105 protein-coding genes (1 of these 105 running past the window's edge) are annotated in these 114,688 nt (G+C 69.9%); 28 read left to right on the forward strand and 77 right to left on the reverse strand.

Features of this window, described 5'->3' with window-relative positions; all coding sequences use genetic code 11:
- Window positions 1–26 precede the first annotated feature (26 nt).
- The 3 genes from ABD164_RS03900 to ABD164_RS03910 form a co-directional block, all read right to left on the reverse strand.
- A complete protein-coding gene (locus ABD164_RS03900; RefSeq protein ID WP_344293644.1) occupies window positions 27–398 on the reverse strand; it encodes an FKBP-type peptidyl-prolyl cis-trans isomerase in 372 nt (123 codons plus the stop codon).
- Between the two features lie 236 nt (window positions 399–634).
- Window positions 635–1,753: a PrsW family intramembrane metalloprotease gene (locus ABD164_RS03905; protein WP_344293646.1), complete on the reverse strand. Its 1,119-nt coding sequence runs from the start codon at window positions 1,751–1,753 to the stop codon at window positions 635–637.
- Between the two features lie 9 nt (window positions 1,754–1,762).
- Window positions 1,763–3,169, reverse strand: coding sequence for an FAD-binding oxidoreductase (locus tag ABD164_RS03910; RefSeq protein ID WP_344293648.1), 1,407 nt, complete (start codon window positions 3,167–3,169; stop codon window positions 1,763–1,765).
- Between the two features lie 74 nt (window positions 3,170–3,243).
- Here ABD164_RS03910 and ABD164_RS03915 point away from each other — a divergent pair, with 74 nt between their 5' ends.
- Together ABD164_RS03915 and ABD164_RS03920 are read left to right on the forward strand one after the other, a co-directional pair.
- Window positions 3,244–4,878 carry a DNA-3-methyladenine glycosylase 2 family protein gene (locus ABD164_RS03915; protein ID WP_344293650.1) on the forward strand — a complete coding sequence of 545 codons (1,635 nt, stop codon included), beginning with the start codon at window positions 3,244–3,246 and terminating at the stop codon, window positions 4,876–4,878.
- Window positions 4,879–4,909: 31 nt separating this feature from the next.
- A complete protein-coding gene (locus tag ABD164_RS03920) occupies window positions 4,910–5,581 on the forward strand; it encodes a FadR/GntR family transcriptional regulator (protein ID WP_344293652.1) in 672 nt (223 codons plus the stop codon).
- Between the two features lie 68 nt (window positions 5,582–5,649).
- On the opposite strand, the gene ABD164_RS03925 is transcribed toward ABD164_RS03920, so the two are convergent.
- The 7 genes from ABD164_RS03925 to ABD164_RS03955 form a co-directional block, all read right to left on the reverse strand.
- Complete coding sequence (locus ABD164_RS03925; protein ID WP_344293654.1) at window positions 5,650–6,639, reverse strand: ABC transporter substrate-binding protein; 990 nt, start codon at window positions 6,637–6,639, stop codon at window positions 5,650–5,652.
- Window positions 6,640–6,753: 114 nt separating this feature from the next.
- A complete protein-coding gene (locus tag ABD164_RS03930) occupies window positions 6,754–7,800 on the reverse strand; it encodes an ABC transporter permease (RefSeq protein WP_344293656.1) in 1,047 nt (348 codons plus the stop codon).
- Entirely contained in the window at window positions 7,797–9,332 is a 1,536-nt protein-coding gene (locus ABD164_RS03935) for a sugar ABC transporter ATP-binding protein (RefSeq protein WP_344293658.1), read from the reverse strand. The genes ABD164_RS03930 and ABD164_RS03935 overlap by 4 nt, the downstream gene beginning before the upstream one ends.
- Window positions 9,329–9,769 carry an RbsD/FucU family protein gene (locus tag ABD164_RS03940; RefSeq protein ID WP_344293661.1) on the reverse strand — a complete coding sequence of 147 codons (441 nt, stop codon included), beginning with the start codon at window positions 9,767–9,769 and terminating at the stop codon, window positions 9,329–9,331. The genes ABD164_RS03935 and ABD164_RS03940 overlap by 4 nt, the downstream gene beginning before the upstream one ends.
- Window positions 9,770–9,886: 117 nt before the next feature.
- Entirely contained in the window at window positions 9,887–10,729 is an 843-nt protein-coding gene (locus ABD164_RS03945; protein WP_344293663.1) for an amidohydrolase family protein, read from the reverse strand.
- Window positions 10,726–11,694 carry an aldo/keto reductase gene (locus ABD164_RS03950; RefSeq protein ID WP_344293665.1) on the reverse strand — a complete coding sequence of 323 codons (969 nt, stop codon included), beginning with the start codon at window positions 11,692–11,694 and terminating at the stop codon, window positions 10,726–10,728. The genes ABD164_RS03945 and ABD164_RS03950 overlap by 4 nt, the downstream gene beginning before the upstream one ends.
- Window positions 11,691–12,995, reverse strand: coding sequence for an L-fuconate dehydratase (locus ABD164_RS03955; RefSeq protein ID WP_344293667.1), 1,305 nt, complete (start codon window positions 12,993–12,995; stop codon window positions 11,691–11,693). The genes ABD164_RS03950 and ABD164_RS03955 overlap by 4 nt, the downstream gene beginning before the upstream one ends.
- A gap of 144 nt (window positions 12,996–13,139) precedes the next feature.
- On the opposite strand from ABD164_RS03955, the gene ABD164_RS03960 reads away from it, so the two are divergent.
- The 3 genes from ABD164_RS03960 (at window position 13,140) to ABD164_RS03970 (ending at window position 15,724) form a co-directional block, all read left to right on the forward strand.
- Complete coding sequence (locus ABD164_RS03960; protein WP_344293669.1) at window positions 13,140–13,988, forward strand: fumarylacetoacetate hydrolase family protein; 849 nt, start codon at window positions 13,140–13,142, stop codon at window positions 13,986–13,988.
- 20 nt (window positions 13,989–14,008) lie between these two features.
- Window positions 14,009–14,767 carry an SDR family NAD(P)-dependent oxidoreductase gene (locus tag ABD164_RS03965; RefSeq protein ID WP_344293671.1) on the forward strand — a complete coding sequence of 253 codons (759 nt, stop codon included), beginning with the start codon at window positions 14,009–14,011 and terminating at the stop codon, window positions 14,765–14,767.
- Window positions 14,768–14,851: 84 nt separating this feature from the next.
- On the forward strand, window positions 14,852–15,724 hold the full coding sequence (locus ABD164_RS03970) for a fumarylacetoacetate hydrolase family protein (RefSeq protein ID WP_344293673.1): 873 nt from the start codon (window positions 14,852–14,854) through the stop codon (window positions 15,722–15,724).
- Here the strand turns inward: ABD164_RS03970 and ABD164_RS03975 are convergent.
- The 9 genes from ABD164_RS03975 to ABD164_RS04015 form a co-directional block, all read right to left on the reverse strand.
- On the reverse strand, window positions 15,721–16,842 hold the full coding sequence (locus ABD164_RS03975; RefSeq protein WP_344293675.1) for a DNA glycosylase AlkZ-like family protein: 1,122 nt from the start codon (window positions 16,840–16,842) through the stop codon (window positions 15,721–15,723). The two genes, ABD164_RS03970 and ABD164_RS03975, sit on opposite strands and share 4 nt — an antisense overlap.
- 57 nt (window positions 16,843–16,899) lie before the next feature.
- Window positions 16,900–18,411, reverse strand: coding sequence for an aspartate ammonia-lyase (locus ABD164_RS03980; protein ID WP_344293677.1), 1,512 nt, complete (start codon window positions 18,409–18,411; stop codon window positions 16,900–16,902).
- A gap of 168 nt (window positions 18,412–18,579) precedes the next feature.
- Window positions 18,580–18,912 (reverse strand): DUF4190 domain-containing protein, encoded by a 333-nt coding sequence (locus ABD164_RS03985; RefSeq protein WP_344293679.1) that lies wholly within the window; start codon window positions 18,910–18,912, stop codon window positions 18,580–18,582.
- A gap of 164 nt (window positions 18,913–19,076) precedes the next feature.
- The gene (locus ABD164_RS03990) at window positions 19,077–19,427 is read right to left on the reverse strand and encodes a peptidase (protein WP_344293681.1); all 351 of its coding nucleotides are present in this window, start codon (window positions 19,425–19,427) and stop codon (window positions 19,077–19,079) included.
- Complete coding sequence (locus ABD164_RS03995) at window positions 19,424–20,599, reverse strand: inorganic phosphate transporter (RefSeq protein ID WP_344293683.1); 1,176 nt, start codon at window positions 20,597–20,599, stop codon at window positions 19,424–19,426. Before ABD164_RS03995 ends, ABD164_RS03990 begins: the two co-directional genes overlap by 4 nt.
- Before the next feature lie 93 nt (window positions 20,600–20,692).
- Window positions 20,693–21,175: an 8-oxo-dGTP diphosphatase gene (locus ABD164_RS04000; protein WP_344293685.1), complete on the reverse strand. Its 483-nt coding sequence runs from the start codon at window positions 21,173–21,175 to the stop codon at window positions 20,693–20,695.
- Between the two features lie 26 nt (window positions 21,176–21,201).
- Complete coding sequence (locus ABD164_RS04005) at window positions 21,202–22,233, reverse strand: 6-phosphofructokinase (protein WP_344293687.1); 1,032 nt, start codon at window positions 22,231–22,233, stop codon at window positions 21,202–21,204.
- Between the two features lie 118 nt (window positions 22,234–22,351).
- Window positions 22,352–24,475, reverse strand: coding sequence for a DEAD/DEAH box helicase (locus ABD164_RS04010; protein ID WP_344293689.1), 2,124 nt, complete (start codon window positions 24,473–24,475; stop codon window positions 22,352–22,354).
- Between the two features lie 236 nt (window positions 24,476–24,711).
- Window positions 24,712–25,443 carry a ZIP family metal transporter gene (locus ABD164_RS04015; RefSeq protein WP_344293691.1) on the reverse strand — a complete coding sequence of 244 codons (732 nt, stop codon included), beginning with the start codon at window positions 25,441–25,443 and terminating at the stop codon, window positions 24,712–24,714.
- 82 nt (window positions 25,444–25,525) lie between these two features.
- Here ABD164_RS04015 and ABD164_RS04020 point away from each other — a divergent pair, with 82 nt between their 5' ends.
- Entirely contained in the window at window positions 25,526–25,735 is a 210-nt protein-coding gene (locus ABD164_RS04020; protein ID WP_344293693.1) for a hypothetical protein, read from the forward strand.
- A gap of 58 nt (window positions 25,736–25,793) precedes the next feature.
- On the opposite strand, the gene ABD164_RS04025 is transcribed toward ABD164_RS04020, so the two are convergent.
- Window positions 25,794–27,731 carry a DUF2207 family protein gene (locus tag ABD164_RS04025; RefSeq protein WP_344293695.1) on the reverse strand — a complete coding sequence of 646 codons (1,938 nt, stop codon included), beginning with the start codon at window positions 27,729–27,731 and terminating at the stop codon, window positions 25,794–25,796.
- A gap of 89 nt (window positions 27,732–27,820) precedes the next feature.
- Here ABD164_RS04025 and ABD164_RS04030 point away from each other — a divergent pair, with 89 nt between their 5' ends.
- Window positions 27,821–28,099: a metal-sensitive transcriptional regulator gene (locus ABD164_RS04030; protein ID WP_344293697.1), complete on the forward strand. Its 279-nt coding sequence runs from the start codon at window positions 27,821–27,823 to the stop codon at window positions 28,097–28,099.
- A gap of 1 nt (window position 28,100) precedes the next feature.
- Entirely contained in the window at window positions 28,101–28,655 is a 555-nt protein-coding gene (locus ABD164_RS04035) for an O-acetyl-ADP-ribose deacetylase (RefSeq protein WP_344293699.1), read from the forward strand.
- Window positions 28,656–28,662: 7 nt separating this feature from the next.
- On the opposite strand, the gene ABD164_RS04040 is transcribed toward ABD164_RS04035, so the two are convergent.
- The 6 genes from ABD164_RS04040 to ABD164_RS04065 form a co-directional block, all read right to left on the reverse strand.
- A complete protein-coding gene (locus ABD164_RS04040) occupies window positions 28,663–29,520 on the reverse strand; it encodes a glycerophosphodiester phosphodiesterase (RefSeq protein ID WP_344293701.1) in 858 nt (285 codons plus the stop codon).
- 251 nt (window positions 29,521–29,771) lie between these two features.
- On the reverse strand, window positions 29,772–30,011 hold the full coding sequence (locus ABD164_RS04045) for a hypothetical protein (protein ID WP_344293703.1): 240 nt from the start codon (window positions 30,009–30,011) through the stop codon (window positions 29,772–29,774).
- 10 nt (window positions 30,012–30,021) lie between these two features.
- Window positions 30,022–30,882: an aldehyde dehydrogenase family protein gene (locus tag ABD164_RS04050; protein WP_344293705.1), complete on the reverse strand. Its 861-nt coding sequence runs from the start codon at window positions 30,880–30,882 to the stop codon at window positions 30,022–30,024.
- The gene (locus ABD164_RS04055) at window positions 30,879–32,462 is read right to left on the reverse strand and encodes an aldehyde dehydrogenase family protein (protein ID WP_344293707.1); all 1,584 of its coding nucleotides are present in this window, start codon (window positions 32,460–32,462) and stop codon (window positions 30,879–30,881) included. Before ABD164_RS04055 ends, ABD164_RS04050 begins: the two co-directional genes overlap by 4 nt.
- 11 nt (window positions 32,463–32,473) lie before the next feature.
- Window positions 32,474–33,481, reverse strand: a complete 1,008-nt coding sequence (gene deoC, locus ABD164_RS04060) for a deoxyribose-phosphate aldolase (RefSeq protein WP_344293709.1) — start codon at window positions 33,479–33,481, stop codon at window positions 32,474–32,476.
- A gap of 48 nt (window positions 33,482–33,529) precedes the next feature.
- Window positions 33,530–34,474: a sugar-binding transcriptional regulator gene (locus ABD164_RS04065; protein WP_344293711.1), complete on the reverse strand. Its 945-nt coding sequence runs from the start codon at window positions 34,472–34,474 to the stop codon at window positions 33,530–33,532.
- A 120-nt stretch (window positions 34,475–34,594) separates the two neighbouring features.
- Here ABD164_RS04065 and ABD164_RS04070 point away from each other — a divergent pair, with 120 nt between their 5' ends.
- Complete coding sequence (locus tag ABD164_RS04070) at window positions 34,595–35,527, forward strand: ROK family protein (RefSeq protein ID WP_344293712.1); 933 nt, start codon at window positions 34,595–34,597, stop codon at window positions 35,525–35,527.
- A 23-nt stretch (window positions 35,528–35,550) separates the two neighbouring features.
- Here ABD164_RS04070 and ABD164_RS04075 read toward each other — a convergent pair whose 3' ends face one another.
- Entirely contained in the window at window positions 35,551–36,765 is a 1,215-nt protein-coding gene (locus tag ABD164_RS04075; protein ID WP_344293713.1) for an MFS transporter, read from the reverse strand.
- A 46-nt stretch (window positions 36,766–36,811) separates the two neighbouring features.
- Window positions 36,812–37,510 carry a winged helix-turn-helix transcriptional regulator gene (locus ABD164_RS04080; protein WP_344293715.1) on the reverse strand — a complete coding sequence of 233 codons (699 nt, stop codon included), beginning with the start codon at window positions 37,508–37,510 and terminating at the stop codon, window positions 36,812–36,814.
- Window positions 37,511–37,590: 80 nt separating this feature from the next.
- On the opposite strand from ABD164_RS04080, the gene ABD164_RS04085 reads away from it, so the two are divergent.
- Complete coding sequence (locus ABD164_RS04085) at window positions 37,591–39,027, forward strand: FAD-binding oxidoreductase (RefSeq protein WP_344293717.1); 1,437 nt, start codon at window positions 37,591–37,593, stop codon at window positions 39,025–39,027.
- Between the two features lie 19 nt (window positions 39,028–39,046).
- Here ABD164_RS04085 and ABD164_RS04090 read toward each other — a convergent pair whose 3' ends face one another.
- The 4 genes from ABD164_RS04090 to truB are packed head-to-tail and all read right to left on the reverse strand — an operon-like array spanning window position 39,047 to window position 41,736.
- Window positions 39,047–39,979 carry a bifunctional riboflavin kinase/FAD synthetase gene (locus ABD164_RS04090; RefSeq protein WP_344293719.1) on the reverse strand — a complete coding sequence of 311 codons (933 nt, stop codon included), beginning with the start codon at window positions 39,977–39,979 and terminating at the stop codon, window positions 39,047–39,049.
- Window positions 39,976–40,425 (reverse strand): hypothetical protein, encoded by a 450-nt coding sequence (locus ABD164_RS04095; protein WP_344293721.1) that lies wholly within the window; start codon window positions 40,423–40,425, stop codon window positions 39,976–39,978. Before ABD164_RS04095 ends, ABD164_RS04090 begins: the two co-directional genes overlap by 4 nt.
- A gap of 25 nt (window positions 40,426–40,450) precedes the next feature.
- Window positions 40,451–40,819: a hypothetical protein gene (locus ABD164_RS04100; protein WP_344293722.1), complete on the reverse strand. Its 369-nt coding sequence runs from the start codon at window positions 40,817–40,819 to the stop codon at window positions 40,451–40,453.
- A complete protein-coding gene (gene truB / locus ABD164_RS04105; RefSeq protein WP_344293724.1) occupies window positions 40,816–41,736 on the reverse strand; it encodes a tRNA pseudouridine(55) synthase TruB in 921 nt (306 codons plus the stop codon). The genes ABD164_RS04100 and truB overlap by 4 nt, the downstream gene beginning before the upstream one ends.
- Window positions 41,737–41,816: 80 nt before the next feature.
- Between truB and ABD164_RS04110 the strand changes: the two genes are divergently transcribed.
- The gene (locus tag ABD164_RS04110; RefSeq protein WP_344293726.1) at window positions 41,817–42,812 is read left to right on the forward strand and encodes a ketopantoate reductase family protein; all 996 of its coding nucleotides are present in this window, start codon (window positions 41,817–41,819) and stop codon (window positions 42,810–42,812) included.
- 41 nt (window positions 42,813–42,853) lie between these two features.
- On the opposite strand, the gene ABD164_RS04115 is transcribed toward ABD164_RS04110, so the two are convergent.
- On the reverse strand, window positions 42,854–43,456 hold the full coding sequence (locus ABD164_RS04115) for a nucleoside/nucleotide kinase family protein (RefSeq protein WP_344293728.1): 603 nt from the start codon (window positions 43,454–43,456) through the stop codon (window positions 42,854–42,856).
- A gap of 58 nt (window positions 43,457–43,514) precedes the next feature.
- Here ABD164_RS04115 and ABD164_RS04120 point away from each other — a divergent pair, with 58 nt between their 5' ends.
- Both ABD164_RS04120 and ABD164_RS04125 read left to right on the forward strand, forming a co-directional pair.
- Window positions 43,515–44,402: an HhH-GPD family protein gene (locus tag ABD164_RS04120; protein WP_344293730.1), complete on the forward strand. Its 888-nt coding sequence runs from the start codon at window positions 43,515–43,517 to the stop codon at window positions 44,400–44,402.
- A 71-nt stretch (window positions 44,403–44,473) separates the two neighbouring features.
- Entirely contained in the window at window positions 44,474–45,385 is a 912-nt protein-coding gene (locus ABD164_RS04125) for a LysR family transcriptional regulator (protein WP_344294096.1), read from the forward strand.
- Between the two features lie 23 nt (window positions 45,386–45,408).
- On the opposite strand, the gene rbfA is transcribed toward ABD164_RS04125, so the two are convergent.
- The 7 genes from rbfA to ABD164_RS04160 all read right to left on the reverse strand — a co-directional run bounded on the left by rbfA (window position 45,409) and on the right by ABD164_RS04160 (window position 54,437).
- Window positions 45,409–45,879 carry a 30S ribosome-binding factor RbfA gene (gene rbfA, locus ABD164_RS04130; RefSeq protein ID WP_344293732.1) on the reverse strand — a complete coding sequence of 157 codons (471 nt, stop codon included), beginning with the start codon at window positions 45,877–45,879 and terminating at the stop codon, window positions 45,409–45,411.
- Between the two features lie 57 nt (window positions 45,880–45,936).
- A complete protein-coding gene (gene infB, locus ABD164_RS04135; RefSeq protein ID WP_344293734.1) occupies window positions 45,937–48,747 on the reverse strand; it encodes a translation initiation factor IF-2 in 2,811 nt (936 codons plus the stop codon).
- Window positions 48,748–48,807: 60 nt separating this feature from the next.
- On the reverse strand, window positions 48,808–49,080 hold the full coding sequence (locus tag ABD164_RS04140) for a YlxR family protein (protein WP_344293736.1): 273 nt from the start codon (window positions 49,078–49,080) through the stop codon (window positions 48,808–48,810).
- A gap of 53 nt (window positions 49,081–49,133) precedes the next feature.
- Window positions 49,134–50,132, reverse strand: a complete 999-nt coding sequence (gene nusA, locus ABD164_RS04145; protein WP_344293738.1) for a transcription termination factor NusA — start codon at window positions 50,130–50,132, stop codon at window positions 49,134–49,136.
- 104 nt (window positions 50,133–50,236) lie between these two features.
- A complete protein-coding gene (locus tag ABD164_RS04150; RefSeq protein ID WP_344293740.1) occupies window positions 50,237–51,340 on the reverse strand; it encodes an LOG family protein in 1,104 nt (367 codons plus the stop codon).
- Window positions 51,341–51,560: 220 nt separating this feature from the next.
- On the reverse strand, window positions 51,561–52,442 hold the full coding sequence (locus ABD164_RS04155) for a hypothetical protein (protein ID WP_344293742.1): 882 nt from the start codon (window positions 52,440–52,442) through the stop codon (window positions 51,561–51,563).
- A 231-nt stretch (window positions 52,443–52,673) separates the two neighbouring features.
- The gene (locus ABD164_RS04160; RefSeq protein ID WP_344293744.1) at window positions 52,674–54,437 is read right to left on the reverse strand and encodes a proline--tRNA ligase; all 1,764 of its coding nucleotides are present in this window, start codon (window positions 54,435–54,437) and stop codon (window positions 52,674–52,676) included.
- Between the two features lie 82 nt (window positions 54,438–54,519).
- On the opposite strand from ABD164_RS04160, the gene ABD164_RS04165 reads away from it, so the two are divergent.
- Window positions 54,520–55,950 (forward strand): RNB domain-containing ribonuclease, encoded by a 1,431-nt coding sequence (locus ABD164_RS04165; RefSeq protein WP_344293746.1) that lies wholly within the window; start codon window positions 54,520–54,522, stop codon window positions 55,948–55,950.
- 9 nt (window positions 55,951–55,959) lie between these two features.
- Here the strand turns inward: ABD164_RS04165 and ABD164_RS04170 are convergent, their stop codons facing one another.
- The 15 genes from ABD164_RS04170 to ABD164_RS04240 form a co-directional block, all read right to left on the reverse strand.
- Window positions 55,960–56,175: a hypothetical protein gene (locus tag ABD164_RS04170; RefSeq protein WP_344293750.1), complete on the reverse strand. Its 216-nt coding sequence runs from the start codon at window positions 56,173–56,175 to the stop codon at window positions 55,960–55,962.
- An 83-nt stretch (window positions 56,176–56,258) separates the two neighbouring features.
- A complete protein-coding gene (gene ispG / locus ABD164_RS04175) occupies window positions 56,259–57,389 on the reverse strand; it encodes a flavodoxin-dependent (E)-4-hydroxy-3-methylbut-2-enyl-diphosphate synthase (RefSeq protein ID WP_344294098.1) in 1,131 nt (376 codons plus the stop codon).
- Window positions 57,390–57,481: 92 nt separating this feature from the next.
- Window positions 57,482–58,216, reverse strand: a complete 735-nt coding sequence (locus ABD164_RS04180) for a hypothetical protein (RefSeq protein WP_344293752.1) — start codon at window positions 58,214–58,216, stop codon at window positions 57,482–57,484.
- Window positions 58,217–58,351: 135 nt separating this feature from the next.
- Window positions 58,352–59,398 (reverse strand): alpha/beta hydrolase, encoded by a 1,047-nt coding sequence (locus ABD164_RS04185; RefSeq protein ID WP_344293754.1) that lies wholly within the window; start codon window positions 59,396–59,398, stop codon window positions 58,352–58,354.
- Window positions 59,399–59,507: 109 nt separating this feature from the next.
- Complete coding sequence (locus ABD164_RS04190; protein WP_344293756.1) at window positions 59,508–60,149, reverse strand: CoA transferase subunit B; 642 nt, start codon at window positions 60,147–60,149, stop codon at window positions 59,508–59,510.
- 3 nt (window positions 60,150–60,152) lie between these two features.
- Window positions 60,153–60,956 carry a CoA transferase subunit A gene (locus ABD164_RS04195; protein WP_344293758.1) on the reverse strand — a complete coding sequence of 268 codons (804 nt, stop codon included), beginning with the start codon at window positions 60,954–60,956 and terminating at the stop codon, window positions 60,153–60,155.
- The gene (locus ABD164_RS04200; RefSeq protein WP_344293760.1) at window positions 60,953–61,852 is read right to left on the reverse strand and encodes an alpha/beta fold hydrolase; all 900 of its coding nucleotides are present in this window, start codon (window positions 61,850–61,852) and stop codon (window positions 60,953–60,955) included. The genes ABD164_RS04195 and ABD164_RS04200 overlap by 4 nt, the downstream gene beginning before the upstream one ends.
- Complete coding sequence (locus ABD164_RS04205) at window positions 61,849–62,595, reverse strand: 3-hydroxybutyrate dehydrogenase (RefSeq protein ID WP_344293762.1); 747 nt, start codon at window positions 62,593–62,595, stop codon at window positions 61,849–61,851. The genes ABD164_RS04200 and ABD164_RS04205 overlap by 4 nt, the downstream gene beginning before the upstream one ends.
- Window positions 62,592–63,275 (reverse strand): TetR/AcrR family transcriptional regulator, encoded by a 684-nt coding sequence (locus tag ABD164_RS04210; RefSeq protein WP_344293764.1) that lies wholly within the window; start codon window positions 63,273–63,275, stop codon window positions 62,592–62,594. The genes ABD164_RS04205 and ABD164_RS04210 overlap by 4 nt, the downstream gene beginning before the upstream one ends.
- Window positions 63,272–64,867 (reverse strand): class I adenylate-forming enzyme family protein, encoded by a 1,596-nt coding sequence (locus tag ABD164_RS04215; RefSeq protein WP_344293766.1) that lies wholly within the window; start codon window positions 64,865–64,867, stop codon window positions 63,272–63,274. The genes ABD164_RS04210 and ABD164_RS04215 overlap by 4 nt, the downstream gene beginning before the upstream one ends.
- Window positions 64,860–66,065, reverse strand: a complete 1,206-nt coding sequence (locus ABD164_RS04220) for a branched-chain amino acid ABC transporter permease (RefSeq protein ID WP_344293769.1) — start codon at window positions 66,063–66,065, stop codon at window positions 64,860–64,862. The genes ABD164_RS04215 and ABD164_RS04220 overlap by 8 nt, the downstream gene beginning before the upstream one ends.
- Window positions 66,062–66,934 (reverse strand): branched-chain amino acid ABC transporter permease, encoded by an 873-nt coding sequence (locus ABD164_RS04225; RefSeq protein WP_344293771.1) that lies wholly within the window; start codon window positions 66,932–66,934, stop codon window positions 66,062–66,064. Before ABD164_RS04225 ends, ABD164_RS04220 begins: the two co-directional genes overlap by 4 nt.
- Window positions 66,931–67,734, reverse strand: a complete 804-nt coding sequence (locus tag ABD164_RS04230; RefSeq protein ID WP_344293773.1) for an ABC transporter ATP-binding protein — start codon at window positions 67,732–67,734, stop codon at window positions 66,931–66,933. The genes ABD164_RS04225 and ABD164_RS04230 overlap by 4 nt, the downstream gene beginning before the upstream one ends.
- Window positions 67,731–68,486 (reverse strand): ABC transporter ATP-binding protein, encoded by a 756-nt coding sequence (locus tag ABD164_RS04235; protein WP_344293775.1) that lies wholly within the window; start codon window positions 68,484–68,486, stop codon window positions 67,731–67,733. The genes ABD164_RS04230 and ABD164_RS04235 overlap by 4 nt, the downstream gene beginning before the upstream one ends.
- Before the next feature lie 81 nt (window positions 68,487–68,567).
- On the reverse strand, window positions 68,568–69,761 hold the full coding sequence (locus ABD164_RS04240; RefSeq protein WP_344293777.1) for a substrate-binding domain-containing protein: 1,194 nt from the start codon (window positions 69,759–69,761) through the stop codon (window positions 68,568–68,570).
- Window positions 69,762–69,889: 128 nt separating this feature from the next.
- Between ABD164_RS04240 and ABD164_RS04245 the strand changes: the two genes are divergently transcribed.
- Window positions 69,890–71,074, forward strand: coding sequence for an acetyl-CoA C-acetyltransferase (locus ABD164_RS04245; RefSeq protein WP_344293779.1), 1,185 nt, complete (start codon window positions 69,890–69,892; stop codon window positions 71,072–71,074).
- A 148-nt stretch (window positions 71,075–71,222) separates the two neighbouring features.
- Window positions 71,223–72,479 carry a low temperature requirement protein A gene (locus tag ABD164_RS04250; RefSeq protein WP_344293781.1) on the forward strand — a complete coding sequence of 419 codons (1,257 nt, stop codon included), beginning with the start codon at window positions 71,223–71,225 and terminating at the stop codon, window positions 72,477–72,479.
- Between the two features lie 56 nt (window positions 72,480–72,535).
- Here the strand turns inward: ABD164_RS04250 and ABD164_RS04255 are convergent, their stop codons facing one another.
- Window positions 72,536–72,847: an SHOCT domain-containing protein gene (locus tag ABD164_RS04255; protein ID WP_344293783.1), complete on the reverse strand. Its 312-nt coding sequence runs from the start codon at window positions 72,845–72,847 to the stop codon at window positions 72,536–72,538.
- Between the two features lie 307 nt (window positions 72,848–73,154).
- Here ABD164_RS04255 and ABD164_RS04260 point away from each other — a divergent pair, with 307 nt between their 5' ends.
- Both ABD164_RS04260 and ABD164_RS04265 read left to right on the forward strand, forming a co-directional pair.
- The gene (locus ABD164_RS04260; RefSeq protein ID WP_344293785.1) at window positions 73,155–74,180 is read left to right on the forward strand and encodes a DUF222 domain-containing protein; all 1,026 of its coding nucleotides are present in this window, start codon (window positions 73,155–73,157) and stop codon (window positions 74,178–74,180) included.
- A gap of 26 nt (window positions 74,181–74,206) precedes the next feature.
- Window positions 74,207–74,584, forward strand: coding sequence for an HNH endonuclease signature motif containing protein (locus ABD164_RS04265; protein WP_344293787.1), 378 nt, complete (start codon window positions 74,207–74,209; stop codon window positions 74,582–74,584).
- Between the two features lie 15 nt (window positions 74,585–74,599).
- Here ABD164_RS04265 and ABD164_RS04270 read toward each other — a convergent pair whose 3' ends face one another.
- The 5 genes from ABD164_RS04270 to ABD164_RS04290 form a co-directional block, all read right to left on the reverse strand.
- The gene (locus ABD164_RS04270) at window positions 74,600–75,265 is read right to left on the reverse strand and encodes a response regulator (protein WP_344294100.1); all 666 of its coding nucleotides are present in this window, start codon (window positions 75,263–75,265) and stop codon (window positions 74,600–74,602) included.
- A complete protein-coding gene (locus ABD164_RS04275; RefSeq protein ID WP_344293789.1) occupies window positions 75,262–76,437 on the reverse strand; it encodes a sensor histidine kinase in 1,176 nt (391 codons plus the stop codon). Before ABD164_RS04275 ends, ABD164_RS04270 begins: the two co-directional genes overlap by 4 nt.
- A 136-nt stretch (window positions 76,438–76,573) precedes the next feature.
- Window positions 76,574–77,899, reverse strand: a complete 1,326-nt coding sequence (locus tag ABD164_RS04280; RefSeq protein ID WP_344293792.1) for a M50 family metallopeptidase — start codon at window positions 77,897–77,899, stop codon at window positions 76,574–76,576.
- Between the two features lie 151 nt (window positions 77,900–78,050).
- A complete protein-coding gene (dxr, locus tag ABD164_RS04285; protein WP_344293794.1) occupies window positions 78,051–79,142 on the reverse strand; it encodes a 1-deoxy-D-xylulose-5-phosphate reductoisomerase in 1,092 nt (363 codons plus the stop codon).
- A 100-nt stretch (window positions 79,143–79,242) separates the two neighbouring features.
- Window positions 79,243–79,887, reverse strand: a complete 645-nt coding sequence (locus tag ABD164_RS04290) for a 4'-phosphopantetheinyl transferase family protein (protein WP_344293796.1) — start codon at window positions 79,885–79,887, stop codon at window positions 79,243–79,245.
- 84 nt (window positions 79,888–79,971) lie between these two features.
- Here ABD164_RS04290 and ABD164_RS04295 point away from each other — a divergent pair, with 84 nt between their 5' ends.
- Both ABD164_RS04295 and ABD164_RS04300 read left to right on the forward strand, forming a co-directional pair.
- Window positions 79,972–80,733: a lysophospholipid acyltransferase family protein gene (locus tag ABD164_RS04295; protein ID WP_425545901.1), complete on the forward strand. Its 762-nt coding sequence runs from the start codon at window positions 79,972–79,974 to the stop codon at window positions 80,731–80,733.
- A gap of 46 nt (window positions 80,734–80,779) precedes the next feature.
- Window positions 80,780–81,706 carry a hypothetical protein gene (locus ABD164_RS04300; protein WP_344293798.1) on the forward strand — a complete coding sequence of 309 codons (927 nt, stop codon included), beginning with the start codon at window positions 80,780–80,782 and terminating at the stop codon, window positions 81,704–81,706.
- A 2-nt stretch (window positions 81,707–81,708) separates the two neighbouring features.
- On the opposite strand, the gene ABD164_RS04305 is transcribed toward ABD164_RS04300, so the two are convergent.
- Window positions 81,709–82,185 (reverse strand): OsmC family protein, encoded by a 477-nt coding sequence (locus tag ABD164_RS04305; RefSeq protein ID WP_344293800.1) that lies wholly within the window; start codon window positions 82,183–82,185, stop codon window positions 81,709–81,711.
- A 93-nt stretch (window positions 82,186–82,278) separates the two neighbouring features.
- Here ABD164_RS04305 and gabT point away from each other — a divergent pair, with 93 nt between their 5' ends.
- Together gabT and ABD164_RS04315 are read left to right on the forward strand one after the other, a co-directional pair.
- Window positions 82,279–83,655, forward strand: coding sequence for a 4-aminobutyrate--2-oxoglutarate transaminase (gene gabT / locus ABD164_RS04310; RefSeq protein WP_344293802.1), 1,377 nt, complete (start codon window positions 82,279–82,281; stop codon window positions 83,653–83,655).
- 3 nt (window positions 83,656–83,658) lie between these two features.
- Window positions 83,659–84,648, forward strand: a complete 990-nt coding sequence (locus ABD164_RS04315) for an asparaginase (protein ID WP_344293804.1) — start codon at window positions 83,659–83,661, stop codon at window positions 84,646–84,648.
- Between the two features lie 97 nt (window positions 84,649–84,745).
- Here the strand turns inward: ABD164_RS04315 and ABD164_RS04320 are convergent, their stop codons facing one another.
- The 13 genes from ABD164_RS04320 to ABD164_RS04380 form a co-directional block, all read right to left on the reverse strand.
- Window positions 84,746–85,528 (reverse strand): ABC transporter permease, encoded by a 783-nt coding sequence (locus ABD164_RS04320; RefSeq protein ID WP_344294104.1) that lies wholly within the window; start codon window positions 85,526–85,528, stop codon window positions 84,746–84,748.
- A 116-nt stretch (window positions 85,529–85,644) separates the two neighbouring features.
- Entirely contained in the window at window positions 85,645–86,556 is a 912-nt protein-coding gene (locus tag ABD164_RS04325; RefSeq protein ID WP_344293806.1) for an ABC transporter permease, read from the reverse strand.
- A gap of 2 nt (window positions 86,557–86,558) precedes the next feature.
- Window positions 86,559–87,758, reverse strand: coding sequence for an ABC transporter ATP-binding protein (locus ABD164_RS04330; protein WP_344293808.1), 1,200 nt, complete (start codon window positions 87,756–87,758; stop codon window positions 86,559–86,561).
- A gap of 2 nt (window positions 87,759–87,760) precedes the next feature.
- Window positions 87,761–88,975, reverse strand: coding sequence for an ABC transporter substrate-binding protein (locus tag ABD164_RS04335; RefSeq protein ID WP_344293811.1), 1,215 nt, complete (start codon window positions 88,973–88,975; stop codon window positions 87,761–87,763).
- A 112-nt stretch (window positions 88,976–89,087) separates the two neighbouring features.
- Window positions 89,088–92,099 (reverse strand): FtsK/SpoIIIE domain-containing protein, encoded by a 3,012-nt coding sequence (locus ABD164_RS04340; protein ID WP_344293813.1) that lies wholly within the window; start codon window positions 92,097–92,099, stop codon window positions 89,088–89,090.
- A gap of 115 nt (window positions 92,100–92,214) precedes the next feature.
- A complete protein-coding gene (locus tag ABD164_RS04345; RefSeq protein WP_344293815.1) occupies window positions 92,215–92,841 on the reverse strand; it encodes a zinc-ribbon domain-containing protein in 627 nt (208 codons plus the stop codon).
- Window positions 92,838–95,081: a transglutaminase-like domain-containing protein gene (locus tag ABD164_RS04350; protein ID WP_344293817.1), complete on the reverse strand. Its 2,244-nt coding sequence runs from the start codon at window positions 95,079–95,081 to the stop codon at window positions 92,838–92,840. The genes ABD164_RS04345 and ABD164_RS04350 overlap by 4 nt, the downstream gene beginning before the upstream one ends.
- 44 nt (window positions 95,082–95,125) lie before the next feature.
- On the reverse strand, window positions 95,126–96,451 hold the full coding sequence (locus ABD164_RS04355; RefSeq protein ID WP_344293819.1) for a DUF58 domain-containing protein: 1,326 nt from the start codon (window positions 96,449–96,451) through the stop codon (window positions 95,126–95,128).
- A complete protein-coding gene (locus tag ABD164_RS04360) occupies window positions 96,448–97,419 on the reverse strand; it encodes an AAA family ATPase (protein ID WP_344293821.1) in 972 nt (323 codons plus the stop codon). Before ABD164_RS04360 ends, ABD164_RS04355 begins: the two co-directional genes overlap by 4 nt.
- A gap of 8 nt (window positions 97,420–97,427) precedes the next feature.
- The gene (locus ABD164_RS04365) at window positions 97,428–103,313 is read right to left on the reverse strand and encodes an Ig-like domain-containing protein (RefSeq protein WP_344293823.1); all 5,886 of its coding nucleotides are present in this window, start codon (window positions 103,311–103,313) and stop codon (window positions 97,428–97,430) included.
- Complete coding sequence (locus ABD164_RS04370; protein WP_344293825.1) at window positions 103,313–104,716, reverse strand: serine/threonine-protein kinase; 1,404 nt, start codon at window positions 104,714–104,716, stop codon at window positions 103,313–103,315. Before ABD164_RS04370 ends, ABD164_RS04365 begins: the two co-directional genes overlap by 1 nt.
- A gap of 136 nt (window positions 104,717–104,852) precedes the next feature.
- On the reverse strand, window positions 104,853–105,680 hold the full coding sequence (locus tag ABD164_RS04375; protein WP_344293827.1) for a PP2C family protein-serine/threonine phosphatase: 828 nt from the start codon (window positions 105,678–105,680) through the stop codon (window positions 104,853–104,855).
- Window positions 105,677–106,867 (reverse strand): FHA domain-containing protein, encoded by a 1,191-nt coding sequence (locus ABD164_RS04380; RefSeq protein WP_344293829.1) that lies wholly within the window; start codon window positions 106,865–106,867, stop codon window positions 105,677–105,679. The genes ABD164_RS04375 and ABD164_RS04380 overlap by 4 nt, the downstream gene beginning before the upstream one ends.
- Before the next feature lie 140 nt (window positions 106,868–107,007).
- On the opposite strand from ABD164_RS04380, the gene ABD164_RS04385 reads away from it, so the two are divergent.
- Genes ABD164_RS04385 through ABD164_RS04395 form a run of 3 tightly spaced genes read left to right on the forward strand, consistent with a single transcriptional unit; the run spans window position 107,008 to window position 110,384 of the window.
- Window positions 107,008–107,490, forward strand: coding sequence for an Lrp/AsnC family transcriptional regulator (locus ABD164_RS04385; RefSeq protein WP_344293831.1), 483 nt, complete (start codon window positions 107,008–107,010; stop codon window positions 107,488–107,490).
- A gap of 27 nt (window positions 107,491–107,517) precedes the next feature.
- Window positions 107,518–108,933 (forward strand): aspartate aminotransferase family protein, encoded by a 1,416-nt coding sequence (locus ABD164_RS04390; RefSeq protein WP_344293833.1) that lies wholly within the window; start codon window positions 107,518–107,520, stop codon window positions 108,931–108,933.
- A 53-nt stretch (window positions 108,934–108,986) separates the two neighbouring features.
- Window positions 108,987–110,384, forward strand: coding sequence for an NAD(P)/FAD-dependent oxidoreductase (locus ABD164_RS04395; RefSeq protein ID WP_344293835.1), 1,398 nt, complete (start codon window positions 108,987–108,989; stop codon window positions 110,382–110,384).
- On the opposite strand, the gene ABD164_RS04400 is transcribed toward ABD164_RS04395, so the two are convergent.
- On the reverse strand, window positions 110,381–111,565 hold the full coding sequence (locus ABD164_RS04400; protein ID WP_344293837.1) for a DUF4192 family protein: 1,185 nt from the start codon (window positions 111,563–111,565) through the stop codon (window positions 110,381–110,383). The genes ABD164_RS04395 and ABD164_RS04400 overlap by 4 nt on opposite strands.
- 224 nt (window positions 111,566–111,789) lie before the next feature.
- On the opposite strand from ABD164_RS04400, the gene ABD164_RS04405 reads away from it, so the two are divergent.
- The 3 genes from ABD164_RS04405 to ABD164_RS04415 all read left to right on the forward strand — a co-directional run bounded on the left by ABD164_RS04405 (window position 111,790) and on the right by ABD164_RS04415 (window position 113,886).
- Complete coding sequence (locus tag ABD164_RS04405) at window positions 111,790–112,281, forward strand: methylated-DNA--[protein]-cysteine S-methyltransferase (protein ID WP_344293839.1); 492 nt, start codon at window positions 111,790–111,792, stop codon at window positions 112,279–112,281.
- Complete coding sequence (locus ABD164_RS04410; protein ID WP_344293841.1) at window positions 112,278–112,904, forward strand: DNA-3-methyladenine glycosylase I; 627 nt, start codon at window positions 112,278–112,280, stop codon at window positions 112,902–112,904. Before ABD164_RS04405 ends, ABD164_RS04410 begins: the two co-directional genes overlap by 4 nt.
- Window positions 112,905–113,070: 166 nt before the next feature.
- Entirely contained in the window at window positions 113,071–113,886 is an 816-nt protein-coding gene (locus tag ABD164_RS04415) for a M57 family metalloprotease (protein WP_344293843.1), read from the forward strand.
- A 152-nt stretch (window positions 113,887–114,038) separates the two neighbouring features.
- On the opposite strand, the gene ABD164_RS04420 is transcribed toward ABD164_RS04415, so the two are convergent.
- Window positions 114,039–114,688, reverse strand: partial view of a YaaA family protein gene (locus tag ABD164_RS04420; RefSeq protein WP_344293845.1) — the 3' portion only. Its footprint extends 112 nt past the window's final position; only the last 650 of its 762 coding nucleotides appear in the window; its start codon lies beyond the right edge, outside the window; it ends in the stop codon at window positions 114,039–114,041.

Genomic DNA, 114,688 nt, shown 5'->3' on the forward strand with positions numbered 1-114,688 from the left:
CCCTTCGATGTCTGTGCGTGTCGGGGTCAGCTCACGCCGAGCAGGTCGATCACGAAGATCAGGGTCTTGCCCGACAACTGGTGACCGCCGCCGGCGGGACCGTATGCCTTCTGCGGCGGCACCGTGAGCTTGCGACGGCCGCCGACCTTCATGCCGGGAATGCCCTCTTGCCAGCCGGCGATGAGCGCCTGCAACGGGAAGTTGATCGACTGGCCACGACTCCACGAGGAGTCGAACTCGGCGCCGCTGTCGTACTCGACGCCGAGGTAGTGCACGTCGACCGTCGAGCCTGCGGCGGCCTCGGCACCCTCACCCAGGACGAGGTCTTCGACGACGAGATCGACCGGGGCGGGGCCCTCGGGAGCGTCGATCTCGGGCTTGCTGTTCGTATCGGTCATGGCTCCAGTTGAGCAGATGCCCGGCGCCGTCGCAATCGCAGGACAACCGTCCACCGCCCTCTTGCGCTGACTGCGAACACGTAGCACTCTGGAATTCGAGAACTCGTCGCCCACGTAGCGCTGTCGGCCATGCCACACCACTTGGGCGGCGAGTTTCTTGTCGTGCCACACGACTCGTGTTGCGCCGACCCGGCCGGGCCGAAGCACACGCCGGGTTTCGTGGACCGCCCACCCCATCAGCCGAGCAGTTCGCGGCGAGTGGCGCTCAGCGATGCGAGCAGCGCCTGCTCGTCGGCGACCGCGCGTGCGCCGCCCTGCCCCGACGCGAGCTTCTGACGCGTGAATGCGAGGTGCGTGGCATCGCGGATCAAGCGCCGCATCGGCGCCGTGCGCGGCGGAACCATCGCACCCGCCCATGCCTTCGCCCGGCGCCGGCCCGACGGCGTTGCGAGCATGTCGACCTCGCCGGCGCTCAACCAGCCGGCGGCGGCGTATTCGCCCAGGCGACGCCGCGTGACGCGCACCTCTTCGCGCCGCAGCCACAGGGTGAGCAGCACCGCGGCTATGAAGATCGGCACCTGCACGGTGAAGTAGAGCCCGATCGCATCGGTCGCGAAGACGGCCGAACCGTTCCACAGGGCGTGCAGCAGGGTCGCGCCCAGCAGGCCGAGCAGGAACCAGCCGACCACACCGGCTCCCCCGCCGCGACGCACGCCGAAGCCGATCATGAGACCCGTGCACGCCGTGAACAGCACGTGCGCGAACGGCGAGAAGATGCCTCGGATGACGAACGTCGAGCCGAGGTCTTCGGCGCCGCCCTCGATCAGTGCGACGCTGAAGTAGAGGATGTTCTCGGTGAACGCGAAACCCGCCGCGACGGTCGCCGCGTAGACGAGCCCGTCGACCGGGCCGTCGAAGTGCGCCCGCGAAAAGGCGTAGATGAGCAGCACCCCGAGGCCCTTCGCGATCTCTTCGACGAGTGGCGCCTGGATGACGGCCTGCGCGGCCTCGGCGGCCGCCCCGCCGGTGGCGAACGCCATCGTGAGCTGCACGCCGAGATCGACGACGAGCGCGATGGCGACCGAGACGGCCGCGCCCCAGAGGAACGCGAACCAGAGGGCGCCGACGGGCTCGGGCTCCCACCGGTCGACCCAGCGGATGGCGAGCAGCACGACGACGAGCGGCACCAGCGCGACCAGCGAGCCGACGATGAGCGTCGACACGCCGAGAGTCGAAGCGAGGTAGGCGACGACGCCGAGCCCTATGAGGCCCGCGACGGCGATGCCGACCACCGCGAGGGCGAATCCCCCGCTGCGGGCGCGATAGGGGCGTGGGGCGGGTGCCGTCTGGCTCACGCCCGAAGCTTATCGAGGCGCGGGTGCGGATGCCTCGAACATGACCCCCGGGTTCAGGATTCCGGTGGGATCGAACAGTGCCTTGATGCCGCGTTGCAGTTCGAACGAGTCGTCGCCCAGTTCGTCGGCGAGCCAGCGACGCTTGAGCACACCGACCCCGTGCTCACCGGTGAGCGTGCCGCCGAGGGCGACGGCGGCACGGAACATCTCGTCAGCAGCCTGCCAGATATGCGGTGGCACCTCGTCGCCCGTGTACACGAAGTTCGGGTGCAGGTTGCCGTCGCCGGCGTGCGCGAGCGTGGGGATCTCGATGCCGTGGCGCGCGCCGATCTGCTCGATCTCGCGGAACATCTCGGGCAGGCGCGACCGCGGCACCGCGACGTCTTCGATGAGCACGTTGCCCGATGCGGCGAGCGCGGGGTGCATCGCCCGCCTGATGTCGAGCAGCCGATCACCGGTGGCGTCGTCGGTCGACGTCGAGACGCGCCCGCCCGCGGCCGCGAACCGGGCGGCGATGGCCGCGGCCTCGTCGGCGGCACCCGCGCCGTCGGTCTGCGCGAGCAGGAAGGTCTCGCCGGGCGCGAGCGTCGCGAGCGGCGTGCCTGCCAGCTCGTCGTCGCCGAGGTGCGCGGCGACACGCGCCAGGCCGGCCGCGTCGATCAGCTCGAGCACGGCGGGTCTCAGCCGTGCGGCAGTGACGGCAGCCGATGCCGCGGCCGCGCCGTCGACGTCGGCGAAGACGCCCGCCACCGTGACCGTCGCGCCTGGCATGATCGGCCGCAGCCGCACGGTCGCTTCGACGATGACGCCGAGGGTGCCCTCAGAGCCCGTGAGCAGTGCGGTGAGGTCGTACCCCGTGACGCCCTTCACGGTGCGATGGCCCGTGCGCAGCAGCCGGCCGTCGGCGAGCACGACCGCGAGCCCGAGCACGGCCTCGCGCGTCACGCCGTACTTCGCGCACAGCAGTCCCCCGGCGTTGGTGGCGATGTTGCCGCCGATCGATGAGATCGCGCGGCTCGCGGGGTCGGGTGCGAACCACAGTCCGCGCGCCGCGAGCAGGTCGTTGAGGTCGCCGTTGAGCACGCCCGGCTCGACGACGGCGAGCTCGTCGGCGTCGGAGATCTCGAGGACGCGGTTCATGCGCGAGAGGTCGAGCACGATCGCGCCGGGGCTCGCGATGGCCCCGCCGGCGAGGCCGGTGCCCGCCCCGCGCGGCACGACGGGCGTGCCGGTGGCGTGGGCGATGCGCATGACGGCCTGAACCTCGTCGACGGATGTCGCGAGCACGACCGCGATCGGCAGGCTCGCGCTGCGCCACCCCGAGCGGTCGTCACGGGTCGCCTCGAGCGCGTCGGGATCGGTGGTCACGGATGCTCCGAGGGCATCTTGCAGGCGGGCGACGACGGTGTGCGACATCCATCAACACTATCGACGGCGGTCGTGTCCGATTTCCGCCGCCGAGTGTCTGCGGCGCGTGCAAGGCTGGGAACATGACGCAGACCGCACTCGCCCCCGTGACCGGTCGGCACCGGCACGGTGATCCCCTCGCCGACCCCGTGTTCGCCGAACGCTACCGTGCCATGCGTGCGCGCGACGCACGGTTCGACGGGCAGTTCATCACGGGCGTGCACTCGACCGGCATCTACTGCCGCCCGAGCTGCCCGGCCGTCTCACCCAAGCCCACGAACGTGAGCTTCTACCTCACGGCCGCCGCCGCGCACGAGGCGGGGCTGCGGGCCTGCAAGCGCTGCCTGCCCGACGCCGTGCCCGGTTCGCCCGAGTGGGACCTGCGCGACGACCTGGCGGCACGGGCCATGCGGCTCATCGCCGACGGCGTCGTCGAGCGCGAGGGCGTGCCCGGGCTCGCTGCGCGGCTCGGGTACACCACCCGCCACCTCACCCGCGTGGTCACTGCCGAGCTCGGTGCGGGGCCGCTCGCGCTCGCACGCGCGCACCGCGCACAGACGGCCCGGGTGCTGCTCACGAGCACGGCGATGCCCGCGGCCGACGTCGCGTTCGCCTCGGGTTTCGGCAGCGTGCGCCAGTTCAATGAGACGATCCGCGAGGTCTACGACCGCAGCCCGCTCGAGCTGCGGGCCGCGGCTCGTGTGCGCGAGCGGGTGGCGCACCGCCCCCGTACCATCGCACCGGCGTCGGGGGCCGTGCACCTGCGGCTCCCCGCCCGAGCCCCGTTCGACGCCGCAGGGGTGTTCGCCTGGCTCGAGGCGCGCGCCGTCGATGGCATCGAGTCCGCCGGTCCCGGCCGCTTCCGGCGCACGCTGCGGCTTCCCGGCGGGCCGGCACTCGTCGAGCTCAGCGCAGGCGCCGACGCAGATTCCCCCGCCATCGAGGTCGACGCACGGCTCGCGAGCCTCGCCGACCTGCCCCCGCTCGTCGCCCGGGTGCGTCGACTGTTCGACCTCGACGCCGATGCGGTGGCGATCGACGACGTGCTCGGCGCCGATCCGGTGCTCGCCCCGTCGGTCGCGGCAAGGCCGGGCATCCGGGTCCCGGGCTGTCTCGATCCGCATGAACTCGTGTTCCGCGCACTCATCGGGCAGCAGATCTCGGTGAAGGCCGCGCGCACGGCGCTCTCGCGCCTCGCCGCCGAACTCGGCGACCGTATCGGCGCCGATCAGGGCGGCGTCGATCAGGTCGGCGTCGATCAGGTCGGCGTCGACCGCCTCGACGACTCCGGGCGACCGGGCGGCCAGGCCCCTGCTGTGCCGGCTCCGCACCTGTTGTTCCCCACGGCCGCGGCCATCGCCGAGCACGGCGCCGAGGTGCTGCGGGGCCCTGCCGCCCGTGTGCGCACGATCGTCGACGTCGCCCGTCGGCTCGACTCGGGCGAACTCGTCGTCGCTCCCGAGCGCGAACGCGAAGACCTGCGACTCGACCTCCTCGAGGTGCCCGGCATCGGTCCGTGGACGGCGGGTTACGTCTCCATGCGCGTCACACGCGCACCCGACGTGCTGCTCACGGGCGACCTCGCGCTGCGCAACGGCGCAGCGCGCCTCGGCCTGCCCGGCACTGCAGCTGAGCTCGACGCCCTCGGCTCGCGCTGGGCCCCCTGGCGCAGCTACGCCTCAATGCACCTCTGGCGCGCCGCGAGCGCAGAGGTCTGATGTTTTCGATTCGGCGCGATACGATGCAGCCATGGCGGTCACCGACGAAGCGATTCTGCGCATCAAAGAGATGATCCTCGCCGGCGAGCTCGCCCCCGGCGACCGGCTTCCCCCCGAGAAGGAGCTCAGCGAACGGCTCGGACTCTCCCGCAGTTCCCTCCGCGAAGCGGTGAAGGCCCTCGAAGTCATTCGGGTGCTCGATGTGCGACGCGGTGACGGCACCTACGTCACGAGCCTCGAACCCCGCCTGCTCCTCGAGGCGATGTCATTCGTCGTCGACCTCCACGACGACCAGTCGGTGCTCGAGATCTTCGCGGTGCGGCGCATCCTCGAGCCGGCCGCGGCTGCGCTGGCCGCACGCAACGCAGACGCTGCCGCGCTCGAGCACCTTCGTGAAGTCGTGACGAGCGTCGACGACGCGACCGACGTCGAGGGACTCGTCGCCCACGATCTCGAGTTCCACCGCGGTATTGCCGAATCCACCGGCAACAGCTACCTGGCGAGTCTCATCGACTCCCTGTCGAGCCACACGGTGCGTGCCCGCGTCTGGCGGGGCATCACCCAGGAGAACGCGGTCGAACGCACGCTTCAGGAGCACCACGCCATCCTCGATGCGATCGCCGCCGACGACCCCGACCTCGCGTCGGCCCTCACCGTCGTGCACGTGAGCGGTGTCGAGCAGTGGCTCCGCTCGGCGCTCTGAGCTGAACCGCGGCTCGAACACGCCGAAGGGGCGCCGGCCGCAGCCGACGCCCCGTGACCTTCGATTGCCTACTCGTAGAGCACGGCCTGGATCTCGTCATCGTCGATCTTCGACGCGTCGTACCAGTAGAAGCCCGTGTCGATCGTCTCGGGCAGGTCCTCGCCGCTGATGGCGGCGACGGCGGCCTTGACGGTCTCGTAGCCGATGCCGACAGGGTTCTGCGTGATCGCGCCGATCAGGAGGCCGTCGCGGATCGCGTCCATCTGCGCCTTGCCCGAGTCGAAGCCGACGACTGCGAGGGTCGCGGGGTCGACGCCGAGTTCCTTGACCGCCTGCACGACGCCGATAGCCGAGCCCTCGTTCGAGCCGTAGATGCCCTTGAGGTCGGGGTGGGCCGCGATGATCGCCTTGGCGAGGTCGGCCGACTTCGCCTGGTCGCCCCCGCCGTACTGGATGTCGACGATCTCGATGTTCGGCTCGTTCTCCTCCATGTACGACACGAATCCGTCGCGTCGCTGCTGGCCGGTGACCGAGGTCTGGTCGTGTACGACGAGCGCGACCTTGCCCTCGTTGCCGATCGCGTCAGCCATGTGCTTGGCCGCCTCGGCAGCGGCGGCGAGGTTGTCGGTCGCGGCCGTCGTGAGCGGGATGTCGCTCTCGACGCCCGAGTCGAACGCGATGACCGGGATGTTCGAATCGCTCGCCTGCTGCAGCAGTGGGCTGGCAGCCTGGCTGTCGAGAGCGGCGAGGCCGATCGCGGCCGGGCTCTTGTCGAGCGCGGTCTGCAGCATCTGGATCTGCTGGTCGACGTCGGCCTCGGTGTCAGGGCCCTCGAAGGTGACCTCGACGTCGAACTCCTCGGCCGCCTGCTCGGCGCCCGTCTTCACGGCCTGCCAGAACTGGTGCTGGAAGCCCTTCGAGATGAGGGCGACGTAAGGCTTGTCGCCGCTCGCGTCGCCGCCCGTTCCCTGGTCTCCGCCGTCGCTCGCGCAGCCGGCGAGGATGAGGGCCGCGGCGACGACGCCGACGACGGCGCCCATCGTGCGCTTCTTGAACATGATCACTCCTTGGTGTTTTCGGTTGGTGTGCGTATGGTTCGGGTTCTGCTGGGTGATGCTGGGTAGTGCGGATGATTCGGGTGGAGCAGTCGGGTCCGGGTCCCCGGAGTTCGCTCAGGCGCGGCGACGTCGCAGCATGTCGAGATAGACGGCCACCAGGATGACGATGCCGACCGCGACCGACTGCCACTCCTGCGGGACCGAAATGATGCGCAGGCCGTTGGTGAGCACCGCCATGATGAGGGCGCCGATCACCGTGCCGACGATCGAGCCCTTGCCGCCCTGGAGCGACGTGCCGCCGATGACGACGGCCGCGATGGCCTCGAGTTCGAGGCCCATGCCGCCCGTCGGCTGCGCCGACGAGAGACGCGATGCGCTCAGCACACCGGCGAGCCCGACGAAGAGGCCGGAGACCGTGTAGATGATGATCTTCCAACGTCGCACGTTCACGCCGGAGAGCGCGGTCGCCGCCTCGTTCGATCCGATCGAGAACGTGTAGCGGCCGAGGATCGTCCTCGACAGCAGCACCGCCGCGACGATGATCATGACGATGAAGATGGCGACACCGAGCGGGAACCGCATGCCCGGGATGATCGACAGGTTCATGATCGACTGGAAGTCGGGCGTCTCAGTGAAATAGATCGGCTTGGTGCCCGAGATGACGAGCGAGAGCCCGGCGGCGATGAGCATCATGCCGAGCGTCGCGATGAACGGCGGGATGCCGAACACTGAGATGTTCACGCCGTTCACGAGGCCGATGAGCGCACCGAACAGGATGGTCGCGGTGACGCCTGCCCAGAGCGGCCAGCCGAGGTACGTGAGGAATACGCCCGCCATGACGCCGCAGAGCACCATGCCGGTGCCGATCGACAGGTCGATGCCGCCCGTGATGATGACGAACGTCGTGCCGAGGGCGAGGATGCCGGTGACGGTCGCCGCGGTGAGGATCGAGACGAGGTTGTTCGTGGTGAAGAAGTGCGGACTCAGGAACGAGAACACCGCGACGATGACGATGAGGCTCGCGAAGGCGAGCAGCTGCTGCAGCGAGCCGCGCAGCCACGCCATGCGGGGCCGGCCGGCGTCGATCGCGGTGTAGGCGCTCGTCGACGGCGTCGGCGCCGCCTGGTTGCCGGAATCCGGTTTCGTCGTGGTCGGGCTCATCGTGCGATCGTTCCTTCACTTGAGAATTGCGTTGCGTAGTCCATGAGGTTCTCTTGGGTGGCTTCGGCGTTGTCGAGCACGGCCGTGAGCCGGCCCTCGGCCATCACGGCGATGCGGTCGGAGAGCCGCAGCACTTCGGGCAGTTCGGATGAGATCATCACGATGGCTTTGCCCTCGTCGGCGAGCTTGCGCAGGAGCGCGTAGATCTCTTCTTTCGCACCAACGTCGATCCCGCGGGTGGGCTCGTCGAAGATGAGCACGTCGCAGTCCTTCACGAGCCACTTCGCGATGACGACCTTCTGCTGGTTGCCGCCGGAGAGATTGCGCACGAGCTGCGCCGTGGAGGGTGTCTTGATTCGCAGCTTCTCGACGAACTCGCGCCCGGTCGTCTCGATGAGGCCGTCGCGGACGAAGCCGAGGCCCGAGACGTAGTCGCGCAGCGAGGAGAGCACGATGTTCTCGCGCACGCTGCGCTCGAGCAGGACCCCGAGCTGCTTGCGGTCCTCGGAGAGGTAGCCGATGCCGAGCTTCGCCGCCTCGGCGGGGCTCGAGATGGCTACCTCGCGGCCGCGAACCAGGATCTGCCCCGACTCGCGCCGGTCGGCGCCGACGATCGCCCGGGCGACCTCGGTACGGCCGGCGCCCATCAGGCCGGCGAAGCCGAGGATCTCCCCGGCGTGGACATCGAAGCTGACGTCGCGGAGCAGGTGCTTCGTCGAGAGCCCGCGCACCGAGAGCACGGGTGCGCCGTCGGGATGACTCGGAGCCGGACGTTGCTCGCCCGAGATCTCCCTCCCGACCATGAGCGCGATGATCTCCTTCGGCTCGGTCTCCGCGGTCACCCTGGTGCCCACGTAACGCCCGTCGCGCAGCACGGTGATCCTGTCGGAGACGCGCGAGAGCTCCTCCATGCGGTGCGAGATGTAGATCACGCCCGTCTCAGGACTGCGGAACCGTCCGATGAGCTCGAACAGCACATCGACTTCGGCGTCGTTCAGCGCCGCGGTCGGCTCGTCCATGATGAGCACCTTCGCGTCGAACGACAGCGCCTTCGCGATCTCGACCATCTGCTGCTTCGCCACCGTGAGCTGCTCGACGCGCTGAGCGGGGTCGAGCGCGAGTCCGAGCCGATCGAACAGGTCCTGAGCGCGACGGTTGAGCGTTCGATCGTCGAGGAAGAGCCCACCCCGCCGCTCTTCGCGCCCGATGAAGATGTTCTGGGCGACGGTGAGGTCGGGCATCAGGTTGAACTCCTGGTGGATGATCGAGATCCCGAGCTCCTGTGCATGACGGGGTCCCTCGATCGTGAGTTCCTCGCCGTTCAGGCGGAACGTTCCGGCATCGGGCGTGTAGATGCCCGCGAGCAGCTTCATGAGCGTCGACTTGCCGGCGCCGTTCTCGCCGACGAGGGCGAGCACCTCGCCGTGCCGCAGTTCGAGTCGAACGTCGGCGAGTGCCTGCACGCCGGGGAACCCCTTGCTCACTCCCTCGACGTCGAGAAGCGCGCTCGCCGCGCCCGGTCGTGCGGTCATTCTGCTGCTCCCGCCTGCTCGTAGCGGTTCACGACGCCCTTGCGGAGGATGAGGTTGCCGTAGGGGCGAAGCTCGCCCGTGCGCACGATCAGCTGTGCCGCCGCTGCGCGCTCGTAGAAGTCGAACCGCTCCAGCTCGCCGACGCGGTCGGCGGCGACGACTGCCGTCGCCACGAGCTCCTGCTGCACGGGCAGGCGTGCACCTCCCTCGGCTGCCATGAGCAGCACCGAGGCACCTTCGTAGGCATCGAGCGGCACGACCGTTCGGATCGCCCCGACGACATCGGCCGCCGCGAGTCCCGCCAGCTCGACGACCGTGCCGCCGATTCGATGGGCGGGGAAGTTGGCGTCGGCCACGACGAGCTCGTCGCCGTGCCCGAGCCGATCGAGGGCGGCGAGCAGTTCGCCGCCGAGGATCGGGTGGATGCCACTCAGCACGTTCGCCTCTCTTCCTTGAGAATTCGGATCAAGTATAGGTATTCATCCGATGTTTCGGAACCACAAGATTCCGTTCTTACAGTTTTCCCGCAATGTCGGCATCATCGGTCTGATCATTCACACGCGATACACCCGCGCTGCGGTGCCGCCGAGCACCGCCGCACGTTCGTCGGCACCGAGTTGGTCGATGCATCCGCGCATGACGTCCCAGGTCGGAACGTACCCGCCGTGCGGCACCGACATCGGCCAGTCGCCGCCGTACAACAGGCGATCGGGGCCGAACGCCTCGAGTGCGATCTCCCAGAGCGGCTGCACCGTGGCGGCTCCGAACTGCGTGTCCGGCAGCTGCAGGCCCGAGAACTTCGCGACCGTGTTCGGCAACTCCGCCACGGCCTCGAGCTCTCGACGCCACGCTGCGAAGTCATCGCGGCCGACCGGCGGCTTCGCGAGATGGTCGATCACGACCGTGAGCTCGGGAATCGCCCGGGCGATCCGCCCGGCGCCGCCGAGGTGCCGCGGCCAGGCATCGGGAACATCGAATGCGAGCCCGTGCTCCGCGACCTCGGTGAGCGAGGCGCGTACCTCGGGCAGGTCGAGGAACTCGTCGCGCGGATCGTCGTGCACGAGATGACGGATGCCGCGGAGCGCCGGTTCGCCCACGAACGCCTCGAGGGCGGCTCGTGCGGCGGCCGAGTCGTCGAGCCGCACCCAGCCCACGACGCCGAGGACCCAATCGTGGCGAGCCGCGACATCCAGCATGAAGGTCGTGTCTGCCGAAGAGTCCTCGGCCTGCACGAGGATCGCCGCGTCGATGCCGGCGGCATCGAGTTCGGCCCGCGCTGCATCGGGCCCGAAGTCCGCGTACAACGACCCGAGCTCCGGGGTGATCCATGCGTAGTCGCTGACGCCGCGATCCCAGAGGTGCAGGTGCGCGTCGATCGTGGGCGTTGCGGCGGTCATGGCACGAGCCCCGCGTCTCGGAGCCGCGACCAGAACCCGTCGGGCAGCGGCATGCCCACGCGCGCGATGTTCTGCGCGATGTCGGCGGAACTGGCCGATCCCACGACGACCGAGCGAACGGCGGGATGTTCGAGGGGGTACTGCAGCGCGGCGACCGGAAGCTCGACGCCCTCTGCACGGCACGCGTCCGCCAGCCGCTGCGCATGCGCGAGCACCCCGGCCGGCACCGCTCGGTAGTTGTAGCGCCCGGAGTCCCCCGGCGTCGACGTGGCGAGCAGGCCCGAGTTGAACACGGCCGCAGCCACGACGCCGACGCCGCGCTCCTCGCAGGCCGGCAGCAGTTCTGCGAGCGCGGGCTGCTCGAGCAGCGTGTAGCGTCCCGCGATCATCACGAGGTCGAGGTCGCCCTCGCGCACGGCGCGTGTCGCGGCATCCGCGCTGTTCGTGCCGATCCCGATCGCCCGGACGACGCCCTCGTCGCGGAGCTTCGCGAGGGCCGGCAGCCCTTCGGCCAGACCGCGATCGAGATCGTAGGCATCGGGATCGTGCAGGAACGCGATGTCGATGCGATCGAGTGCGAGGCGCTCGAGCGACTCCTCGACGCTCCGCCTGACGCCCGACTCGCTCGGGTCGAAGCGACGCACGGTGCGGTTCGGCACGGCGAAGTCGAAGGCCATGTCATCGCCGCCCGAGAAGTCGGGATTCGGGTCGAGTACTCGCCCGACCTTCGTCGAGATGACGAAATCATCACGAGGCTTCTCGGCGAGGAACGCGCCGAGCCGGCGCTCGGAGAGCCCGAGACCGTAATGGGGCGCCGTGTCGAAGTAGCGGATGCCGCCGTCCCACGCAGCGGCGAGCGCGGCATCCGACTGCGCGTCACTCACTTCACGGTAGAGGTTGCCGATCGACGCGGCACCGTAGCCGAGCGACCCGAGTCGCTCCGCCGACGTGACGGTGACGGTCATGCCGGCACCCGTCCGACGTGCGCTCCCCGCCAGGTGAACGCGTCGACGGATGCCGCGAGCATCTCGGTGCCCGCGCCCGGCGCCGTCGGGATGACGTAGCGACCGCGCCTGACGGCGGCCGGGGTGACGAAGTGCTCGTGGAGGTGGTCGACGAATTCGATCATGCGTCCGTCCATCGTGCCGGAAAGCGCGACGTAGTCGAACATCGAGAGGTGCTGCACGGCCTCGCAGAGGCCGACGCCGCCGGCGTGGGGGCATACCGGCACACCGAACTTCGCGGCGAGCAGGAGATTCGCGATGTTCTCGTTCACGCCGCCGACACGGGTGGCGTCGATCTGCATGACATCCATCCCACCCGCCTGGAGGAGCTGCTTGAACACGATGCGGTTCTGCACGTGCTCACCGGTCGCGACGCGGATCGGCGCGATGGCGCGGGAGATCGCCGCGTGGCCGAGCACGTCGTCGGGGCTTGTCGGCTCCTCGATCCAGACCGGATCGAACTCGGCGAGTGCGTTCACCCACTCGATCGCCGCGCCGACGTCCCATCGCTGGTTGGCGTCGATCGCGATCGGGAAGTCGGGGCCGACGGTGGCCCGCGCGATCGCGAACCTGCGACGGTCGTCGGCGAGGTCGGCCCCGACCTTGAGCTTGATCTGGGGGTAGCCGTCGGCCACGGCCTCGCGGCAGAGCCGCTCGAGCTTCTCATCGGAGTACCCGAGCCAGCCCGGCGTCGTCGTGTACGCCGGGTATCCCTGCTCGAGCAGCTGCGCGGTGCGCTCGGCGCGTCCGGGCTCGGCGGCGCGGAAGAGCTCGACCGCCTCACCCGGGGTGATCGCATCGGTGAGGTACCGGAAGTCCACGAGCGCGACCAGCTCGTCGGGGGACATTCCGGCGAGCAGTTGCCACAGCGGTAGCCCGGCACGCTTGGCCTTGAGGTCCCACAGGGCGTTGACGGCCGCGCCGATCGCCATGTGCATGACGCCCTTCTCGGGGCCCAGCCAGCGCAGTTGCGAGTCGTGGGCGAGCAGTCGCCACGCCGAACCCATGTCACCGAGCAGGGCTTCGACGTCCTGGCCGAGCAAGTGCCCGCGGAGCGTGTCGAGCGCGGCGACCTGCACGTCGTTGCCGCGCCCGATGGTGAAGACGAAGGCGTGGCCTTCGAGGCCGTCCGCGGCATCCGTTCGGATCGTCAGGTACGCCGCCGAGTAGTCGGGGTCTGGGTTCATGGCGTCCGACCCATCGAGTTCGAGGGAGGTGGGGAAGCGGATGTCCCGGGTCTCAACACTGACGATCGTGCTCATGGCGTCCTTTCGTGGCGACCTCGAGCATAAACATCGGATGTCTACGCTGTCAACTCCCGAATGTTGTGCAAGAATCGTGGCTGAATCCGGCTCGCGCACACGAAAGCTCAGATGTTCGCGCAGGCACCGATGGAGAGGACCAGCATGAGATTCGCCCGCCTCGGCGCAGCAGGCGCCGAGATCCCCGTCGTCGTCGACGGTGACCGAACCCTCGACCTCCGCGGGATCACCGCCGACATCGACGGCGTGTTCCTGGGTGGCGACGGCGTCGTCCGGGCCCGCGCCGCGCTCGAGGCCGGCGAACTGACCGAGGTCACCGGCATCGACGGCCTGCGGATCGGAGCTCCCATCGCACGGCCCTCGGCGGTCTACTGCATCGGCATGAACTACGCCGCACACGCCGCCGAGTCGGGCTCCGAGCCGCCGACCCGGCTCGTGATGTTCATGAAGTCGCCGAACGCGGTCGTCGGCCCGTACGACGACGTGGCAATCCCACGCAACAGCACGAAGACCGACTGGGAGGTCGAGCTCGGCGTCGTCATCGGCGTCCGTGCGAGCTACCTCGACTCCCCCGCCGACGCCGCCGCGCACATCGCCGGGTACGTCGTCGCGAACGACCTGTCCGAACGCGACTGGCAGATCGCCGAGTCCGGCGGGCAGTGGAGCAAGGGCAAGAGCGCACCCGGATTCTGCCCCACGGGGCCATGGCTCGTCACCGGCGATGAGGTGGACGCCGGCGACCTGCGACTGCGCAGTTTCGTGAACGGCGAGCCGCGCCAGGACTCGCGCACCAGTGATCTCATCTTCGACATCGAGACGATCATCTGGCAGCTCAGCCAGGTGCTCGCCCTCGAGCCTGGAGACCTCGTGCTCACCGGCACCCCCGAGGGCGTCGCCCTCTCCGGCCGATTCCCGTACCTCGCGCCCGGCGACGTCGTCGAGCTCGAGATCGACGGCCTCGGCCGCCAACGCCAGCAATACCTCCCCGCGTGACCTCGAAAGGACCCAGCACCATGAGCCAGGACTTCACCGGCCTCGTCGCGATCGTCACCGGCGGGGCATCCGGCATCGGCGCCGCCATCGCGAAGCACCTGCAAGACGGCGGCGCGCGCGTGGCCGTCTTCGACCTGCAACCCGAGGCCGCGACCCACGCCGACCTCGCCGTCGCCGTCGACGTGGCCGACGACACGAGCGTGCGCGCCGGCGTCGACCGCGTCGCCGCCGAGTTCGGCGGCATCGACATCCTCGTGAACAACGCGGGGATCGGCGCCCAGGGCAACGTCGAGGCGAACTCCGACGACGAGTGGCACCGAGTGCTCGACATCAACGTGGTCGGCATGGCGCGCGTGAGTCGTGCGGCACTCCCCCACTTGCGCGACTCCCCCGCGGCCGCGATCGTGAACACCTCGTCGATCGCCGCGACCGCCGGGCTTCCCGAGCGCGCACTGTACAGCGCGAGCAAGGGCGCGGTCGCCGCCCTCACCCGCGCGATGGCCGCCGACCACCTGCGCGAGGGCATCCGGGTGAATGCCGTCGATCCGGGCACCGCGGACACGCCCTGGATCGGCCGCCTGCTCGACTCGGCGCCCGACCCCGCTGCCGAGCGCGCCGCCCTCGAGGCTCGCCAACCTCACGGTCGCCTCGTGTCCGCCGACGAAGTGGCAGCGGCCGTCGCCTACCTGGCCAGTCCTGCCGCAGGTTCCACTACCGGCGTTGCGCTCGCGGTCGACGGCGGAATGCGCGAGCTGCGACTCCGGCCGCAATCACAGTAGGTTGTCGACGCGAGCACGTCGCCTCGCCAGTTCGTTGTACACCTCCCACACAGGTTGCGCAGATGTGCCCGATAGCCTAGAGAGGTGAAGTTCGCGCACCTGAGAGCCGAAGGCCAGACGATCCCTCGACTCGCGGTGGTCCGGGGCGAATCGGCGCTCTTCCTCGACGATGTGATGCCCGAGGCGCCGCGCGATCTGCAAGACCTCATCGAGCGCGGCCCGCACGGACTCGACGCCGTCCGTGAGGTCGTCGATGCGCGCGGCGACTCCGCCCAGCCCACGCCGGTCGCCGACCTGCGCCACTCCTCCGCAGTGCTCCGGCCCGCACAGGTGCTCGCCATCGGCGCCAACTACGCCGCCCACGCCTCCGAGTTGAAGCTGCGCTCCGAGACCGCGATGACGGTGTTCTCGCTGTGGCCGAACTCGCTCACGGCGCACGGCGCCACCACCACCTGGCCCGGCGACCTCGCCACGCAGGTCGACTACGAGGCCGAGCTCGGCGTGATCATGGGCAGGCCCGCTCGCGGCGTGCACGCCCGCGACGCGCTCGACTACGTGTGGGGCTACACGGTCGTCAACGACATCACCGCGCGCGATATCCAGTTCAGCGAGGCGCAGTGGTCGCGCTGCAAGTCGTTCGACGGCTTCACCCCCACCGGCCCGGTCGTCGTCACCGCCGACGAGATCGCCGACCCGCAAGACCTCTGGCTCACGACGAACCTCGACGGCCATATCCTGCAAGACGCTTCGACCAACGAGATGGTGCGCCCCGTCGCCGACATCATCGCCTACCTCTCCCGCTCGGCGACGATTCCGCCGGGCACGCTCATCTCGACGGGTAGTCCCGGGGGCGCGGGCTACTCGCGCAACCCCCAGGTGTTCCTGCGCGACGGCTCGACGGTGACCGTCACCATCGAGGGCATCGGGTCGCTCACCACGCACTGCCGCGTCGTCTAGCGACGACGCGGCGCACGCGGCATCCCGGTGTCGACCCCGAGCCCGAGCCACCGCCCGAGCGCCTCGACCTCGTCGTCGACCGCGCGCCGCAGCGCGGGGCCGAACGGCTCGTCCTCATGGATCGCGTGCACGACGAGCATTCCCGCCGCCCGGTCTGCAGCGGCGTCGAGCTTTCCGACGAGGCGATCGCCGTGCAGGATCGGCAGCGCGTAGTAGCCCCACTGCCGCTTCGCCGCAGGCTTGTACATCTCGAGCGCATAGTCGAAGCCGAACAGCTCGAGCGTGCGCTTGCGGTCGTGGATGAGCCGGTCAAACGGCGAGAGCAGCGCCGTGCGACCCTCGAACGGATGCTCCCGCACGGCGGCGAGCACCCTCGGATCGACCTGCCAGGTGCCCTTCACGCCGTCGACGACCGCGGGCTCACCGGTGTCGCCGACGTCGTTGGGCTCGTTCGGCGTCCGGGCCGACTTCGACCGGGCGATGCCCAGCGCGCCGAGCCGGCGCTCGTCGCGCCGGCGCCGCGCGTCCTCGGGATCGAGGGCCTCCAGCCCCGCGGGATAGACCCGCTCCGGGACATCCCACACCCGCTCGCGGCCGCGTCGGCCGGCGATGGCGACATCGCCGCGCATCGCAAGCAGCTCGAGCATCTGGGTGACATGCCGCTCGGTGGTCCAGCCGCTCGAGGCCCAGGACACGGTCGACGTGTCGGGGATCTCCTTGGACGGCAGCGGCCCCGACCGCTCGAGGAGCGCAGCGACGTCCCGTGCGAACCCCTCGTTCGCGGTGAACCATCGTTGCACGGTGTCCGTGCTCGCCCACGGGGTGAACATCCCGCGGTACAGCGGGAGATCCGACATCGGGCGGATCATCGCGGTGAGCTCGACGAGAGTGCGGTCGATCTCGAGCGCGCTCGTGAGGTGCTCGGGCCGGTAGGCTTCGCCGAGCCGGCTCCACGCGACGAGGTCGGCGCTGGGTGCGATCGCCGCGATCGGATCGACCTGCAGCACGGTGAGGTCGTGCACGAGCCCGACGACGTCGAACGGGCGATCGGCGGTCAGCCGTTGTGCGGTGATCGCGATGCGGCGGGCCTCGCCGAGGGCGAGCCGATGCGGCTCCATGCGATCGACCCTATCGGCTCGATGAGCTGCGTACCGGCCCGCGGTGCACCTCTTGGGCTACTCGCTCGGCTCGCCCTGCATGTCGATCACCGGAATCGCCATGGTGATCGGGCGCACGCCCGAGAGCTTCGACGGCGAGAGCTGCGCCGTAACGTCTTCACGGGTCATGAGCCCCGACTCGACCACGAGGTCGGCGACCGGACGCCCGCTCTTCAGCGCCTCTTTCGCGAGTGTCGCCGCTGCCGTGTAGCCGATGAACGGGATGAGCGCCGTGATGACGCCGACGCTCGACGCGACCATCGCGTCGAGTCGCTCGGTGTTCGCGGTGATGCCGTCGATGCAGTTGACGCGCAGGGTCCAGCACGCCTGGCGCATCCACGTGATCGACTGCAGCAGCGAGTGCGCGATCACCGGCTCGAATGCGTTGAGCTGCAGCTGGCCGCTCTCGGCCGCCATCATGACGGTGACATCGGCCCCGGCGACCGCGTAGGCGACCTGGCTCACCGCCTCGGGGATCACGGGGTTCACCTTTCCGGGCATGATGCTCGACCCCGCCTGCTTGGGCGGCAGGTTGATCTCGCCGAACCCCGCCTGGGGTCCCGACGACAGCAGCCTCAGGTCGTTGCAGATCTTCGAGAGCTTGATCGCGCTGCGCTTCAGGGCACTCGAGAAGGTCATGAAGACGCCCGTGTCGCTCGTGGCCTCGATGAGGTCGGGCGCCGACTCGAGGCGCATGCCCGTGATAGCGCTGAGGTGCGCGACCGCGGCTGCGGTGTACCCGGGCTCAGCGGTGATGCCCGTGCCGATCGCGGTGGCACCGAGGTTCACTTCGGACAGCAGCTTGATGGTCTCGCGAAGCCGGTCGACGTCTTCGCCGAGCGTCGTCGCGAAGCTGTGGAACTCCTGCCCGAGCGTCATCGGCACGGCGTCTTGCAACTGGGTGCGACCGACCTTGAGCACGTCGTGGAACTCGCGACCCTTGCGCCCGAACGAGATTCGCAGCTGGTCGAGCTCTGACAGCATCGTGGTCAGCGAGAACGCCATCGCGAGCTTCACCGCGGTCGGGTACGTGTCGTTGGTCGACTGGCTTCGGTTCACGTCGTCGATGGGGTGCAGCACGTCGTAGCGGCCCTTGGCGTAGCCGCCGATCTCGAGCGCCAGGTTCGTGATGACCTCGTTGGCATTCATGTTGGTCGAGGTTCCGGCGCCGCCCTGGATGACACCGACCACGAACTGGTCGTGCAGTTCGCCATCGATCACGCGCTGGCAGGCCTCATCGATCCACGCCGCCTTCTGCTGCGTGAGCACGCCGAGCTCGCGATTGGCCCGCGCCGCCGCCTGCTTGACCGACGCGAGTGCGATGACGAGATCGGGATACACCGAGATGGGCCGCTTCGAGATCGGGAAGTTCTCGAGGGCCCGCATCGTGTGCACGCCCCAGTACGCGTCCGCGGGTACCTCGACGGTGCCGAGCGAGTCGCTCTCGGTGCGTGTGGGCGCGCCGGGTGCGGCGAGGTGCTCGCTCGCCCCGAGGCGGCGTTCTGCGGATGGGTATGCGGGCGTCGACACGAGATGGGCTCCATTGCCTCGGGCGCGCGGGATGCTGCGCGGCGGTGTGCGGTTCGAGTGCGATGCGGGATCGCCGCATCCATCTCGAGCCTAGCCGTGGTCGACACACGAGAAGGGCCGCGCCCCCCGGTGAATCGGGGGGCGCGGCCCAGGAGCCGGATCGATCGATCAGAGGAAGGCGAACGGAAGCATCGCGAGGCCCACGAAGGCCGCGCCGATTCCGACGAGCACGGCGCCGCCGAGCATCACGGCGTTGAGCACGATGCCCCAGATCGCCATGGTCCGCGAGGCGGGCTCGCGCTTGAGGGCCATGATGCCGAGCACGAGGCCGGCCACCGGAACGACGAACGTGTAGCTCGCGACGATCGAGACGAGGCCGAGCACGAGGCTCGCGATGCTGAACCCACGCGACTCGGCGACGGGCGCCGAGTACGCGGATGCGTACGGGTTCGACGGGTCGGCGACCGGCTGCTGCGGTTCGGTGTGGGTGGCGGTGCTCATGATCTGAATCTCCTGTTCGTGGGTGTGATTCAAAGCTACGGATGCCCCGGGCCACGCGATATGGGGCTATCCCCCCGATCCCGAGGTGGGCGTGCATACCAGCCGCACGGCTGCCACCCCGATGGCAGCGCGGTCGCGGCCACGCGCCGCGGCCGCCTACCTGATCAGGCGAGGCCGAGCAGCTTCAGCACATGCTCGCCGACGATCAGGTAGATGCCGAAGAGCACGGCGCACGCGCTCACGACGAAGCACGCCCACGCGCCGATCAACGCGACGCGCTTCTGCGCGTCACTGAGCGGGCTCTTCTTCGCCGCCTTCGCAGCGCGCTTCTCGGCCTTGCGCACCTCGGCCGGCGTGACGACGGTGATCGCGTCGGTGAACTCGGCCGGCGTGACGATCGGGGTGCGTCCCGATACGGTGAGCAGCCGGATGCCCAACGAATACGCCGACACGACCACGGCGGTTCCCAGGAACGCCGCGACGAACACGATGAGGAAGTCGATCCAGTCGATCACGACTTCACCCGCTGCTTCGGCTTGGGGTTGCGCTTGATCTTCACGGCGCGGCCGGAGTCGGCCACCTCGCTCATGACATTGTCGGGGGTGACCTCGCTGCGGCGCGACCAGACGAAGATGGCGACGATGACCACCACACCGACGACGGCATCGATGAGCACGCCGATGACGCCGAGGTGCGCGACGGCCGCCGCGAGCGCGCCGACGGCTCCGGCGGCAGGGAGTGTCAGGAGCCAGCCCACGCCGATGCGGCCGGCAGTGCGCCACCGCACCTTCGACCCGCGACGCCCGAGACCCGACCCGATCACCGAGCCCGACGCGACCTGGGTCGTCGAGAGCGCGAAGCCGACGTTCGTCGAGGCGAGGATCGTCGCGGCGGTGGCGGTCTCGGCGGCGAAGCCCTGAGCAGGCTTCACATCGGTGAGACCGGTGCCGAGCGTCTTGATGATGCGCCAGCCGCCCATGTAGGTGCCGAGTGCGATCGCGACCGCGCAGGTGACGATGACCCAGGTCTGCACGTCACTGCCGGCTTCCTGCATGCCGGCCGCGACGAGAGTGAGCGTGATGACGCCCATGGTCTTCTGCGCGTCGTTCGTGCCGTGGGCGAGCGCGACGAGCGACGACGAGAAGATCTGCGCATGGCGGAACCCGTCGCGCCCGTCGGGCTTGCCGTCGCTGCGCCGCGTGATCACGTAGGCGAGCTTGGTCGCGGCGTAGGCGATGACGCCGGCGGTCACCGGGGCCAGGATCGCCGGCAGGATGACCTTCGACATGACCACCGAGAAGTCGATGGCGCCGAGGCCGGCGCCCACGATGACCGCGCCGATGAGACCGCCGAAGAGCGCATGGCTCGACGACGACGGAAGCCCGAGCAGCCACGTGATCATGTTCCACACGATCGCGCCGATGAGGCCGGCGAAGATCAGCTCGGGCCCGAGGTCGACGACATCGCCCTCCTTGATGATGCCACCTGAGATGGTCATGGCAACCTCGGTGGACAAGAAGGCGCCGACGAGGTTCAGTATCGCGGCGAGCCCGACGGCGACCTTCGGTCGCAGCGCGCCGGTCGCGATCGGCGTGGCCATCGCGTTCGCCGTGTCGTGGAATCCGTTGGTGAAGTCGAAGAAGAGCGCCAGCGCGATGACCAGCACGACGATGAGGGTGAGATCCACCGGCGTCTTTCTCTGGGTTCGGTGAGAAGGTTCACCGGATGTTGATGGAAGGCGGGTAGCAAGCTCGACGCTCACGACGCACTCTCAAGAATGTTACGCGACGGGGCTGCGCTCCGACACCACTGTTGCGAGATCCTCACCGAATACGAAGATGCGGCGAACGCTGGCCCCGGCGAGCACCTGGGGCAGCCACATGCGGGCATCGTCCCACATCTCGTCGAACGGGATCGACGAGAGCGCGAACCACTCGGGATCGAGTTCGTCTGAGGGCCCGGGCTCGCCGTCCCAGTCGCGGCAGACGAACACGCTGGACTCCTGGCTCCAGGCCTCGTGGTGCGGGAAATGGTAGCTGAGCAGCCCCCGCGCCTCGAGCGCAGACGCGTCCACGACGACGCCCGACTCCTCGAACACCTCGCGCACCGCAGCATCGGTCGCCGTCTCGCCGGGCTCGAGCTTGCCGCCCATTCCCACGAAATTGCCCACGCCGAGACCGTGCTTCTTGCGGCCGAGCAGCACCTCGGTCACACCCGCGCGTTCTCGCACGAGGTAGCAGACGCAGACTTGGGGCAGCGGCATCGGGCGTTCCTGCACTCGTCGGATGATCAGCCGAAGAGGATCTTGGCCTCGTCGTAGCGGTGCTGCGGCACGCGGTTGAGGCTGTGCGTCGCGTCGGCGATCGAGACGGTCTCGATGTCGGTGCCGCGCAGCGTCACCATCGAACCCCACGCCCGGTCGTAGACGGCGGTGACCGCGGCCATGCCGAGGCGGGTCGCGAGCACGCGGTCGTACGCGCTCGGCGCTCCGCCGCGCTGGATATGGCCGAGCACCGTGGCCCTCGATTCGATGCCGGTGCGCTCTTCGATGATCGGCGCCAGCTGCTCGGAGATGCCCCCGAGGCGCGGGCGGTTGAACGCGTCGAGGCCCTTGTGGGAGTGCGCCTCCCCCATGGAGTCGAGGGTGAAGCCCTCGGCCACCACGATGAGCGGCGCCCGGCCGCGGCCGCGCACCGACTCGACCCACTCGCAGATCTGCTCGATCGACTGAGGCTGCTCGGGGATGAGGATCGCGTGCGCTCCCCCGGCCATGCCCGAGTGCAGCGCGATCCAGCCGACGTGGCGGCCCATGACCTCGAGCACCATGCAGCGGCCGTGCGAGTCGGCGGTGGTGCGAAGGCGATCGATGGCCTCGGTGGCGATCTCGACCGCCGTGTCGAAGCCGAACGAGTAATCGGTGGCCGCGAGGTCGTTGTCGATGGTCTTCGGCACGCCGATGACGTTGATGCCGCCCTCATCGTGGAGGCGGCGAGCCGCGGTGAGTGTGCCCTCGCCGCCGATCGCGATGATCGCGTCGATGCCGTGCTCGTCGAGCGTGCGCTGGATGTTGTCGGGGCCGCCGCCCTCGCCCTCGAACGGGTTGGTGCGACTCGAGCCGAGGATGGTGCCGCCCTGCTTCGAGAGACCGCGCACGTCGTGCCGGGTGATCGGCATGATGTCGGCCTCGACGACACCCTTCCAGCCCCACCGGAAGCCGACGAACTCGGCGTCATGCGAGATGACGCCGTTGAGCACGGCGCCGCGGATGACCGCATTGAGACCCGGGCAGTCGCCGCCCGAAGTGAGGATGCCGATCTTCATGCTGAGGTGACTCCAAACGCGCAACGGAACATGAGCTGTGCCGGATGCCACAACGCCGGGGCGGTTCGACTGCGGCAGTCTATCCGTTCCCGGCGGAGCCGGGTCGGTCGACGACGCGCTACAGTGCGCCGTCGAGCGCACGCCGCAGCAGGTGCTGCAGGGCGTCGAGTTGCACCGAGTCGGCGGAGCCCGGCTCGACGTCGCTGCCATCGAGCGCGCGGGCGGCGAGACCCTGCTTCGAGTCGATGAGTTCAGCGATGCGGGCGTCGATCGTGTGCGCGGCGATGATGCGCCACGCGGTGACCGGCTCGTCTTGACCGATGCGGTGTACGCGGTCGATCGCCTGGGTCTGCTCGGCGGCCGTCCAGCTCAGCTCGGCGAGTACGACGTTCGAAGCGGCCTGCAGGTTGACGCCGACGCCCGCCGCGGTGAGCGAGCAGACGGCGACGGCGACCTCGGGATCCTTGTTGAACGCGTCGATCGCGGCCTGGCGCTGAAGCGCGGTCTGGTCGCCGCGCAGCGACACCGTGCGCAGCTCTCGTGCCGCGAGGGCCGCCTCGGCCTGGTCCATGACGTCGATGTGCTTGGCGAAGAACACGACCTTGCCGACCGATCGGGCCAGCTGTGCCGCATAGTCGGCCGCGAGCCCTGCCTTCGCCTGGCCGATGCGACGCACCATCGTGAAGACGTTCTCGCCGGACTTGGCCGACTTCGACTCCTCGAGCTCGGCGCTCGCGACCGCGCGGATGAACTGGTCGCGCTGGTCGTCGTCGAGGTCGCCGACGCGCAGGTCGCGTGACTCGACGAGCGCACGGAAGCGCGACACGAGGCGGTTGCCGAGTTCGCGCTCGGCGGCACGTACCGATCGGCCCAGCTCGTCGTCGAGTTCGACGGGGAGGTCGGCGATGCGCTTGTCGGGCAGGTCAGCTGCGACGTCGACTTTGCGGCGACGCACGATGCCGAGGTCGATCACTGACTGGCGCGCCGAAGTGTAGAAGCCGTGGTCTGCGGGTGTGAGTCCGGTCTCCTCGAGCTTTCCGAGCAGCTCGGGTGAGGGCCTGTCTCCCTCGATCCAGCCGAGGAACTTCCAGATCGCCCGGAAGTCGTCGACGTCGTTGATGAGCGGAGTTCCGGTGAGTGCGAGCAGCAGCGGGTCGCCGCCGGGTGCGGCCCGACGGATGCGGTCGGCGAGCGCCAGCACGTTGCGCGAGCGCTGCGACTGCAGGTTCTTGATGAAATGCGCCTCGTCGACGACCATGCCGCGGAAACCGAGCGTCGACAACCATGCCATGTGGCGGTCGAGCACGTCGTAGTTGACCACGACGACGTCTGCGAAGGCGTCGAGGGTGTCGCCGTCGCCGTGGATGACGGTGGCCCGGCGGTGCGGGGTCCAGCGCTCGACCTCGCGGGCCCAGTTCATCTTCACGACGTTCGGCACGACCGCGAGCAACGGGTAGGCGTCGGCGACGGATGCCGCGAGCACCGACTGCGCCGTCTTGCCGAGGCCCGGCTCGTCGGCGAGCAGGAACGTGCGGTGACCCTCGCGGGCACTCTCGACGAACCGCGTCTGGTGCTTCATGAGCTCGAGGCCGCGCGGCGAAAGCCGATCGACAGCGGGCGCCTCGGGGAGGTCCATCGAGGCGGCGCGCCCGCCCGAGCCCATCTCGAATGACTTGAACAGGGGGCCGAGCAGCTCCCAGTTGGCGAGGCGTCGTACGGGGACCACGGGCGCGGGTGCCTTCGAGAAATCGGGCGCGAGGAACGGGTTCGCGAGTTGCCGCGACCGAACCGACGCCGGGATCACTTGGTTCTCGGCGAGTTCGAGCTTCGCCTCGGGCTCCCGCGTGATGATGAGCTCGTCGGGGCTCAGTTCCGCGCCGGATTCGAGCAGCCAGTCACGGCGGAACCGCTGCGCGACGGTTGAGATCGAGGCGTCGGGTTCGAGCAACGCGATGAGGCTCGTGTCGCGGGCGGCAGTCTTGGCGAGGATCTGCGCGATGCCGTCGAGCCGCTTCAGCAGCTCGACCCGGGCCGCGTCGGCGACCTCGGTGTCGGCCTTCACCCGGGCCCGCTCTTCGCGCATCAGCAGTGCGATGACCTGGAACTTCGTGCGGTTCGTGGGGCCGAGCTTGCCCTTCTGGGCCTTCTGCTCGACCTCGCGCACCTTTCGGGCGAGGATCGGGATGATCGGGGCGTCGTCGTCGCGCGAACGCGTACGCTGCCGCTGCCTCGTCTGGGCCATGGTCCTCCCGTTTCGTCGTGCCGTGCCCGACACCCCCTCGGCACCGGTGTGGTGGTCGAGCCCGCGCGGGGCGGCTGGGATGCCGCCGGGCGCAGTACGCCGAATCCCGAACCGAGCAGCGGTGAGCGAGGCTCACACGGTCGGACGAAGAACGGATCCGTCGGGCGCAGTGCCCATTCTAGCGGGCATGGCGCCCGCCCCGGGACATCCGTGTGCAGGTCGGCGACACGACCCGCTCAACCGCCGACGTGGATCGCATAGCTGAGCAGGAATCCTGCCGTCGAGAGCAGGCCCGTCCACGCGTGCGCCGTACGGAATGCCTCGGGGATCATCGTGTCGCAGATCATCGCCAGGATTGCGCCGGCCGCGAGCGCCGTGATGAAGGCGATCAGCTCACCGCTCGCACCATTGAGCAGCACGAAGCCGCCGACCGCGGCGACGGCGCTCGCGAGCGTGATGCACGTCCACAGCACGAACACGTAGGTGCGTGAACGTCCGCTCGCCTTGAGGTCGGCGGTGCTCGAGAGCCCCTCGGGCACGTTCGAGATGACGATCGCGACGAACACGGGGATGCTCACTCCCCCGCCGCCGACCATGCTGAGGCCGAGGACCGCCGACTCGGGAATGCCGTCGAGCAGTGCACCGAGTGCGATGCCGAGGCCCGTGCCCGGGCTCTCGCCGAGCCCGCGGGGATTGCGCTGGCCGAACCGGTCGAGCAGCCGGTTCGCCGCCACGTAGACGACGGCGCCGACGGCGAACCCGCCGACCGTCGGCCAGAATCCGCCTTCGTTCTGGGCCTCGAGCACGAGATCGAACGCGAGCGCCGACGTGAGCACGCCCGCGCCGAACGCCATGACGCCCGCGACGATGCGCGTCGGCACCCGCACGAACCACGCGATGATCGCGCCGGCGAGCAGGGCGCCGCCGGCGAGGAGTCCGGCGATCGCCGCCAGCAGCCAGTCGGGCATGAGGCGAGCCTATGCGCCGAGCGGCTTCGAGCGAGGATGATTCGTCCGTGCGTGTTCCGGGCGACGGGCATACCCTTGGAGCATGGACGAGCTCACGGGGGTGGGCCCCGCTATCACGCCCGAAGACGACGACTTCACGGTCTCGCAGGACACCGAGTTCGACGAGCCCGACGTGGCCCGCGACGACGACGAGCGCCCGGTCGACGACAGCCTCGACGACGAGCCGCCCGGCGTCGACGCCGAGCGGCGCGTCGACCTGCGCGACGAGCTCGCGACCGCCGCCGACGACTGAGCCGCGAGCAGCCGAACGCCTCGGAATCGCGCGCTGCGCCGCGATCGCACTCGCGAGGTCAGACGCCTCCGCCGCCCCCGCCGCCTCCGCCGCCTCCCGACGACCCGCCGCCGCCGGACCCGCTCGACGACGAGCTCGAACTCGACCCCGACCACGCCGAACTCGATACCGACGAGAACGACGACACGCCTACTGCGAACGCGCCCGCGTTGAAGCCGCTGCCGCCCGAGTACCAGTTCGGCGAGCCGCCCTCGCGCGCGTACAGGTCGGCGAGCACGTCGCTCCACTCGCGCTCGAGGCCGAACAGCACCGCGAAGGGCAACAGCCGCTCGTTGAGCTTCAGCACTGTCGCAGGGTCGGGCACGGTGTCCGCCTCGACAAGCGGATGCGCACCGATCGTGTGGGCATCGCCGGCCCCGGCTGGCGGGCCGGGCGCGCCGACCCGCAGCGCCCCGCTCGGACTCTGCAGCACCCGAAGGCGATCGGCCTCGGCGAGGCGGATGTAGAGGCGCAGGCCCTCGAGGTGGTCGCGCATGGCACGCCCCGCCTCGGTGAGCGGCCTCACTCGCGCGACGGTCATGACGGTCACGAGCGCAGCCACACCCGCGACGATGAAGACCACGAACGGCCACACGCCGCCCCTGCTGTCGCCGATCGCCATGAAGCCGAAGACCGCGCTGAAGAGGCCCGCGACCGCAGCCACCACGCCGAGTACGAGGCGCATGCCGAGGTCGGGGCGATGCCTCAGCCCCGACTGCACGACCCGCTTGCGCACGTGCTGTCGCAATGAGAGCAGTTTGCGGCCGAGCCCGGTATCGCTCGACTTCAGCTCACGCCGCGCGCCCGGGTACGGGTTGCCGCGGTAGAGCGCGAGCACGACCGACTGTGCATCGCGATCGCCGAGCTCACCGCCGACGAAGTCGACCGCGTACTTCTTGCGCCCCGTCTCGACGACCCGCAGCTCGCCGGCGACGGCGCGTTCGAGGATCGTCGCCGTCACCCCCTTGCCGGGATGCCCCGCAAGGTCGGCGGCCTCCATCGCGCTGAGACCTGCGGGCGGTTCGTACTGGGCGATGATGGTGCCGCGCCCCGGATGGTCGCGCCAGCGCACCGCGCGCAGCACGATGGCCGTGAGCATCGCGATCACGGCGATCGCTGCGGCAACCGCCCCGCTGATCGCCGCCCACGACGCCCCGAACGACGCGTCACGCGGCTCGAACGTGCCCGCCTGGAACGCGACCGCGAGCGAGAGGTTCTCGAACGGCCCCAGTCCCGCAGCTTCGGCGACGACGACCGGCGGGTCGACGACCAGCGAATCGCAGGTCTGGGTCGAGCCGCTCCAGCCCCGGTAGCACGCCGCGCCGCCGGTGAGCGCGGCGACGAGATCGGGGCTCACCTGCAGTTCGGCGCGCACCGATCCGAACGGCTGAGCCCACCCGGTGCCGTTCACGTCCCAGAAGAACTCGTCGATCGCGGCGTCGTCGGGCTCGAATGTCACGTTCTGCTGGCGGTAGGTGATGACGTAGGTCTGCTCGCCGTGCACGAAGTCGTCGGCGCGGATCGTCACGAGAAGGAAGTCCCCGGACTCGTCGTAGTCCTCCTCGAACTCGCGTGGCGCGCCCGTTGCATCAGTCACGGATTCGACGTCGAGGTCGGTCGGATGGCCGTCGAAATCGACAGGGATCGCCCGCCGGATGCCCCGATTCTGGTCGAACGCGGGAAACTGCGCCACGAGCGTCTCGGTCGTCTCGAGCACCGAGCGGCGGTCGGCGTCGCGCGAGAGGCGGTACACGGCGTCGAATGACGCGAAGGTGAAGTTGTCGACGTCGGGCGAGGCTTCACTGATCACGGATGCCGCGGGCGCGACATACGCGGCGGACCGGTCACTGCTCGCCGCGGGCACGATCGCCGTCGCAGCCGATGCCGCCGGTGCCGGCCCGAGCGTCGCGACCGCGACCATCGCGGCCATCACTCGCACGAGACGAAGTCGGATCATGGCCCAACGCTAGCGCTCCGGATGCCTCGGCACGACGGTTGAGTGGTACCCACCAGGGGTACTCACCGTTCGGGGAGTATCCTGTGAGGGTGATCGATGACATCAAGAAGCGCGCCCTGCACCGCACGAAGATCATCGAGGGTCAACTGCGCGGCATCGAGAAGATGATCGAGAACGATGATTACTGCGTCGACATCATCACACTCTCGCTCGCGGTGCAGAAGTCGCTCGGGTCACTCAACAAGCTCCTCGTCGAGAATCACCTGCGCACCCACGTCACCGAGATGTACGAGGCCGGCGGCGAACATCGCGAGGCGGCCGTCGCCGAACTCGTGCGCATCTTCGAGCTCTCGAACAATCGGGGCTGATGTGCCCCGCATCGAGCTCGTCACCGGCGACATCACTGCCGAGCGGGTCGATGCGATCGTGAACGCCGCCAACTCGACGCTGCTCGGCGGAGGCGGCGTCGACGGGGCGATCCACCGGGCGGGCGGTCCTTCGATCCTCGCCGAATGCCGTGAGCTGCGCGCGACGACCCTCACCGACGGCCTACCCGCGGGTGAAGCCGTCGCCACGGGCGCCGGCCGGCTGCACGCACGGTGGGTCATCCACACGGTCGGCCCGGTCTGGCCCGCTGGCGCAACCGAGACCGACGCCCGGCGCGAGCTGCTGCGCGCCGCCTACCGCAACTCGCTCGGGCTCGCGGCTCGGCTCGGCGCCACCTCGATCGCCCTCCCGGCAGTGTCGGCCGGCGTCTACGGGTGGCCCGCCGGCGATGCCGCGACCGTCGCACTCACCGTCGCGAGCACTGCGTCTGCTGATGCCGCGCCTGACTTGGTGCGGTTCGTGCTGTTCTCGGCGCGGATGCACGCCGAGTTCAGTGCGGCGGCCGATCGGCTCGGCATCGCGGTCGCCGTCGGCTGATTCACACTCAGTCGCCCGGAGCGGCGACCGAGAGCCAGGCATCGAGGTCGCTCGGCTGGTCGGTGATGATGCCGTCGACGCCGAGCTCGCTCACCTCCTGCCACCGATCATCGGAGTTGAGCGTGTAGCACAGCACGGCGACGCCGATCTCGTGCAAGGCGTCGACCGCGCCCGGAACGGCGGTGACCGATTCGGCCGTCGTGCCGAAGCCGATGACCCCGAACCGCTCGGCGAGCGGCACCGGGTCGGCCGGCAACTCACGGATGAGCATGATGCGCGGCGTCGTCGGCGAGACCCGCTGCACGGCGAACAGGGTCTCGAGGCTGAAGCTCTGCAGCACCACCCGCCCACGCAACCCGTGTCGCTCGATGAGGTCGAGCACCGTGCGCACCTCGGCCGGCCGCCAGTCGGCCTTGAGCTCGACGAGTGCACGCGCAGCCTCGCGTTCCGAGAGCGCGATGAAGAACTCGTCGAGGGTGGGGATGCGCTCGCCCGCGTGGTCGGGTCCATACCACGCGCCCGCATCGAGGCGCCGCAGGTCGTCGTGGTCGAGTTCGCCGACCGTGCGCGAATCGCCCGTGATGCGCTCGAGCGTCGTGTCGTGGAACAGCACGGGAACACCGTCGCGGCTGAGCTGCACGTCGGTCTCGACGAACTCGAGACCGTCCATCGCGAGCTCGAGCGATGCCATCGTGTTCTCGGGTGCCTCGGCGCGGTCACCGCGGTGCCCCACGATGAACGCCGCCTCGCCCGGCAGGCGGAGCTCACCGAAGACATCGCCCGCCGAGGCGGTCGTCGGCGTGGCCGCGATGAGCAGCACCGCAGCGGTCACGATGGTGCCCGTGAGAGCGCAGGCGACCCGCACGGCCCGATTCGGAGGGGTTGAGAGTCGATCGAGCAGGCGGCGTGCGGGCGCCGGCGCAGCGCTGGCGGCCGAGGCGATCGCAGGGTCGGTCGCACGGGGCGTTCGGGTCACGGGGGTTCGGGCCTTTCCACCCGTCGCGCGCCGTTGCGCACCGGGTGCACGTCACTCTAGCAAGACCGTTACCGTTTCGTTACCCGACTTCAGGGGACATCCGCGCGGCGATCGTCGGGACGTCGTGGCGGTGGGGGGGGTCAGCGTCGCTCGTTGCCCCGCTTGTAGTTGCCGGTGATGCGCGCGAGCAGGTGCTGCGTCGTCAGGTCGTCGGCGCGCTGCAGCGCCGCCGCGAGCTTGCCCGCGTCGCGCCCGCCGACCGTCGTCACCGGTCGGCCGCCGCGCGAGACGATGACCGCCCCGTCTTTCGCGATGCGGTAGTCGAACGGGTCTGCCACGAGCCGCCCGCGCTGGTCGGACGCGCCACTGCGACCTGCCATCTGCTGCTCCCTACTTGAGGCTCTTCGTGTGCCAGACGGTCTTCGTCTCGGTGAACGCGGTGATGCGGCCCAGTGCCGGCGCTGCGGCGTCGGCTCCTTGCTCGGGGCGCAGTACGCGCTTCAGCGTGTCGGCCGCGTCGATCTCGAGCGAGACCCAGTCGAGGTCGCCGGCACCGACGAGGTCGAGCGCGTTGATGTCGGAGTGGCTCGCGAGCCACGGCGCGATCTCGGCCGGCGAACCGGTGAGCACGTTGACGACGCCGCCCGGCACATCGCTCGTTGCGAGGATCTCGGCGAGGCTGATGGCCGAAAGCGGGAACCGCTCGCTCGCCACGATCACGACCGAGTTGCCGGCGACGAGCGCCGGTGCGAGCGCCGAGACGAACCCGAGCAGCGAGGAGTCCTGCGGCGCGATGATCGCCACGACACCCGTGGGCTCCGGCACCGAGATATTGAAGTACGGTCCGGCGACCGGGTTGGCGTTGCCGGTGACCTGGGCGAACTTGTCGGCCCAGCCGGCGTACCAGACCCAGCGGTCGATCGCCTCGTCGACCTGTGCGGATGCCACGGCGCGGGATGCCCCCTCTGCCTGCTCGATCTCGGCGACGAACTGGGCCCGCCGGCCCTCGAGGAGTTCTGCGATGCGGTAGAGCACCTGCCCGCGATTGTATGACGTCGCGCCCGACCATCCCGAGACCGCCGAGCGCGCCGCGACGACCGCGTCACGAGCGTCTTTGCGGGACGCCTTGGCGACGTTCGCGAGAAAGCCGCCGTCGGCGCGGAGCACTTCGTAGGTGCGCCCCGACTCGCTGCGCGGGAAGGCGCCACCGATGTAGAGCTTGTAGGTCTTCGGCACTGCGAGGCGGCTCACTTCGCTGCTCCCTTCTTGGTGGCCCTGGCTGATCGCGTGGTCTTCGCGGCATCCGTGGTCTCGATACGCGGCTTCGCCGCAGCTCGACCGGCGGAAACGGACTTGCCACCTGCGCGACCGGTGGTGACCGCCGCCTGGCCGACGGAAGCGGGCGTCAGGTAGGCGGCGAGGCCGTGCCGGCCGCCCTCGCGTCCGTAACCCGACTCCTTGTAGCCGCCGAACGGGCTCGACGGGTCGAACCGGTTGAACGTGTTGGCCCAGATCACGCCGGCGCGGAGCCTGTCGGCGACGGCGAGGATGCGGCTGCCCTTGTCGGTCCAGATGCCGGCCGAGAGCCCGTAGGGCGTGTTGTTCGCCTTCGCGATCGCCTCGGCGGGGGTGCGGAACGTGAGCACCGAGAGCACAGGACCGAAGATCTCTTCGCGCGCGATGCGGCTCGACGTCTGCACGTTCGTGAAGATCGTCGGCGCGTACCAGAATCCGTTCTCAGGGATCTCGCACGGGACGCTCCACCGGTCGGCACCCTCGGCGACGCCGACGTCGGAGAGCATGCGGATGCGCTCGAGCTGCTCGCGCGAGTTGATCGCGCCGATGTCGGTGTTCTTGTCGAGCGGGTCTCCGAGGCGCAGGGTCGACAGGCGCAGCTTCAGTCGCTCGACGACCTCGTCGTGGATGTTCTCTTGGACGAGCAGGCGCGAGCCCGCGCAGCACACGTGGCCCTGATTGAAGAAGATGCCGTTGACGATGCCGTCGATGGCCTGGTCGATCGGCGCGTCGTCGAACACGATGTTCGCCGCCTTGCCGCCGAGCTCGAGCGTGGCCTTCTTGTCGGTGCCCGCGATCTGCTTGGCGATCGCCCGGCCCACCGCGGTCGAACCCGTGAACGCCACCTTGTCGACGCCCCCGTGCGCGACGAGGCTCGCGCCGGTGTCGCCCGCTCCGGTGATGATGTTGACGACGCCGGGAGGCAGGTCGGCCTGTTGCAGGATCTCGGCGAAGATGAGCGCCGTCAGCGACGTCGTCTCGGCAGGCTTGAGCACGACGGTATTGCCGGCGGCGAGTGCCGGTGCGATCTTCCATGACAGCATCAGCAGCGGGAAGTTCCACGGAATGACCTGGGCGGCGACGCCATGGGCGCGAGGGCCCGCGCCGAGCCCGGCGTGGTCGAGTTTGTCGGCCCACCCGGCGTAGTAGAAGAACCACGCCGCGACGAGGGGGACGTCGACGTCGCGCGACTCCTTGATGGGCTTGCCGTTGTCGAGCGACTCGGCGACCGCGAGCTCGCGTGCACGCTCTTGGACGAGCCGGGCGATGCGGAACAGGTACTTGCCCCGGTCGCGGCCGCTCATCTTCGACCAGGTGCGGTCGTAGGCACGGCGCGCGGCGTTGACCGCGTCGTCGACATCGGCCTCGTTCGCGTTCGCGATCATGGCGATGCGCTCTTCACTCGCCGGCGAGATGGTCTGGAACGGGGTGCCCCGGCCCGCGACGAACTCGCCGTCGATGAAGAGCCCGTACTGGTCGCGCAGCGACAGGATCGCCCGCGATTCGGGGGCAGGTGCGTATTCGAGGAAGCTCATGGTGGACTCTCTCAATCGATCGTGACGTAGTCGGGACCGGAGTAGTGGCCGGTGTTCATCTTCTGGCGCTGCAGCAGCACGTCATTGAGCAGGCTCGATGCCCCGAACCGGAAGAGATGGGGCACGAGCCAGTCTTCGCCGACGGTCTCGGCGACCGTGACCAGGTACCTGATGGCGTCTTTCGAGGCCCGGATTCCGCCGGCGGGCTTGACGCCGACGCGGTGCCCCGTGGCGAGGTGCCAGTCGCGCACGACCTCGAGCATGAGCAGCGTCACGGGCAGGGTCGCTGCGGGCGCCACTTTTCCGGTGGAGGTCTTGATGAAATCGCCGCCTGCGAGGATCGAGAGCCACGAGGCCCGGCGCACGTTGTCGTAGGTGACGAGTTCGCCGGTCTCGAGGATCACCTTGAGACTCGCACTCGTGCCGTCGGCGCGGCGGCACGCGTCTTTCACGGCCGAGATCTGGTCGAACACCTGCCCGTAACGCCCGGCGAGGAATGCTCCGCGATCGATGACCATGTCGATCTCGTCGGCGCCGGCGGCGACCGCTTCGGCCGTGTCGGCGAGCTTGATCTCGAGCGACGAACGACCGCTTGGGAACGCGGTCGCGACCGCGGCCACCGAGATGAGCCCGTCGTCGGGGTCGCCGTGCGCGCCGCCGAGGGCGTCGATCGCGAACGGCACCATGTCGCCGTACACGCACACGGCCGCGACGCGCGGCGTCGATGGGTCGGCGGGGTCGGGATTCATCGCCTTGGCGACGAGCGAGCGCACCTTGCCTGCGGTGTCGGCGCCCTCGAGGGTCGTCAGGTCGATGAGCGAGATGATCTTGTCGAGCGCCCACTTCTTGGAGGACGTCTTGATCGACCGCGTGGCGAGCCCGGCGGCGCGCTGCTCGAGGCCGACCGCGTCGACGCCGGGGATGCCGTGCAGGTACCGACCGAGTGTCTGGTCGTCTGGTTCGCCGCCGAGGACGGCGAGCGCACGCTCGCGGGCGGTGACGAGTGAGGTGCCTGACATGGTGTGCGACCTGTCTTTCGTGTGAGGGATGTTGCTGCGGGCGCGGCGTCAGCCGTCGAGCAGGTGGAGCGCGGTGGACTCGTCGGTGACGAGCACCGAGCAGAGCCGGCTGCGCACGACCGCGTCGGCGACGGCGTGCTTGGCGGAGCCGGCGATCACGGCGATGGTGAGCGGCGACTCGCGCAACTCGTCGAGCGTCAGCCCCACGGTGCGCGCGTCGAGGGCAGGATCGACGATGTTGCCGTCGGAGTCGATGTAGCGCCCCACGACATCGCCGACCGCACCCTTCTGCACGAGCACGTCGACGTCGGCGGTCGAGAGGTAGCCGCTCTCGACGTGCACCGAGTTGTGGTCGGCGGCCCCCGCGCTGAACAGGTAGGCATCGGCCGAGCGGGCGAGCTCGATGACCCCGGCCACCACGCGGTCGGACTCGATGGCCTCTTTGGTGGAGAGCTGCTCGAGGATCGCAGGGCTCGGCAGCAGCGTGGCACTGCCCCCGCCCTTCTGCGCGATCGCGACCGCGGTGGCGGCCGCCGTGCCGGCGCGGCGATTGAGGCTGACCCCGCCGTTGATCTGCACCACGTTGACCCCCGCGGCCCACCCGTTGCGCAGGTGCTGCGAGATGTCGAAGAGGGTGCGACCCCAGCTCACGCCAAGGGTTCGCGGCACGGGTCGGAGTGCGGTGAGGTAGTCGGCTGCGGCCTGAGCGGTGCGTTCTTGCAGCTCTTCGGCCGAGACGACACCCGCCGACGAGACGACGATCGCGTCGATGAGCCCGCGCTCGTCGCGCAGCCGACGTTCGATCGGCAGGCGACGAGCGCGCGGATGCAGGATCTCGATGCGGATGAAGCCGCGCTGCTTCGCCTGCGCGAGCAGCCGCCCGACCTTCCACCGGGTGAGGCGCAGTGCCTGCCCGATCTCGTCCTGGGTCTTGTTCTCTTCGTAGTAGAGCTCGGCTGCCCTGATCGAGAGCAGTTCGTCGATCTCGTCCATGCGCCTCCGTCCGACCTCGACTTCCAGCGTAGGCAGGTCGATGCGCATCGGCAACACTCGCGGGCGATCCTGCTCATATGAGCACACGAGCGTCGGATGTCGCGCGCCTATGCTGAGGGCATGTCAGAGCCGCTCGCGCTCGCCGTCGACTTCGGCGGCACCAAGGTCGAGGCCGCACTCGTCGACGGCCGGGGCGAGCTCGTCGTGGGCTCCCGGAATCGTCGGCCGACCGGCGCCGGCGCTTCCTCGAGCGAACTCGACGCCTCGGTGCGCGACGTCGTCTCGGCCGCACTCGTCGCCCGACCCGCCGACGCACCGCTCCTCGGGGTCGGCGTGGGCGCCGCGGGCCCCGTCGACCTCGACCACGGCACGGTCTCGCCGCTCAACGTGCCCGCGTGGCGGGGACATCCGCTCGCCGAACGCATCGCCGAGATCGTCGGCGGCGTTCCCGTGACGCTGCGTATCGACGGGCTCTGCATCGCCTTGGCCGAGTACTGGGTCGGAGCGGGCGCGGGCTCTGCGAACATGCTCGGCATGGTCGTGTCGACGGGTGTCGGCGGAGGACTCGTGCTCGGCGGCCGTGCCGTACCGAGCCCGACCGGCAACGCAGGTCACATCGGCCACGTCGAGGTCGGCGGGTTCGACGACCCGTGCGCGTGCGGGGGCAGCGGGTGCCTCGAAGCCGTCGCCTCAGGCCCGCGCACCGTCGCCTGGGCGCGCACGCAGGGCTTCACGGGCGAGACCGGTGAAGATCTCGCCCTCGCTCACGCCGCGGGCGACCCGATCGCCCTCGCCGCCGTCGAACGCGCGGGCACCGCGATCGGGCGGGCCGTGGCCTCGTCGGCCAACCTGGTCGACCTCGATCTCGTCGCCATCGGCGGCGGCTTCTCGCGGGTCGCGCCCGCGCTCTTCGACCACGCGCGCGCGGCGGTCGCGCAACGCACCGCCTTCCCGTTCGTGAAACGGGTCGCGATCGTGCCGTCGGCGCTCTCCGACGAGGGCCCGCTCATCGGGGCGGCCGCACTCGTGCATCGGCCGGAACTGCTCGTCTGAGGCCTGCGCGCACCACTCGACGATCAGGCGTCGCGCTCGTCCTCGAAGTAGCGCGGGCGGGCGACCACGGCACCAGCGATCGCCACCGGCACGGCCGATGCGAGCAGCAACAACAGGGGCCAGACCCAGTCGCCGGTCTGCTCCGCGAGGATGCCGACGAGCAACGGCCCTGTCGCGACCATGAGGTAGCCCGCGGACTGCACGAACGCCGAGAGGCCGACGGCGCCCGAGTGCGTACGCGTGCGCAGGTTGATCAGCACGAGTGCGAGCGGGAACAGCATCGGACCGATGCCGGCGAGCGCGACCCACAACCACGTCGCGACCATCGGCACGAGGAGCAGGCCGAGGTAGCCGAGTGCGAGCGCAGCGATCGCCACGACCACGAGCAGCCGCACCTTGCCGTAGCGGGCCGCCACGACGGGTACGACGAGCCCGGCGGGCAGCCCCATCGCCGCGTACAGCGCGAGCAGCGCGCCCGCCTCGGCCGGCGAGACCCCGGCGAGGTCGCGCAGGAGCACAGGGAGCCACGCGAACGCCGCGTAGCTGTTGAACCCGGGCATGGCGAACACGACGGCGAGCGACCATGCCAGCGGCGAACGCAACGCATGGCGCAGCTGCCCGCGATCGGCCTCTTCGGGCAGCGCCTCGGGCGCCTGCCGTTTCGGGTGCACGAGCAACGTGATCCACGGCACGAGCGCCAGCGCGGCCACGACCGCCCACTCGCCGAGCGAGACCCGCCAGCCCGCGGCATCGGCGACCGGAACCGCGATGAGCGGCGGCATGAAGGAGCTCACCGACATCGCGGTCACGTAGAGCGCAGTCATGAGCCCGATGCGATCCGGGAAGTACCGCTTCACGAGCGGCGGCAGCAGCACGTTGCCGACGCCGATCGCGGCGAACGTGAGCGTGCTCGCAGCGAGGAGCTCGAGCGCCGAGCCCGAGAGCCCGCGCCACGCGAGCCCGGCGGAGAGCGCGACGAGCGCGACGAGGAGCGTGCCTTCGAGACCGAATCGGCGAGCGATGAGCGGCGTCAGGATGCCGAAGACGGCGAAGCTCAGCGGCGGAAGCATGCCGAGCAACCCGAGCACAACGGGATCGAGCGCGATCTCGGCGCCGACCTGGTCGATGATCGGCGAGAGCGATGCCACCGCGGTGCGCAGGTTGAACGCGACGAGCGCAATGCCGATGAGGGCGAGCGAGCGTCCCGCCCAGAGCGGTCGGGGCGGGATCGGTGTCATCCCCTCGAGTCTATGCGGCGGTCGGGCGGCGCGGACGGGGCCCGCCTCACGCAGCCGGGGTCGCCGCCGGCCGGGTGATCGGCTTGATGTGAGCGAAGGCACTGCGGGCGTTCCAGGTCGGGAAGGCCCGCACGAGCCATGAGGGGCCGTGGAGTCGGATGCGGCGGTCGCGAGTGGCTTCGGCCCAGCTGAGCTGCCCGGCGTGCCACTTGACGAAGGCTTCGGCTTCGGCCGTGATGAAGAGGTCTTCGTCGAGCCCGGTGTACTTCTTGCAGATCTCGGTCTCTCCATGCTCGATCAGCAGCCAGAACCGCTCATGAGGCTGGCGATCGATGAAGTCGAAAGAGATGACGACACGTCGTTGCGGCAGCCGGTCCTTTCTGAACGCGTTGCACATCGACCACAGGGCCACGAAGGGATCGAGGTGCTCGGGGGCGAGATCGAGCCAGTGGGCACCCCAGTCGCCGAGCGACACGCAGACCTTGTAGAGGTCGTGACCTGCCGGGGTGAGTTGGTAATGACGCCCGTGCCCGTCGGGCTTCGGCGCCGCCTCGATGACACCGACCTGTGCGAGCTGCCGGAGCCGCTGCGAGAGCAGCGTGCGAGAGAGCCCGGGCGCGCCCTCGAGGATCTCATTGAAGCTTGCGCAGCCCAGGTACAGGTTGCGGATGATCACCGGCGTCCAGCGCTCGGCGAAGATCTCGGCACCGCGTGCGATGGGGCAGTACTGGCCGTACGACCGCATGACTCCAGTATGGCGGGCACCGTGCGCAGAGTCCAGATTCTGGACTATACGCGCGCGGGCCACGGTGGTGCGATGAATTCATGAGCACAGGACAGACCATGACACCGCTCACCGGCCACTCGGGCAATGCGGGCGCGAGGGCGACCGCCGAAGCGATGCACGGCTTCCGAGGTCAGCTGATCACGGCTGACCACGCCGACTTCGACACCGCCCGAGCTGTGTGGAACGGCGCCGTCGACCGGCGCCCGCGCCTGATCGCCCGATGCAGCGGCACCGCCGATGTGGCGGCGGCCGTGCGCTTCGCCCGTGACCACGACCTCGAGATCGCCGTTCGCGGCGGTGGCCACAACGTGGGTGGCACGGCGGCGTGCGACGATGGGATCGTCATCGACCTCTCAGCGATGCGGGCCACCTCGGTCGACCCCGCGGGCCGATCGGCCCGGGTGCAGGGCGGCGCTCTGTGGGGCGACGTCGACCACGCGACGCAGGCGTACGGCCTGGCCACCACCGGCGGAATCGTGAGCCACACCGGCGTCGGCGGGCTCACTCTCGGCGGTGGCATCGGCTGGCTCATGCGCAAGTACGGGCTGTCGGTCGACAACCTGCTCGCCGCAGAAGTGGTCACCGCCGAGGGCGGCGTCGTACGGGCGTCGGCCGACGAACACCCCGATCTGTTCTGGGCGCTGCGTGGCGGCGGCGGGAACTTCGGCGTCGTCACCTCGTTCCTGTTCGCACTGCACCCCGTCGGGCCGACCGTCATGGCTGGACCCGTCTTCTGGGCGGCCGACGACGCGACCGACGTGCTGCGCTTCTACCGCGACGTCATCGCCGAAGCGCCCGACGAGCTGGGTACGGTCGTCAGGCTCGGCACCGTCCCCCCGCTGCCGGCGATCCCCGAGAAGCTGCACTGGCGCCCCGCCATCGCCGTCGCGTGCTGCTACGCCGGCGCTGTCGAAGAGGGCGAGCGAGCCGTCGCGGCGCTCCGCGGCTTCGGGACGCCGTTGGTGGACCTCATCTCCCCGTCGTCGTACGTGGGCCATCAGTGCGCCATCGACGACACCGTCCCCCACGGCTGGCACTACTACTGGAAGGCCACGAACCTCGCCGCCCTGACCGACGACGCCATCGCCGTCATCGCCGATCAGGCGTATGCTGCCCGTTCGCCTCGGTCGTACTCGGCGATCTTCCACCTGGGCGGCGCCGTCGCCCGTGTTCCCCACGACGCCACGGCATATGTCGGCCGCGACGTCGGGCACGACATGAGCATCGACGCCGTGTGGCTCGCCGACGAGTCCGACGAGCGCGCCGACGCCGAGACGGCTTGGGCGCGGGGCTTCTTCGAGCGTCTCCGACCGCACCGCGCCGGTGTCTACGTCAACTTCCTCGATGCCGACGATGACACCGACCGCGTTCGAGAGGCGTATGGCGACGACACCTACCGGCGACTCGCCCAGGTCAAGGCACGATACGACCCCGACAACGCGTTCCATCTCAACAAGAACATCCGCCCGGGTTAGCAGGTGCAGGCCAGGCTGATCAGTCGGCCAGGATGGCGCGGGAACGGTCGACGTCGCTGCGTATGGTGTCGATGAGGTCGGGGATGTTCGTGAACGCCTCCATGCCGCGGATGCGCTCCACGAACTCGATGTCGACGACGTGGTCGTACAGGTCGAGTTCGCGATCGAGCACATAGGCCTCGACCTGCTTCTTCGCCACGCCCTCGAACGTGGGATTGTCGCCGACCGAGATCGCGGCGGGGTACCGCGTTCCCGAGTCGGTGAGCCAGCCCGCATAGACGCCGTCGGCTGGGATGAGCCCCTCGGACTCGGGCGTGAGGTTCGCGGTCGGGAAGCCCAGCGCGCGGCCGCGCGCCGCGCCGTGCACGACGATGCCCGACACCGTCGGGGCATGCCCGAGCAGTTCGGTCGCCTGCCGCACATCGCCCTCGGCGAGCAGCTCGCGTATCCATGTCGACGAGACGCGGCGCCCGTCGTGCGGGGTCACGTCGTCGATGACCTCGACCGTGAATCCGAACGTGGCGCCGAGATCGATGAGCAGGTCGACGTCGCCGGCGCCGCGGGCTCCGTAGCGGAAGTCGCGCCCGACGAGCACCGCCTTGGCCCCGAGCGTGTCGACGAGCACCCGCTCGACGAACTCGGTGGCCGGCACCGACGCCAGGGCGCGGTCGAACGGCAGCATCAGGGTCGCGTCGATTCCCGTGGTGGCGAGCAGTTCGAGCTTCTGGCGAACGCTCACGAGCGAGTCGGGGCACTTGTCGGGTGCGAGCAGCGCGAGCGGATTGCGGTCGAACGTGACGACCGCCGACTTGAGCTGCTCGACCTCGGCGATCGCGCGGAGCCGGCCGATGACGGCGCGATGGCCCTGGTGCACGCCGTCGAACTTGCCGATCGTCACCGCCGACGGGCCGAAGCCCGCGGGCACGCCGGTGAGGCCCTTGAAGATCTTCATACGGCCCCCGTCGCGACCGGCGGCACAGGTCGATGGGTCGCGAGCCACCACATGCCGAGCACGGGCACCACGAGCGGAATGAAGAGATAGCCGCGGCCGAACCCCGACCAGACCGTGTCGTGGGGGAACAGGCCGGGCATCATGACGCTGAGGGCGCCGACAACGATCACGCCCGTGAACTCGAACGCGATCGTCGCCCACGCGACGCGGTACCACACGACTCCGGGGCGCACCAGCGCGATCGTGGCGACGATGTAGACGACCGCCGCGAGGGCCGAGAGTGCATAGGCGAGCGGCGCCTCGTCGAACTTCGACACGATCTGCACGAACGAGCGCCCGGTCGCTGCGAGCGCGAGCACTCCGTAGACGGCGACGAGCACGCGACCCACACCGCTCATGCGGGTCTTGGCGCGCGCCTGTGACGGGGCGTTCTGCAGCTTGATCATGTCGCTCGATTCTCTCAGACGCCGCTCACGCCGGCTGCACGGTCCAGATCTGCAGCATGCGGTACACCATGACCCCGACCGCGAGCGCCGCGACGCCCAGGATGACCGTCGACCAGCGGTTGCGCTCGAGCAGTGCCCAGAACGCGGCGGCCGGCGGCAACAGCAGCGCACTGATGAGATACGTGTAGAACTCGAGCACGCTGCCGGTGGGCTCATTGCCGAACCCCGGGGCGAGGATCGCCACGATGAGCTGCACCACGAGCAACGCCTCGACGAGCGCGAGCGCGCCGATCGTGAGGTCGCTCGGCACCCTTCGGGCGAACCCGAGCACGATGCAGAGCACGCCCGCGGCGACGGCGACGGCGAGCTGCACCCAGGTGAACCACTCGATCACGACTGCGCCTCCTGCGGGAATCCCGTGACGACCTTGAGCTGGTCACCGCGCCGTTCGACGATCGCGATGAGCCGGTTGCCGGGGCCGATCGCCGCGAGCGGTGCATGACGGTCGGATGTCGCGAGCCGCGCCGCATCGACCGCGACGCGCTTGCCGTGGCCCAGGTCGACGGCCTCGGCGGCGCTGACCTCGACGACCGGCAGCGATCGCCTCGCGGCGTCGGCGGGGCCGATGAGCGACGCCGCGACGTCGAACCCCTCGAGCTCGCCCGCCTCGTCGACCGAGTACCGCCCGATGCGGCTGCGCCGCAACGCCGTGAGGTGGCCGGCTGTGCCGAGCGCAGCGCCGAGGTCGCGCGCGAGCGCGCGCACGTAGGTGCCCGACGAGCACTCGACGCGAACGTCGAGGTCGAGGCATCCTTCGCCCGCACGCGACGCGAGCGGTTCGAAGACCGACACGGTCACCCGGCGCGACGCAAGTTCGACCTGCTCGCCGTCGCGCACGCGCTGGTAGGCGCGCTTTCCGTCGACCTTGACGGCGCTCACCGCGCTCGGCACCTGGTCGATCTCGCCGACCTGCAGGCGCATCGCGTCGCGGACGGCCTCGTCGGTGAGCCCGGCGATCGCGGCCCGGTCGGCGTCGGTGGCGGGCAGCGCCTCGCCCTCGGCGTCATCGGTCGTCGTGCCCCAGCCGAGTCGGATCGTCGCGAAGTACTCCTTGTCGAGCCCGACGAGGTAATGCAGCAGCCGGGTCGCGCTGTCGACGCCGAGCACGAGCAGGCCCGTCGCCATCGGGTCGAGTGTGCCCGCGTGCCCGATCTTGCGGGTTCCGGCGAGACGGCGCATGCGGGCGACGACGTCGTGACTGGTGATTCCCTGCGGCTTGTCGACGAGGAGGATGCCGCTGTTCACGCCCATCAGGCTAACAGCCGCGCCGGACGAGGCACGCCGCCCGCCGACGGCACGGCCGGCCGCCGTGCGCCGCTTACGCTGGGACGGTGAGAATCGGGATCATCGGCGCCGGTGCGCTCGGAGGGACCTTCGCCGCCCTGCTCGCCCGGGCCGGCCACGACGTCGAGGTCACGGCGCGCGGCGCCGGACTGGCGGCCATCCGCGAGGGCGGGATCCGCTTGAGCGGCGGGTACGGTGACGCGCATGCCACCGTCTCCGCCGGCGAGACGCTGGCGGCCCGGCCCGACCTGGTGCTCGTCTGCACCAAGGCGCAGGACGCGGCGACCGCGATCTCGGCGCACGCCGCACTCATCGACGGCGTGCCGGTGGTGGTGGTGCAGAACGGGCTCGACGGCGTCGCCACCGCGGCGCGGCTGCTGCCGCGGTCGTCGTGCATGGGCCTGCTCTCGATCATCGCCGCGAACTACACCGAGCCGGGAACGGTACGCGTCACGACGCCTGCGACGAGTTACCTCGGGCGGGGCGACGGCCCGGCCGACGCCGAATGCGTCGAGGTCGCGCGCGTGCTCTCGGGCGCCGTGCCGGTCGTCGCAGTCGACGGGTTCCGCGGCGCGCAGTGGACGAAGCTCATCGTCAACATGCTGAACGCCGTCCCCGCGATCGTGGGCGAGAGCGTGCAAGACGTCGTCGACGACCGTCGCCTGCGACGCGTCGTCGCCGCATCGATGCGCGAGGCCGTGCGCGTGGGCATCGCCCGCGGCATCCGTTTCGGGTCGTTGCAGGGGCTCGGCGACCGGCGGCTGCGCCTGTTCGCCCGGCTGCCGCTCGCGATCGGGCAGGTGCTGCCGTGGGCGATGCGCGTTCGCATGGGCGGCGTGCCCAACCTCGGGTCGACCCAGCAGAGCCTGCGCCGCGGGCAGCCCACCGAGATCGACTTCCTCAACGGGGCCGTCGTGCGCGAGGCATCCGCGGCCGGTCTCGACGCACCCGTCAGCCGTGCGCTGACCGCGCTCGTGCACGAGGTCGAGCGGCGCGGTGAGCCGCTCTCTCGCGAGCGGCTGCTCGCCGACGTGCCGGTCTGACGACGTGCCGGTCTGACGCTCGGCATGCCGTCGGCGAGAGATCACCGAACTTCGAGGAACCGACGAGTCGGATGCTCGGGATCGATCAGGTCGACGATCGCAGACGCCACGGTGCGGGGATCACGCTCGGCATACGCGAGAACATCGGCTGGATCGATGGGATCGCCGTCGACGGCGATGCGCACATCCCAGAGGCCGGCCAGTCGCTCGCGCAGCACGAACCTGCCGTCGATGACGAGGATCGCGTCGTCGGGGCCTGTGATCCACTTCGGCTCGACCCAGGCGTCGCGAGTCGGATCGAACACCCGGGTCACGAAGGCGGTCGAACCGCCCATGCGGAACGGCTCGACGAGCACCCGTCGCAGTGCCGACTCGTCGATGCCGTACCCGAAGTACCGTGCCGGCGTATCGGCCCCGAAATCGGCCTGCGCAGCCCGTGATCGATGGAAGTCCTCGATGCTCGCCCGGAACACCGAGTGCTCGCGCTCACGCAGCACATCGGCGAGGTCGTCGCCGAACCTCGACTTGCCGCTGCGCAGCGGTCCGTCGATCGCGACGATCATGCGGCCACGCCCATACTGAGCCAGGAACTCATCGGCCAGCGTGCGCAGAAAGGTGACCCTTGGCGTCGTGACCAGTCGCATGACCCGAGCCTAGCCGCGGCCATCGGCCGCAGCAGGGCCGGCGTCATAGGCTGGGCGGATGTCGCGCCCCACACCACCGCCGATCGCCGACGCGCTCATCGGCTGGTTCGCAGACGCCGCGCGGCCGCTGCCCTGGCGTGCCGCCGACGTGTCGCCGTGGGCGGTGCTCGTGAGCGAGATCATGCTGCAGCAGACCCAGGTCGCCCGGGTCGTCCCGCGGTGGGAGGCGTGGATCGAGCGATGGCCGACGCCGGCCGCGCTCGCGGCCGAGCCTCCCTCTGAGGCGGTGCGGGCATGGGACCGGCTCGGCTACCCCAGGCGTGCGCTCTGGCTGCACCGAGCCGCGACCGAGATCGTCGAGCGGCATGGCGGAGAGGTGCCGCACGATCTCGACGCGCTGCTGGCGTTGCAGGGCATCGGCCCCTACACGGCCCGTGCGATCGCCGCGTTCGCGTTCGGCCTGCGACATCCGGTGGTCGACACGAACACGCGGCGCGTGCTCGCCCGCGCCGTCGGCGGGCAGGGCGAACCCGGCCCGCCGTCGACCGCCCGCGACCTCGCGGCGATGGAGACGCTGCTCCCCGACGACCCGGCCTCGGCGCGTCTCGTGAACGCGGCGACGATGGAGCTCGGCGCCACGGTGTGCGCCGCGCGCACCCCGCGCTGCGGTGAGTGTCCGATCGCCGAAGCCTGCGCGTGGCGTCGAGCCGGCTACCCGCCGTACGAAGGCCCACGGCGGGCCGCGCAGGCCCGGTTCGCGGGCTCCGACCGGCAGGTGCGCGGGCTCGTCATGCGTGAGATGCGAGCCGTGCACCGGCCGATCACCCGGGCCGAGCTCGCGCCGGTCTGCGACGATGCGGCCCAGCTCGGCCGTGCCATCGAGGGGCTGACCGCCGACGGTCTGGTGATCGGCGACGCATCGGGATACCGGCTGCCCGAGCGGTGAACCTGTGCAACTGAGTGCATGCGCGCTCGGTGTCGCGCCGTCGAATGTGCGAATATGCAGGTGTGCCCTCGATGAAGCTGCCGAACTCCCGGCCGAACCCCGACGACCTGCTCGTACTGCTCGCCGTGGCGCGGGCGGGTCGCTACACGACGGCCGCGGCCGAGCTCGGCCTGAACCACACGACCATCGCACGGCGCATCAGCGCCCTCGAGTCCGCCCTCGGCGGCCGCGTGCTCGCACGGGGAGCGGCCGGATGGGTGCTCACTGCACTCGGTGACCACGCGATCGCCGCCGCCGAGGGCGTCGAGCGCGCGCTCGGCGCGCTCTCACCCGAATCTGCGCGGCTCTCGGGCGTCGTTCGACTCTCGGCGACCGACGGCTTCAGCGGCTTCATCGCGGCACCCGCGATCGTCGCCGTGCGCCGGGCACACCCCGACGTGTCGCTCGAGATCGTCGCAGCGCAGCGCCGCGCCGCACAGCAGCGCGTCGGCGTCGACCTCGAGGTCGTCGTCGGTAGACCGCACGTGCACCGCGCCGAAGCCGTGCACCTCGCCGACTACGCGCTCGGCCTCTATGCGAGCCGGGCGTACCTCGAACAGCACGGGACGCCGCGCACTCCGGCCGACCTCGACGGCCGGCCGCTCGTCTATTTCATCGAATCGATGCTGCAGGTCGACGCCCTCGACGAGGCGCGGCGCTCGACGAGGCGCATGGTCGACGCGGTGTCGAGCACCAACGTGTTCGTGCACGTCGACGCGACCCGCGCGGGAGCCGGATTCGGCCTGCTCCCGGCGTTCCTCGCCGACGGCCACGACGACCTCGTGCGCCTGTTCCCCAGCGAGATCGACGAACGCCTTCCGTACTGGCTGGTGTGCCGGCCCGAGGCACTTCGGCAACCGGTCGTGCTGGCGTTCATCACCGCCATGCGCGCACGCATCGCCGAGGTCGCCGCCGACCTTCGCGGCAGCGGCGGGCGCGGGTAGCCCGCAGCCCGTCGCGCTCGGTGCTAGCCCGCGCGCCCCTCGCCGAACTCGTCGTCGTCTTCGTCTTCGTCGAGCTCGCGCGGCTTCACATACGGATCGGCGTCGCCGGCGTAGGCGGCCGTCGAGGCGAGCGCGGTCGTCTCGGCGTCGCGCTCGCGCGCCTCGCGGAGCAGCTCCTCGATGTGCTCGGCGTTCTCGGGGATCGCGTCGGCGATGAACTCCAGCGACGGGGTGAGACGCGCCGTGATGTTGCGGCCGACCTCGGTGCGCAGCATGCCGGTCGCCGCTCTGAGGGCAAGCGCAGAATCACGACGCTCCTCATCGGTGCCGTACACCGTGTAGAAGATGCTCGCGTGCTGCAGGTCGCCCGTGACCCGCACATCGGTGATCGTCACGAACCCGAGCCGCGGGTCGCGAAGGCCCTTGTCGAGTCGCTTGGCGACGATCTCCTTGATTCGGTCGGCCATCTTCCTGGCCCGTGCCGGATCAGCCATGGCAGGGTGCTCCTTTCGAGCGAAGCCCGGGGCGGCGAGCCGCCCCGGGCTGTTCGACTAGGCGCGAGGCTTCTCGCGCATCTCGATCGTCTCGATCTCGTCGCCGACCTGGATGTCGTTGAACTTGCCGAGGCCGATGCCCGCCTCGAAGTCCGTGCGGACCTCGGTGACGTCGTCCTTGAACCGGCGCAGCGACTCGATGGCGAGGTTGTCGCCGACGACGACGCCATCGCGGATGACGCGTGCCTTGGCGTTTCGCGTGATCGTTCCCGATCGCACGATGACACCGGCGATGTTGCCGAACTTCGAGGAGCGGAACACCTCGCGGATCTCGGCGACGCCCGACTGGACCTCTTCGTACTCGGGCTTGAGCATGCCCTTGAGCGAGTTCTCGATGTCGTCGATGGCGTTGTAGATGACCGAGTAGAAGCGCACGTCGACGCCCTCGCGGGCGGCGCGCTCGCGCGCCTTCACGTCGGGGCGCACGTTGAACCCGATGACGATCGCGTTGTCGATCGTCGCGAGGTCGATGTCGCTCTCGGTGACCGCACCCACACCGCGGTGGAGGATGCGCAACTGCACCGACTCGTCGACCTCGATCTTCATGAGCGACTCTTCGAGCGCCTCGACGGCACCCGAGACATCACCCTTGATGATGAGGTTGAGCGCCTCGACCTTGCCCTCTTCGAGTGCACGGGTGAAGTCCTCGAGCGAGATGCGCTTGCGTGCCTTCGCGAGCTGCGCGTTGCGCTCGGCGGCCTCGCGCTTCTCGGCGATCTGACGGGCGGTGCGGTCTTCTTCGGTGACGAGGAAGGTGTCGCCCGCTCGCGGAACGCTCGAGAGCCCCTGCACCTGAACCGGACGCGACGGCGTCGCCTCGGCGACCGCGTCGCCGTTCTCGTCGGCCATCGCACGCACGCGCCCGTAGGCCGTGCCCGCGACGATCGCATCGCCGACGCGCAGCGTTCCCGACTGGATGAGCACGGTGGCCACGGCACCGCGCCCCTTGTCGAGCTTCGCCTCGATGGCGACACCGCGGGCGTCCTTGTTGGGGTTCGCTCGCAGGTCGAGACCGGCGTCGGCGGTGAGGAGCACTGCGTCGAGCAATTCTTGGATGCCGATGTTCTCGCGAGCCGAGACGTCGACGAACATGACGTCGCCGCCGTACTCCTCGGCGACGAGGCCGAACTCGGTGAGCTGCTGGCGCACCTTCGCGGGGTTCGCGTCGGGCTTGTCGATCTTGTTCACCGCGACCACGATCGGCACGTTGGCCGACTGCGCGTGGTTGAGCGCCTCGATCGTCTGCGGCATGATGCCGTCGTCGGCGGCGACCACGAGGATCGCGATGTCGGTGACCTGCGCACCACGGGCACGCATGGCGGTGAACGCCTCGTGACCCGGGGTGTCGATGAAGGTGATCGCACGGTCGACGCCCTCGTGCTCGGTGTGCACCTGGTACGCACCGATGTGCTGGGTGATGCCGCCGGCCTCGCCCGCGACGACGTTGGCGTTGCGAATGGCATCGAGCAGGCGGGTCTTACCGTGGTCGACGTGACCCATGACGGTGACGACCGGCGGACGCGCCATGAGGTCTTCGTCGGTCTCGTCTTCGAGCTCTTGGTCGAGGTCGATGTCGAAGCCCTCGAGGAGCTCGCGGTCCTCGTCTTCGGGCGAGACGACCTGGATCTTGTAGCCGAGCTCTTCGCCGAGCACCTGGAACGTGGCCTCGTCGAGCGACTCGGTCGCGGTCGCCATCTCACCGAGGTGGAACAGCACCGTGACGAGCGCGCCGGGGTTCGCGTCGATCTTGTCGGCGAAGTCGGAGATCGAGGATCCGCGACGCAGGCGGATGACAGTGTTGCCGTCGCCGCGGGGAACGCTCACGCCGCCGAGCGACGGAGCCTCGCGCATCTCGAATTCCTGCCGCTTCGTGCGCTTCGACTTGCGGGCCTTGCTCTTGCCGCCACCGCGACCGAAGGCACCCGCCGTGCCACCGCCGGGGCCACGGCCACGGCCGCCGCCGCCCGCGGGACGCGGGCCACCGAAACCGCCGCCGGGAGCACCGCCGGGACGCTGGAAGCCACCGCCGCCACCGCCCGGACGAGCACCGGCACCACCGGCACCGCCGGGACGCTGGAAGCCGCCGCCCGGCCGCCCGCCGCCACCGGCCGGGCGCGGGGCCCCGGGACGCGGCGAACCCGGGCGCGGAGCCTGCGGGCGGGGGATGTTGCCGGGACTCGGCCGCTGGCCCATGCCCTGCGAACTCGAGAACGGGTTGTTGCCCGGGCGGGGCTGGGCGGGACGCGAGCCCATGCCCTGCGAGCTCGAGAACGGGTTGTTGCCGGGGCGCGGGGCACCGGGGCGCGGGGCACCGGCCGGCCGAGGGGCGGCACCGCCGGGCTTCGGACCGGTCGCGGGCTTCGCGACATCGGCGGCCGGCGCCGCAGTTGCAGGCTTCTCGGCCTGCGCGGCCTTCTCTTCGGCGGCGTGCGCGGCCTTCTCTTCGGCCTGCGCCTGCCGCTCGGCGACCGTGAGGGGCGCGTGGGCGTCGGAGGCGGGGACGGCGGCGGCCTCGGCAGCGGCGGGCGCAGCCTCGGCGGGCTTCGCGGCCGGCTTGGGGCCGGGCTTCGCACCGGGCTTGGCGCTGGACGCCGCCGTCGTGGTCGTTGCCGCCTTGGCGGGCGCAGCCTTCGCTGCGGCGGCACCGTCGGCCTCGAGCGCGGCCTTCAGCCGGCGGGCGACGGGGGGTTCGATGGACGACGAGGGTCCCTTGACGTACTCGCCCATCTGCTTGAGCTTCTCAAGCGCGATCTTGCTGTCGACACCGAGTTCGGATGCGATCTCGTGTACGCGTGGTTTGGCAGCCACTTCTCTCCTGTTCCGGGTCCGCCCCGAAACAGGGGGGGGACCATCAATGACGGACGGGTCTCATTTCGAGCCGCTCATGAGTTGTCCATTAGCCTTCAGCCTGTTCTCTACATTGCTGGTGTCCACCTCGCCGCGGATGCGGAGCGCACGTGTGAACGCACGTCGCTGCACGGCGAGCCGGTAGCACTCGAGCGTCGGATGCAACCAGGCACCCCTGCCCGGAAGCACGGCCGAATCATCTGCGATGACGTGGGAGTTCTGGGTGACGACCCTCAGAAGTGAGGACCGCGGGGAGCGCGAACGGCATCCGATGCACGTTCTGACGGGTTCCATGTTACACCTCTGAGCCGGGCGCCCGCCGACACCCGGGGCGGGCACTCTTCACGTCAGCTCGACTCGAGGATCGAATCGGGCTGGATGTCGATCTTCGCGCCCGTCAGCTTGGCGGCGAGGCGGGCGTTCTGGCCCTCTTTGCCGATCGCGAGCGAGAGCTGATAGTCGGGCACGAGGGCGCGAACGGCTCGCGTCGACTCGTCGATGACGAACGCGCTCGTGACCTTCGCCGGCGACAGGGCGCTCGCGACGAACGTGGCGAGGTCGTCGTTCCAATCGACGATGTCGATCTTCTCGTTGCCGAGCTCGGCGGTGACGGCGCGCACACGCTGCCCGAGCTCGCCGATCGCGGCTCCCTTGGCGTTCACGCCCGGCTGGTTCGCCCGCACCGCGATCTTCGTGCGGTGCCCGGCCTCACGGGCGAGCGAGACGATCTCGACGACGCCCGACGCGATCTCGGGCACCTCGAGCGCGAAGAGCTTGCGCACGAGCGCGGGATGGGTGCGCGACACAGTGATGGACGGACCCTTCGTGCCCTTGGCGACACTCGTCACGTACACGCGGATGCGCTGGCCGTGCGGGTACTCTTCGCCGGGCACCTGCTCTTCGGGCGGCAGGATCGCTTCGACGGTGCCGAGGTCGATGTGCACCATCTTCGGGTTCGGCCCCTGCTGGATGATGCCGGCGACGATGTCGCCCTCACGCCCGCGGAACTCCCCCAGCACGGCGTCGTCGGCCAGGTCGCGCAGGCGCTGGTTGATGACCTGTTTCGCCGCGAACGCCGCGATGCGACCGAAGTCGCTCGGCGAGTCCTCGGCCTCGCCGATGACGTTGCCCTCGTCGTCGAGCTCGGGAACGAACACCGAGACATGCCCGGTCTTGCGGTCGAGGTGCGCGCGAGCCCCGTTCGGGTTCGCGTGGCCGTGCTGGCCGGGATTGGTGTGCTTCAGGTAGGCCATCAGGATGGCCTGTTCGATGATCTCCACCAGTTCGTCGAACGGGATCTCCTTCTCGCGCTCCATCATGCGAAGCACGCTGAGGTCGATATCCATCGCCGGCCTCCTCTATTCAGCTCTCAGTGCCGCGCTCCCCTCGGAGTCGGCAGGACTCAACGATACCGGTTCGCGCGGGGCGGGTCATCCGCTCTGACGACGCATCATTCACCCGACATACCCGCCGACGGCGACATCAGTGGAGGCGTCGCGACGGCAGGCGCAGACGGGAGCTCGTTGAGCGCGCGGATGAGGCGGTGGAGCCGACCGACCCGGCGCCCGTCCGGCGTGAGCATGATTCGGGCGAGGTCGAGTGCGTCGCCATCGTCGCGCTCGGGGCGCAGCGGCTGTGTGCGCTCGATGCGACCTGTGGCCGAAAGCTCACCGAAGCGCTCGTTCAGCCCAGCGATCTCATCGTCGCTCGGCGCGGCATTCAGCCGCAGCACGAGCCGCGGGCCGACCCAGCGCAACGAGTCGTAGTTGCGCCAGAAGCCCGTGAGCTCGCGAGCGGCCTCGGCCACGGAATCGGTGACGAGCACACGATCGAGATCGTCGCGAGAGATCATGCCCGCCGGAACCAGGGTGTCGTCGACGAAGCGCGTCAGGCCCTCCCAGAAGCCGACGCCCGGCGCGTCGAGCAGCACGATCGGCATGGGCTCCGCCTTGCCGGTCTGCTGCAGGGTGAGCAGCTCGAACGTCTCGTCGAGCGTGCCGAATCCGCCGGGCAGGCAGACGAAACCACGGGACTCTTTCACCAGCATGAGCTTGCGGGTGAAGAAGTACTTCATGGTGACCCGGCTCGCGGCCGCGATCGCCGCGTTCGGCTCCTCTTCGAACGGCAACCGAATCGACACCCCGAGCGCGCGCCCGGGCCCTGCGCCGGTGCTCGCGGCCTCCATGATGCCGGGTCCGGCTCCGGTCACCACCATCCAGCCGTCTCGGGCGAGGGCGGTGGCGAGCTCGTGCGCCTGGCGGTACGACGGATCGCTCGGCGAGGTGCGCGCCGAGCCGAACACGGTGACCTTCGGTACATCGGAGTACGGCTCGAACAGGCGGAACGCATCGCGCATCTCTTCGAGGGCGGCCGCCGTGATCTTGAGGTCGAGCCGTCGCGTGCCGTCGGTGCCGAGTCGGAGGCCCGACAACAGGATGCGCTCGATGAGGCTGCGGTTCTCGCGGATCCCCGCTTGATCGAGCAGGGCGTCGACGCTGTTCAGGACCTCGTCGTTGAGGGGCTCGCCGACACTCGGCTGGGGCTGAACGGTCATGCTCCAAGCCTCCCACGCCTTGCGTGCTCCAAGCCTCCCACGCCTTGCGTGGTGATCGCGGGCTGCTCTTCCCCCTGCTCTGGCGTGGTGCACTCCCAGATCGAGTGGGCAGAGATCGACCTTGCGATGCGACGAGAAGGTCGATCTCTGCCCACTCGATACTCGTCGAATCGCGTGGGCGAATCGTGTGGCCCGATCGAGTGGCCCACTCGATCGGGCCTCAACGATGCTGGGCACCGCCCATACGGCGTCGGCGTGTCTCTCGGAGGTCAGCCAAGAACTGCTCGGGCGACCGGAGATCGGCCAGGGTGACACGAATCACCACCCACCCGACGGCCTCGAGCGCTCGCCGTCGTGCGATGTCATCGCGCCACCGCCGTGGATCGAGTCGATGCTCCTCGCCCTCGTACTCGATCGCGATCCTGAGCTCGGGGTATGAGAGGTCGGGATGCAGGATTACCCCGTGGCGAACCGGGACAGGTGCGGCGATGATCGGCTCGGGTAGGCCTGCACGCAGGATCGCAAGTCGCGTGAGCGTTTCGCGGCGGGAATCGACCCCGGTCCGTACGAACTCGATCGCCTCGTCGAGCTTCGCTGTCCCGCGAGCGGGACGATGTCGATCGATCGCGGCCCGCAGTTCCTCTGTGTTGCACAAGGGTGCCACGCGGAGGCCGCGGCGGATGAGCTTGCCCGAGACGAACGCGTCGCCCGCGGCGATCAGATCGTCGAGAGAGAGCAACATCGACAACTGGCACCACGTGTCGGCCGGCGACGCGGCCGGAAGCCCGTTCAGTTCGTAGCGCTCGAGCCGCTTGATCCGGTGCCCGGCCACGCCGGTTGCTCGCGGACGGCCCCCGTCTGCCGACGACACGTGCAGGGGCCGCGTCGCTTCGAGTTCGCTCGGCAGCGGAATCTCGTACAGTTGGGCCGCCGTCGAATGGCTGAACACCTCGGACGGGCGCATGCGCGGCCGGTAGGCGAGACAGAGACCGCGCAGCTCGGAGAGATCGACGCCGACGCTGCGCACACCGAAGAACGGTCGGTCGACATCGACGCCGCGGAGCCTGCTCGGGCCGAGCCCGAACGCACCCTGAGCAGTCACGGGGAATGCTCGGCGTTGCAGGCGTTGGGGAAGGGGTGTTCGGGGCTTCACCGGTTCAGCTTGCCGGTGTGATCACTCGTTCAGGCGAGATTCTCCACAGCCCTCGTGTCTCACGCCATCGAGTGGGCAGAGATCGACCTCGCGACGCGGCGAGAAGGTCGAACTGTGCCCACTCGATAGCGACGAGGCGAGAGGCGACAACGCAGCCCGCGAGAGCGACGAGCGGGCGACTCAGCTCTCGAGCACGGCGACGACCCCGTCGATCGGCACCTGCGTGCGCTCGCCCGTGGCGCGGTCCCACACCTCGACGACGCCGTCGGCGACGCCACGGCCCGCGATCACGATCTTGGGCACGCCGATGAGTTCGGCGTCGGCGAACTTCACGCCGGGCGACAGCTTGGGCCGGTCGTCGTAGAGCACATCGAATCGGGATGCCTCGAGCGCGGCCACGACCGTCTCGGCGGCGTCGAACACCGCGGAGTCCTTGCCGGTGGCGAGCACGTGCACGTCGAACGGCGCCACCGCGGCCGGCCATACGAGGCCCTTGCCGTCATTGTTGTCTTCGGCGATGATCGCCAGGATGCGGGTGACGCCGATGCCGTAGGAGCCCATGGTGACGGTCACGAGCTTGCCGTTCTCGTCGAGCACCTTGAGGCCGAGCGCCTCGGCGTACTTGCGCCCGAGCTGGAACACGTGGCCGATCTCCATGCCGCGGGCGAGTTCGACGGGGCCCGAGCCGTCGGGCGCGGGGTCGCCGTGGCGCACGTCGGCGATGTCGATGACGCCGTCGGCTGTGAAGTCGCGGCCGGCCACGAGCGAGAGCACGTGCTTCTCATGGAGGTTGGCCCCGGTCACCCACGCCGTGCCGTCGACGACACGCGGATCGACGAGGAATCGGATGCCGCTGGCCGATGCGTCGCCGAGCACCGGGCCCTCGGGCGACCACGGGCCGATGTAGCCCTTGACGAGTGCCGGGTGCTTCGCGAAGTCCGACTCGGTGGCTGCCTCGACCTCGGCGGGGGCGAACGCGACCTCGGCGCGCTTGACCTCGACTTCGCGGTCGCCGGGCATTCCCACGACGACGAGCTCGCGGTGCCCGTCGAGGTGGGTCAGCGCGAGCACGACGTTCTTCAGGGTGTCGGCGGCGCGCCACGGGCGGTCGGAGCGCGGCTCGTGCTCGTTGACGTGGTCGACGAGGGTGAGGATCGTGGGGGTGTTCGGCGAGTCGAACACGACCGGCGCCGGCTGGCCGTCGATTGCCGCAGACTCGGGCACGATCGTCTGGAACGCCTCGACGTTCGCCGCGTATCCCCCGGCCGAGCGCACGAAGGTGTCTTCGCCGACGGGGGTCGGGTGCAGGAACTCCTCGCTCTTCGAGCCGCCCATCGCGCCCGCGTCGGCCTTGACGATGACGTACTCGAGGCCGAGGCGACCGAAGATGCGCTCATAGGCGTCGCGCTGCGCCTGGTACGAGACATCCAGACCCTCATCGCTGACATCGAACGAGTACGCGTCTTTCATGGTGAACTCGCGCCCGCGCAGCAGTCCTGCCCGCGGCCGTGCCTCGTCGCGGTACTTGTCTTGAATCTGGTAGATCGACAGCGGCAGGTCTTTGTACGAGTTGTAGAGGTCTTTCACGAGCAGCGTGAACACCTCTTCGTGCGTGGGCGCGAGCAGGTAGTCGGCACCCTTGCGGTCGTGCAGGCGGAACAGGTTCTCGCCGTACTCGGTCCACCGGTTGCTGATCTCGTAGGGCTCGCGCGGCAGCAGCGCCGGAAAGTGCACCTCGTGCGCGCCGGCGTTGGTCATCTCTTCGCGGATGATCGCCTCGATCTTCGCCTTCACCCGCAGCCCGAGCGGCAGCCATGCGAACACCCCCGGCGCCTGACGGCGGATGTAGCCGGCGCGCACGAGCAGCTTGTGGCTGGTCACCTCGGCGTCGGCGGGATCTTCGCGAAGCGTACGGAGGAAGTAGTTGGTCAGGCGTGTGGGCACCCGCCCAGTCTAGAAGGCGAGCGGATGCCGCGACCTCACGTTGCCGCGTCGTCATGCCCTCGTCCGTCGTAGGCTTGAGCTCATGTCCGCGCTTCGGTCGCACATCGCCGCCTCGGCCGCTCAGAGCGAGCTGGCCACCGCGCTCGCCGACCTGCGCGAGTCGCTCGAGTTGCCCGCGGAGTTCTCGGTCGAGGTGCTCGCCGAGGCCGAGGCCGCGACATCCGCTTCGCCGCCGCCCGAACGCGACCGGCGCGACCTCGAGTTCCTCACCATCGACCCGGCCGGCTCGATGGACCTCGATCAGGCCCTGCACCTCGTGCGACGCCGGGGCGGCTACGCCGTGCATTATGCGATCGCGGATGTCCCGGGGTTCGTCGACCCCGAGGGCGCCGTCGATCTCGAGGCGCGCGAGCGGGGGCAGACACTGTACGCCGCCGACGGGCGTGTGCCGTTGCATCCGCCCGTGCTCAGCGAAGACCGCGTGTCGCTGCTGCCCGGCGTCGATCGAAGCGCGTACGTGTGGACGCTCGACCTCGATGAGGCGGGCGCGGTCGTCGACACTCGGCTCGAGCGAGCCATGGTGCGCTCGCACGAGCGGCTGAGCTATGTCGAGGCGCAGGAGCGCATCGACGGCGGCGGCGCCGATGGCTCCCTGGCGCTCCTGAAGCAGATCGGGCTGCTGCGCATCGAGCAGGAGCGGGCGCGCGGCGGGGCGAGCCTGAACTCGCCCGAGGCCGAGATCGTGCGCTCCGACGGCGGGTACGCGCTCGAGTGGCGCAGCCTGCTGCCCGTCGAGGACTGGAATGCCCAGCTGTCACTCATGACCGGCATGGCCGCCGCGCAGCTCATGCTGGAGGCCCGCGTCGGCATCTTGCGCACGATGCCGGCGCCCGATGCACAGCGCATCACCGCATTCCGCACGCAGACCGAGGCGCTCGGGCGTGCGTGGCCCGAGTCGGTCTCGTACGGCGAGTATCTGCGGGGTCTCGATCGCTCCGACCCGGCCTGCCTCGCCATCATGCGCGCCGCTGGAGGCCTCTTCCGCGGCGCGGGCTACGAGGCGTTCGACGGAACCGTGCCGCGCGACCCCGTGCAGTCAGCGATCGCGGCGCCGTATGCTCACGTCACCGCGCCGCTGCGGCGGCTCGTCGACCGGTGGGGTCTCGTCGTGTGCGAGGCATTGAGCAACAGCCGCGAGGTGCCCGCGTGGGCCCGGCAGTCGCTCGCGGCGCTGCCGTCGCTCATGGGTTCGTCGTCGCAGCGGGCGAGCCAGCTCGAATCGGCATCGGTTGCCAGGGTCGAAGCGGCTGTGCTCGCCGACCGCGTCGGCGAACGCTTCGACGCCACGGTGCTCGAGCTGCGCGACGATCGCGCGGTCGTGCAGCTCGCCGACCCCGCTGTCACAGCCACCTGCCCGGCGAACGATCGAACCCGGCCCGGCGAGCGCGTCGGCGTGGTGCTCGAGAGCGCCGACATCGCCTCGGGTGCCGTGGAGTTCGCGCTCGCGGGCTGAGTCCGCGCTTCAGACGTCGCCGTCGACGTCTTCCTCGTCGCGGAGTGCGAACTCCTCGAGGTCGTGCTCTGCCGCCGAAGCGGCGTCGGTGTCGGCGTCGGCGTCGGTGTCGGCGTCGGCGTCGGTTGCCTCGACGCCCTCGTCGACACCCTCATGCAGCGTGCCCATGCCGTCGGGATACCCGGCGGTGTCGGGGTACTCGAACTCGAATCCGTCTCCACTCATCGCGATCCCCTCTCGCGCAGGGATGCCGGTGAGGCATCCGGTGCCGCCCACCCTACTCGCGGGGGGCGGCGGCGACTACGGGGTCAGGGCGTGACGACCGTGGGCGCGCCGACCGGGGCGTCGATGCCCATCTCGTCGGCGATGCGGTTGGCCTCGGCGATGAGGGTCTCGACGATCTCGGACTCGGGAACGGTCTTGATGACCTCGCCCTTGACGAAGATCTGGCCCTTGCCGTTGCCCGATGCGACGCCGAGGTCGGCCTCGCGCGCCTCGCCAGGGCCGTTGACGACGCAGCCCATGACGGCCACGCGCAGCGGAACCGTCATGCCCTCGAGCCCGTCGGTGACGTCGTTGGCGAGCTTGTAGACATCGACCTGCGCGCGGCCGCACGAGGGGCACGAGACGATCTCGAGCTTGCGTTCGCGCAGGTTCAGCGACTGCAGGATCTGCAGGCCCACCTTGATCTCTTCGACGGGTGGGGCGCTGAGCGAGACGCGGATTGTGTCGCCGATGCCCTCGCTGAGCAGGATGCCGAACGCCGTCGCGCTCTTGATCGTGCCCTGGAACGCCGGGCCCGCCTCGGTGACGCCGAGGTGCAGGGGCCAGTCGCCGCGCTCGGCGAGCAGGCGATAGGCCTTCACCATGACGATGGGGTCGTTGTGCTTGACCGAGATCTTGAAGTCGTGGAAGTCGTGCTCCTCGAACAGGCTCGCCTCCCAGACGGCCGACTCGACGAGCGCCTCGGGGGTGGCCTTGCCGTGCTTCTCGAGCAGTCGCGGGTCGAGCGAGCCCGCGTTCACGCCGATGCGCAGGCTCACCCCGGCGGCCGACGCTGCCTTGGCGATCTCGCCGACGCGGTCGTCGAACTTGCGGATGTTGCCCGGGTTCACGCGCACCGCCGCGCACCCGGCGTCGATCGCGGCGAACACGTAGTTCGGCTGGAAGTGGATGTCGGCGATCACCGGGATCTGGCTCTTCTTGGCGATGATCGGCAGCGCCTCGGCGTCGTCACGGCTCGGCACGGCGACGCGCACGATGTCGCAGCCCGATGCGGTGAGCTCGGCGATCTGCTGCAGCGTGGCGTTGATGTTCGTGGTGGGGGTCGTGGTCATCGACTGCACGCTCACCTGGGCGTCGCCGCCGACGAGCACCTTGCCCACCTTGATCTGGCGGGACTTGCGTCGCGGGGCCAGTACCTCAGGGACTTTGGGCATTCCGAGATTCACAGCAGGCACGTGTCGAGTCTACTTCCGGAACGCGAGACGCAGCCCAGCGCGGGGCGGATGCCTCAGGCGCAGCGATTGCCTCAGGCGCAGCCGTCTTCGTGGATCGGAAGCGGGGCCCGGACGCGCGCGATGCTCGACTCGTCCTCATTCGCGACGAAGTCCACGCCGAACCGCTTCTCGTGCACCGTGCCGTCGGGCCACGTCTCCTCACGCGTGATGTAGTCGAGGTACGGCCCCGAGCAGCCGCTGGGGTTGACCTGCAGGCCCGGCATCGCCACGAGTTCCGCCCACGATGCGCCGGCGACGACGCCCTGTTCGGTCGTGAGCGCGACGCCGGCGGAATCCGGGCCGGTGAGGACCACACCGAAGCTCGGCTGATACAGGGTGCGCTCCTGCTCGGCGAATTCCGCCCAGCGGTCGACGTACCGTCGTTCCCAGAGCTCGAACGCACCCCATCGGTGCGCCGTGGAGGGCGAGAAGTGGCTGGAACCCGGATGCTCCTCTGCCGACGGCCCGGCACCGAACACTACCGTGAGTGAGTCGATCGCCTGGTCGACGTCATCCAGGTAGCCGAACTCGGCGACGACCATGTCGGAAGCGTCGCGCAGTTCCAGCGATTCAGGTCGCGCGACGATCGCGGTGACCGTTGTCAACGGATCCACGGGAATCGCGGACGGCGTCGGCGTGCTCGACGGCTCGGCCGTCGCGGTCGGCGCCGAACCGGCCTGCGCCGCGCCCGCCGCGCAACCGGTCAGCAGAACGGCCGCGAGCAACGCCAGCGTGCTGCCCGCCTTCTGAAGGGAGATGCGAACCATGACCATGCCCTTCCGGGCATCGACGGCCCTCGTGGCCCATTCTGCTCACGGAATGACTCGTGAACGCGGATCGCGTCATAACGATCCGATAGCGACTCGCGCCGCCTGACCGCGCACGGCACGAACCGGCTCGGTTCAGCCGATCAGCTCGAGCAGCGCCGCGCGGACCTCGTCGGGGCGCTCGAGGTGCGGAGAATGCCCGCAGTTCTCGAGTTCGAGCTCGGTCACGTCGCCGCCCGCCGCCTCGTAACGCGCGAGCACCGCGCGCGTCTGCTGGATCATAAGTTGCGGCGGCGCGACGTCGTCGCCGGGCCACCCCGGGATGATGCCGGCCTTGCCGAGCTGGTTGAGGTCGAAGAACGACGCATCGCTGACGATGGCGTCCTGCACACCGTGGATCCAGAGGATCGCCGGCTTCTGCTCGACGTCGACGATCGCCGTCGTGTTGAACACCGTCGGCGCGAGCGTATTGAGAATGCCGCGACCGCCGGGCGCGAACCCCGGCCAGTTCTCGGACGGCGTGGAGTCACCCGAGTAGTTGTCGACGCCGGTCTTCGTCGTGAGCATCGACTCGACCCAGATGTCTTCGTGCTCGGCCGAGAATCCCGGCGCGACGTAGGTCGCACGGAACACCGCGCGCGGCGAACCGGGCTCGTCGCCGCGGTCGCCGCGCGCGATGCGCGCCACGAAATCGGGGTTCGCTCCGCCACCGCCCGTGCCCGCGGCATCCGATGTCAGCAGCGAGCCGTCGGCCGCGGTGCCGCCGAACCCGAAGGGCGATACCGGCGCCTGCAGGGTGAGGCTCGCGACGAGGTCGGGCCGGTCGAGCAGCAATTGCATCGCGACACCGCCGCCGAGGCTCCAGCCGACGACGTGCACCGCGCCGAGGCCGAGCGTGTCGATGACGGATGCCACGTCGTCGGAGAAGTCGCGCACACCACGGGTGGCATCGACCGGCAGCGTCTCACTGTCGCCGAACCCGCGCAGGTCGATGGCGAGCGCCCGCACGTCGTCGGGCAACGAGAGCATGATCGGCTGCCAGAACAGCGACGACGAGACGTTGCCGTGCACGAAGACCACGGTCTTCGACGCGCCATGCGACGCTCGCTCGAGCACGTTCGCGGTGAGCCGAGGCGTCTCGACCCGACAGGTGGTGATGCCCGGGAAGATCGTGTCGACCATGGATTGCCTTTCGTAAGGTTGGTCTCGATACGGCCCTGGCGGGCCTACTCGACCGACGGGGGGTCGGGCCTACTCGACCGACGGCAGTCTCGATACGGCCCTGGCGGGCCTACTCGACCGCCGAGGTGTCGAGGGGCGGCTCGGTGGCGGCGACGACCTCGTCGACGGTGACACCGGGTGCGAGTTCGACGAGCTTGAGTCCGTCGGGCGTGATGTCGATGACGGCGAGGTCGGTGATGATGCGGTCGACGACGCGCTTGCCCGTCAGCGGCAACGAGCACTCGTTCACGATCTTGGCCGAGCCGTCTTTGGCGACGTGCTCCATGAGCACGATCTTGCGGCGGGCGCCGTGCACGAGGTCCATGGCGCCGCCTGGCCCCTTCACCATCTTGCCGGGGATCATCCAGTTGGCGAGGTCGCCGTCCGCGGAGACCTGCATGGCGCCGAGGATGGCGGCGTCGATCTTGCCGCCGCGGATCATGCCGAAGCTCGTCGCCGAGTCGAAGTACGCCGCGCCGGGCAGCACGGTGACCGTCTCTTTGCCGGCGTTGATGAGGTCGGGGTCGACGGCGTCTTCGGTCGGGTACGGGCCGACGCCGAGGATGCCGTTCTCGGACTGCAGCAGGATCGTGACGTCGTCGGCCACGTAGTTCGGTACGAGGGTCGGCAGCCCGATGCCGAGGTTCACGTAGGAACCGTTGGAAAGCTCTTTCGCGGCGCGGGCCGCCATCTCGAGGCGTGTGAGTGCCATTGCTCAGGCTCCTTCGGGCATCTCGCGGGATGCCGCTCGTTCGACGGACACGGTGCGACGTTCGATGCGCTTCTCGACGTCGGGGCCCACGACGACGATGCGGTCGACGTAGATGCCGGGCAGGTGCACGGCGTCGGGGTCGATCTCGCCGGCCTCGACGACCTCTTCGACCTGGGCGATGCAGACCCGGCCGGCCATCGCCGCGAGCGGCGAGAAGTTGCGCGCCGACTTGTCGAACACGAGGTTGCCGAACCGGTCGGCCTTGAGTGCGTGCACGAGCGCGAAGTCGGTCGTGATGGCCTCTTCGAGCACGAACTCGCGCGGCTCGCCGTCGACCTCGAACGACTGCACCTGCTTCGGTGAGCTCGCCACGGCGATCGTGCCGTCGGCGTGGTACCGCCGTGGCAGCCCGCCCTCGGCGACCTGGGTGCCGACGCCGGTCTGGGTGAAGAACCCCGCGATACCGCTGCCGCCGGCGCGGAGTTTCTCGGCGAGCGTGCCCTGGGGCGTGAGCTCGAGTTCGAGCTCACCCGAGAGGTACTGGCGCTCGAACTCCTTGTTCTCGCCCACGTACGACGAGGTCATCTTGGCGATGCGCTGCTTCGCGAGCAGTACGCCGAGCCCCCAGTCGTCGACGCCGCAGTTGTTCGAGACCACCGAGAGTTCGTCGACGCCCGAATCGAGCAGGGCCTGGATCAGCACCATCGGGATACCGCAGAGCCCGAACCCGCCGACGGCGAGACTTGCTCCTGATGGGATGTCGGCGACCGCCTCTTGAGCGGACCCGACCACCTTGTCGAGTGTCACAATGCACCTTCCTGTGTTTGCGCGGCCCGGATGCGGTCGCGGATGACGGGCATCACACTATCGACTCCGAGGGCCGACATGACGATCGTGTAGTGGTTGACGTCGGCGACGTCGTGGACGACGAGCTGCGGCATCCGCTCTGCCCACGAAGCCGCGAGCGCACCTGAATACAGCGGTGCCGCGTCGAGTAGGCCGCGCGGCGCGCGGAAGAAGTCCACGGGCCCGGGCGTCGCGAGCAGCGCCTCGGTGTAGCCGGCCGACCCGTCGAGCTCGACGGCGTTGACGGCAACCGCCGCCGCGCTCGCCGAACTGCGAAGCGCCGGCTCGACGCCGTCGAGGTCGTACTGCACGTACGCCTCGATCGCTGAGTTCCAGTACGGTCCGAGGGCGGGATGCCGCTGCCAGAACTCCACGTAGTCGGCACGGCTGGGGAACGTCATCGACAGCCGTTCGAGCGCCGGCCCGAGCAGCACCTTCGGAAGGTCATCGGTGGCGATGCCCTCGGGGCTCGGCACCGGCAGGCCGCCGTCGATGAGTGCGAGGCCGGCGACCCTGTCGGGGTGGCGTTCGGCGAAGCGCACCGAGACGAACGCGCCCATCGAGTGCCCGAGCACGTAGACGCGCTCGACGTCGAGCGCGTCGAGCGTCGCGGCGAGGTCGTCCGCGTGCTGCACGAGCCCGTACGGCGCGGGCAGGCCGTTGCTGCGGCCCCGTCCGCGAAGGTCGGGCGCGATCACGCGCCGGCCCGGCAAGGCGTCGGCGACGAGGTCCCAATTGCGGTGGCTCGCCGTGATGCCGTGCACCGCGAGCACCGCGAGGCCCGGGACATCCGCCCGCCGCTGCCCGCCCGCCAGGACGCCGCCGGCAACGGGCGCGGCGAAGCTGGTCTCGGTCATCGTGCGCTCCATCCGCCGTCCATGACATAGCTCGCCCCAGTCGCCATTCCCGCGTCGGGCGAGGCGAGCCAGACCGCCAGGCTCGCCACCTCGGCGGGCTCGACGAGGCGCTTGATCGCCGACTCGGTGAGCATGATCTTCGGCAGCACCTCGTCTTCGGGGATGCCGTGCAGGAGGGCCTGGTCGGCGATCTGCTTCTCGACGAGCGGCGTGCGCACGTAGCCGGGATTGATGCAGTTCGAGGTGACGCCGTGCGGGCCGCCCTCGAGTGCGGTGACCTTCGACAGCCCCTCGAGGCCGTGCTTGGCGGCGACGTACGCCGACTTGAACGGCGAGGCGCGCAGTCCGTGCACGCTCGAGACGTTGATGATGCGACCGAATCCGCGCTCGTACATGCCGGGCAGCGCCGCGCGGATGAGCAGGAACGGCGACTCGAGCATGAGCTTCAGGATGAACGCGAACCGCTCTGGTTCGAACTGCTCGATGGGGCGCACGTGCTGGATGCCGGCGTTGTTGACGAGGATGTCGGCGTCGAGGGTGAGGTCGGCGAGCGCCGCAGTGTCGCCGAGGTCGACCTGCCAGGCCTCGCCGCCGACCTCTCGCGCGACCCGTTCGGCGGCCTCGCCGTTCAGGTCGGCGATCACGACATGGGCGCCGGCCGCGGCGAAGGCGCGGGCGCACGCCTCGCCGATGCCGCTCGCGCCACCGGTCACGACCGCCCGCCGCCCGCTCAGATCGGTCACGATTCCTCCTTCTGGGGCGCGTCGGCGCGCCGCGTCCGCGCGGTCTCGGGGCGCCCGAGGGCTCCCTCGATGAACCGCATCATCTCGTCGAGCACGTGCTGGGGCACCTCGCGGGTGCCGCTCGCCGTGGGGTCTGCGCCGGCCCCGGGCGCCGCGTCGGGGTCACCCCAGAGCACCCAGCGCATGCCGATCATCTCGCCGATGCCCATCAGCGCCCACGCCGCCACCGTTGGGTCGATATCGCTGATCTCGCCGTCGTCGAACGCGTCGCGCAGTCCCTCGATGTAGCCCTCGACGATGCGCGTGTAGTGCAGCCGAAGCGCATCGGGCGACACCTGCTCGGCCTCGCGCACGACGCGATAGAGGCCCGGGTGCTCGGCCGTGAAGCGGAAGAACGCGGCGAAGCCCGCGCGCTCGGCCTCGAGCCGGCTGGAGGCGCCGCGCGCGCCCTCGCTCATCGCCTGGCGCACGCGGTGGTTGAGGTCTTCGACGAGCTCGTTGAAGATGGCGAGCTTCGAGTCGAAGTAGAGATAATACGTGCCCTGCCCGACCCCGGCGACGTCGGTGATGCGAGAGACGGATGCCTCGTGGTAGCCGGCCGCCGCGAACACGTGCTCGGCGGCCTCGAGCAGCTTGCGCCGGGTCTTCTCGCCGCGTGCGGTGCGGGGTGCGGCGCTCATCGTTGGTCCTCCTGGCCCGTGGGTTGAGGAGGTCGCGCAGCGACCGACTCGAAACCCGGTCGCCCGGTGATCTGCTCGACGAGCACCCGCCGCAGCACCTTGCCCGCGGTCGACCGCGGCAGCGCGTCGACGAAGTGCACCCCGCGGGGCACCTTGTACCGGGCGAGCGAGCCCGCGGCGAACTCGATCAGCTCGGCGGCGTCGGTGACGCGCCCGCGGTTGACGACGACCCACGCGACGCCCGCTTCGCCCCAGCGGTCGTCGGGCACACCCGCGACGGCGACATCGGCGACGGCCGGATGGCTCATGAGCACGGCCTCGACCTCGGCCGGCGCCACCCCTTCGCCGCCCGAGATGTAGATGTCCTTGATGCGGTCGACGACGGTGAAGTAGCCGTCGGCGTCGCGCCGCACGAGGTCACCGGTGCGCAGCCAGCCGTCGACGAGGGAGGCTTGGGTCGCTGCCGGGTCGCGGAAGTAGCCCGCGAACACCGACGGCCCGTGCACGAGCAGCTCGCCCTCGGCCTCCCCATCGAGGTGTTCGCCGGTGACGGGGTCGGCGACGGCGACGTCGACGTGCGGGTACGGCTTTCCGGCCGAGCCGGCGCGGCCGAGCGCGTCGTCGTCGGGCAGGCAGAGCACGTTGGGCGACGCCTCGGTGAGCCCGTAGCCCTGGGTGAGCGCGATGCCCCGCGCATGCCACGTGCGAAGCAGTGCCGGCGGCATCGGCGCGCCGCCGACGATCGTGTGCACGAGGCTCGACAGGTCGGTGCGTGCGAAGTCGGGATGCTGGGCGAGGAACAGGTAGTTCGCGGGCACGCCCATCATCGTCGTGATGCGGCGCTCTTGGATGAGGTGCAGCACGCGGGCGGGGTCGAACGTGCGCTCGAGCACCACCGTCGCGCCCGTCCACCACGCGAGCAGCGGCTGGATGTTCCAGCCGCCGACGTGGTACTGCGGAAGGACGGCGAGCACGGAGTCGCCGGGGCCGATCTCGGCGATCCGCGAGAACGACAGGTTCGTCCAGAAGCAGTTCGCGTGGGTGAGCACCGCGCCCTTCGGCTTCGCGGTGGTACCCGAGGTGAAGATCATGAGCAGGGCGTCGTCGTCGGCGACGTCGCGGTCGTCGACGGATGCCCCGTGCCGCACGTCGCCCGCGGGCGCAGGCACCTCGGCCTCGACGCCGTGTGCGCCCAGCGGGGCGTTCGGGATTCGGCGGGCGAGCCGCGACAGCGTCGCCTTCGCGAGCGACTCGAACTCGGTCTCGACGAGCAGCAGGGCGGGCTCGGCGATCTCGAGCTGCTCGGCGAGTTCGCGCGGAGCGAGACGCCACGACAGCGGCACGAGCACGAGGCCGGCCTTCGCGCAGGCGAAGAACAGCACGACGTGGTCGGCGCTGTTGCCCGTCATCGTGGCCACGCGGTCGCCGATCGCGTACCCGGCACCACGCAGCGCACCGGCCAGGCGTTCGGCGCGCTCGTCGAGCTCGCGGTAGGTGATGACCACGCCACGGTCGTCGATCGCGATGCGCTCGGGCGTCGCACGGGCACGATCGCGCGTCCAGCGCCCGAGCGTGTGCAGACCGTCAGGCATCTGCGGCCTCCTCAGATTCGGCCGGATGCCGCTTCCGGCCCGATCGGATGCGTTGCGGAATCCCCGCGATCCCCCCGGGCAGGAACAGCACCACGAGGATGAAGAGCGTTCCCAGAATGAACAGCGGCTCGGACAGCGGAACGCGGAGCACGGCGGGCAGCCCGGCAATGAAGTCGGAACCCGCGAGCGCCGTGAGCCGCTGGTCGAGCAGTGTGTAGACGATACCGCCCACGATCGCGCCCCAGCGATACCCCACCCCGCCGAGCACTACGATCACGAGGATCGTGAGGGTGAAGTCGGCCGTCGCCACCCGGGGCGAGGCACCCGACTGCAGCAGCAGGTAGCCCATTCCGGCGATCGCTGCGAGCGTCGAGGCCACGATGAAGATCAGGAACTTCACCTGGTACGGACGGATGCCGATGACGCGCACGCGCAGCTCGTTCTCGCGGGTCGCCTCTGCCACATGGCCCGCGCGGCTGCGCTCGACCCAGAGCACCACCAGGTACACGAACACCAGGACGCCGAGCGCGAGCCAGTAGAGGTTGCGCGTGTTGAGCACGCCGACGAGCGCATCGGGCACGTTGGTGATGTCGAGCGAGAGTCCCTCGTCGCCGCCGGTCGCGCCGCCGGGGTTGCGGCGGATCAGCACCGAGCCGGCCTGCGCGAACGCGAGCGTCACCATCGCGAACGAGATGCCGGTCACGCGCAGCGCGAGCGAGCCGACCGTCGCCGCGAGCACGACGCCGAACACGAGCGTGACGAGAATCGAGCCGAGGAAGATGAGCTCGCTCGGCCACTCGACCGGTGCGAAGTACTCGAGCGCCATGCCGAGCCCGTAGGCGCCGGCCGCGAAGAACAGCGCGTGCCCGAACGAGAGCAGCCCGGCGAGGCCGAACATCATGCGGTAGCTGAGGGCGAGTGCCGCGATGAGCATGGCGTAGGCGAGCAGTTGCAGCGTGCCCGGCGTGTACGTCGGTCCGGGCAGCACTCCGGGGATGTCGATCGCGAGCAGCGGCAGGATCGCGAGACCGACCACGAGCGCGATGCCGCCGATGAGCAGCACGAGCGGTCGTCGGGCGGATGCCGCGGGGCCGGTCTTGCGCGTCGGTGCCGACCCCGTGCTCGACGAGCCGGTGCTCGAAGCGGATGCGGCAGCCGTCGCCTGCTGTTCGGTGCCCTGAGTCTCTTGCCGGGTCATGCGACCTTCCCCATCAGTCCGCGCGGGCGGATGAGCAGCACCGCGGCGAGGGCGATGACGACGACGAAGTCGCCGGCGCCCCAGTAGTAGTTGGCGAACTGTTGCAGCACCGCCACGAGCACCGAGGCGATCGCGGCACCCGTGAGCGAGCCGAGCCCGCCGATCACGGTGACGATGAACGCGAAGATGAGCAGCACCGAGCCGAGGTGCGCAGAGACGTAGCCGTAGTAGACCGAGGCGAGCACGCCGCCGAGCCCGGCTGCGGCGCCGCCGATGGCGAACACGATCGTGAACGAACGGCGCACGTCGATGCCGAGCGCGGTCACCATCGACCGGTTCTCGACGCCCGCGCGGATGATGAGCCCGTAGCGTGTGCGCTGCAGGAACAGCACGATGCCGACGAGCACGAGTGCCGCGCACGCGATGAGCAGGAACCGGTCGTTCGGAATCTTCGCGCCGAGGATCTCGGTGGTCTGCGAGAGCCACTCGGGCTTGGCCGTATAGATCGGGTCGGTGCCCCAGATTCCCTCGAAGAGGGCGACCGTGGCGAGCCCGAGGCCGACCGTGATGAGCGCCTGCTCGATGTGCCGCTCGTAGAGGCGCCGGATGAGGAAGTACTCGGTGGCCGCCGCGACGACCGCGCCGACGATCATGCCGACCAGAGCCGAGATGAGCAGGCCCCACCAGGTGCCGTCGGACACCCGGCGGCCGACCTCCCAGCCGATGAAGGCCGCGATGGTCAGGAACGAGCCGTGGGCGAAGTTCAGCACGCCCATGAGTCCGTAGATGAGCGACAGGCCACTCGCGACCAGGAAGTAGAGGGCGCCGAGCCCGAGGCCCGTGATGACGAGGAGGAGCACGGTGCTCATCGGGGTTCCTCCGTGGATTCGGCGATGGATGCCATGGGGGCGGCGGGGTGGGCGGCGGCGGGCGCGTCGTCGTTGGGTGCGGCAGCGGGTGCGTCGTCGGCGGCGTCGTGCACGCCGAGGTACCGCTGGATGCGAGCATCGTCGTCGAGCAGGTCTGAGGCGGAGCCGGTGAAGACCACGCGACCGCCCGAGAGCACGACGACGCGATCGGCGAGCTTGCGGATCACGTGCAGGTTCTGCTCGACGAGCAGGATCGGCACGGTCGCGGCGGCCTCGGCGAGCGCGACCGCGACCTCGTCGACGATCTTCGGCGCGAGACCCTTCGTGGGCTCGTCGACGAGCAGCAGCCGATTCTCGTTCACGAGGGCCCGGGCGAGCGAGACCATCTGCTGCTGGCCGCCCGAGAGGGTGCCGGCGCGCTGGGCGCGGCGGGCGTGGATGTCGGGGAACAGCCGCTCGATGAGCTCGCGGCGCGGACGTTGGTCGCGCTCGGCGAGCCGCAGGTTCTCGGCGACGCTCAGCGAGCCGAAGATCTCACGGTCTTCGGGCACGTATCCGACGCCGTGCTGCACGATGCGGTGCGTCGGCAGCCGGTCGATGCGCGCTCCGCCGAGGCGTACGCTGCCGGAGCGGTCGATGAGACCGAGGATGGACTTGATCGTCGACGTCTTGCCGACGCCGTTGCGGCCGAGCAGCGCGGTGACGCCCGAGGCGGGGACTTCGAACGAGACGTCTTCGACGACCTGCTGCCCGGCGATGCGGCCGTTCAGGCCCTCGATGACGAGGATTGGCTCGCTCACACCGACTCCCCGAGGTACGCGGACTGCACGGTGGGATTCGCCATGACGGCCTCCGGGGTGTCGACGGCGAGCAGTTCGCCGTGGTGCATGACCGCGACGCGGTCGACGAGGCCGAGCACGACCTCCATGTGGTGCTCGACCATGAGCACCGTGCGGCCGCCCCGGTGCAGGCCGCGGATGACCTCGGTGATCGCGGGCACGTCGCCCGAGCCGACGCCCGCCATCGGCTCGTCGAGCAGGATGACCTTGGGATCCATGGCGATGAGCATGGCGATCTCGAGCTTGCGCTTCTGGCCGTGGGCGAGCCCCGATGCGACGGTGTCGGCGCGATCGGCGAGGCCGACCTCGGCGAGCGCCGCCGACGCGGTCGCGGTCGCCGCATCCGAGCGGCGCGGAGTGTGGAAGACGGATGTCGCGTGACCGGCATGCGCCTGGGCGGTGAGCCGCACGTTCTCGAGCACGGTGAGCGCCGGGAACAGGCTCGACGTCTGGAACGTGCGGCCGAGGCCGGCGGCGGCCCGGCGGTGGATCGGCTCGGCGGTGACATCGCGCCCATCGAGGTGGACCGTGCCCTCGGTGGGACGGATGACGCCCGAGATGACGTTGAAGAGGGTGGTCTTGCCTGCGCCGTTGGGGCCGATCACCCCGAGCATCTCGCCCGCCGGCACCTGCAGCGACACGTCCTGCAGGATGCGCGCGCCGCCGATACGGAGGCCGATGTGCTCGAGGGTGAGCACCGCGTGGTCGGTCATGGTCGCCTTACCTGGTCGTCGCGTCGGGGATGGTCCGGCGGCCGCGTTCGGGTGCGACCGCCGGACTGTTGAGCGGGCTGCTCAGCCGGCGACCGGCGGCGCGACCGTCTCGGCGTCGATGGTGTCGATGAGCTCGGGCACCCAGTCGGCGCCGTCCTGCACGAGCTTCGCCTGATACATCGGCTGGATCATCGCGTGGTCGTCGGCGCGAACAGTGATCTCACCCTTGACGGAATCGAATGTGTACCCTTCGAGCGCACCGATCATGCCGTCGACGGTGTCGCCGCCCTCGCGCACGGCCTGCACGATCATCTGCGCGGCGACGAACCCGTCGGGCGAGAAGAGGTCGGGAACGGCGCCCTCGGCCTCGAGGTACTCGGTCATCGCAGCCTCTGCGTCGGTACCCGCCGCTCCGCCGAAGTAGTGGTTGAGGAATGAGATGTCGGCGGAGGCGTCGCCGTACGCCCCGTACGTCGCGACATCGCCGAGGCCGGTCACGACCGGAACGGCGTCGAACACGCCCTGCTGCGAGAGCGCCGTCCACATCGCGCCCGACGAGGCGCCGGCCCAGGCCACGAACACGAGGTCGGGCGAGGCGGCGAGCAGTTGCTGCGCGAACGGGGTGAACTCGGTGGCGTCTTCGGCGACGAGCACGCCCTCGACGGTGGCGCCCTGGCCGCCGAGCACGGCCTGCACGCCGGCGAGGTTGCCCTGGCCGAACGCGGTGTCTTGGGCGAAGACGACGACCTTCTTGCCCGCCGGGTCGCCGATGAAGGTACCCGCGGTCGCGACGTCCTGGAAGGTCTGGCGGCCCGACCGGAAGGTGTACTCGTTGACTCCCGTGATCGCGTCGGTCGCGGCCGGGCCCGAGATATAGAGGATCTTGTTCTGCGCGGCCTGTTCGGCCAGCGCGACGGCGATGCCCGAGACCACCGTGCCCGCGATGATCTGCGTGCCCTGGCCGATGACGTCCTTGGCGAGCGAGACGGCAGTGTCGGGGTTGCCCTGGTCGTCGAGCCACTCGATGTCGAGTTCGCGGCCGTCTACCGTGCCGGTGCCGTCGGTGGCGTAGTCGAGGCCCGCCTCGAAGCCCTTGGTGTACGCCTCGCCGTAGGCCGCGAGCGGACCTGTCTGGCTCGTGATCATCGAGACCGACACGGGCGCGCCGGCGTCGCTCGAGTCGGCGTCGCCCGAGGCGGTCGGAGCGCACCCGACCAGTGCAATGGTCGCGGCGGCGATGACGGCCGTCGCGAGGTACTTCTTCGTAACCCGCATTGGATTGCCTCTCAACTGTGAATGGCTGGATGATTGATGCAGAACCTGACAGGTGGTTCAGGTGTCATGAACGTACCATAGAGTTGAAAGCGAGCAGCTCGCAACCCGAACGAAGGAGTTCCGAAGACATGAGCATCCCCGACGTCGTCATCATCGCGGGGGCACGTACCCCGTTCGCCCGCATCAACGGCAACCTCGCGAACCAGACGGCGGTTCAGCTCGGCACCGTCGCGATCCGCGGCGCACTCGAGAAGGCCGGGGTCTCACCCGACGATGTCGACGCGGTCATCATGGGCCAGGTGCTGCAGGCCGGCGCCGGCCAGAACCCTGCCAAGCAATCGGCCGTGGCAGCGGGCATCCCGTGGCGCGTGCCCGCGACGACCCTCAACAAGGTGTGCCTCTCGGGCCTTGTCGCCATCACCGACGCCGCACGCCTCATCCGCCTCGGCGAGGCATCCGTCGTCGTCGCCGGCGGCCAGGAGTCGATGACCAACGCTCCCCACCTGCTGCCCGGTTCGCGCGCCGGCCACGTCTACGGCTCGGTCGAGCTGCTCGACCACGCCGCCGCCGACGGGCTCACCGACGCGTTCGACCGCGACTCGATGGGCGCGTCGACCGAGCGCTTCAACGCCCGCTACGGCATCGAGCGCCCTGAACAAGACGAGATCGCGTCGGCCTCGCACGTGCGCGCCGGCGCCGCCCAGGCCGCGGGCGTCTTCGCCGACGAGATCGTGCCCGTCGAGATCCCGCAGCGCAAGGGCGACCCGGTCGTCGTCGACGCCGACCAGGGCGTGCGCCCCGACTCCACCGTCGAGGTGCTCGCGAAGCTGCGCCCGGCATTCAGCGCCGATGGCTCCATCACCGCCGGCAACTCGTCACCGCTCTCCGATGGCGCCGCCGCCGTGGTGGTCGCGAGCCGCGAGTGGGCCGAGTCGAAGGGGCTGCCCTGGCTCGCCCTCGTCGGCGCCGCCGGCCAGGTCGCCGGTCCCGACAACTCGCTGCACTCCCAGCCGTCGAACGCCATCGCCGCGGCCCTCGAGAAGGGCGGTGTCGCGGCATCCGACCTCGATGTCGTCGAGATCAACGAGGCGTTCGCTGCCGTCTCGCTGCAGTCCACCCGCGATCTCGACCTCTCGAGCGACATCGTCAACATGCACGGCGGCGCCATCGCGGTCGGCCACCCGATCGGAGCCTCGGGCGCGCGCCTCGCACTGCACGCGGCGCTCGAGCTCTCGCGTCGCGGCGGCGGCAACGCCGCGGTCGCCCTCTGCGGCGGCGGCGGCCAGGGCGAGGCGCTGCTGCTCTCGCGCTGATCACCGCCCTCGTCGGTCGAGTAGGCGCGAAGCGCCGCCTCCGTCGGTCGAGTAGGCGCGCCAGCGCCGTATCGAGACCCGCTCACAGGTCCCGATAGCGGGTTCGCCCGCTACTCGACCGGCGCCCGCCCGTGCGACGATGTGTGCCATGAGCACGCCGGCCGCGCACCCCCCGCTCGACCACCGCCTGCGACGCATGGTCGGCCGCGACCCGAACGAGCCGCACCGCACCGCGACCCCGCTCGAGCTGCTCTTCGACCTCACGTTCGTCGTCGCGTTCAGCCAGGCCGGATCACAGGCGGCGCACCTGCTCGAACTCGGTCACTGGGGCCCGGCGTTCCTCGGCTTCTCGTTCGCGGTGTTCGCGATCTGCCTCGCGTGGATCAACTACTCGTGGCTCGCGTCGGCCTACGACACCGACGACGCGTTCTTCCGCATCGCCACCATGGTGCAGATGCTCGGGGTGCTCGTGCTGGCCCTCGGCCTGCCGCCGGCATTCCATTCGATCGACGGGGGCGAACACCTCGACAACGGCGTGATGATCGCCGGCTACGTGATCATGCGCGTCGCGACCTTCGCCCTCTGGCTGCGCATCGCCCGCCACGATGCCGCGCACCGGAGGTCGGCGCTCACCTACGCGACCGTCGTCGGCATCATCCAGGTCGGCTGGGTGATCACGATCATCATCAACCCGTCGCTGCCCGTCATGTTCGCCTTCATCGCGGTGCTCGGCACGCTCGAATTCGTCTGCCCTTACGCGATCGAGCGCCGCGTGGGGGGCACTCCGTGGCACGCCGACCACATCGCCGAACGCTACGGGCTGCTCGTCATCATCACCCTCGGCGAGGTCGTGCTCGGCACGATCCTCGCGATCTCGGCCGTGGTCGAGCAACAGGACTGGTCGGTCGAGGCAGCCCTCGTGGCGTTCGGCGGCACCCTGCTGGCGTTCGCCATGTGGTGGGTGTACTTCACGATGCCGTCGGGCAAGGTGCTGACGCGCTTCCGCGAACGCGGGTTCGTCTGGGGGTACGGGCACTTCTTCATCTTCGGGTCCCTGGCCGCGACGGGTGCGGGCCTCCACGTCGCGGCGTATGAGATCGAGGGTGTCGCGCACATCGGCACCGTCGCGGCGCTGCTCACGGTCGTCGTGCCCGTGGCGGTCTTCTCGATCGCGCTGTTCACCTTGTACTCACTGCTGCTGCGACAGTTCGACCCGTTCCACATCTGGCTCTTCGTCGGCAGCATCGTCATGCTCGTGATCGCGGTCTGGGCGGTGGCCGCCGGCGCGAGCATGGGAACCGGGATCGTGCTCACCGCACTCTCGCCCGTCGTGGTCATCGTCGGCTACGAGACCGTCGGCCACCGGCACCAGGCGGCAGCGCTCGAGCAGGCGCTCGCCGGCTGACCGAACGTCGACGAGGGGCGGATGTCGCGACATCCGCCCCTCGCATTCCGCGAACGCTACGCGTTCGGCCGGTTCGCGCGCAGCACTTCGAGGCGAGCGCGGTATTCGGTCTCGTCGATGTCGCCCTTCGCGAACCGTTCGGCGAGCGTCGACTCGGCGCTCGCGCCGGCGCGCATCCACGGCGGACCGTACGAGCCTTCCGGTGCGGCGTGCGCCCAGAAGCGGCGGCGACTGCGGACGATCAGGAAGATGATGAGCCCGATGACCAGGAACCAGAGGATCGGGACGAGAATGAAGGCCCATCCGAACCCGGCCCCCCAAGGGCCGGTGTGGGCGGCCACCGAGGTGGCGGCGAAGGTGGCGAGCATGAGTTCTCCCGTGTTCGTGCGGCCTGCGATTCAGGCCGTCGAGACGAGTCTCGCGAGCACGCGGCATCGGCGAATCCGCCCTGCGGAGGCACCTTGGCTGCTCCCCCGGGAGCATGAGAGCTCGGGTCTTCCACCGCGAGCGGGTGCCCGGAGCGTCGAGTTCTCGACGGTGTGCTGGCTGGTCATACTCGTTCCCACGTCTGGCTCGACTTGTCCTCCACAGGGGCGTTCTGCGGGGAGTTATTCACATGCTGACCTGCGGTTTCGGGGCAGTCTCAATGTCAGAGGGTGCCGCAAGAATGGAGGCATGACCGCAGTCGCCGACGCACTCGAGCAGGTTCGCTCGACGCTTCGCGAGGTGCTGCGGTTCGACGACCCGGCACGATGGTCCGACGACGAACTACTCGCCGTGACGGCCTCGATCGAGGCGGTCGGGCGGGTCATCGACGCCCACCGGGCCGCGTGCGCCGGCGAGGTCGCTGAACGCTCCCGGGTCGAGCTGGGCAGCGAGCGGCTTTCGTCCCGGCGCGGCTGCCGGTCGGCGTCAGAACTCATCGAGCGGGTCACCCAGGCGTCGGGCGCCGAGGCGCGACGACGCATCACGTTGGGGGCGGCAACCCGCGGCCGCGTCGGATTCACCGGCGAACCGCTCGAGGCCGAGTTCCCCGGCGTCGCCGCCGCCCTCGCCGCCGGGCTGCTGGGCGCCGATGCGGCGAGCACGATCGTCCGCGAACTCGACCGGCCCCGACGCGTCGCCGACCCGCTCAAGTTCGCCGCCGCCGAACGTGAACTCGTGGCCGCGGCAACCGGCACCGGCGACAGCCCCGGCGCCCCGGTTCAGTGCGCCGCCGACGAGCTGCGGGTGCAGGCGCAGGCATGGGCCGTGTTCCTCGACCAAGACGGCCCCGAACCCGACGACGACCGTGCCATGCTGCGCCGCGGACTGCGCCTGGGCCGGGCCCGCGACGGGCTCATCCCGATCAGAGGCGACCTGATGCCCGAAGTCGCGGCCGGGCTCACCCGGCTCTTCGACGCACACCTGTCACCACGGTCGAACACCGGGTTCGTCACCGACGAGCAGGCCGCGCACTTCGACCGCTCCGGTGAGCAGCGCAGCACCGACCAGCAACGCCACGACGTGCTCGCCGCGATCATCCAGACTGCCGCCCGATCAGGTCAGCATCCGTCGATCGGCGGCGCCCCGCCCACCGTGCTCGTGAGCGTGCGCGCCTCCGATGTCGCCGCCGGTCGCGGCGCCGGTCACGCCGACGGTGTCGAGATCCCGGTCTCGATGCGGGCCGTGCGGCAGCTGATATGCACCGGCGGCAGCTGATATGCACCGGCGGCACCCAACGGGTCGTGCTCGACGACCGCGGCCGCATCATCGAACTCGGCTCCCAAGAACGCTGCTTCACCCCGCAACAGCGGCGCGCGATCACCCTCCGCGACGGCGGATGCCTCATCCCCGGCTGCTCGGTACCCGCATCATGGTGCGAGATCCACCACGTCATCCCCGACACCGACGGCGGGCCCACCCACCCCGACAACGGCGTGCTCGTCTGCTGGTTCCATCACCGCTCGATCGAGACATCCGGGTGGGGCATCCGCATGCACCGCGGCGTGCCGCAGATCCGACCGCCGGTCTGGCTCGACCCCGGCGGCGGCTGGCGCAACGCGACCAAATCGCCGACGCGGATCGCAGACCGGCTCGAGCGAAGATCGGGTCCGGCAGCGTGACCGCGCGTGACGGGGTTACTCCTGCCATCCCGGCGCGACGAGCCCAGACTCGTAGGCGACCACGACGAGGTGCACCCGGTCGCGCGCGTGCAGCTTCGACATGATGCGCGAGACGTGTGTCTTCGACGTGAGCGGTGAGAGCACGAGCCGCTCGGCGATCTCGTCGTTCGTGAGCCCCTGCCCGACGAGGCGCAGCACCTCGCGCTCGCGTTCGGTGAGGGCGGCGAGACGCTGTTCGTCGGGTGCGTCGCGCAGGCCCACCGCCATGCGCTCGAGCAGGCGCTTCGTGACCCCGGGCGAGAGCAGCGCCTCGCCGCTCGCGACCACCCGCACCGCGCGCAGCAGGTCGACGGGCTCGGTGTCCTTCACGAGGAACCCGCTCGCCCCGGCCCGCACTGCCCGGGCGACGTACTCGTCGAGTTCGAACGTCGTGACGATCACGACGTGCACGCCGGCGAGCGCCGGGTCGGCGGCGATCTGCTCGGTCGTCCAGAGCCCGTCGGTGCCGGGCATGCGAATGTCCATCAGCACGACGTCGACGGGTTCACGACGCACGAGCTCGAGCAGCTCTTCACCCGTCGACGCCTCGCCGACCACATGGATGTCGGGTTCGGCCTCGAGCAGGGCTCGGAAGCCCGCGCGCACGAGCACCTGGTCGTCGGCGAGCGCGACGCGGATCACGCGGCTGCCCGCCATGGCAGTCGCGCGATGACCCGCACCCCGCCGAGCGGCGAGGCCTCGAGGTCGACGGTTCCGCCGAGCAGGGTCGCGCGCTCGCGCATACCGAGGATGCCGGTACCGGTGTACTCCTCGTCGACGGCATCCCCGCTGGAACGCTTCGAGAACCCGCCCCCGTCGTCGTCGATCGTGACCACGAGCTCGTCGCCGACATGGTCGAGCTCGACGAGTGCGCGCGTCGCCCCGGCATGCCGCACCACATTCGTGAGCGCCTCCTGCACGATGCGGTAGGCCGCGAACTGTGCGGCGCGACCGGGCACCTCGTCGAGCCGGTCGAAGAGCTCGGCCGAGAAATCAGGTGATTCGACGCCCCGCAGCAGGCGCGGCAGCTCGGCGATCTCGGCCTGCGGGGCGAGCGGCGCCTCGCCGTCGCGGATGACGCCGAGCACGCTGCGCACCTCGTCGAGCGCCGTCTTCGACGTCTCCTTGATGCTCGTGAGGGCGGTGCGTGCCTGCTCGGGATCGCGGTCCATGAGGTGCAGCCCGACGCTCGCCTGCACGTTGATCTGCGAGAGCGCATGGCCGATGACGTCATGCAGTTCGCGCGCGATGCGCACGCGTTCGCGCGCTTCGGCCGACCGGCGGCGGCGAAGCGCCTGTTCTCGGTACGCGGCGGCACGGGTGCGCCGCACCCGCACGAACCAGCCGATGCCGAAGCACGCCGCGAGCGCGAGGGTGGTCGCGGCGATGCGGAACGGATGCCATGACAGCCCCAGAACCGAGCCGAGCCAGATCGCGCCGACCCACGCGACGACCGTCGAGACGGCCGCCCACACGACGGCTCCACGGGCGACCGCGAGCACGATCGCGAAGGCGAACGCCAGATACGGCGGCCCCGAATGGGGCGTGACGAGCAGGTCGGCGAGGGCGAGCCCTGCGACCACTGCGACGGTGGGGCCGGGGAACCGGCGCGACGCGAGCAGCGCGAGCGGTCCCGCCACCGCCAGGGCGACCTGCAGCAACCCCGTGGCCCAGCCGACGTGGGTCCAGACAGCGATGCCGATCGCCGCGGGCACCTGTACGAGCAGGCTGATGACGACGGGCGCGAGCAGCACGAACGCTGCCGGTGGCCGCCGGTATCGATCGGGCGGCGGGCCCCAAGGCGGCCCGGGCATGGCCCGATCGTGGGGGCCGCTCCACGGGGGCGCGGACATTCCTCGATCGTAATGCCCCGCGCGCACCCGCGAATCAGCCCGGCGAAGGCTCACGCCCTACTCCCCCGGGTGTACGGGCGGCGCCACGCACCCCGCATCAGAACAGCGATACCGGCTTCACGATGTCGGCGTAGATGAGCAGCGCGCTCATCGCGCCGAACACCACGACGACCGCGAGCGTCACGGGCATGAGCTTCGCGAGGTCGACCGGCCCAGGATCGGGCCGCTTGAAGAGCTTCGCGAACCCGCGGCGGATCGCCTCCCAGAGCGCGCCCGCGATGTGGCCGCCGTCGAGCGGCAGCAGCGGGATCATGTTGAAGACGAAGAGCGCGATGTTCAGCGACGCGAGCAGGCCGATGAGCCCGGCGGCCTTCGACGCCATCGGAATCTCGTCGAGGCTCGCGATCTCGCCGGCCACCCGGCCCACGCCCACGACCGAGATCGGGCCGTTCGGGTCGCGCTCGCCCGGGCCGAACGCCGCGTTGGCGACATCGACGAGGCGCTGCGGCAGGTTCACGATGATGCCGGCGACCCGTGCGACGTTGTCGCCGACGGCGGGCAGCACGGCCGTCGCCGGCTGTTGCACGGTCTCGGTCGCGGCGCCGACGCCGATGAACCCCGCCTGCACGACGACCGGCTCGCCCGAGGCATCCATCACCACCTGGCCGTTCGCATCGAGGGCGTACCGCTCGCTGAGCATCGGCGTGACCGTCAGCGCGACCTCTTCGCCGTCGCGCACGACGACGAGCTCGACCGCCTCGTCGGGGTGGTCGCGGATGATCGCGGTCGACTCGCCCCACGTCTCGATGGGTTCGCCCGCGACCGAGATGATGCGGTCGCCGGGCTCGATGCCGGCGGCAGCACCCGGCGCTGCCGGATCGCCGGGCTCGCACGTCTGCCGTTCGCTCGTCGCCGGCAGCGCGCACTCCGAGACGGTGCCGACCGTGGTCGACGCCTGGGTGACGCCGAAGCCCATGAGCAGCACGGCGAAGAGCACGACCGCGAGTAGCAAGTTCATGAACGGTCCGCCGAACATGACGATGATGCGCTTCCAGACCGGCAGCTTGTAGAACGCACGGTCTTCGTCGCCCGGCGTGATCGATTCCATGCTCGAGTCGCGTGCGTCCTGCACGAGCCCGCGGAAGAAGCCCGTCGAGTCGGCGTGCACCTTGGCGCCCTTGGCCGGCGGGAACATGCCGATCATCGAGATGTAACCGCCGAGCGGGATCGCCTTGAGGCCGTACTCGGTCTCACCCTTGCGCCTCGACCAGATCGTGGGCCCGAACCCGATCATGTACTGCGTGACCTTGACCCCGAAGAGCTTCGCGGGCAGCAGGTGCCCGATCTCGTGCAGCCCGATCGAAAGCGCGAGGCCGATGACGACGATGACGACGCCCCCGATGAACAGCAGTACGGATTCCACGGCGTTCAGCGTACTGCCGATGGCTTTGAAGCGGCTGTGCAGCGTCACCGGTCGAGTAGGCCCGTCAGGGCCGTATCGAGACCACGCGGGATCTCGATACGCTCGCTGCGCTCGCTACTCGATCAGCGGCTGGAGATATGCTCGCACTCGATCAGCGGGACACTGCGGCGATGCGGGCGTCGGCGGCGCGCCGGGCCGCCCGCTCGACGTCGGCGAGCGATTCCACCGTGAGCGTGCGATCGGATGCCTCGTGCGATTCCACGACGTCGCGCACGGTGTCGACGATCGCCGTGAATCCGATGCGGCCCGCATGGAACGCCGCCACGGCCTGCTCGTTCGCCGCGTTGAACACCGCCGGGTACTCTCCGCCGGCGCGGCCCACCTGCTTCGCGAGCGCGACCGCGGGGAACGCCTCGGAATCGAGCGGCTCGAACGTCCACGACTGCGCCGTCGTCCAGTCGAGGGGGCGGCCGGCGGCGGCGACCCGGTTCGGCCAGTCGAGGCCGAGCGAGATCGGCAGCCGCATGTCGGGCGGCGACGCTTGCGCGATCGTGGAGCCGTCGACGAACTCGACCATCGAGTGCACGATCGACTGCGGGTGCACGACGACGTCGATGCGGTCGTAGTCGACGTCGAAGAGCAGGTGCGCCTCGATGACTTCGAGGCCCTTGTTCACGAGCGTCGCCGAGTTCGTCGTGACGACGAGGCCCATGTCCCACGTGGGGTGCGCGAGGGCCTCGGCGGGAGTCACCTCGACGAGCGACTCGCGGCTGCGCCCTCGGAACGGCCCGCCCGACGCGGTGAGCACGAGCCGGCGCACCTCGTCGTCGGTGCCCGACCGCAGCGCCTGCGCGATCGCCGAGTGCTCGGAGTCGACCGGCACGATCTGACCCGGCTGCGCGAGCCGGGTGACGAGGTCGCCCCCGACGATGAGCGACTCCTTGTTGGCGAGCGCGAGCGTGGTGCCGCGCTCGAGGGTCGCGATCGTCGGTGCGAGCCCGACCGACCCGGTGATGCCGTTGAGCACCACGTCGGCGTCGACGTCGCGCACGAGCTGCACGGCCTCGTCGATGCCGACGGCGGTGTGCTCGACGTGGAACTCGGCCGCCTGCTCGTCGAGGAGTGCCCGATTCGACCCGACACCGAGGCCGACCACGTCGAACCGCCGAGGGTTCGCCCGGATGACGTCGAGGGCCTGCGTGCCGATCGAACCTGAGGAGCCGAGGATGATGACGCTGCGCACGTCACCCACTGTACGGCCCGCGACGGTGGGGCGATCGGATGACCCGAGCGGGGGTCATCCGTTCGATTCGGCGACCTCGGCGCCCGCCGCGACGCCTCGATCAGCCGAGGACGGCGACCGATGCGGCACGGTTGCCGGGCACCGGCACATCGTGGAATCGGATTTCACGCCATGCCGGCCCGAACTCGGGCACGCTGCGCTCGACGCGGCCGACGCCGTCGTCATCGCCCGGCGTCGAGACAGCGAGCCTCGACGGCTCGATGAAGGCGGTGTGACCCATCGCGCGCAGCAGCGCCGACTTCCGCGCCCACAAGATGGCGCGCACGAGCGGGCGCCGCGCGGGGTCGAGGCCCGCGAGCACCGCGAGCTCGCTCGTGTGGAAGGCGGCCTCGTCGATCACCTCGTCGAAGCCGGCGACCGCCGACTCGATGCCGACGCCCACGGGGCGTCGGGTGCCGGCCGCGGCCACGATCGCGTCGCCCGAGACCGCCGCGTCGGCGAACCATGCGCCGCCCGACGGTGTGAGCGGGTAGGCGACGACCGGTCTGCCGTGCCGCGCCCCGCACACCTCGCATGCATGCACGAGCTCGACGTCGCCGGCCGGTACGCCCGAGCCGGCGGCGACGAGACGGCGCAGCACCGAGTCGGTGCCGGGACCGCGGCGGCCGCGCGCGACGACGAAGACGCGCACACCCGACTGCTCGAGCTCGATGAGCTCGCCGTCGGCCGTGTCGTCCATGGACATGGCTCCAATCCTCCACCATCGAGCCGGTCGCGGCCCAACACGGATATGCCGTGCGGCGCATACCCGCGCTCGTAGGGTCGGAGGGTGAGCGAGATCGTGGCCGACGCCGTCCCTGTCGCACCGGTTCGGCAGGGACCGCTCTATCGAATCGTCCGAGGCGTGCTCAGGCCCCTCGTGCGTCTGGTCTACCGACCGACCATCACGGGCACCGAGCACGTGCCCCGCCATGGCGCGGTGATCCTCGCCTCGAATCACCTGTCGTTCGTCGACAGCATCGTCATCCCGTTGGCTTCGCCTCGCCCCGTGCAGTTCCTCGCGAAGTCGAGCTACTTCACCGGCACCGGGTTCTCGGGCTGGGTCTCGCGCACGTTCTTCGGTGCCATCGGCGCGGTGCCGGTCGAGCGCGGCGCGGGCTCGCAGGCGCAGGAGGCCCTCGACGCCGGCAAGCGCATTCTCGACGACGGCAGCGCCTTCGCGCTCTACCCTGAAGGCACCCGATCACTCGACGGACTCCTCTACCGCGGCCGCACTGGCGTCGCCTGGCTCGCGCTCACCACGGGCGCCACAGTCGTCCCGGTCGGCCTCGTGGGCACCGAGCAGATCCAGCCCGTCGGTGCGAAGTTCCCGCGCATCCGCCCCGTGACGGTGCGCTTCGGCGAACCGCTCGACCTTTCGCACCATGGCAGCGCGACTTCGGGCCGGGCCCGGCGCGCCGCGACCGACGAGATCATGGCCGCGATCCATGCGCTCAGCGGGCAGGAACTCGCGGGCCGCTACAACGAGGCGCCCCCGCACAGCGCCCTCGCGCGCCTGGCCGACAGGGTCGTCCCGCGCGAGCGGCTCTGACGCGATTCCCAGCCCCAGTCGGGGGCGCGCCGCTATCGTCTTCACGATGAGATTCGCGAAGCTGGCTGCTCGCGCCGCCGCCGCGGCGCTCGTCGTGCTCGGCTTCGCCGCGTGCGCGGCGCCCGCGCCGACCGAGCCCTGGCAGGGCGGCGCGGCCACACGCGCCACCCCCACGCCCGAGTTCGAGATTCCGGACGCCGCCGGCTTCGACCCCGGCCGCATCGTGAGCGACGACGCGTTCTTTGACAGCCGCGCCATGAACGAGCGCGAGATCCAGACGTTCCTCGACGGGCTCGACTGCCGTCCGGTCGACGATGTGCCCTGCCTCGCCGACTACCGTGAGACCACGACGACCCAGCCGGCCGTCGGCGGCACGCACTGTGCCGAATACCGCGGCGCAGTGCGCGAGCGGGCGAGTCGCATCATCGCGAAGGCCGCGGTCGCGTGCGGCGTGAGCCCCCGCACGCTGCTCGTGCTGCTACAGAAGGAGCAGTCACTGCTCACCTCGCCCGACTCAGCCGGATACGAGCGGGCGACCGGATATGCCTGCCCCGACACTGCCGATTGCGACACGAAGTACTTCGGCTTCTTCAACCAGGTGTACAACGCCGCATGGCAGTTCCGGCAGTACACCGAGGAGCCCAAGCGCCAGTACCGCATCGGCACGATGCAGGTGCAGTACCACCCCGACGCGGCGTGTGGTGCTACCGCGGTAGCCGTGAAGAACCAGGCGACTGCGAACCTGTACAATTACACGCCCTACCAGCCGAGCCCGGCGACCATCGCCGCCCCAGAGACCGGCGACTCGTGCTCGGCGTTCGGCAACCTCAACTTCTGGCGGCTCTGGCACCGCTGGTTCGGCGACCCAGAGGCCGAGCGCTATCCGGGGTTCCTGCCCGCCTGCACGCGACTCGTCGGCGGGCACCCCTGCCCGCCCGGCGCGACGCTGCCCGCAGTACCCGACGTGCCCTGAGGTCAGCCGGCGACGACCGAGGTCGGTTCGTGGTGCACGGGGAACGCCACCGACGCCGCGATGAAGCACTTCTCAGCCGCCTCGGCGTGCAACGAGTCGGCGAGGGCGACCATCGAGGCGTCTGCCACCGTGACCACGGGCCGCAGCGTGACCTCGGTGAACGCGCCGCCGCCGCGGCCGTCCTCCTGCATCGTCCCCGTCGCGGCATCGGCGTACCCGCGCACGACGACCCCGTGATTCGTCGCGACGTGCAGGTACGCGAGCATGTGGCACTGGCTGAGCGCCGACAGCAGCAGCTCTTCGGGGTTCCAGCGGTCGCGGTCGCCGTGGAAGACGCGGTCGCTCGACCCCGCGATCTCGTGCAGCTTGCCCGGCGCGCGCACGACATGCTGCCGCCCGTAGGCGCGATAACTGCTCGTTCCCTCGCCGCGATCGCCCTGCCACTCGAGTTCGACCTCGTACCGGTGCTCTCCCAGCATCTGCACCTCCGCCTCTCGCCCCGCCTGTGACATCCGATTCTGCCCCATCGCGACCACAGGACGCCCGGCCGGCGGCGATAGGGTTGGAGCACCATGACTGACACCCAGATCTCCGCCCAGACCGCTGCTTCCCCGGCCTCGTCGGTGCCTCAGCAGCGCAAGATCGTGACCGCCGTTCCCGGTCCGAAATCGCTCGAGTTGCATGACCGACGCTCGAAGGTCGTCCCCGCCGGTGTCTCGTCGGCGCTTCCCGTGTACATCCAGCGCGCGAACGGCGCCGTGCTCGTCGACGTCGACGGCAACCAGTTCATCGACTTCGGCGCCGGCATCGGCGTCACGACCGTCGGGCACACCGAGGCGCGCGTCGTCGAAGCGGCCGCCGGTCAGCTGCACGACGTCATCCACACGCTCTTCACGATCACGCCCTACGAAGAGTACGTGCGGGTCGCCGAGCTGCTCGCCGAACACACACCCGGCAACTGGCAGAAGAAGAGCGTGCTCGTGAACTCGGGCGCAGAGGCCGTCGAGAACGGCGTGAAGATCGCCCGCAAGTACACCGGCCGCCGCGGCGTCGCGGTGCTCGACCACGCCTACCACGGTCGCACCAACCTCACCATGGCCATGAACTTCAAGGCGATGCCCTACGCGAGCGGCTTCGGCCCGTTCGCCGGCGACGTCTACCACGCGCCGAGCTCCTACCCCTACCGCGACGGGCTCTCGGGAACCGACGCGGCAGCCCGAACCATCGGCTACCTCGAGAAGATCATCGGCGCGAGCGATCTCGCGTGCCTCGTGGTCGAGCCCATCCAGGGCGAGGGCGGCTTCATGGTGCCCGCCGACGAGTACCTGCCCACCCTGCAGGGATGGTGCACTGAGAACGGCGTCGTCATGATCGCCGACGAGATCCAGTCGGGCATGGCCCGCACCGGCCGCTATTACGCGAGCGAGCACTTCGGCTGGGAGCCCGACCTCGTGCTCTCTGCGAAGGGAATCGCGGGCGGCCTGCCGCTCGCCGCGGTCACCGGTCGCGCCGAGATCATGGACGCGGCGCACCCCGGGGGTCTCGGCGGCACGTTCGGCGGCAACCCCGTGGCCTGCGCCGCGGCGATTGCCGTGTTCGAGTCGATCGAGCAGAACCACCTGCTGGCAGAGGGCCGCCGCATCGAGGCGACACTCACCGCCGGGCTCGAGCGGCTCAAGCGGCGCTATGACATCATCGGCGACATCCGCGGCAAGGGCGCGATGATCGCGATCGAACTCGTGCAGCCGGGCACGCGCGACACCACGAAGGTGCCGAACGCCGAGGCAGTGGGTGCGCTCGTCGCGTTCGCTGCGCAGAACGGCGTGCTGCTGCTCAGCGCCGGCACCTATGGCAACGTGCTGCGGTTCCTGCCGAGCTTCGCGGTGACCGACGAGCTCATCGAAGACGGCCTGCGCGTGCTCGACGACGGCCTCGCGGCCCTCGGCTGAGCCGTGGCCGGCACATTCAGCGTCGCAGATTCCGTCGAACTCGCCGTGGTCGAACGAAGTGGTTTCATCGAGTCCAGGCACGCAGGCTCCGCCATCGTGCTCTCCCCTGAGGGCGAGGTGCTGCGCGCCCTCGGCGACGTCACGACGCCGATCTTCCCGCGCTCCTGCCTGAAGCCGTTCCAGGCGGTGGCCGTCATGACGTCGGGCGTGACGCTTCGCGGCGAAGACGCCGCCATCGCGAGTGCGAGCCACTCGGGCACCGCGGCGCACGTCGCGCTGGTGCGCAAGCTGCTCGAACGGGCGTCACTGCCGGTGTCGGCCCTCGGTTGCCCGCCCGCGGCGCCGACCGACAAGGTCGCCCGCGACGAGCTGATCCGCTCGGGCGGGCCGCGTGACCGGGTCTACATGAACTGCTCGGGCAAGCATGCGGCGATGCTCAATGCGTGCGTCGAGAACGGCTGGTCGCTCGACGACTACCTCGACCCCCAGCACCCGTTGCAGAAGCGCATCCTCGACGTCGTCGAGCGGTTGACGGGCGAGCGCCCCGCTGCGACGGCCATCGACGGCTGCGGCGCGCCCGTGCACGCGATCAGCCTGGGCGCGCTCGGTCGCGGCATCCAGAAGATCACGACGGCGGCGACGACCTCGCCGTTCGCGCTCTACCGCGAGGCGGCCGCGCTCACCGAGGCTGTTCGCGAGAACCCCTGGGCGGTCGGCGGACCCGGACAGCCCGACACGGTCGCGATCGAACGGCTGGGCGTGTTCGCGAAGGTGGGTGCCGAAGGCGTCATGGTGATGACGGCGCCGAACGGCACGACCACGGCGGTCAAGGTGCTCGACGGCTCCTCACGCGCCTCGACCATCATCGCGTTGCGGCTGCTGGCCGCGGCGGGCGCCGTCGACGACGCGGCGATCGACGCCGTGCAGACCGAGCTCGACCTCTGGGTCATGGGCGGCGAACGACGCGTCGGCCAGGTGCGCGCGACCGTCTGACCGGGTTCGCGAGGCGAACGGATGCCGCGGGGGCGACTCCCCCCGCGGCATCCGACGTTTCCGGCCTCGGTTCGGGTCGCCGAGACTCATCGTCGCGTCAGTTCAGTTGCGCGAGGCGCTTGGCGCGCGCCGCCCTCGAGACCTGGGCGATGATCACGAGCACGAGGGCGAAGAGGAACACCGCCGACGCGATCACGTTGGCTTCGGCGGGGATGCCGCGCGACGCCGAGATGTAGATGTACTTCGGGAACGTCGACACCGACCCCGAGTTGAAGTTGGTGATGATGAAGTCGTCGAAGCTCAGCGCGAACGAGAGCAGCGCGGCGGCCATGATGCCCGGCACGAGGAGCGGGAACGTGACCCGCCAGAACACCTGCGCCGGCGACCCGTAGAGATCGCGCCCGGCCTCTTCGAGCGCCGGATCGAGACTTGCGACGCGAGCCTTGACCGTGACCACGACGAAGCTGATGCAGAACATCGTGTGCGCCAGGATGATCGTCGTCATGTCCTTCGGCACGCCCACCGCGAGGAATTGTGCGGCGAGACCCGCGCCGAGCACGACCTCGGGGGTGGCCATGGGCAGGAAGAGCAGCAGGCTGATCGACGACCGGGCACGGAACCGGTAGCGCACGAGTGCGATCGCGATCATCGTGCCCAGCGTCGTCGCGATGACGGTTGCGACGAGCCCGATCACGATGCTGTTGGCGAAGGCCTCGCAGACCGCGCCGCCCTCGACGTTGCACACGTTGAGCCACTTGTCGAACGTGAAGCCGCGCCACGCGATGTTCGACTTGATCGAGTCGTTGAACGAGAACACGAATGTGTAGGCGATCGGGATGAGCAGGAACACGAACGCGATCACCGTGTACACGGGGAGCAGCCAGTCACCGAGCCCGACGCGCTGCCGCCGGACCCGCCCGCCGCGATGCCCCGAATCGTCCTGTTGCTCGCTCTCTTGAAGCCCGCCGAGCACGGCGGCTGCCTGGACTTCGCCGCTCACAGCAGGTCCTCCGTTCCGGAACGCCTCACGTAGATGCCGACGAGCACGAGGATCGCGGCCATGAGGATGATCGACAGCGCTGCCGCCGCCGGGTAATTGAGCAGTACGAGGAAGTTCGCCTCGATGACGTTGCCCATCATCTGCGTGTCGGGCCCGCCGAGGAAGTCGCGACTCGCATTCACGTAGTCGCCCGCGGCCGGGATGAACGTCAGCAGCGTGCCCGCGACGATGCCCGGCATCGAGAGCGGGATCGTGACCTTGCGGAACACGGTGAACGGGTTGGCGTAGAGGTCGCTGCCCGCCTCGAGGTATCGCAGGTCGAGGCGCTCGAGGGTCGTGTACAGGGGCAACGTCATGAACGGGATGAAGTTGTAGGTCAACCCGAATATGACGGCGGCCGGGGTGCCGGTGAAGTGCGCGTCGGGCGCCATCAGCGAGAGCGCCTTCAGCGATGTGATGACGAACGACTCGTCGGAGAGCAGCTGCTTCCACGCGAGGGTTCGCAGCAGGAAGCTGATGAAGAACGGCGCGATCACGAGGACGAGCATGACGCTCTGCAGCAGCGGCCAGCGGCGCGCCTTCACGCCGATGAAGTACGCGAGGGGGTAGCTGAATGCGAGGGCGAGCACCGTCGCGACGAGGGCGTACCCGAACGAACGCAGGATGTGCGGCCAGTACTCCTGCACCACGGTGACGTAGTTCTGCCAGTTGAACGCGTAGTCGTACACGCCGATGTCGCCGAACTCGTTCGGCGCTTGGAGCGACGTCAGGATGAGCGAGATCAGTGGCGTCAGGAAGAAGAGCACCATGTAGAGGATGCCGGGCAGGAGGAGGAAGAGCGCGATGCGGCTCTTACGCTTCGGTGCCTGCGGCTGCGCCTCCGTCGTGGTGAACGCTGCGAAGGCCATCGTCAGCTCTCCTCGAGCTCCGCGACGAGCGCCTCGCGACGCTGCACGGCGATCGAGTGGGTGTCGTCGTCGGCAGGGAACTTCTCGGCGTCGGCCGGGTCGTCGTCGAGCCCGAAGCCATGCTCGACGTCCCAGCTGATCCACACCTCGTCACCCTCGGACGCGATCGGACCGATGCCGATGTTCTGCGCGAAGACGGTGACCGTGCCGACGCCCGTGATCGACACGATGTACTGCGTGCTGACACCCGAGAACGAGACGTCGATGACGTGGCCCGGGCCGAGGACGTTGCGCGACGACGACTCCGCCGGTGCATCACGGTGGAGTGCGACCTTCTCGGGCCGCACCCCGATGGTGACCTGGCCCTGGTGTCGTGCAGCGCGTGCGGTGGGCACCACGAGGCTCGCACCCTGCACGTCGACGGCGATCGCGGTGTCGGTCGTACCGACGACCGGGCCGGTGAACAGGTTGGACTGGCCGAGGAAGTTGGCGACGAACACCGTGCGCGGCAGCTCGTAGAGCTGCTCGGGCGCACCCATCTGCTCGATCGCGCCCTTGTTCATGACCGCCACGGTGTCGGCCATGGTCATGGCCTCCTCCTGGTCGTGCGTGACGTGCAGGAATGTGAGCCCGACCTCCTCTTGGATGGTCTTGAGCTCGAGCTGCATCTGTCGGCGCAGCTTCAGGTCGAGTGCACCCAGCGGCTCGTCGAGCAGCAGGAGCGCTGGGCGGTTGACGATCGCCCGGGCGAGCGCCACGCGCTGCTGCTGTCCGCCCGACAGCTGCGCCGGGCGGCGCTGCGCGAGGTGGTCGAGCTCGACGAGGCGCAGCGCCTCGTGCGCGCGGGCATCGGCGTCGCCGATACGGCGTCGCTTCAGCCCGAACGCGACGTTCTCGATGATCGACATGTGCGGGAACAGCGCATAACTCTGGAACACCGTGTTGACCGGTCGTTGGTGCGCCTTCGTCTCGGTGACGTCGGTGCCGCCGATGAGAATGCGACCACGCGTGGGCTCCTCGAGTCCGGCCACGAGGCGCAGGGTCGTCGTCTTGCCGCAGCCCGACGGGCCGAGCAGGGCGAAGAACGAGCCGGCGGGAATGGTGAGGTCGAGCTCTTCGATGGCGGTGAACCCGGGGAAGCGCTTCTGGATGCCGACGAGTTCGAGGTCGGCGCCTCGCTCGGCGAATTCGCGAACGGACACGCTCACGACCCCAGCAGGATGGCCTGGAACTCGGCCTGGTACTTCTGCTCCTCGGCACCCGAGAGCGAGCGGAAGATGTGCGCCTGGCTCAGGGTCTCTTCGTTCGGGAAGATCAGCTGGTTCTCGGCGAGCTCGGGGTCGATGGCGATCGCGGCTTCCTTCGCCCCGACGACGGGCGTGATGAAGTTCACCCAGGCTGCGACTTCGGCGGCCACCTCGGGCTCGTAGTAGTAGTTGATGAGCGTCTCGGCGTTGGTCTTGCGCGGTGAGCCCACCGGGACGATGAAGTTGTCGTTCCACAGCGTGCCGCCGGCGGAGGGCAGCGCGAACTCCCACTTGTCGCCGGCCTCGGCGTTGATCACCGTGATGTCGCCCGACCAGCAGATCGCCGCGAGGGTGTCTTCGTTCTTCAGGTCCTCGAGATACGAGTTGCCCTTGATGTTGCGCACCTGGCCGTCGGCGACCTGCTTGTCGAGCTCGTCGATGGCCGCGCTGAACTCTGCGTCGCCCCAGTCGCCCGAGATGTCGATGCCCTGCTCGAGCATGATGAGCCCCATGGTGTCGCGCATCTCGGAGAGCACGCCGACCCGCCCCTTGAGTTCGGGGTTCCAGAGGTCGGAGACCGACGCGAGCCCGCCGGGCACTGCCTCCTTGTTCCAGCAGATGCCGGCGAAGCCGCCCTGCCACGGCACGGACTGCTTGCGACCGGGGTCGAAGTCGGGGTCCTTGAGCGCAGGGGTGAGGTTGGCGAGATTCGGGAGATTCGCGTGGTCGAGTTGCTGCCCGTAACCCAGGCGGATCCAGCGAGCGATCATCCAGTCGGTGAGCACCGAGAGGTCGGCACCGATGTCCTGGCCGAGGGCCAGCTGGTCTTTCACCTTGCCGTAGTAGGTGTTGTTGTCGTCGACCGCGACCTCGTAGTTGACCTCGATGCCGGTCTGCTCGGTGAACGCGACCAGCGTCGGGTAGTTGCCGTCGTCGTCTTCGTCGATGTACGCGGCCCAGTTCGCCCAGTTGAGCGTCTTGTCGGTGGCCGACTTGTCGGCTGCGGGTGTGGGCTTCGCCGCGCCGCCGCCGGCGGAGCACGCCGCGAGGGCGAGCGCGGTGGCGCCGGCCCCCGCTCCGGCGAGCAGTGTGCGGCGGTTCAGTTGTGCCCGACGCGCCTGAGCGATCAGGTTGCGGATCATCGGGTCTTGGGGAAGAGGCCGGGGGCTCACGAGCGACTCCATTCGTTGCAGGCTTCGGGGTGGGAAGATACTGTCACACTGCAGGCCGATTTGTTCCCAACTATGTCCGAATCGTTAATTTCTGTGATCATTCGATTCGGATTCAGTGCTCGTGCTCGCTTTCACCTCCGGATTCGGTTGTCGCGATCGGCGGCCAACTGTATCGCCCGACGGGTGTGCCGCTGCGCACCGCCCAGCACTGGTCGTTGCCGTCGTCGAGCAGTGGGGGCAGCGTGCGATCCCTGATCAGCGCGCGGTATTCGTGCGCGCCGCCATGCACGACGATGACCGCGGCCTCACGTAGACGTGCGGCGAGCGCCCAGTTGGCGGCCCATGCGTCGGCGTCGCCGACGTACACCGTCGCCCGGGAATGCTCGCCCGGCTCGCCCGGCTCGCCCGGCTCGCCACTCGCGCGTGCCGCGACATCCGCCCCCGATGCGATCGGAATCACGACGCCGCCCGCCGAGCGCAGTGCCGCGGCCGCGGCTCCGGGAGCGGCGGCGGCGACCGCGTAGACGTGCCCGGCCCGCAACTCCAATCGAGCAATCTCGTGCGATCCGGCAGGCGCCGGCGGTTCGGCGACGACCACCTGCACCGGGTGACCGCGCCATTGCCCGGCGCCCGGGGGAACGTCGGGGCGCCACAGGCCACCGACACCGCCCGACTGCACGAGATCCGACCGCGTGGCGTGGTGCAGCAGCAGGCGCACGCCGAATGCGTCGCGAAGGCCGGAACCCAGTCCCAGCGGTTGCGATGCCGCCGCAGCGACCCAGAGCCCGCGCGCCCGGCCCTCGCGCAGCAGCGCCTCGACGGCGTCGAGCGCGCCCAGGCGATAGTCGTCGGGCCACGACCGGAACCGCACGTCGAGATCGTCGATCACGACGAGCCGCGGCACCTCGGCACCGGACCGCAGCGCCTCGAGCAGCCCGTGCAGCGCATCCCACACCGCGCTGCGTGCGCCGTGGACGACCAGCACCGATCCGGTGCCGTGCACCGCGGTCACGGCCGACGCCGCCGCGGCGAGCGCCCCGGTTCGGCCGCTTCCGGGGGCACCGAGCACCAGAAGGTGACCGTCGGCGACCGGCGTCCACGTGGCCAGGCTGCGGCGCTGGTGCTCGGGTTCGTCGACGAGGCCGATGGCGAACACGTCGGGGCGGTCAGCGCCGTCAGGACCGGACACCCCGACGACGTCGGGGGCGACGCCGGCGGATCGCGCGACGGAAGCGAGGTCGGCTCGTTCCACCCGGCTCGGCAAGGGGTCGAGCCAGGGTCGGCGGGCCCGAGTCGCTGCGGCGCTCGCGACCCGCGCCGCAGCCAGCGCATCGGCGTCGGCGATGGCGGACTGGAACTGCACCGGACACCCGTCGCCACGGTCGACGACGCCACGGCCGGGGATGCCGGGCGAGATCTCGGCCGCCAGTTCGGATCCGACGACCGCGAGACTGTCGGCCCTCTGCATCACCCGCAACGACACCCGGATCGCGCAGTTCGCCGTGACCTGCTCGCGCACGACGCCGTTCGGTCGCTGCGCCGCCAGGACGAGGTGCAGGCCGAGTGACCGGCCGCGTGCGGCGATGTCGGCGATCACCGCGCCGAGGTCGGGGAACCGCTCGATCATCGCCTGGAACTCGTCGACCACGATGACGAGCCTGGCGAGCTCGATGTGGGCATCGAGGAAGCGGATGTCGCGGGCCCCCGCCCGTGCCAGCACCCGCTCGCGATGGCGCAGCTCGGCACGCAGGCTCAGAACGGCGCGCTCGGCCTCGGCCTCGTCGAGATCGGTGACGACGCCCGTCACGTGAGGGAGTCGGCGGATCGGCTCGAACGCGGCGCCGCCCTTGAAATCGACGAGGAGGAACGCGACCCGGTCGGGCGGGTACGTGCGCGCGAGCCCCGTCAGCCACGCCAGCAGGAACTCGCTCTTGCCGCTGCCGGTCGTTCCGGCCACGAGGGCGTGCGGGCCGTGCTGCGCGAGATCGATCACGAGCGGCCCCACCCCTGCAGTGCCGACCGCGACCGCGAGCGACGCCCGCGACGTCGCATCGACGACGGGTTGCTCGAGGTCGCCGAGCACGACGCGTGCGGGAAGGCCGGCCCCGCCGGTCGCCACGCCGGCCCGCGCTGCCACGAGGGTCGTCGCCTCCGCCCACGATCGGGCGTCGGCCGCGCCGGTCAGGGCCGGCACCAGCGGAACCGGCGCAGTACCATCGAGCCGCCGCACGAGGGCCGACCCCGGTGCGTCGATGCGGACGATCGTCTGCAGGCCGGGTGGAAGCGACGCCGCATCTGCGGCGACCGCGATCACCGCGGCCCGGGCCGGAGCACCCGACGACCGGGGACCGGTCGACGTCGTCACCCCGGTGTCGTCGACCGGTGAGCCCGAGCCGTCTGCGCGGTCGAGCACCCGCAGCCGTTCGATGCCCGTCTCGGTGTGGGGCAGGCGAGCGGCCCACTCCCAGTGCGTGGAGCGGGGAAGCTCGAGTGCGAGCCCTCCGGGAATCCCGTAGTGCGCGCACTGCACGACGGCCGCCCGTGCGGCCGCCCGGGCGAGCGGGAGTACGCCGACGAAGCCGACGCCGCCGTACGGGTCGGCGAGCACGGGAGCGTGGTCGAGCGATGCGGCGCGCACGAGCAGCTGCCGCTCGTCGGTGTCTACGGGAGTGCCGTCGACGCGAACGGCGCTGAGCGCGGCACCGCTGCCGACGACGATGGCCGGAAGGGGCCCGGGCTGCCAGCTCGGCGGCGTGCGGTGCTCGACGAGCACGGCCGGCGACGGCGATCGCCGCCACGCCGCCTGACGCTCGAACGCATGCCGCGCGTCGATCTCGGATCGCAACTCGTCGAGCAATCGGGCGCGCTCGGCTGCGGCCCGCCTGCGTCGCGTGCGCCCCTGGCGCCGGGCGTCGAGCATCGACGCGATGGCCACCACCGGTCCGAGAACGGCGAACACGAGTGTGAACGGCGAGCCCGTGATCGCCCACAGCGCGAGGGCGCCCGCGACGGGCGCGAGCACCGCGAGCAACGGGAAGCCGGGTCGTTCGTGGTCGCCCGGCGACGCAGGCAGCGCAAGCGGGAGGTCGACGGGCGGCCGTTCGGGCAGATCGAGGGAGCGCACGAGGCCATCCGACCAGTCGAGCTCGCGCTGAGCGCGTTCGATGCTCGCTTCGGTCGGAACCGCGCCACGATCCCGCCTGTCGAGGACGAGTCGCCGAGGGACTCGGCCCGACCTTTCAGGCGACGACGAACGACTGCTCGGCGAGCTCCACACGGCTGCCGCTCGGCACGAGGTAGCGACGCCCGGGCTCGCACCGGAGTGCTCCGTCGTCGGGGCGCCGCACGACCGTGCCATTCGCCGAGAACCGGTCGGAGACCCACAGCGTGCCCTCGTGCTCGCCGAACTCGAGGTGCGTCTTCGAGACCGAGAGCGTTCGGTCGGCGATCTGCACGAGATGGTCGAAGTGCTCGCCCGGCTGCGGAAGGGGTCGACGGCCGATGAGGCCGCTGCCGAACACGGTGCGCGTCTCACCGGTGCTGAACTCGAGTACGAATCGGGCCGGATGCCCCGTGGCCGGTACCGAGGGCTGCGCCGGCTCGACCCGGGCAGCGGCATCCGACTCGTTCGCGGCCTGGTCGGCGTCGAGGCCGATCGCGGTCGCCGCCGGGAATCCGTCGACCGGAACGCTCACCACGCCGCTGTTGCGGGGCGACGGGCGATCGAGCGGATCGAGGATCGTCGTGTCGCCGGGCCGCGAATCGGCTCGCCGTCGCGACTCGGGCGTCGCGCTCGTGGAACTGCCGCATTCGCCGCAGAACATCGCGCCGTCGGGCAGCTCAGCACCGCAGATGCGACATCTCACGCTCGGCCTCCCTTACGCGTGACAGCGTACCCGCCGAGGGACGACAGCGAGACGGCGGCCCGAAGCCGGTCACGGGGACTGCGCGACTCGCCCAGTCGCTGCGCCAGTTCATCGACCGTGTGCCAGACACGGTGGTCGTCGTCGTCGCCGGGGCCATTCGGCGCGAACACCGCACGGTCGACCACCGACGCGAGCACCAGCGGGCCGAGCCCGCCGACGGTCGCCGCCTGTTCGGCACGGGTGGCCGTGGCCGAGATCGCGTAGCCGTAGTCGGAAGCGATGTCGGCGAACTCGTCCCATCCGCCCTCGATACGCTCAACCGGGGTCGGTGCACGCCGGCGAAGCCTCCGACGGCGCAGCTTCGCGACGATGATCGCAAGGAACGGACTCACGAGCACCGCGAGTCCGAGGATCACGAACCCGGCGATCCTGACCACGCCGAGCAGCACGGCGAGCCATCCGTCGTCGTCGCTGCCGTCGTCAGGCGCCGGGTCGGGGTCGGCATCGTAGTCGTCGACCGGAGTGCGTTCCGCCAGGGGCGGCAACGCAGACTGCGGCCGCGACACGATCGTGGGCTGGTCGGGTTCCTCGTCGGGAACCTCTCGCGGCGTCGGATTGGGGTCGACGGCCACCCAGGCGCCGTCGGCCGTCTGCACCTCGATCCACGCCTGGCGGTCGGCGCTTCGGAGCTGCAACGCGCCGGTGGCGTCATCGGTCGGCGTCTCAGGCTGCGCCATATAGCCGACGACGACGCGGGCGGGGAACCCGATGCGCCGCGCCATGAGCGCCGCGGCGACGGCGTACTGCTCGCCGTCGCCCAGCATCGGCTGGTCGGTTGCGAGTTCGATGAGCCGGTCGAGCGAGTGACCGGACCGACTGTACGGCTCGTCGTCGAGCCCATGGCTGACATAGCCCTCTCGTTCGAACCCCCCGATGAGCTGCGCGAGCCGCAGGCCGGGCTCCCCTGAGGCCGGCGCCCACCGCTCGAGCAGCCGCTCGAGCTCGGGGGGCAGTTCGGGTGCCGGGGGCAGCACGCTCGTTCCGGGCTCGAGCTCGGTGAGGTCGCCGGCGGGCACCGGCACCTTCGACACGGCCTCGTAGCGGTCGCCCGCCTCGAGCCCGTGCTGCACTGCACCCGTCGCCGTCACGTCGTTGTAGAAGTACTCATCGGTGAGCACGACGGCGTCGGGGCCGGCGAAGGTGATGCGCTCGAGCTGGCCGATGCCGGGCACCCACACCTCGTCGTAGTCGGCGACCTCGACCGCGATGTCCTCGCGTGTTCCGGTCGCCTCGGTCTGGTCGAGCTGGTAGGGCACGCGGGCGAACCGCCCCGAGAGCGCATTGCGGTCGCCGCCTCCGACCGAGTAGACGACCCCGTCGTAGGTGTCGAGCGCGGCGATCCGGATGCCCGCGCCCGGCGGCAGCCCGGTCACCTCGAGCATCACACGCTCGGCCTCCCCCTCTCGGAACGCCGTGCGGAATCCGGCGAGCGGGCTGTCATGCTCCTGCGGTTCGAACGGAGGCTGGAGCTCGGCACGGACGACGTTGCGCGCGGGCCCCGGCATCGCGATCGAGCCGGCCGTCGCACCGATGAGGGTGACCGCGATGAGCACGGATGCCCCGAGCACGCGCCGCGCGTCGGCGACGGCGCCCTCGACGCGTCTGACGCGCGTGATCGCTCGGCGCCGCGCGATCGCGACCCGCACGAGCCAGGCGACGACCGTGACGAGGAAGATCAGGCCCGCCTGCAGCGCGATGTCGAGGTGGACCACCCCCAGGGCGATGCCCGCGACGAACAGCAGGGCGGGCGGAAGCGCCGCCGCCGCCGGGTACCGGCTGCGAAGCGCGATCGTCGCGGTGAGTGTGGCGCAGACGAGCCCGAGCAGGAACGGCGGGACGAGGAGCGACTGGTACGAGCCCACGGGCACGGCGATCGTCACGAGCTGCTTCCACGACAGCGCAGCGCCCGCCACGAGTTCGAGCAGCCCGGCCGGCGTCGGCAGCACGCCGAACAGCGCCCGCTCGGGCACCGCCACGGGCACCCCGACCACGAGGTAGGCCGCGACCACGGCGACGACGACTCCCCACGCGGGCCATCGACGCCGGGTGCCGACCACGGCGATGGCCGACCCGATGAGGATCGCCGCCGCGGCGGCCACGAAGAAGGCGGGGCTCTCGTAGATCGGCCACCAGGGGATCATCGCTCCCGCGAGCATCGCCCCGACGAGCGCGACGCTCACCGCGGTCGGTACCAGCCGATCAGCACCCCCCGGCGCCCGCACGCTCATGCGACCGACGCCGATCTCGCGAGCATCGCCCGCAGGTCCTCGAGGTACCCGATGTCGAACACGGTGAGCCCGGCGACGGTGCGAGCGCTCGCCTCACCCTCGGGCGAGCACTGCACCGCGAGTACCTCGACACCCGCGGGCACCCTGCTCGCCGCAGAACGCAACGGGGCGATTCCCCTGGCGGTGCCGGTGACGAGGATCACGAGGGAGATGCCGTGCAGCGTCTCGACGGCGCTGCGCGCGACATCGGGCAGCAGTGCCGCGCGAGGCTCGCGCTCGACCACGCAGAGCGCGTCGACAAGCCGATCCCGCGAGACCGTCGGAAGTTCGCGCGTCGGCCCGCCGAGGCGGCTGCCGGTCGCGGAGCGCGGCCCGGACACCACGAACGAGACGCTGCGGGCGTCGCGGATGGCCCGTGCACCGACCGAAGCCGCCGCTCCGACGGCGAGCTCGAACTCGGCATCGTCGGCGTACGCCCCCGGTTCGAGGTCGAGCAGGATCATGAGCCGGCTGCGGCGCGACTCCTCGAACTGGCGCACCATGAAGGTGCCCGTCTTCGCGGAGCTGCGCCAGTGGATGAAGCGCCGGTCATCGCCTGGCACGTACTCGCGCAGCGCGTGGAAGGCGATGTCGCTCGAGGTGAGGTCACGCGTGGGAAAGCCCTCGAGGTCGCGGATGAACCCGGTGCTGAGGGCGGTGATCGACACGGTGCGCGGATGCACCCGGAGCTCGGCTGTATCGGACCAGACGATCTCGCGCCGCATGAGGCCGATGGGGTCTGCGCGAACCGTTCGGGCGGGCCCGATCGACACGATGCCACGGCGATCGGTCGGAATCGCGATCTGCTCGTCGAATGCGGTGCCGCGCGCCAGGCGCGGAAGCACGCGTTCGATCACCCTCGCCCCGACAGGGAGTTCGAGCTGCACTCCACTGAACCGGCGACGACCCGGGTTCGCCGCGACGAGTCGGGCGAACGCGGGTTCGCCGACGACGACGCGGGGAATCGGAACGAGCAACCGGATCTCCCCTGCGCCCCGTCCGATCAGCCAGAGCGCCGCCACCGACACGAGCACGGCGAGGCCCCAGCCGATGGCGATGATCTCGAGAAGACCCCATGCGTACCCGACGACGAATGCGACGATCGCCGCGGCGATCACCGACCAGCCGAGCGGGGTGACGACGCCCTGCACCGCACGAGCGGCGCGCGTGGTCGCCGCCGCGGCGGCGCGCATGCCGAGGAGTGCACGCTCGATGACGACCGCGAGCAGGCCGCGCTTCTTCGCCTCCTCGGGAATGCTCGTGTGGGTCTGGGCGAAGGTCACACGGCCTGCCTCGTGGAGGGTGGTGGCGTCTCGATGAGCACCTGGGCGATCATGTTCGACGCGGTGACTCCGTCGAACTCGGCCTCGGGGTCGAGGATCAGTCGGTGCGCGAGCACGGGCTCGGCCAGCGCCTTGATGTCATCGGGCACGACGTAGTGGCGGCCCCGACCGGCAGCGTGGGTCTTCGCCGTGCGAATGAGCGCGAGCGCACCGCGCACGCTCACTCCGAGCCGCACCTCACCCGCCGTGCGGGTCGCGTCGACCAGCCGGGACACGTAATCGTGGATCGTCGGGTCGACGTACACCGTGCGGGCGAGCGCGGCGAGGTCGATGATCTCTCGGGCGTCGAGTTGCGCGTCGACTCGGTGGTCGTGCGCCCGCTGGTCGGCGCCCTCGAGGATGCGGATGGTGGAGGCGTGGTCGGGGTACCCGATCGACGAGCGGATGAGGAACCGGTCGAGCTGCGCCTCGGGAAGCCGGTAGGTGCCCGCCTGTTCGACGGGATTCTGCGTGGCGATGACCATGAAGGGATGACCCACGGGGTGCGTCTGACCGTCGACCGTGACCTGTCCCTCCTCCATGACCTCGAGCAGCGCCGACTGCGTCTTCGGGCTCGCGCGGTTGATCTCGTCGGCGAGCACGATGTTGGCGAAGACCGGACCCGGATGGAACTCGAAGATCCCGCTGCGCTGGTCGTACACGGTGACACCCGTGATGTCGCCGGGGAGGATGTCGGGAGTGAACTGCACCCGGTTGCTCGTCCCGGCGACCGACTGGGCCATCGCCCGGGCGAGCGAGGTCTTGCCGGTGCCGGGCACATCGTCGAGCAGGAGGTGCCCCTCGCTCAGGAAGGCGGTGAACGCCAGCCGGATCACCCGGTTCTTGCCGAGCAGCACCTGCTCGACCGCTCCGACGAGTCGGTCGAGGGTTGCCGCGAACCGTGCGGCTTCTTCGGCGGTCATCGTCATGTGTGTTCCTAACCCTTCGCCGTGTAACGGGCGCTGATGCCCGCGACCTCAACATCCAACCAGACGGTGTCACCGCGCTTCGCGCCGGGGATCTGGCAACTGGTCGCGGTCTGCGCCACGCGGCTGTCGCCCTCGACCCCGCACCTGAAGGTGACGGGCAGCCCGGAGTTGTCAGGCGGCGTCGTCCACGACCAAGTGCTCGTGGTTGCGTTCCACACCCGGCTCGGCAGCGCGAAGGTGAGTGACGGAGTCGCCTCGCTCGGCAGCACCTGCGACCACGGGCCGCAGGTGCCCCACGTGGTGCAGCCGCGAACCTGGAACCGGGCGGTCTGGCCGAAGTCGAACCGGCTGGGGTTGCTGAAGAGGTCGCGCAGCCAGCCTGTGCCGCGGAACTCGCGGCGCGATCCTGCGATCTGTGCGCCGTTGCCGTCGACGGCGACGATCTCGAAACGCGGTGCCGCGACGTCGACGCCGTCGATGTAGCGGTCCCACGTTTCAGGACCGTTGTAGGCCATGCTGCTGCGCACATCGTTGACGGCGCCCGGACCCGGCCGCACGATCCTCGAGGCGACGTCGGTGTGGACGCAACCGGCCCGGTTGTACCCCCAGACGATGAACGAGTACTTCGTGGAGTCCGACGAAGTCCCCGAGAAGCGGATGCTCGTCGTGTCGGGCGAGACGGGCACGGTCTCGGTGACGGTGCCGCCGCTGCTCGGCGCGACGACTGTTCCGGGGGCCGGCGTCGTGACGGTGCACGCCTGCGGTCCGCTCGGCACACCCGACGCACCCTCGACAAGGCGCTGCACATAGTACCCGGCGATGGCGTCGCCGTTGGCCGCGAAGGGCGACCACTTCACCGTGACGGCACCGGCGACCGAATCGGGAATGACGTCGATCGAGCCCGGGATCGGCGCACCGAACGGCGTGCCGGTCGTCGCCGCCTCGGTCCACGAGGCGAGCGCCGGGTATGCCTCGTTGCGCGCGCTCACGCTCACTGGAACGACGCTGCCGTTCTCGAGCGGCCCCGACTCGACGCCGCACAGGCTCGCCGTGCACGTGCCGGATGCCGAGACCTCGTTGGAGACACCGCCGACGGTGATCACGTACGAGCGAACCGCACTGCCGGATCCGGTCGCGACCGGCGCCCATTCGACCCGAAGTCGTCCGTCGCGCGGCAGTGCGCGCAGTCCCGCGGGCGCCGGCGGGATCACGTCGGACCAGATCGCACCCGGGATCTCGACGGGGTCGGAGAACCCGATCCCGTTCTGTGCGCGCACGCGGACGCGCACGCTGTTGGCCTGGCCGTTGCCGGGAGTCGGCACGGTGCAGGTCGTCGCCTCGCACATCGAAGTGCCGAGCACATCGCTCGACCCTGGCGCGATGAGCGCGATCTCGTATGCCGTTATCGGCGAGTTGTTGAATGCCCCGGCGCCGAACACGACATCGAGCGAGCGGTCGGCGAACCCGGTGACCTGTGCGCCGGTGACGGGGTCGGGTCGGTCCTGCACCGAGATCGTCACGGTGCCCCAGGCGAACCGTGACGGGTCATCGGTCGCATCGGCCACTTGGTATCGCAACGCCGTGTTGATGGCCTCCGCGTCGGGTGCGACGTGCACCGACAGGGTGGACCCGGCATCGTCGGGAACGATCGTCACGCCGCGCGGCAGCACACCGGCATCGAGGCCCCGCACCTCGCCGACGAGGCGCAACGGAGACGCAGGGAAGGGATTCGTGGCCTCGTCGTTGGCGAGCACGTCGATCGAGGTCGAGGTTCCGCGGGTCACGACGGCGACATCCGCGGCAGGGCGGGCGATCGGCTTGGTCGACGGAACGACCCGCAACTCGATGCGGCCGTTGCCGCCGTCGCCGCGCGAGTCGGCGACGGCCACCGTCACCGCTCCCTGTGTGCCGGTGCGGGTTCCCTCTGCCGCGGAGATCGTCATCTCGTCGCCATCGACCGAAACCTCGAATCCGTCGACGGGTGGCGGCAGCACCTGGTACTCGAGCTCTTCGGCCGCGTCGCTATAGGGGTACCTGGTGAGCTTGACGAGGTCGATCGTGCGCGACTGCCCCGGCTCGAACTCGAGAAGCCCGCCGATGAACGATGGGGGCTGGTTCTCGATCGAGAGCACGTCGATCGGGATCACGATGGTGCCGGTCCGCCCCGCAGGATCGTCGGGCCCCTCGCCGTCGGTGACGGTGAACGAGAGCGATGCCAGACCGAAGTAGCCATCTTCGCTGCGGAAGCGCAGCGTGTCGTCGTCGACCACGAGCGAAGTGCCGTCGCTATGGGTGGCACGCACGCTCGCGTCGTCGGTGATCGTGACGGGGCGGCCAGAGGCGGCGATCACGTAGTCGGCGAGGTCGAACTCGATCTCCTCACCGCTGCGCACCTCGGCCCTCGGCGCGTCCTTGCGCAACTGCGGAAGCGCGTCGTCGCGCCCCGGAACGAAAATGAAGGCGTGCGCGGTCACGGTCGGGTCTTCGGGGTGGCTGACCGTGAACGGGATGATGCGCCGCCGGTCTTCGACCTCGACGCGGATCGTGCCGTCGCGATTCACGGCTGCGCCGCGCGAATATCCCGAGACGAGTCCCACCCGCAGCGCATCGGCGTCGCCGTCGGCGAGGAAGACGTTGCGCAGCACGGGAACGTCGATGCGATCGGTGTCGAGAATGTCGCTGAGCCCGAGCACCGTGTCGGCGGCCTCGGGACGTGCGAGCGGAGCGTCGGTGCGCGCCTCGATCCTCAGGAAGTTGCTGGCCGTGCCGAGCTGCCCGTTCTGGATGTGGTAGATGAATCCGTATTCGCCCTCGCCGGCGGGAACCTCCACCTCGATCCAGTCCTCGACCACCTGTGCCGACGCTCCGCCCGTGACCGGCTCGACATCGGTGAGCCGGAGTACTCCTCCCGCCGGGTCGGAGTCGTTCTCGAGCACGCGCACCGAGATCGTGCGGCCGGGCCTCACCATGATCTCGTCTTCGACGGCGAGCGGCTTCTGCGAGCCGGTCGTGGGCGGAGCGATCCCGAGGCGAACGGTGCCGTTCGCGCGCGCGCCCATCGCATCGACCACCGAGTACTGGAACTGGTCGGCGCCGGCCGAGTACTCGCCGGCTTCGTACTCGAACCAGTCGGGACCGGTCTCGATGACGGCACCGCGCGTCGGATTCGAATACTGACCGAGAAGCTGCACCGAGTCACCGTCGGGGTCGACACCACCGAGCGGTATCGGGATGCGCACCGTCGCTCCGGCGATGACCCGGGCCGTCACTGTCGCCGGTACCGGCTCCGCATTCGTCTCGGCGTCGGGTTCGCTCACCGAGATCGCGACCTTCGCCGTAGCGGACTGTCCGTCGGTCTCGATGCGGTAGGTCGCCTCGTACTCGCCGGCGCGCTGCGGTGCGTAGTACCTCAGCCGATCCTCGGATACGAACAGCAGGCCGTCGTCGGGTAGCTCGACCAGGTCGGGCGCGAGCGTGATCGGCAGCGCATCGGGGTGTTCGTCGTTGGCGAGCACGGGGATGTCGACGACGTCGCCGACGCGCGCCGAGACCACATCGGGGACGGCGACGGGCGGCTGGGCGACCGCGGGAATCGGCACTTCGACGAGCGTCACCTCGCCCTCGGCCTCGGCGAGGCCGTTGCTGACGTGGTAGCCGAACGTCGTCGACCCCGACGCGATCGGGCTCGTGAGCGTGACGCGCAGGAACCGGTGCTCGACGATCTCGACCCTGACACCCTCGAGTTCGGCGTCAGCAGCGGTGACCACGAGCACGCCACCTGTCGGGTCGATATCGGTGGCGAGCACGTCGACGTCGACGGGCTGGTCGACGCGCAGGTACGCCGTGTGCGGCACGGTGATCGGCTTCGTGTCGCGGTCGGGCGGTGCCGAGACGTCGACGCGAACCACGCCGGTCGCCGTCTCGTCGCCATCGGTCACGGTGTACTCGAGGTAGTGCGTTCGCACGGCCTCGCTCGTGAAACGCACGGTTCCGCGATCGTAGTCGGGAGTGAGTTCGACCTCGGGCTTGGCGGGCACCGAGCTGAGCTTCACCGCGCCGGTGCCTCCGCGCACGTGGCGCAGTGGATCGATGCGGATCTCCTGCCCCGAGGTTGCGAGCGCCACGAACGGCTCCGCGATCAACGGAACACCGCCCGGCTCGCGCACCGTCACCTCGAGCGCACCCGACGCCTGATCGCGCCCGTCGGAGGCGAGCAGCGACACCATACGGCTTGCGCCCCGCCCACCGCGCTCATCGACCACAACGGTGCCCTCGGGTGTCGACGAGACCGAATCGGGTGCGTCGATCGTCGCCTGTTGCAGAAAGAACGGGTCGCCGTCGGGATCGACCCAATCGCCGAGCACCGCCGTGGTCACACGCCCGCCGGTGGCGACCACCGTCGCCGTGTTCCGTTTCTGCTCGGGGGGCGAGTTCTCGCCTGGTGCGCGGACCGTGACCACGACGTGCGCCTGCGCGGTACCGCCGCGTCCATCGTCGAGCACGTAGTCGAATGCCATCGATCCGGATGCCTCGCGCCCGAGTGTCAACTGCAGCTGTTGATTGTCGGAGACGAGGTCGACCGTCGCCCACGGAGGCAGATCGCCCACGATCGAGTCGATGACGAGCACGTCTCCATTCGCGTCGTAGTCGTTGAGGATGACGGGGAGCAGAGTCGATCGCTCGGGGCGCGCGCCGAACTCGACATCGTCGACCGCGACCGGAGGGACTTGGCTCTTCTCGACGGTGGGCGTCGTATTCGGATCGTTCTGCTCGACCTGCACATCGTCGTCGCGTGTGTCGACCAGTTTCTGCCAGTTGTCGATGAGCTGGTAATCGGCACTCGCCGCCCACGTTCGTCCGCTGCGACGGTCGTTGAGCGCGAGCGCATCGCCGTTCTGCATGAACGCGAAGTCCGCACCGCCGGTGGCCCCGTCGAGCGTGCTCAGACCGTCGCCGGGTGCGCAGGAGCGCCACACCGTGTCGCGGCCCCAGACCGCGTGGATGCAACTCTCATGCACGATCGGTGCCACTGCTGCGCCCGATCGGCCCTCGACGAGTGTGCGCGTCACACCGTCGTCGGTGCCCACCGAGACGAGCCCCTGTCTATGCGCGACCACGATCTCGTCGGCGGTCGCCGACGGCACCTGGAGCACCGGGCGGCCGTCTTCGGCGATGATGCCGGTGAGGTCGACCGCGCCGGAGGGCAAGGTCAGCGTACGCGCCTGCGGATCGAGTACCGCCCACGTGCCTCCGGCCGAGCTGAGCTGCAGCTGGCGGCTGTCGGTGATCGGATCGATCTCCCAGCTACGGTCGATCGTCTTGGCGTCGGCGGTGTCGACCGCCCGCATCACGCCTGTGCCGGGTGTGAACGCGAAGAGCCTCCCTGCGGGATCGACCGAGATCAGGGTTTCGGCTCCGAACGAGAGCTCGGGTTCGGCGTCGGCGTCGAAGTCGGCGAACTCGTCGATCGGTGACGTCCACACATCGCCCTGGGCGACGACCACGACCTTCGACCCGGCGATACGCACCGTCGGCTGATCGGGCGGAACCGCAACCGGGTGGTCGACCACCGAAGAGGTCGCCACGTCGACGATGTCGACGCTCGCCCGATCGGGATCGAGCAGGAGCACCGTCGGTCCGGACTGGGCTACTTCGACCCGCCCACCGCCGGTCTCGACGAGGGAGTTCAACTCGAGCGCGGCCGTGCTCGCGCGCCCGATCGACTGCATGTGATCGTTCGCGACCCAGACCGCGGCGTCTCCGAGATCGATGCGCTGCGCCGTGTACCCGCCGGAGGTGACCGCGATGCCGCCGACGACGGCGACGACAGCGGCGACCGCCACGGTTGTGGCGATCGCGGAACGATGGCGGTTCAGCCGACGAAGCGGAACCATCAGCCCGTTCCTTCGATGTCGACGCAGCGCTCGACACTCGGCTGACCCGATTTGCCGTCGCGGCTCACGACGACGGTCGCACAGACCCGGTCGCGATCCCGCGCGTCGAGTGACATGCGGGGCTCGCGTTGCGCCGGTGACCGGGTGCCGTCGACCGAGACGATGTACACGTCGTCGGACTGCAGGCCGGGATCGCTCCAGGTGAACGTGACGGTCGCGCCGTCGGCCGTTCCCTCGACGTCACCCACGACCGGTATCGATCGGGTGCCCTGCACCACTGCCCACACACCCGCACCCGAGATCGCGAGCAGCAGCACGGCGACGATCGACACACCCCAGACGAGTCGAGGGGCGCGGCGCCCGGCTCCAGCGGCGGTCGACGAGCTCGCTTCACGAGACTGGGTGGCGACCGCGCCCGTGCTGGCGGCCGGCGTGCCGCGGCGCCGGCGTGCCTTGCCTCTGAGCGCGGGCGACGACACCGCGCTCACGCGTGTGCGCTCGTCGCCGTCGATCGTCGTCACCACCGCCCAGTCGTCGATGACGACCTCGAGGGGCGTCTGCGCAAGCCCGAGCTCCTCTTCGACCGACTGCAGGTCGCGGATGAACTCGAGCGCATTCGCCTGACGGGCTGCGGGGCTTCGCGACATCGCCCTGGCCAGCACCGCCTCGAGGCTCGGTGGAACGTCGTCGCGACCGGTCGGCGTGACCTTCGCCTTCGCGATCCGCGCCATGACCGCCGAAGTGCCGTTGTCGCCGCCGGTGACCTCGAACGGGCTTCGGCCGGCGAGCAGCGAGTACACCGTCGCCCCGAGCGACCAGACTTCGCTGGCGACCGTTCCGGAGACCTCGTCGTGCAATACCTCGGGCGCCGACCACGGAATCGAGAGCCCCACGGTGTCGCTCGATTCGACCTGTCCGAGCGTCGCGGCGATGCCGAAGTCGGACAGCACGGGATGGCCGAACGCCGTCGTCAAGATGTTCGACGGCTTGATGTCGCGGTGCAGCACGCCCTGCTGATGCGCCGTCTCGACCGCGCTCGCGATGCGAACGCCGATCGAGAGCACCTCGCCGAGCGGCAGCTGGGTGGCGCGGTAGCGTTGGCCGATCGATGCCGAGCAGTACTCCATGACGAGGTAGGGCCGGCCGTCTGCGGCGACACTCGCCTGGTAGACCGTGAGGATCGAGGGGTGCGAGCTCAGCTGGGCCATGAGGTTGGCCTCGGCCTGGAACATCTGGCGCATGTCGTCGTTGACGAGACCGGCGAGGAGCACCTTGACCGCGACCAGCCTGCGCGGCATGTTCTGCTCGTACAGGAAGACGTCGGCGAATCCACCGGAGCCGAGGACGCGCACGAACTCGAACCCGGGCAGGTTCGGCGGCGTTGATGGCAGGCGGCGCGGCACGATCCTCCCCGCATTCGTCACGTGACCGGGAGCGTCCCGCCGGCGCCGGCGGGCCCGGATTCCTCCCCATTGTAGGTCGGGGCCGTCATCGGTGAATCTCCCTGTGCACACCGCACTGGACGGGCGGGGGCATCGCTCAGGCGCGTGCGGTCTCGCCGCCGTCTGATTGCTCGCTCGCCGCCGGGCGCGCCACCGCGAGCACGTCGATCACGACGACGGTGATGTTGTCGCGTCCGCCGTTGCCGAGCGCGGCATCGACGAGCTGGGCAGCGGCCTTCTCAGCCCGGTCGTTGGCCACCAGGAAGTGCCGGATGCCGTACGAGGTCAGCTCTTTCGTGAGCCCGTCGGAACAGACGAGCAGCCGCATGCCCGGCTCGACGGCGATGGCACGGTAGTCGGGAATCGGCGCCTCATGGAAGCCGACGGCACGGGTGATGACGTTGGAGTGCGGATGCGTGTCGGCCTCCTCCCGTGTGATCTGCCCTGCATCGACGAGCTCCTGCACGATGGAGTGATCTGTGGTGAGCTGCTCGAGTACGCCGCCGAGCAGCCGGTAGACGCGGGAGTCGCCGATGTTGTAGACGATCCAGGTCGGCTCGTCAGAGATCATGCCCAGCGCGACTCCGGTCACCGTCGTGCCGCTTCCCTCGTCGGTCACGCCTGCGCCTCGGCTCATGTCCTGTACGGCCCGGTGCAGCGACGCATCGATGTCGGCGGTTGCGACGACCGGCTTTCCGCCGTGCTCGGCGAGGCGCGTCACGACCGCCGCGCTCGCGAAGTCGCCCGCTGCGTGCCCGCCCATGCCGTCGGCGACGGCGAAGATGGGCGCCTGTGCGATGAAGCTGTCTTCGTTGACCTCGCGCCGCAGGCCCGTGTCGGTCTTCGCCGCCCACGCGAGGGTGATCTCGGTGCCGTCGGGCAGCGAGACGCGATGTCGGGCGTTGCCGTTGCCTATCTGCGTCACCTGTGAAGCCTGCTGTCTGGTCGGGTCGATCGATCGTCGTCTCGAGGAGGGAGGATCTCGATGATCGTATCGTCACCGAGGTCGAGGGCGACGCCCGGGATGACGACGATCGATTCGCCGGATCTCAATCGCCGCCGCCCGCCGCCCGCCGATCGGAGCGTCGTGCCGTTGGTCGATCGCAGGTCGGTCGCGACGAGGCGGGTAGCCTCGACCCGCAACTCGAGGTGCGTCGCCGAGATGAAGCCGCCGTGCGACTCGACGGTGACGAGCTCGGGCGCGACGCCGCCGACGTGGGCGAGGCGTTGCGGGCTCGGCCGGCGACCGACCAGCAGCGGCACCGTGACCGCGCGCACCGATCCGCCGGCGATGCGCACCCGCGGCACACCGGCGACGTCGGCCGAGACATCGGCGACGTCGGCGGAGTCGGATGCGCCCGGACTCGCGTCGGGATCGTTCGCCCTGCCGGCGCCCGCTGTATCGGCGGCCGGCTCGGAACCGCCGTCGATCGACCCGGGGCGACGGCGCGGCACGAGGATCGTGTCGGCGTCGATACGGGAGCGCCCGAGCAGCACCGTCTCGGCGTCCACCGACGGTGACGACTCGGCTGTCGGCGCCGCGTCGCGTTTCGCGCGCTCGTCTGCCGGCGCGAAGACCGCATCGGGATTCGCGGGCGGTGCGACCACCGTCACGGGCGTGGTCGGCTCGGGTGTCGTCGCCGCCGTCCACTCCACCGACGACGCACGCAGGCTCGCCCGCGCGTGCTGTACGGCCTCACCGCCGCGAAGCGGCTCGAGCGGGGTGCCTGCACCCGTGAGCCTGAGCCCCGTGACATCGTGGAACTCCGCGAGCAGCCATGGGCGGATGTCCCGTGCGTCGAACCTCCTACTGCCACCGGGTGACTCGAGATCGATCACCGCGTCGCCGCGCACCACGGCCGTCAGCTCGGTCAGCTCGTCGCCAGGCCACCAGACCAGCGCGAAGGAGTCGACGGTGTCGATGTCGCCGAACGGGAGCCTGCCCACGAGCTCCTCGAGCACCGGTCTCTCGTGACTCGCGGCGTCGGCGAGCGACGCGAGCACGGCGTCGGGCGCCGGCGCTGCCAGCGCGACGATGAACCGGTCGCCGACGATCACGTCCCACGCCGACGCACCCACCGTCGCAGTGCTCGTGACGGAACCTCGGGGCATGTCGTTCAGTCTGGCACCGGCAGGATGCCCCGTGACCGGACCCTTGTCATTTCGCACGAAATGTATGGAATCAGTCGTCAGAACGCGTAGATACGACGGAATCCCTTGCCTGAGACATCCGCCACTGACACAATCGAGCAATGACGAACGCAGGTCGCTCCAACGGCAATCGCGCCATGCAGCTCGACGACGTGTCGAAGGCGATCATCGAGCAGCTGCAGGCCGACGGGCGACGCTCGTATGCCGACATCGGCAAGGCGGTCGGTCTCTCCGAGGCGGCGGTTCGCCAGCGGGTGCAGAAGCTGACCGATTCCGGGGTGATGCAGATCGTCGCGGTGACCGATCCGATGCAGCTCGGTTTCACACGCCAGGCGATGATCGGCATCCGTGCCGCGGGTGACACCCGGGTGCTCGCCGAGCAGCTCGCCGAGATCCCCGACATCGACTACGTCGTACTCACGGCCGGCAGCTTCGACCTGCTCGCCGAGGTGGTGTGCGAGAACGACGACGAACTCATCACGCTGCTCAACACCAAGATCCGCAATCTCGACGGCGTCAGCGCGACCGAGACGTTCGTGTACCTCAAGCTCCAGAAGCAGTTCTACAACTGGGGCACCCGCTGAGCGGGCGCCCCGAAGGAGGAAGAAGAAATGACCACCCTCGACACCCCGACCAGCCTCGGCACGACGAGCTACGACAACGCCGACCTGCAGCAGAAGGCGAAGGACCACCTCTGGATGCACTTCGCCCGGCAGTCGACGATGCAGACGTCGGGCGTTCCCATCATCACCCGCGGCGAGGGCCACCACATCTACGATGTCGAAGGCCGCAAGTACTTCGACGGGCTTTCGGGGCTCTTCGTCGTGAACGCCGGCCACGGCCGGGCGCGGCTCGCCGAGGTCGCCGCCAAGCAGGCCGAACAGCTCGCGTTCTTCCCGATCTGGTCGTACGCGCATCCCGCGGCGATCGAGCTCGCCGACCGGCTCGCGGGCTACGCACCCGGCGACCTCAATCGCGTGTTCTTCTCGACGGGCGGCGGCGAAGCCGTCGAGACGGCGTTCAAGCTGGCGAAATACTACTGGAAGCTCAAGGGCCGCCCCACCAAGCACAAGGTGATCTCGCGGTCGGTCGCCTACCACGGCACCCCGCAGGGCGCGCTCGCGATCACCGGCATCCCGGCCATGAAAGAGATGTTCGAGCCCCTCACGCCGGGCGGTTTCCGCGTGCCGAACACGAACTTCTATCGCGCGGCCGAGGTCGGCGCGCCGGCGGACGACCTCGAGGCCTTCGGCATCTGGGCCGCGAACCGCATTGAGGAGATGATCCTCTTCGAGGGCCCCGAGACCGTTGCGGCCGTGTTCCTCGAGCCGGTGCAGAACTCGGGCGGCTGCTTCCCGCCGCCCCCCGGGTACTTCCAGCGCGTTCGCGAGATCTGCGACCAGTACGATGTGCTGCTCGTCTCCGACGAGGTCATCTGCGCGTTCGGGCGCATCGGCCACATGTTCGCCTGCGATGCATACGGCTACGTGCCCGACATGATCACGTGCGCGAAGGCGATGACCTCGGGCTACTCCCCCATCGGCGCCACCATCGTCTCCGAGAAGCTGTACGAGCCGTTCTCGACGGGCACGACGTCGTTCTACCACGGCTATACCTTCGGTGGGCATCCCGTCTCGGCGGCAGTCGCGCTCGAGAACCTCGACATCTTCGAAGAAGAGGGGCTCAACGAACGGGTGCGCGAGAACTCTCCGCTCTTCCGCGCCGAGCTCGAGAAGCTGCTCGACCTGCCGATCGTCGGCGATGTTCGCGGCGACGGATACTTCTTCGGCATCGAACTCGTGAAAGACAGGGCCACCCGCGAGACGTTCGACGACGACGAGTCCGAGCGGCTGCTGCGCGGCTTCCTCTCGAAGGCGCTCTACGACGCCGGCCTCTACTGCCGGGCCGACGACCGCGGCGACCCCGTCATCCAGCTCGCACCGCCGCTCACGATCGGCGTGCCCGAGTTCCAGGAGATCGAGCAGATCCTGCGCGGTGTGCTGACCGAAGCCTCGAACCGGCTGTGACCGCGAAGGCTCTCCCGCGAGTTACCGATGCCTCACCCGATGCATACCGTCGGGTGAGCTTCTGGCTCGATGACCTCGTCGAGCGTGGCATCGACGAGCTGCGGCCGCGCGAGGCTCTGTCGGCGAACGCACGGTTCGACGTCGCTCTCGTCGGCGGCGGCCTCACCGCCCTGTGGACCGCCTACGAGCTCTCTCGGGCCGACCCGTCGCTCTCGATCGCGGTGCTCGAACGCGATATCGCCGGGTTCGGCGCCTCAGGCCGCAACGGCGGGTGGTGCTCGGCGCTGTTCCCCAAGTCGGCGGGCGCACTCGAGCGCGGGCACGGCTTCGACGCAGCCGTCGCGATGCGACGCGCCATGGTCGACACGGTCGACGAAGTCGGCCGGGTGACGGCGCGCGAGGGCATCGACTGCGACTTCGAACGCGGTGGCACGCTCGTGTTCGCGCGCGACGAGGTGCAGCGTGGTTCGGCCAGGGCCGATGTCGCCGAGGCGGCGCGCTTCGGCGTCGACCGGCTCGAGTACCGCGATGAGCGCGCCGTGGGCGCGACGTCGGGTGCGACGGCACTCGACGGCGGCCCGCCGGCGGCGGTCTTCGACCCCGCGTGCGCGCGGGTGCATCCGGCGAAACTCGTGCGCGGGCTCGCGCGGGTCGTCGAAGCCCGGGGCGTCAGCATCTTCGAGCGCACCGAGGTGCTCGACTGGTCTGCGGGCCGGGTGCGCTTCCGCACGGTCGACGGCAACGATGCCGACGGCACGATCGTCGCGCGGCACGTCATCGTCGCGACCGAGGGGTACGGTCCCCGGCTGCCGCGAGTGCGCCGGCGAATCCTGCCGCTCTACTCGCTCATGATCGCGACCGAGCCGCTGCCCGATTCGGTCTGGGACGAGATCGGCATCGCGCACGGACAGACGTTCAGCGACTACCGGCACCTGCTCATCTACGGTCAGCGCACCGCCGACAACCGCTTCGCGTTCGGCGGCCGTGGGGCGAACTACCACTGGGGCAGCGCCGTCGATCCGGCGTTCGAGCGCGTCGACCAGGTGTTCGAGCACCTGCACACCGCGCTTCGCGACCTGTTTCCGGCCGTGGGTGAGGCCAGGGTGACGCACCGGTGGGGCGGACCGCTCGGCGTCGCGCGCGATTGGTGCGCGACGGCGAGCTACAACCCGAAGACGGGGGTGGGCTTCGCCGGGGGCTACGTCGGCGACGGACTGTCGACGACCAACCTCGCAGGCCGCACGATGACCGATCTCGTGCTCGGCGTCGACAGCGAGCTGACCCGATTGCCGTGGGCGAACCACCGGTCGCCGCTCTGGGAGCCCGAACCGCTGCGATACGTCGGGGCGAACCTCGGCATCCTCGGCATGACGGTCGCCGACGCCGAGGAACGCCTCACAGGCCGGCCATCGCTCATCGCCCGTGCCACCGCGCGGCTGACCGGCCACTAGGCCCGACCGGCACCGACGCTCGCAGCATCCGACGCCGGCCGCACGAACGCCCACTCGGGCAGCGCGCCGCTGCCGATGAACGTCGCGAGGAGCCCGGCCATCGGGTGCGCGGGGTCGAGCTCGATCGCACGGTCGATGAAGGCGCCGGCGGCGGAACCGCGCCCGAGCGACCACGCGAGCCACGCGGCGATGCAGAGTGGGCCGACCCGCGCGGCCACGGGCGCGTTGGCGATCAGGGGGCGCAGCAACGCGAGCGCGCGCTCGACCCGAGTGCGCTCGGGTCGCAGGGTCGACTGGCCGAGCATCAGGCGCGAGAGCAGGTCGGTGACCTCGTCGTGCTCGCCGTCGGCGACCTCGCGTCGCACGAGCTCGTCGATCGACTCACCCGACGCCTCGGCCCGCTCGGCGCTCGCGATCGCGTCGTCGTGTGCCGCAGCACCGACGACCGGCCCGAACGCGAACTGCAGCATCATGCCGTCACGGAACGCCGGCCGTGCGGCGAGGTGTAGGAACCACGCAAGTCGCACCACCGGCTGCGACGCGGGCTCGCCCGACATCAGCGATTCGACGAGCTCCACCGGATCGATGTCGTCGCCGAGCCGCTCGAATACCGCGTCGCCGGGCTCGGCATCTGCGAAGCGACCGAGCGCTTCGGCGATGCGCACCGCAGCTCGCCCGTCGGGTGCGGGAAGCGCGGCGACCGAGTCGGGGCCGTCGAGCACCTCGGCTGCGTCAGGTGCGTGATCGGTCACGGGGTTCTCATCGATCATTGCGAGCGGATGTCCCGACGCCGGCGTCGCGCGGTCGAGATAGGAGCCCCAGGCATCCGCCGCCCGACAGAGCGCATCGCGCACGACGAAGCCGGCCTGCTCGGCTCGCCGGATGAACTGCTCGGCCAGCCGTCGCTCGGGGATCCCGCGTGCGGACCCGAACGAGCGATCGGTGTACAGCACCGGCACGACGGCGTCGACACCGGGCATACGGCAGAGGGTGCCGACCGCGACCGAGACGAGCGCCGCGTTGTCGCGCGCCCGCACGGGCAGGTCGTGCCGCAGGACGCCCACGGTGCGGTTGCCGTCGAAGGCGACGCACACGAGCGATCGCCGTGGCTGGAACCCGGCGAGCGACGGAACGAGGGCGAGGAAGTCGTGCGCCGATGCGGCGCGGATGATGGTCGTCATGCCGAGTGATGCTGGCGCAGATGGTCGCGGCGTGCCGGGCCCGCCTCGATGCGAGGAAACCCAGTCGAGGGCGGGGCGCTGGGGAGGACGAGTGCGCCGCAGGATGAGGGCCCGGCCGGCAGTCCGAGCACGAAGTCGTCCTCCACAGCCGATCCGGCGGTCGAACTCCCTGCAGTGTCCGATTCCCGCGAGTGCGTGTCGGATGCCCCGGGTACTCTCGGAGCATGACCAACGTGTTTCTGATCCGACTCGACAGCCCCATCGGGCGCATCGAGGTCGTCGCCGACGACGACGCCGTCACGTCGCTCTCCATCGAGCAAGACGGCGTGCTCCCCCACGACGGCGAGCCCGAACGCGCCAACGCCGTGCTCGACCGGGCGCGAACCGAGCTCACCGAGTACTTCAGCGGCTCCCGCACCGAGTTCGACCTGCCAGTGCGGCTGCACGGCACGCCCTTCCAAGAGGCCGTCTGGAGTGAACTCCGGCGCTTGGGGTGGGGCGACGCCACCTCTTACGGCACCCTCGCGGCCGCCGTCGGCAAACCGGGCTCCGCCCGCGCCATCGGCCGTGCGGTCGGCGCCAACCCGGTGCCCATCATCGTCGGCTGCCACCGCGTGCTCGCCTCCGATGGTCGCATCACCGGGTACTCCGCCGGCGAGGGCATCCCCACCAAGCTCTGGTTGCTCGGCCACGAACGCATCGGATTCGCTGCATGAGCGTCATCCCTCGGCCCGAGATCATCGTCGGCGACGACAGTCTCGCCCGGTGCGGCTGGGGTTCCGCCAGCGACGAGTACCGCCGCTACCACGACGATGAGTGGGGTACTCCGCAGCACGACCCGGTGCGGCTCTTCGAGAAGGTCTGCCTCGAGGGCTTCCAAGCCGGGTTGTCGTGGATCACCATCCTTCGCCGGCGACCCGCGTTCCGCGAGGTGTTCCACGGCTTCGATCCCCCTCGGGTGGCGGCGATGACCGAAAGCGACGTCGAACGCCTGCTCGGCGATGAACGCATCATCCGGCATCGCGGCAAGATCGAGGCGACCATCCAGAACGCCCGCGCCACCCTGGCGCTCGACGTGCCCATCGAGCAGCTTCTCTGGGGTTTCGCACCGCCGCCGCGCGCCGCGGCTCCGGCGTCGTTCGCCGAGGTGCCTGCCACGACGTCCGAATCGGCCGCGATGAGCAAAGAGCTGCGTCGCCGGGGTTTCCGCTTCGTCGGCCCCACGACGATGTACGCGCTCATGCAGGCTGCGGGAATGGTCGACGACCACCTGGCGGGGTGCTTCCGCGCGGCTCCGGCCACGCAGCATGCTGCGCCGTCGGTTGCGTCGGCCGTCTGATGTCCGCCGCGCCCGGCGCGGCACGCCCCTGAGATCCTTGACACCTTCGAATCGCGCAGGCTACGTTGAGCCCACTTCGGGGGGCAGGCAACGACGCCGGCCCACGCATCCGAAGCCGCTCGCCGACCAGGCGAACGGAGATCGCTCAGCTCAGAAGGAGCACTGCATGCACATCACGAGAACACTCGCGCTTGCCGCCACCGCGGCAGCCGCGCTCGCTGTCGGCACGGCAATCCCGGCCGCCGGCGCAACCCCGCCCGATGACTCCGGCGTTCCCTCCTACCAGGAGTTCGCGGCATCGACCTACCGAGACATCGACGGCAGCTACCTCGTCAACGGTGACGAGGTGATCTCGGGCCAGAGCGACCTGCGGTCGTTCTACGAACAGCTCGTCGGGCCCGAGACGCCGACCGACGGTCTCATCGTCAACACGGTCAACGGTGCAGACGACAAGTGGTCGGCCGCACAGGTGGGCAGCCTCACGTACTGCGTCAGCACGAAGTTCGGCACACGTCACGCCGACGTCGTCAGCGCGATGGCGAGCGGCGCAGCCCTCTGGGAATCCGCATCGTCGAAGATCGACTTCGTGCACGTGAGCAGCGCCGACGGCCAGTGCACGACGCGCAACAAGTCGGTCGTGTTCTCGGTCGAGCCGGTGCAGACCTCGCAGTACATCGCCCGCGCGTTCTTCCCGAGCTCGCCGAACCGTCAGCAGAACGTGCTCATCGACGACTCGATCTGGAGCTCGGGCTCCTGGACGCCGGCCAACATCCTCGGCCATGAGCTCGGGCACACCCTCGGTTTCCGGCACGAGCACACGCGCCCCGAATCGGGCACCTGCTTCGAAGACAACAACTGGCGTCCGCTGACGCCGTACGATTCAGCGTCGATCATGCACTACCCGCAGTGCAACGGCTCGTCCGACGACCTGTCGATGACGAACTCCGACCGCGCGGGCGCCGTCGCACTCTACGGCAGCTGAGACACGCTCTCGTCCGAGCCCTCGGTCAGAGCCCGCTGGGTCCGGTCGTGTTCGACCGGGCCCAGCGGCCATCATGAAGTCGCGAGTCCGAGGGCGAGGGCAAGCAATCGAGCGGGGCGGCAGCGCAGCCGTCGAATCGCGAGACCGGCACGTCAGGCGACGAGTTCCGCCTCGCGCGGCAGCGTCGGGGAGCGGTCCTCGCCCAGTCGCATCGAGAGGCCCTCGGTGTCGGCCCAGTCGAGCAGCTCGTCGAGCGTATCGAGTTCGGGCCGCCCTTCGAGGACGGCGCGGGTGAATCGGCCCTTCGCCTGCTTGTTGAAGTGGTTCAACGCCCGCTTCCGTCCGGTGCCGTCGATCGAGACGACGCGCACGTACACGCTGCCGGGGCGAACCGGCGCCGGGCCGAGCTCGGCGTAGCCCTCCGACCGGAGGTCGATGATGAGACCCGCCTCGTCGTCGAGCACGTGCGCGATCGGCCCGCGCCAGTGCGCCTTCAGCCGCAGCCCCGGCAGCTTCGAGTCATGCGAGAGACGGTACGCCGGCACAGGGTCGAGTGCGCCGACGAGCCCGAGGAGGGCGGAGTGCACGACGACCGTGCGGCACGCGAACTCGCGCGCGGCCGCATCGAGCGACGGCGCGTCGAGCGCGTCGAACAGCACCCCGGTATAGCGATCGATCGCCGCCATGGTCGGAGCACTCTGAAGCACACGATTCCGGTCGACCTCGGCGTCCTGTCGGGGCCCGAGCTTCAGCGCCAGCTTCATCGCCTCACCATCGAGCGAGAGCTCGCCGAGTGCGGCGA

Source organism: Agromyces neolithicus, assembly GCF_039529735.1.
GTDB classification, from domain to species: Bacteria; Actinomycetota; Actinomycetes; order Actinomycetales; family Microbacteriaceae; genus Agromyces; species Agromyces neolithicus.

Excerpts from the sequence above, each read along its gene's own strand:
- ABD164_RS04095 (WP_344293721.1), bottom strand. The coding sequence starts at position 40,425 with ATGATCAAGCTGCAGAACGCCCCGTCACAGGCGCGCGCCAAGACCCGC.
- ABD164_RS04075 (WP_344293713.1), bottom strand. The coding sequence starts at position 36,765 with ATGACACCGATCCCGCCCCGACCGCTCTGGGCGGGACGCTCGCTCGCC.
- ABD164_RS04165 (WP_344293746.1), top strand. The coding sequence starts at position 54,520 with ATGTCCGCGCTTCGGTCGCACATCGCCGCCTCGGCCGCTCAGAGCGAG.
- ABD164_RS04235 (WP_344293775.1), bottom strand. The coding sequence starts at position 68,486 with ATGACCGACCACGCGGTGCTCACCCTCGAGCACATCGGCCTCCGTATC.
- ABD164_RS04005 (WP_344293687.1), bottom strand. The coding sequence starts at position 22,233 with ATGAAGATCGGCATCCTCACTTCGGGCGGCGACTGCCCGGGTCTCAAT.
- ABD164_RS04360 (WP_344293821.1), bottom strand. The coding sequence starts at position 97,419 with ATGACGATGACCGCCGAAGAAGCCGCACGGTTCGCGGCAACCCTCGAC.
- ABD164_RS04055 (WP_344293707.1), bottom strand. The coding sequence starts at position 32,462 with ATGAGCTTCCTCGAATACGCACCTGCCCCCGAATCGCGGGCGATCCTG.
- ABD164_RS04080 (WP_344293715.1), bottom strand. The coding sequence starts at position 37,510 with ATGCGGTCGTACGGCCAGTACTGCCCCATCGCACGCGGTGCCGAGATC.
- ABD164_RS04140 (WP_344293736.1), bottom strand. The coding sequence starts at position 49,080 with ATGGAACCCGTCAGAACGTGCATCGGATGCCGTTCGCGCTCCCCGCGG.
- ABD164_RS04170 (WP_344293750.1), bottom strand. The coding sequence starts at position 56,175 with ATGAGTGGAGACGGATTCGAGTTCGAGTACCCCGACACCGCCGGGTAT.
- ABD164_RS04380 (WP_344293829.1), bottom strand. The coding sequence starts at position 106,867 with ATGCCCCGAGGTTCCGTCACGAGCACTGCGACGGTGGGTGCGTCGGCG.
- ABD164_RS04405 (WP_344293839.1), top strand. The coding sequence starts at position 111,790 with ATGACCAACGTGTTTCTGATCCGACTCGACAGCCCCATCGGGCGCATC.
- ABD164_RS03945 (WP_344293663.1), bottom strand. The coding sequence starts at position 10,729 with ATGACCGCCGCAACGCCCACGATCGACGCGCACCTGCACCTCTGGGAT.
- gabT (WP_344293802.1), top strand. The coding sequence starts at position 82,279 with ATGACTGACACCCAGATCTCCGCCCAGACCGCTGCTTCCCCGGCCTCG.
- ABD164_RS04015 (WP_344293691.1), bottom strand. The coding sequence starts at position 25,443 with ATGCCCGACTGGCTGCTGGCGGCGATCGCCGGACTCCTCGCCGGCGGC.
- ABD164_RS04120 (WP_344293730.1), top strand. The coding sequence starts at position 43,515 with ATGTCGCGCCCCACACCACCGCCGATCGCCGACGCGCTCATCGGCTGG.
- deoC (WP_344293709.1), bottom strand. The coding sequence starts at position 33,481 with ATGTCAGGCACCTCACTCGTCACCGCCCGCGAGCGTGCGCTCGCCGTC.
- ABD164_RS04090 (WP_344293719.1), bottom strand. The coding sequence starts at position 39,979 with ATGAAGATCTTCAAGGGCCTCACCGGCGTGCCCGCGGGCTTCGGCCCG.
- ABD164_RS04010 (WP_344293689.1), bottom strand. The coding sequence starts at position 24,475 with ATGGCCCAGACGAGGCAGCGGCAGCGTACGCGTTCGCGCGACGACGAC.
- ABD164_RS04210 (WP_344293764.1), bottom strand. The coding sequence starts at position 63,275 with ATGAGCGCCGCACCCCGCACCGCACGCGGCGAGAAGACCCGGCGCAAG.
- ABD164_RS04255 (WP_344293783.1), bottom strand. The coding sequence starts at position 72,847 with ATGCTCGCCACCTTCGCCGCCACCTCGGTGGCCGCCCACACCGGCCCT.
- ABD164_RS04020 (WP_344293693.1), top strand. The coding sequence starts at position 25,526 with ATGGACGAGCTCACGGGGGTGGGCCCCGCTATCACGCCCGAAGACGAC.
- ABD164_RS03920 (WP_344293652.1), top strand. The coding sequence starts at position 4,910 with ATGGCGGTCACCGACGAAGCGATTCTGCGCATCAAAGAGATGATCCTC.
- ABD164_RS04305 (WP_344293800.1), bottom strand. The coding sequence starts at position 82,185 with ATGCTGGGAGAGCACCGGTACGAGGTCGAACTCGAGTGGCAGGGCGAT.
- ABD164_RS03975 (WP_344293675.1), bottom strand. The coding sequence starts at position 16,842 with ATGGAGCCGCATCGGCTCGCCCTCGGCGAGGCCCGCCGCATCGCGATC.
- ABD164_RS04025 (WP_344293695.1), bottom strand. The coding sequence starts at position 27,731 with ATGATCCGACTTCGTCTCGTGCGAGTGATGGCCGCGATGGTCGCGGTC.
- ABD164_RS04225 (WP_344293771.1), bottom strand. The coding sequence starts at position 66,934 with ATGAGCACCGTGCTCCTCCTCGTCATCACGGGCCTCGGGCTCGGCGCC.
- ABD164_RS04325 (WP_344293806.1), bottom strand. The coding sequence starts at position 86,556 with ATGGCCTTCGCAGCGTTCACCACGACGGAGGCGCAGCCGCAGGCACCG.
- ABD164_RS04220 (WP_344293769.1), bottom strand. The coding sequence starts at position 66,065 with ATGACCCGGCAAGAGACTCAGGGCACCGAACAGCAGGCGACGGCTGCC.
- ABD164_RS04190 (WP_344293756.1), bottom strand. The coding sequence starts at position 60,149 with ATGGCACTCACACGCCTCGAGATGGCGGCCCGCGCCGCGAAAGAGCTT.
- ABD164_RS04410 (WP_344293841.1), top strand. The coding sequence starts at position 112,278 with ATGAGCGTCATCCCTCGGCCCGAGATCATCGTCGGCGACGACAGTCTC.
- ABD164_RS04365 (WP_344293823.1), bottom strand. The coding sequence starts at position 103,313 with ATGGTTCCGCTTCGTCGGCTGAACCGCCATCGTTCCGCGATCGCCACA.
- ABD164_RS04250 (WP_344293781.1), top strand. The coding sequence starts at position 71,223 with ATGAGCACGCCGGCCGCGCACCCCCCGCTCGACCACCGCCTGCGACGC.
- ABD164_RS04400 (WP_344293837.1), bottom strand. The coding sequence starts at position 111,565 with ATGACGACCATCATCCGCGCCGCATCGGCGCACGACTTCCTCGCCCTC.
- ABD164_RS04245 (WP_344293779.1), top strand. The coding sequence starts at position 69,890 with ATGAGCATCCCCGACGTCGTCATCATCGCGGGGGCACGTACCCCGTTC.
- ABD164_RS04240 (WP_344293777.1), bottom strand. The coding sequence starts at position 69,761 with ATGCGGGTTACGAAGAAGTACCTCGCGACGGCCGTCATCGCCGCCGCG.
- ABD164_RS04000 (WP_344293685.1), bottom strand. The coding sequence starts at position 21,175 with ATGCCGCTGCCCCAAGTCTGCGTCTGCTACCTCGTGCGAGAACGCGCG.
- ABD164_RS03900 (WP_344293644.1), bottom strand. The coding sequence starts at position 398 with ATGACCGATACGAACAGCAAGCCCGAGATCGACGCTCCCGAGGGCCCC.
- ABD164_RS03915 (WP_344293650.1), top strand. The coding sequence starts at position 3,244 with ATGACGCAGACCGCACTCGCCCCCGTGACCGGTCGGCACCGGCACGGT.
- rbfA (WP_344293732.1), bottom strand. The coding sequence starts at position 45,879 with ATGGCTGATCCGGCACGGGCCAGGAAGATGGCCGACCGAATCAAGGAG.
- ABD164_RS04215 (WP_344293766.1), bottom strand. The coding sequence starts at position 64,867 with ATGCCTGACGGTCTGCACACGCTCGGGCGCTGGACGCGCGATCGTGCC.
- ABD164_RS04065 (WP_344293711.1), bottom strand. The coding sequence starts at position 34,474 with ATGGACGAGATCGACGAACTGCTCTCGATCAGGGCAGCCGAGCTCTAC.
- truB (WP_344293724.1), bottom strand. The coding sequence starts at position 41,736 with ATGGGCGTGAACAGCGGCATCCTCCTCGTCGACAAGCCGCAGGGAATC.
- ABD164_RS04085 (WP_344293717.1), top strand. The coding sequence starts at position 37,591 with ATGAGCACAGGACAGACCATGACACCGCTCACCGGCCACTCGGGCAAT.
- nusA (WP_344293738.1), bottom strand. The coding sequence starts at position 50,132 with ATGGATATCGACCTCAGCGTGCTTCGCATGATGGAGCGCGAGAAGGAG.
- ABD164_RS03930 (WP_344293656.1), bottom strand. The coding sequence starts at position 7,800 with ATGAGCCCGACCACGACGAAACCGGATTCCGGCAACCAGGCGGCGCCG.
- ABD164_RS04115 (WP_344293728.1), bottom strand. The coding sequence starts at position 43,456 with ATGCGACTGGTCACGACGCCAAGGGTCACCTTTCTGCGCACGCTGGCC.
- ABD164_RS04180 (WP_344293752.1), bottom strand. The coding sequence starts at position 58,216 with ATGGTTCGCATCTCCCTTCAGAAGGCGGGCAGCACGCTGGCGTTGCTC.
- ABD164_RS04070 (WP_344293712.1), top strand. The coding sequence starts at position 34,595 with ATGTCAGAGCCGCTCGCGCTCGCCGTCGACTTCGGCGGCACCAAGGTC.
- ABD164_RS04275 (WP_344293789.1), bottom strand. The coding sequence starts at position 76,437 with ATGCCCGGGCCGCCTTGGGGCCCGCCGCCCGATCGATACCGGCGGCCA.
- ABD164_RS04385 (WP_344293831.1), top strand. The coding sequence starts at position 107,008 with ATGACGAACGCAGGTCGCTCCAACGGCAATCGCGCCATGCAGCTCGAC.
- ABD164_RS03935 (WP_344293658.1), bottom strand. The coding sequence starts at position 9,332 with ATGACCGCACGACCGGGCGCGGCGAGCGCGCTTCTCGACGTCGAGGGA.
- ABD164_RS03910 (WP_344293648.1), bottom strand. The coding sequence starts at position 3,169 with ATGTCGCACACCGTCGTCGCCCGCCTGCAAGATGCCCTCGGAGCATCC.
- ABD164_RS03955 (WP_344293667.1), bottom strand. The coding sequence starts at position 12,995 with ATGAGCACGATCGTCAGTGTTGAGACCCGGGACATCCGCTTCCCCACC.
- ABD164_RS04290 (WP_344293796.1), bottom strand. The coding sequence starts at position 79,887 with ATGTCCATGGACGACACGGCCGACGGCGAGCTCATCGAGCTCGAGCAG.
- ABD164_RS04300 (WP_344293798.1), top strand. The coding sequence starts at position 80,780 with ATGAGATTCGCGAAGCTGGCTGCTCGCGCCGCCGCCGCGGCGCTCGTC.
- ispG (WP_344294098.1), bottom strand. The coding sequence starts at position 57,389 with ATGCCCAAAGTCCCTGAGGTACTGGCCCCGCGACGCAAGTCCCGCCAG.
- ABD164_RS03950 (WP_344293665.1), bottom strand. The coding sequence starts at position 11,694 with ATGACCGTCACCGTCACGTCGGCGGAGCGACTCGGGTCGCTCGGCTAC.
- ABD164_RS04185 (WP_344293754.1), bottom strand. The coding sequence starts at position 59,398 with ATGGTCGACACGATCTTCCCGGGCATCACCACCTGTCGGGTCGAGACG.
- ABD164_RS03985 (WP_344293679.1), bottom strand. The coding sequence starts at position 18,912 with ATGAGCACCGCCACCCACACCGAACCGCAGCAGCCGGTCGCCGACCCG.
- ABD164_RS03965 (WP_344293671.1), top strand. The coding sequence starts at position 14,009 with ATGAGCCAGGACTTCACCGGCCTCGTCGCGATCGTCACCGGCGGGGCA.
- ABD164_RS04200 (WP_344293760.1), bottom strand. The coding sequence starts at position 61,852 with ATGACCGAGACCAGCTTCGCCGCGCCCGTTGCCGGCGGCGTCCTGGCG.
- ABD164_RS04415 (WP_344293843.1), top strand. The coding sequence starts at position 113,071 with ATGCACATCACGAGAACACTCGCGCTTGCCGCCACCGCGGCAGCCGCG.
- ABD164_RS04260 (WP_344293785.1), top strand. The coding sequence starts at position 73,155 with ATGACCGCAGTCGCCGACGCACTCGAGCAGGTTCGCTCGACGCTTCGC.
- ABD164_RS04150 (WP_344293740.1), bottom strand. The coding sequence starts at position 51,340 with ATGACCGTTCAGCCCCAGCCGAGTGTCGGCGAGCCCCTCAACGACGAG.
- ABD164_RS04390 (WP_344293833.1), top strand. The coding sequence starts at position 107,518 with ATGACCACCCTCGACACCCCGACCAGCCTCGGCACGACGAGCTACGAC.
- ABD164_RS03925 (WP_344293654.1), bottom strand. The coding sequence starts at position 6,639 with ATGTTCAAGAAGCGCACGATGGGCGCCGTCGTCGGCGTCGTCGCCGCG.
- ABD164_RS03960 (WP_344293669.1), top strand. The coding sequence starts at position 13,140 with ATGAGATTCGCCCGCCTCGGCGCAGCAGGCGCCGAGATCCCCGTCGTC.
- ABD164_RS04125 (WP_344294096.1), top strand. The coding sequence starts at position 44,474 with ATGAAGCTGCCGAACTCCCGGCCGAACCCCGACGACCTGCTCGTACTG.
- ABD164_RS04045 (WP_344293703.1), bottom strand. The coding sequence starts at position 30,011 with ATGGCAGGTCGCAGTGGCGCGTCCGACCAGCGCGGGCGGCTCGTGGCA.